Origin of the sequence: Micromonospora costi (assembly GCF_003626655.1) — a bacterium.
Lineage (GTDB): Bacteria > Actinomycetota > Actinomycetes > Mycobacteriales > Micromonosporaceae > Micromonospora > Micromonospora costi.
In genome coordinates, this window is record NZ_RBAN01000005.1 from 286883 (window position 1) to 377037 (window position 90155).

At 72.6% G+C, this 90155-nt stretch carries 75 protein-coding genes and 4 pseudogenes (1 of these 79 cut by a window edge); 43 read left to right on the forward strand and 36 right to left on the reverse strand.

What is annotated here, in order from left to right:
• The 8 genes from D7193_RS26900 to D7193_RS26935 all read left to right on the forward strand — a co-directional run.
• Positions 1–490: the final stretch of an NAD(P)-dependent malic enzyme gene (locus tag D7193_RS26900; RefSeq protein WP_241563525.1), read on the forward strand. It extends 668 nt beyond the left edge of the window; only the last 490 of its 1158 coding nucleotides appear in the window; the start codon falls outside the window, past its left edge; the stop codon is at positions 488–490.
• A complete protein-coding gene (locus D7193_RS26905; protein WP_120782413.1) occupies positions 487–831 on the forward strand; it encodes an ArsR/SmtB family transcription factor in 345 nt (114 codons plus the stop codon). The genes D7193_RS26900 and D7193_RS26905 overlap by 4 nt, the downstream gene beginning before the upstream one ends.
• A gap of 171 nt (positions 832–1002) precedes the next feature.
• The gene (locus tag D7193_RS26910; protein ID WP_206611997.1) at positions 1003–1380 is read left to right on the forward strand and encodes an NADH-quinone oxidoreductase subunit B family protein; all 378 of its coding nucleotides are present in this window, start codon (positions 1003–1005) and stop codon (positions 1378–1380) included.
• Positions 1377–3392, forward strand: coding sequence for a proton-conducting transporter transmembrane domain-containing protein (locus D7193_RS26915; protein WP_120782415.1), 2016 nt, complete (start codon positions 1377–1379; stop codon positions 3390–3392). The genes D7193_RS26910 and D7193_RS26915 overlap by 4 nt, the downstream gene beginning before the upstream one ends.
• A gap of 73 nt (positions 3393–3465) precedes the next feature.
• The gene (locus D7193_RS26920; RefSeq protein ID WP_120782506.1) at positions 3466–4410 is read left to right on the forward strand and encodes a respiratory chain complex I subunit 1 family protein; all 945 of its coding nucleotides are present in this window, start codon (positions 3466–3468) and stop codon (positions 4408–4410) included.
• 12 nt (positions 4411–4422) lie between these two features.
• The gene (locus D7193_RS26925) at positions 4423–5085 is read left to right on the forward strand and encodes a hypothetical protein (protein WP_120782416.1); all 663 of its coding nucleotides are present in this window, start codon (positions 4423–4425) and stop codon (positions 5083–5085) included.
• A complete protein-coding gene (locus D7193_RS26930) occupies positions 5082–6572 on the forward strand; it encodes a proton-conducting transporter transmembrane domain-containing protein (RefSeq protein WP_120782417.1) in 1491 nt (496 codons plus the stop codon). The genes D7193_RS26925 and D7193_RS26930 overlap by 4 nt, the downstream gene beginning before the upstream one ends.
• Positions 6569–8140, forward strand: a complete 1572-nt coding sequence (locus tag D7193_RS26935) for a hydrogenase large subunit (protein ID WP_120782418.1) — start codon at positions 6569–6571, stop codon at positions 8138–8140. Before D7193_RS26930 ends, D7193_RS26935 begins: the two co-directional genes overlap by 4 nt.
• A 37-nt stretch (positions 8141–8177) precedes the next feature.
• Here D7193_RS26935 and D7193_RS26940 read toward each other — a convergent pair whose 3' ends face one another.
• Positions 8178–8870, reverse strand: coding sequence for a hypothetical protein (locus tag D7193_RS26940; RefSeq protein WP_241563512.1), 693 nt, complete (start codon positions 8868–8870; stop codon positions 8178–8180).
• A gap of 153 nt (positions 8871–9023) precedes the next feature.
• Here D7193_RS26940 and D7193_RS26945 point away from each other — a divergent pair, with 153 nt between their 5' ends.
• On the forward strand, positions 9024–9767 hold the full coding sequence (locus D7193_RS26945) for a DinB family protein (RefSeq protein WP_241563526.1): 744 nt from the start codon (positions 9024–9026) through the stop codon (positions 9765–9767).
• Between the two features lie 66 nt (positions 9768–9833).
• Positions 9834–11111 carry a 3-phosphoshikimate 1-carboxyvinyltransferase gene (gene aroA, locus D7193_RS26950; protein ID WP_241563514.1) on the forward strand — a complete coding sequence of 426 codons (1278 nt, stop codon included), beginning with the start codon at positions 9834–9836 and terminating at the stop codon, positions 11109–11111.
• A gap of 701 nt (positions 11112–11812) precedes the next feature.
• On the opposite strand, the gene D7193_RS26955 is transcribed toward aroA, so the two are convergent.
• Complete coding sequence (locus D7193_RS26955) at positions 11813–12835, reverse strand: hypothetical protein (protein WP_120782420.1); 1023 nt, start codon at positions 12833–12835, stop codon at positions 11813–11815.
• Between the two features lie 92 nt (positions 12836–12927).
• Positions 12928–15603 (reverse strand): helix-turn-helix transcriptional regulator, encoded by a 2676-nt coding sequence (locus D7193_RS34650; protein WP_120782421.1) that lies wholly within the window; start codon positions 15601–15603, stop codon positions 12928–12930.
• Between the two features lie 97 nt (positions 15604–15700).
• Between D7193_RS34650 and D7193_RS26965 the strand changes: the two genes are divergently transcribed.
• Positions 15701–16108, forward strand: coding sequence for a hypothetical protein (locus tag D7193_RS26965; RefSeq protein WP_120782422.1), 408 nt, complete (start codon positions 15701–15703; stop codon positions 16106–16108).
• Positions 16109–16279: 171 nt separating this feature from the next.
• Here D7193_RS26965 and D7193_RS26970 read toward each other — a convergent pair whose 3' ends face one another.
• Positions 16280–17566 (reverse strand): MFS transporter, encoded by a 1287-nt coding sequence (locus D7193_RS26970; protein ID WP_120782423.1) that lies wholly within the window; start codon positions 17564–17566, stop codon positions 16280–16282.
• 28 nt (positions 17567–17594) lie between these two features.
• A complete protein-coding gene (locus D7193_RS26975; protein WP_187356272.1) occupies positions 17595–17975 on the reverse strand; it encodes a hypothetical protein in 381 nt (126 codons plus the stop codon).
• A gap of 134 nt (positions 17976–18109) precedes the next feature.
• Between D7193_RS26975 and D7193_RS26980 the strand changes: the two genes are divergently transcribed.
• A complete protein-coding gene (locus D7193_RS26980) occupies positions 18110–18865 on the forward strand; it encodes a formylglycine-generating enzyme family protein (protein WP_120782424.1) in 756 nt (251 codons plus the stop codon).
• Here D7193_RS26980 and D7193_RS33555 read toward each other — a convergent pair.
• The 5 genes and pseudogenes from D7193_RS33555 to D7193_RS27000 all read right to left on the reverse strand — a co-directional run bounded on the left by D7193_RS33555 (position 18862) and on the right by D7193_RS27000 (position 22231).
• A complete protein-coding gene (locus tag D7193_RS33555; protein ID WP_158674874.1) occupies positions 18862–19005 on the reverse strand; it encodes a hypothetical protein in 144 nt (47 codons plus the stop codon). The genes D7193_RS26980 and D7193_RS33555 overlap by 4 nt on opposite strands.
• A gap of 203 nt (positions 19006–19208) precedes the next feature.
• Positions 19209–19844 (reverse strand): nucleotidyltransferase domain-containing protein, encoded by a 636-nt coding sequence (locus D7193_RS26985; protein ID WP_120782425.1) that lies wholly within the window; start codon positions 19842–19844, stop codon positions 19209–19211.
• Positions 19845–20146: 302 nt separating this feature from the next.
• A complete protein-coding gene (locus tag D7193_RS34765; protein ID WP_377456376.1) occupies positions 20147–20596 on the reverse strand; it encodes a DinB family protein in 450 nt (149 codons plus the stop codon).
• A 138-nt stretch (positions 20597–20734) separates the two neighbouring features.
• Positions 20735–21130 (reverse strand): annotated as a pseudogene (locus tag D7193_RS34770) (DUF2000 domain-containing protein); the annotation flags it as partial.
• Between the two features lie 42 nt (positions 21131–21172).
• Entirely contained in the window at positions 21173–22231 is a 1059-nt protein-coding gene (locus D7193_RS27000) for a Glu/Leu/Phe/Val dehydrogenase dimerization domain-containing protein (RefSeq protein WP_120782426.1), read from the reverse strand.
• Between the two features lie 109 nt (positions 22232–22340).
• Here D7193_RS27000 and D7193_RS27005 point away from each other — a divergent pair, with 109 nt between their 5' ends.
• The gene (locus D7193_RS27005; protein ID WP_120782427.1) at positions 22341–22799 is read left to right on the forward strand and encodes an Lrp/AsnC family transcriptional regulator; all 459 of its coding nucleotides are present in this window, start codon (positions 22341–22343) and stop codon (positions 22797–22799) included.
• A 247-nt stretch (positions 22800–23046) separates the two neighbouring features.
• Here D7193_RS27005 and D7193_RS27010 read toward each other — a convergent pair whose 3' ends face one another.
• On the reverse strand, positions 23047–23904 hold the full coding sequence (locus D7193_RS27010) for a LysR family transcriptional regulator (protein ID WP_120782428.1): 858 nt from the start codon (positions 23902–23904) through the stop codon (positions 23047–23049).
• A 101-nt stretch (positions 23905–24005) separates the two neighbouring features.
• On the opposite strand from D7193_RS27010, the gene D7193_RS27015 reads away from it, so the two are divergent.
• A complete protein-coding gene (locus D7193_RS27015; protein WP_120782429.1) occupies positions 24006–24884 on the forward strand; it encodes an NmrA family NAD(P)-binding protein in 879 nt (292 codons plus the stop codon).
• Between the two features lie 31 nt (positions 24885–24915).
• Here the strand turns inward: D7193_RS27015 and D7193_RS27020 are convergent, their stop codons facing one another.
• The 5 genes from D7193_RS27020 to D7193_RS27040 all read right to left on the reverse strand — a co-directional run bounded on the left by D7193_RS27020 (position 24916) and on the right by D7193_RS27040 (position 30091).
• Entirely contained in the window at positions 24916–26043 is a 1128-nt protein-coding gene (locus tag D7193_RS27020; protein WP_158674875.1) for a low temperature requirement protein A, read from the reverse strand.
• Between the two features lie 236 nt (positions 26044–26279).
• The gene (locus D7193_RS27025) at positions 26280–27260 is read right to left on the reverse strand and encodes a glycine betaine ABC transporter substrate-binding protein (protein ID WP_206611999.1); all 981 of its coding nucleotides are present in this window, start codon (positions 27258–27260) and stop codon (positions 26280–26282) included.
• A gap of 61 nt (positions 27261–27321) precedes the next feature.
• Entirely contained in the window at positions 27322–28104 is a 783-nt protein-coding gene (locus D7193_RS27030; protein WP_241563516.1) for an ABC transporter permease, read from the reverse strand.
• On the reverse strand, positions 28101–29333 hold the full coding sequence (locus D7193_RS27035; RefSeq protein WP_120782432.1) for a betaine/proline/choline family ABC transporter ATP-binding protein: 1233 nt from the start codon (positions 29331–29333) through the stop codon (positions 28101–28103). The genes D7193_RS27030 and D7193_RS27035 overlap by 4 nt, the downstream gene beginning before the upstream one ends.
• A complete protein-coding gene (locus tag D7193_RS27040; RefSeq protein ID WP_120782433.1) occupies positions 29330–30091 on the reverse strand; it encodes an ABC transporter permease in 762 nt (253 codons plus the stop codon). Before D7193_RS27040 ends, D7193_RS27035 begins: the two co-directional genes overlap by 4 nt.
• Before the next feature lie 891 nt (positions 30092–30982).
• Here D7193_RS27040 and D7193_RS27045 point away from each other — a divergent pair.
• Positions 30983–31816 carry a potassium channel family protein gene (locus D7193_RS27045; RefSeq protein WP_377456375.1) on the forward strand — a complete coding sequence of 278 codons (834 nt, stop codon included), beginning with the start codon at positions 30983–30985 and terminating at the stop codon, positions 31814–31816.
• Between the two features lie 79 nt (positions 31817–31895).
• On the opposite strand, the gene D7193_RS27050 is transcribed toward D7193_RS27045, so the two are convergent.
• A complete protein-coding gene (locus D7193_RS27050) occupies positions 31896–32420 on the reverse strand; it encodes a MarR family winged helix-turn-helix transcriptional regulator (protein WP_120782435.1) in 525 nt (174 codons plus the stop codon).
• A 130-nt stretch (positions 32421–32550) separates the two neighbouring features.
• Here D7193_RS27050 and D7193_RS27055 point away from each other — a divergent pair, with 130 nt between their 5' ends.
• Positions 32551–34704: an amylo-alpha-1,6-glucosidase gene (locus D7193_RS27055; RefSeq protein ID WP_120782436.1), complete on the forward strand. Its 2154-nt coding sequence runs from the start codon at positions 32551–32553 to the stop codon at positions 34702–34704.
• Positions 34705–34827: 123 nt separating this feature from the next.
• Here the strand turns inward: D7193_RS27055 and D7193_RS27060 are convergent, their stop codons facing one another.
• Entirely contained in the window at positions 34828–35688 is an 861-nt protein-coding gene (locus D7193_RS27060) for an SDR family NAD(P)-dependent oxidoreductase (RefSeq protein ID WP_120782437.1), read from the reverse strand.
• Between the two features lie 297 nt (positions 35689–35985).
• Between D7193_RS27060 and rox the strand changes: the two genes are divergently transcribed.
• The gene (gene rox, locus D7193_RS27065; RefSeq protein WP_120782438.1) at positions 35986–37416 is read left to right on the forward strand and encodes a rifampin monooxygenase; all 1431 of its coding nucleotides are present in this window, start codon (positions 35986–35988) and stop codon (positions 37414–37416) included.
• 82 nt (positions 37417–37498) lie between these two features.
• Positions 37499–37633, forward strand: a pseudogene (locus tag D7193_RS27070) (nuclear transport factor 2 family protein); the annotation flags it as partial.
• Positions 37634–37694: 61 nt separating this feature from the next.
• Here the strand turns inward: D7193_RS27070 and D7193_RS27075 are convergent.
• The gene (locus D7193_RS27075) at positions 37695–38405 is read right to left on the reverse strand and encodes a DNA alkylation repair protein (RefSeq protein WP_120782439.1); all 711 of its coding nucleotides are present in this window, start codon (positions 38403–38405) and stop codon (positions 37695–37697) included.
• Between the two features lie 88 nt (positions 38406–38493).
• The gene (locus D7193_RS27080) at positions 38494–41634 is read right to left on the reverse strand and encodes a glycosyl hydrolase family 95 catalytic domain-containing protein (protein ID WP_120782440.1); all 3141 of its coding nucleotides are present in this window, start codon (positions 41632–41634) and stop codon (positions 38494–38496) included.
• Positions 41635–42080: 446 nt separating this feature from the next.
• Here D7193_RS27080 and D7193_RS27085 point away from each other — a divergent pair, with 446 nt between their 5' ends.
• From D7193_RS27085 to D7193_RS27095, 3 genes are all read left to right on the forward strand, one after another.
• On the forward strand, positions 42081–43004 hold the full coding sequence (locus tag D7193_RS27085; protein ID WP_120782441.1) for a ketopantoate reductase family protein: 924 nt from the start codon (positions 42081–42083) through the stop codon (positions 43002–43004).
• A 181-nt stretch (positions 43005–43185) separates the two neighbouring features.
• Entirely contained in the window at positions 43186–43617 is a 432-nt protein-coding gene (locus D7193_RS27090) for a hypothetical protein (protein ID WP_120782442.1), read from the forward strand.
• Between the two features lie 145 nt (positions 43618–43762).
• Positions 43763–45994: an FUSC family protein gene (locus D7193_RS27095; protein ID WP_147434465.1), complete on the forward strand. Its 2232-nt coding sequence runs from the start codon at positions 43763–43765 to the stop codon at positions 45992–45994.
• A 62-nt stretch (positions 45995–46056) separates the two neighbouring features.
• Here the strand turns inward: D7193_RS27095 and D7193_RS34655 are convergent, their stop codons facing one another.
• Complete coding sequence (locus D7193_RS34655; RefSeq protein ID WP_120782444.1) at positions 46057–46266, reverse strand: VOC family protein; 210 nt, start codon at positions 46264–46266, stop codon at positions 46057–46059.
• 32 nt (positions 46267–46298) lie between these two features.
• Positions 46299–46577: pseudogene (locus tag D7193_RS34935) on the reverse strand (VOC family protein); the annotation flags it as partial.
• A gap of 193 nt (positions 46578–46770) precedes the next feature.
• On the opposite strand from D7193_RS34935, the gene D7193_RS27110 reads away from it, so the two are divergent.
• The 5 genes and pseudogenes from D7193_RS27110 to D7193_RS27130 all read left to right on the forward strand — a co-directional run bounded on the left by D7193_RS27110 (position 46771) and on the right by D7193_RS27130 (position 51619).
• On the forward strand, positions 46771–47868 hold the full coding sequence (locus tag D7193_RS27110) for an aldo/keto reductase (RefSeq protein ID WP_120782445.1): 1098 nt from the start codon (positions 46771–46773) through the stop codon (positions 47866–47868).
• A gap of 80 nt (positions 47869–47948) precedes the next feature.
• Positions 47949–48554: a TetR/AcrR family transcriptional regulator gene (locus tag D7193_RS27115; RefSeq protein ID WP_120782446.1), complete on the forward strand. Its 606-nt coding sequence runs from the start codon at positions 47949–47951 to the stop codon at positions 48552–48554.
• Positions 48555–48720: 166 nt separating this feature from the next.
• The gene (locus D7193_RS27120; protein ID WP_120782511.1) at positions 48721–49710 is read left to right on the forward strand and encodes a sigma-70 family RNA polymerase sigma factor; all 990 of its coding nucleotides are present in this window, start codon (positions 48721–48723) and stop codon (positions 49708–49710) included.
• Positions 49711–49769: 59 nt separating this feature from the next.
• A pseudogene (locus tag D7193_RS27125) lies at positions 49770–50165 on the forward strand (YybH family protein); the annotation flags it as partial.
• A gap of 167 nt (positions 50166–50332) precedes the next feature.
• Complete coding sequence (locus tag D7193_RS27130) at positions 50333–51619, forward strand: L-lactate MFS transporter (RefSeq protein ID WP_120782448.1); 1287 nt, start codon at positions 50333–50335, stop codon at positions 51617–51619.
• A 27-nt stretch (positions 51620–51646) separates the two neighbouring features.
• On the opposite strand, the gene D7193_RS27135 is transcribed toward D7193_RS27130, so the two are convergent.
• On the reverse strand, positions 51647–52276 hold the full coding sequence (locus D7193_RS27135; RefSeq protein WP_120782449.1) for a class I SAM-dependent methyltransferase: 630 nt from the start codon (positions 52274–52276) through the stop codon (positions 51647–51649).
• Positions 52277–52493: 217 nt separating this feature from the next.
• Here D7193_RS27135 and D7193_RS27140 point away from each other — a divergent pair, with 217 nt between their 5' ends.
• The 6 genes from D7193_RS27140 to D7193_RS27165 are packed head-to-tail and all read left to right on the forward strand — an operon-like array spanning position 52494 to position 59849.
• Positions 52494–54170 (forward strand): ABC transporter substrate-binding protein, encoded by a 1677-nt coding sequence (locus D7193_RS27140; RefSeq protein WP_120782450.1) that lies wholly within the window; start codon positions 52494–52496, stop codon positions 54168–54170.
• Between the two features lie 7 nt (positions 54171–54177).
• A complete protein-coding gene (locus tag D7193_RS27145) occupies positions 54178–55134 on the forward strand; it encodes an ABC transporter permease (protein WP_120782451.1) in 957 nt (318 codons plus the stop codon).
• The gene (locus tag D7193_RS27150; protein ID WP_120782452.1) at positions 55131–56018 is read left to right on the forward strand and encodes an ABC transporter permease; all 888 of its coding nucleotides are present in this window, start codon (positions 55131–55133) and stop codon (positions 56016–56018) included. Before D7193_RS27145 ends, D7193_RS27150 begins: the two co-directional genes overlap by 4 nt.
• Positions 56015–57067, forward strand: coding sequence for an ABC transporter ATP-binding protein (locus tag D7193_RS27155; RefSeq protein WP_120782453.1), 1053 nt, complete (start codon positions 56015–56017; stop codon positions 57065–57067). The genes D7193_RS27150 and D7193_RS27155 overlap by 4 nt, the downstream gene beginning before the upstream one ends.
• The gene (locus D7193_RS27160) at positions 57064–58065 is read left to right on the forward strand and encodes an ABC transporter ATP-binding protein (RefSeq protein ID WP_120782454.1); all 1002 of its coding nucleotides are present in this window, start codon (positions 57064–57066) and stop codon (positions 58063–58065) included. The genes D7193_RS27155 and D7193_RS27160 overlap by 4 nt, the downstream gene beginning before the upstream one ends.
• Positions 58062–59849 carry a gamma-glutamyltransferase family protein gene (locus D7193_RS27165; protein WP_120782455.1) on the forward strand — a complete coding sequence of 596 codons (1788 nt, stop codon included), beginning with the start codon at positions 58062–58064 and terminating at the stop codon, positions 59847–59849. The genes D7193_RS27160 and D7193_RS27165 overlap by 4 nt, the downstream gene beginning before the upstream one ends.
• Here D7193_RS27165 and D7193_RS33300 read toward each other — a convergent pair.
• Complete coding sequence (locus tag D7193_RS33300) at positions 59831–60532, reverse strand: GntR family transcriptional regulator (RefSeq protein WP_147434466.1); 702 nt, start codon at positions 60530–60532, stop codon at positions 59831–59833. The genes D7193_RS27165 and D7193_RS33300 overlap by 19 nt on opposite strands.
• Before the next feature lie 68 nt (positions 60533–60600).
• On the opposite strand from D7193_RS33300, the gene D7193_RS27180 reads away from it, so the two are divergent.
• Positions 60601–61344 (forward strand): YoaK family protein, encoded by a 744-nt coding sequence (locus D7193_RS27180; protein WP_158674876.1) that lies wholly within the window; start codon positions 60601–60603, stop codon positions 61342–61344.
• 72 nt (positions 61345–61416) lie between these two features.
• Positions 61417–62925, forward strand: coding sequence for a pyridoxal phosphate-dependent decarboxylase family protein (locus D7193_RS27185; RefSeq protein ID WP_120782457.1), 1509 nt, complete (start codon positions 61417–61419; stop codon positions 62923–62925).
• Between the two features lie 6 nt (positions 62926–62931).
• Here D7193_RS27185 and D7193_RS27190 read toward each other — a convergent pair whose 3' ends face one another.
• The 4 genes from D7193_RS27190 to D7193_RS27205 form a co-directional block, all read right to left on the reverse strand.
• The gene (locus D7193_RS27190; protein ID WP_120782458.1) at positions 62932–64404 is read right to left on the reverse strand and encodes an aminotransferase class V-fold PLP-dependent enzyme; all 1473 of its coding nucleotides are present in this window, start codon (positions 64402–64404) and stop codon (positions 62932–62934) included.
• A complete protein-coding gene (locus D7193_RS27195; RefSeq protein ID WP_120782459.1) occupies positions 64394–66076 on the reverse strand; it encodes an ATP-binding cassette domain-containing protein in 1683 nt (560 codons plus the stop codon). The genes D7193_RS27190 and D7193_RS27195 overlap by 11 nt, the downstream gene beginning before the upstream one ends.
• A gap of 144 nt (positions 66077–66220) precedes the next feature.
• Positions 66221–67267, reverse strand: coding sequence for a zinc-dependent alcohol dehydrogenase family protein (locus D7193_RS27200; protein ID WP_120782460.1), 1047 nt, complete (start codon positions 67265–67267; stop codon positions 66221–66223).
• 115 nt (positions 67268–67382) lie between these two features.
• The gene (locus D7193_RS27205) at positions 67383–68600 is read right to left on the reverse strand and encodes a D-alanyl-D-alanine carboxypeptidase family protein (RefSeq protein WP_377456374.1); all 1218 of its coding nucleotides are present in this window, start codon (positions 68598–68600) and stop codon (positions 67383–67385) included.
• Between the two features lie 203 nt (positions 68601–68803).
• Between D7193_RS27205 and D7193_RS33560 the strand changes: the two genes are divergently transcribed.
• From D7193_RS33560 to D7193_RS33565, 3 genes are read left to right on the forward strand one after another with little or no spacing between them, the layout of a single operon-like run.
• Positions 68804–69169, forward strand: a complete 366-nt coding sequence (locus D7193_RS33560; RefSeq protein ID WP_158674877.1) for a CU044_2847 family protein — start codon at positions 68804–68806, stop codon at positions 69167–69169.
• Entirely contained in the window at positions 69166–73830 is a 4665-nt protein-coding gene (locus D7193_RS27210) for a trypsin-like peptidase domain-containing protein (protein ID WP_158674878.1), read from the forward strand. Before D7193_RS33560 ends, D7193_RS27210 begins: the two co-directional genes overlap by 4 nt.
• Positions 73827–74684, forward strand: coding sequence for a peptide deformylase (locus D7193_RS33565; protein ID WP_158674879.1), 858 nt, complete (start codon positions 73827–73829; stop codon positions 74682–74684). Before D7193_RS27210 ends, D7193_RS33565 begins: the two co-directional genes overlap by 4 nt.
• 22 nt (positions 74685–74706) lie before the next feature.
• Here the strand turns inward: D7193_RS33565 and D7193_RS27220 are convergent, their stop codons facing one another.
• Both D7193_RS27220 and D7193_RS27225 read right to left on the reverse strand, forming a co-directional pair.
• Positions 74707–77241 (reverse strand): FtsX-like permease family protein, encoded by a 2535-nt coding sequence (locus tag D7193_RS27220; RefSeq protein WP_120782462.1) that lies wholly within the window; start codon positions 77239–77241, stop codon positions 74707–74709.
• Positions 77238–78002 carry an ABC transporter ATP-binding protein gene (locus tag D7193_RS27225; protein ID WP_120782463.1) on the reverse strand — a complete coding sequence of 255 codons (765 nt, stop codon included), beginning with the start codon at positions 78000–78002 and terminating at the stop codon, positions 77238–77240. Before D7193_RS27225 ends, D7193_RS27220 begins: the two co-directional genes overlap by 4 nt.
• A 147-nt stretch (positions 78003–78149) precedes the next feature.
• Here D7193_RS27225 and D7193_RS27230 point away from each other — a divergent pair, with 147 nt between their 5' ends.
• Together D7193_RS27230 and D7193_RS27235 are read left to right on the forward strand one after the other, a co-directional pair.
• On the forward strand, positions 78150–79349 hold the full coding sequence (locus tag D7193_RS27230) for a sensor histidine kinase (protein WP_120782464.1): 1200 nt from the start codon (positions 78150–78152) through the stop codon (positions 79347–79349).
• Positions 79346–79984: a response regulator gene (locus D7193_RS27235; RefSeq protein ID WP_120782465.1), complete on the forward strand. Its 639-nt coding sequence runs from the start codon at positions 79346–79348 to the stop codon at positions 79982–79984. Before D7193_RS27230 ends, D7193_RS27235 begins: the two co-directional genes overlap by 4 nt.
• A gap of 44 nt (positions 79985–80028) precedes the next feature.
• Here the strand turns inward: D7193_RS27235 and D7193_RS27240 are convergent, their stop codons facing one another.
• The 3 genes from D7193_RS27240 to D7193_RS27250 all read right to left on the reverse strand — a co-directional run bounded on the left by D7193_RS27240 (position 80029) and on the right by D7193_RS27250 (position 82540).
• Positions 80029–80733 carry a dihydrofolate reductase family protein gene (locus D7193_RS27240; protein WP_120782466.1) on the reverse strand — a complete coding sequence of 235 codons (705 nt, stop codon included), beginning with the start codon at positions 80731–80733 and terminating at the stop codon, positions 80029–80031.
• 147 nt (positions 80734–80880) lie between these two features.
• The gene (locus D7193_RS27245) at positions 80881–82113 is read right to left on the reverse strand and encodes an RNA polymerase sigma factor (protein WP_120782467.1); all 1233 of its coding nucleotides are present in this window, start codon (positions 82111–82113) and stop codon (positions 80881–80883) included.
• A gap of 28 nt (positions 82114–82141) precedes the next feature.
• Positions 82142–82540, reverse strand: coding sequence for a YciI family protein (locus D7193_RS27250; RefSeq protein ID WP_241563534.1), 399 nt, complete (start codon positions 82538–82540; stop codon positions 82142–82144).
• A gap of 394 nt (positions 82541–82934) precedes the next feature.
• Between D7193_RS27250 and D7193_RS27255 the strand changes: the two genes are divergently transcribed.
• From D7193_RS27255 to D7193_RS27265, 3 genes are all read left to right on the forward strand, one after another.
• Positions 82935–83333 carry a hypothetical protein gene (locus D7193_RS27255; protein ID WP_120782469.1) on the forward strand — a complete coding sequence of 133 codons (399 nt, stop codon included), beginning with the start codon at positions 82935–82937 and terminating at the stop codon, positions 83331–83333.
• A 109-nt stretch (positions 83334–83442) separates the two neighbouring features.
• The gene (locus D7193_RS27260; protein WP_120782470.1) at positions 83443–84213 is read left to right on the forward strand and encodes an MBL fold metallo-hydrolase; all 771 of its coding nucleotides are present in this window, start codon (positions 83443–83445) and stop codon (positions 84211–84213) included.
• The gene (locus D7193_RS27265; protein ID WP_120782471.1) at positions 84210–84791 is read left to right on the forward strand and encodes a DedA family protein; all 582 of its coding nucleotides are present in this window, start codon (positions 84210–84212) and stop codon (positions 84789–84791) included. Before D7193_RS27260 ends, D7193_RS27265 begins: the two co-directional genes overlap by 4 nt.
• Here D7193_RS27265 and D7193_RS27270 read toward each other — a convergent pair.
• The 3 genes from D7193_RS27270 to D7193_RS27280 all read right to left on the reverse strand — a co-directional run bounded on the left by D7193_RS27270 (position 84724) and on the right by D7193_RS27280 (position 88981).
• The gene (locus tag D7193_RS27270) at positions 84724–87081 is read right to left on the reverse strand and encodes a phage holin family protein (protein ID WP_120782472.1); all 2358 of its coding nucleotides are present in this window, start codon (positions 87079–87081) and stop codon (positions 84724–84726) included. The two genes, D7193_RS27265 and D7193_RS27270, sit on opposite strands and share 68 nt — an antisense overlap.
• A 127-nt stretch (positions 87082–87208) precedes the next feature.
• Positions 87209–88099, reverse strand: a complete 891-nt coding sequence (locus D7193_RS27275) for a LysR family transcriptional regulator (RefSeq protein ID WP_120782515.1) — start codon at positions 88097–88099, stop codon at positions 87209–87211.
• Positions 88100–88246: 147 nt separating this feature from the next.
• Positions 88247–88981 carry an SDR family oxidoreductase gene (locus D7193_RS27280; protein WP_120782473.1) on the reverse strand — a complete coding sequence of 245 codons (735 nt, stop codon included), beginning with the start codon at positions 88979–88981 and terminating at the stop codon, positions 88247–88249.
• A gap of 264 nt (positions 88982–89245) precedes the next feature.
• Between D7193_RS27280 and D7193_RS34390 the strand changes: the two genes are divergently transcribed.
• Positions 89246–89977 carry a dienelactone hydrolase family protein gene (locus D7193_RS34390; RefSeq protein WP_120782474.1) on the forward strand — a complete coding sequence of 244 codons (732 nt, stop codon included), beginning with the start codon at positions 89246–89248 and terminating at the stop codon, positions 89975–89977.
• The last annotated feature ends 178 nt before the right edge of the window (positions 89978–90155 follow it).

The window sequence follows — 90155 nt, forward strand, 5'->3', positions numbered from 1 at the left end:
CGAGGCACTGGCTGGGGCGGACGCGGCGCTCGGGTTTACGCCGGCGCTCACCCGGGGCCTGGTGGCGTCCATGGGCGAGGGGCCGGTGGTGCTCGCCTTGGCCGGCCCCGAGCCGGAGATCCAGCCGCACCTGATCAGTGACATCGCCGCGGTGGTGGCCACCAGCCACGCCGGCTACCCGAACCAGGTCAGTACCGCACTGGCGTTCCCGGGCGTGTTTCGGGGAGCACTGGACGCACGCGCGCCGCGGGTCACGATGTCGATGAGGCTGGCCGCCTCCGACGTGCTGGCTGGGCTGCTGCCCCGGGAAGCGCTGTCGGCCACGCGGCTGCTACCCGAACTGGGTGACGATCGGGTCGTGCCCACGGTGGCGGGGGCGGTGGCGGCGGTCGCCGCCGAACGCTGGCGCAGCCGCCGACCGGGGCCCGGCGGCGTGCCCGAACAGGGCGCAGATCGTAGCGTGTCTGCCCAGAAAGGGGTGGGCCCGTGAGCACGCCGTTGTATCAGGCCAAGGCCGAGTTCTTCAAGACGTTGGGGCATCCGGCACGGATTCGCGTACTGGAACTTCTCGCCGAACGCGAGCATGCGGTGTCGGAACTACTGCCGCAGGTGGGCATCGAAGCGGCGCACCTGTCGCAACAGTTGGCGGTGCTGCGCCGGGCGAACCTGGTGGTGACCCGCCGGGACGGTTCGACCGTGTACTACTCGCTGGTCAGCCCGCAGGTGGCCGAGTTGCTGGCAGTGGCACGGCGGATCCTGACCGAAGTGTTGAGCAGCCAGGCCGAACTTCTGGGTGATCTCCGCGCCGCCGAGCGGACCGACCCGTCATGAACGGACCGACCGCAGCACCCCGGCCGAGCCGGAACGCGCCGGGACGAGATCGAGGAGGGGGAGCAGACTATGGGACTGAGCCGGACGATGCGCCGTGTGGGCCGGATGGCCGAACCGGCACCGCGCACGTCGGCACACCGACCACCCGGCGCAGCCGGACTGGGCGGGTCGGTGCAGGTGCGACATGTCGACGCCGGGTCCTGCAACGGCTGCGAGATCGAGATCGGGCAGGCGTTCAGCCCGGTCTACGACGCCGAGCGGCACGGCGTACGGCTGGTGGCGTCGCCGCGGCACGCTGACGTCCTGACGGTGACCGGCCCGGTCACGGTGAACATGGCCGGAGCGCTGCGCAAGACGTACGACGCGATGCCCGAGCCGAGGTTGGTCGTTGCGGTGGGCGACTGCGCCCGCGACTGCGGGCTGTTCGCTGGCGGGTACGGCGTGCTCGGGCCGGTGTCCGATGTCGTGCCGGTGGACGTGCAGGTATCCGGATGCCCGCCCGAACCGGCGGCGATCGTGTCCGCACTGCGTGCCCTGACAGGCCGATGACCCCGGTCGCCGCCGCGTTGGGCGGCGCCTTCTCCATGGCGGCAGGTGGGGCGCTCGCCGGATTGGTCACGCCCGCTCGGTGGCGCTCCGCCGTGGTCGGCGCGGCGACCGCCGGGGTCGGGATCGCGGGTGCCATCGCAGGGCTCGCCGCCGTGTCCGGGACGGGCTGGCAGGTACGGCTGCCCGACCTGCTGCCGTTGGCCGGGGTGAGCCTCACCGTCGATGCCGTGGGCGGATGGTTCCTGCTCCTGATCGGCGGGGTGGCCGCGGTCGTCGGGGTGTACACCGTGGGCTACACCGGTCAGACCGGGCACGGCCCAGCCGCCCGAGGCGCGCTCGCGCTCGTGCCGCTGTTCGTGGCGGCGATGCTGCTCGTGCCGGCCGCGGGCAGCGTCTCGACGTTCCTGCTGGCGTGGGAACTGATGGCAGTGACGTCACTGCTGCTCATGCTTGCAGAACATCGCCACACGCCCGCCGTGCGCACCGCGGGGCTGTGGTACGCGGCGATGACGCAGGCCGGTTTCGTGGCGGTGCTCCTGGGTCTGGCCTGGCTCGCCGCAGCAGCCGGTGGGGAGTCGTTCGACACCATCCGCGACCGTGCGGCACAGCTGTCGCCGCTGGCGTCCAGCGGAGTGTTCCTGCTGTGCCTGGCAGGATTCGCGTCGAAGGCCGGCGTGGTGCCACTGCATCCGTGGCTGCCCCGCGCGCACGCGGAAGCCCCGTCGCACGTGTCCGCGCTGATGAGCGCCGCGATGGTGAAGCTCGGGGTGTACGGCATCGTCCGGATCGCGTTTGACCTGCTAGGCGGCGGACCTCGCTGGTGGTGGCTGCTGCTCGGCGCCCTGGGCGCCCTCTCGGCGCTGTACGGGATCCTGCAGGCCGCGGTGGCGACCGACCTGAAACGCCTGTTGGCGTTCTCGACCAGTGAGAACGTCGGCCTGATCCTGCTCGGCCTGGCCGCGGCTGGGCTGCTGGCCGGCGCGGGGCAGTTCACGGTCGCCGGTGTGGCGGTGGCGGCGGCGCTGCTGCACGCCGCCAACCACGCCGGGTTCAAGACGCTGCTGTTCTGCGGAGCCGGGTCGGTGCTGCGCGCAACCGGCACCCGCGATCTCGACGAGCTGGGCGGGCTGTCGCGGCGGATGCCGGCGACCACGGTCCTGGTCGGCGTCGGCGTTCTCGGCGCGGCGGCGCTGCCGCCGGGCAACGGTTTCATCTCCGAATGGCTGCTGCTGCAGGCGCTGTTGCATCGCGACCCGGCCGGCGGGACGACGCTGATCATCGCCGCGCCGGTCGCGGTCGCCGTGGTCGCGTTGACCGCCGGAGTGGGAGTAGCCACCTACGTCAAGGCGCTCGGCACCGGGTTCCTGGCCCGCCCCCGCAGCACCAAGGCCAGCGACGCGGTCGAATCCCCACCCACGATGCTGGCCGGAATGGGCCTGGCCGCGGCGGTATGCGCCGGGTTGGCCGTCTTCCCCGCGGTGACCGCCCCCGCCCTGGACCGGGTCACCAGTGGCCTGCGGGTCGGATCCGCGCCGATGCAGGGAGGAGTCGATCTGCAACTGGCCGGCGTCGCCGCCAGCATCTCCCCGCTCTGGATCGCCGTCGGTGCGGTCGGACTCGCCGTCGCCGTCGCCGCCGTCGCGCGCACGACCGGTCGGACGCGCCGCCGGGCTGCCGCCTGGGACTGCGGCGACGGACCGCTGACCGCGCGGATGGAGTACACGTCGACGTCGTTCGCAGAGCCGTTGCAGCGGGTCTTCGACGACGTGCTGGCCCCCGAACAGGACATCGACGTCACCCACCCGGCCGAGTCGGCCTACCTGGTGCGGACGGTGGAATACCGGCGACGGCTCCCGGACCGTGTGGAGGCCCGCCTGTTCGGTCCACTGATGACCGCCGTCTCGTCGATCGGCCAGGCGGCACGCGGCCTGGCGACCGGCAGCGTGCACCGCTACCTGGCCTACATGCTCACCGCCCTCGTGGCGGTGCTGATCGCCGGGGTGTTCCGTTGACCCCACCCTGCACCTGCCGTGATGGTCGATGGTCGCGCCGCTGCCGGTGGCGGCCGACGGGCAGGGATCTCGCATGAGCGCCGGGTGGGCCGTGGCCGCGGCGCAGGCCGTGCTGGTCGCCGCAGTCGCCCCGTTGTTGCTCGGGTTCACCCGCGCCGTCCGCGCCCGGCTGGAGGGTCGCGGCGGCGGCAGGATCGCCCAGCCGTGGCGAGACCTGCGCAAACAATTCCGCAAGGAGCCGCTCATCCCCGCCGACGCGGGCGTGTTCTTCGCCGCCGCTCCTGCCGTGTTGACGGCCACCAGCCTGATGGTCGCCGCCGCCGTGCCGTACCTGTCCACCCAGAATCCGCTGGCCAGCAGCACCGACCTCATCGTCGTGGTCGGGCTGCTGCTGCTCGGGACCGTCGCCCTGGCCCTGGCTGGGCTGGACACCGGGACCGCTTTCGGTGGGATGGGCGCCAGCCGGGAGATGACCATCGCCGCGCTGGTCGAACCAACCCTGCTGCTGTCGGTGTTCGCCCTGTCCACCCGAGTCGGCTCCACCAACCTCAGCGCCATCGTCGCGGCCGGCACCACCGACCAGGCGCGGGTGTTCAGTCCCGCCAGCGCCCTCGCCGCAGCCGCACTGGCCATCGCCACCCTGGCCGAGGCCGGACGGCTGCCAGTGGACAACCCGGCCACCCATCTGGAACTGACCATGGTGCACGAGGCCATGACCCTCGAGTACTCCGGCCGTGACCTGGCCCTGGTCGAGTGGGCCTCGGCCATGCGGTTGACCATCCTGCTCGGCCTGCTGGCCACGGTGTTCGTGCCCTGGGGAGTGGCCACCAACCTCCACCCGGTCGCCGTCGCGCTCGCCGCCGCGCTGTTCGTGGCGAAGCTGTGCGTGCTGAGCGGGCTGCTCGCCGTCGCCGAGGTGTTCACCGCGAAGCTGCGGCTCTTCCGCGTCCCGGAACTGCTCGCCGGCTCGTTCGTCCTGGGCCTGCTGGCCGTCATTACCTCCGCCGTGCTGGCCTAACGGGAGCCGACGATGTCCGGGCCCTTCCACACCCAGCTGCTCAACCTCGCGTGCGGGCTCTTCGTGCTCACCGCCGTGGGTGTGCTGTGGCGCCGCGAGCTGTCCGCACTGATCGGTCTGCTCACCGTGCAGGGTGTGGCGTTGACCGGCATCGCCGCCCTGCTCGCCGTCGACGTGGGCAGCGGCGAGGCCATCGCCGTCGCCACCGGGGTCGGGATCCTCAAGGCCGTCCTGCTCCCGTTGTTGCTACGCCGGGTCCTGCGGCGGGTGCCGGAGGCCCGCGAGACGGCACCCCTGGTCAACGTCTCCGCGTCTCTGCTGGCCGCCGCCGCGCTGACCCTGCTCGCGTACGCCGCAGCCCGCCCGCTGGTCGCGCTCGGACCCGAACCGACCGCCCATGCCGCCCCGGTGGGCATCGCCGTGCTGCTCATCGGCTTCTTCCTGGCCACCACGCGCCGGCGGGCCATCTCCCAGATCATCGGTGTCCTGCTGATCGACAACGGCATCGCCGCTGTCGCGTTCCTCGCCACCGGCGGTGTGCCCCTCGTCATGGAACTGGGTGTCTCCGTCGACCTGCTCCTGGCCGTACTCGTGCTGCAGGTGCTGACCACCCGCCTGCAGGCCGCATTCGGCGACACCGACCTCGACGACCTACGAGAGCTTCACGACCGATGACCCCAACCGTCGCCCTCCACCTGCCGCTGGTCGCCCCCGTCGCCGCCGCGATCCTCAGCATGCTGATCCGCCGCCGTGCCGCGGCCTGGATCGGGGTGGCCGCCGCCGCGGCCATCCTGCTTGCGGGCGGCGTCCTGGGCGCCACCGTCACCGACGCGCCGGCGGTCGTCTCCGGCCTGCTGCGCGCTGACGCGCTGACCGCGCTCATGATCATCGTCATCGGCGCCGTGGGCACCGTGGCCTGCTGGGCGGGCGTGCACCACCTCGCAGCCGAGACGACCACCGGCGACCACAACGCCGACGGGGGACGCCGCTACCTCACGCTCGTACAGCTGTTCCTCGCCGCGATGAGCCTGGCCGTGCTGGCGGACAACCTCGGCCTGCTGTGGGTCGCGGTCGAGGCCACCACCGTCGTCACCGCGTTCCTCGTCGGCCACCACCGAACCCGCGCCTCGGTGGAAGCTGCCTGGAAGTACGTCGTGCTGTGCTCGGTCGGCATCGGCATCGCGTTCCTCGGCACCGTCTGCGTCTACGCCACCGCGGTCGCCGCCGGAGCCCACGGCACCACCGCCTTGGACTGGACCCACCTGGTCAACCACGCGACCACCCTCGACCCGGACCTGACCCGCCTGGCTGCCGGACTGATCCTGCTCGGCTTCGGCACCAAAGCCGGCCTCGCCCCCATGCACGCCTGGCTACCCGACGCGCACAGCCAAGCACCCGCCCCCGTCTCCGCCCTCATGTCCGGAGTGCTCCTGTCAGTCGCGTTCTACGCCATCCTGCGCTACAAGACCATCACCGACGCGGTGCTCGGTCCCGCCTACACCCGAACCCTGCTGATCATCGCCGCACTCGCGTCCCTCGCCGTCGCAGCCCTCCTGCTGATCGCCCAACGGGACTACAAACGCATGCTCGCCTACTCGTCCATCGAGCACATGGGTCTCATCGCCCTCGGCACCGCCACCGGCAGCCGGCTCGCGATCACCGCCGTCCTGCTGCACGTCCTCGGCCACGGACTCGGCAAGGCCGTCGCGTTCTGCGGCGCCGGACAGATCCTGGCCGCCACCGGCAGCTCCCGCATCACCGCGGTACGCGGACTCGCCGGCCGTCACCCCGCCCTCGCCGGCAGCTTCAGCCTGGCCCTGCTCGCCGTCCTCGGCCTGCCGCCGTTCAGCCTCTTCGCCTCCGAGATCGGCATCGCCCGCGCCGGAATGGCCGCCGGACACGGCTGGACCACCGCGATCGCGTTCGCCCTCGTCCTACTCGCCTTCGCCGCCATCAGCCGGCACAGCGCCGGCATGCTGCTCGGTGCGCCCACCGCGACCACAGGCGGCCAGCCCGTCCACGCCGACGGCCCCCGGGCAACGGCGATCCTGCCGCTCGCCGTCGGGCTCGCCGCCGCGGCCACGCTCGGGGTGACGCTCGGTCCGCTGCAGGATCTCCTCGACGCCGCCGCCGACACCGTCCTGGGAGGGCACCGACCATGACCGACAACCGGCACGATGGCGGGCGACCACCGGCGAGCCGCGCCGTCGACGCGAACGGCCACCCGACGCCACCGCCGGCCACCGCCGTCGATGTCACCGCGGACCAGTTGACCGAGCACGCGCGGGACCTCCTGGCCGGTGGTGCCCGCCTGGCTCTCGTCGCCGCGCACCACGACCATGCCACCCACGCCGGCGGCGCGGCGATCCGCGTGGTGTACCTGTTCACCGCCGGCCCGCCGGACCGGCGTACCGAACTGCACCTGCGCACCGATCCCCACAACCCCGCCGTGCCCAGCCTCGCCGCCTTGTCCTTCCCCGCCGGCCGGTTCGAACGCGAGATGCACGACCTGTACGGCGTACAACCCCGACAGCACCCCCTGCCCCGCCGCCTCGTACGCCACCCACACTGGCCACACGGCTGGCATCCCATGCGCAACGACGCCGGACCGCGGCCACCCCTCACCGAATCCGAACCATTCCCGTTCCTCACCGTCCAAGGCCCCGGCGTCTATGAGATCCCCGTCGGCCCCGTCCACGCGGGCCTGGTCGAGCCCGGCCACTTCCGCTTCTCCGTGGTCGGTGAGACGATCCTCAAACTCAAGGCCCGCCTCTGGTACGTCCACAAGGGCATCGAGAAGCTCTTCGAGGGCCACCCGGCGGACCAGCGGGTCGCACTGGCCGAACGGATCAGCGGCGACACCGCCGTCGGCCACGCCATCGCCTACAGCCTGGCCGTGGAAGACGCCCTCGGTTGCCGCGTCCCACCCGGCGCGCAGCGCGCCCGAGCCGCGCTGCTCGAACTGGAGCGCCTGCACAACCACGTCTCCGACATCGGCGCCATCTGCAACGACGTCGGCTACGGCATCGTCAACGCGCACGCCCAACGCATCCGGGAACGACTCCTGCGACTCAACAAGCACACGACGGGGCACCGACTGCTACGCGGCAGCGTCTTCCCCGGCGGCGCCACTCTGCGTCACGTCCCCGACGGCGCCGCCCTCCACGACATCGCCGCCGACGTCGCCGAGATCGTCGACATCGCCCTCAGCCACACCATCGTCCGGGACAGGCTTTCCGGCACCGCCGTCCTCGACCGCCGGCAAGCCGCGGACATCGGCACGCTCGGCTACGTCGCCCGCGCCAGCGGCATACCCGACGACGCCCGCCTCGCCCACCCCTTCACCGACCTCGGTGACCTCACCGTCCCGGTCCACACCGGCGGCGACGTCCTCGCCCGCTTCCTGGTCCGGGCCGAGGAGGTCAAGGTATCTGCGGCGATCCTCACCGCCCTGCTACCCGCGCTGCCCGTCGGCACGACGAGCAGTTGGCGCAGCCGACCGGCGCCGAAGCGGCCGGTGTCGGGGGTGGGCATAGTCGAAGGATGGCGCGGAACCATCACCCACCGCGTGGAACTTGACCCCGACGCCACCCTCACCCGCGTCAAGATCGTGGATCCGTCCTTCTTCAACTGGCCGGCGCTGCCCGTTGCCCTCGCCGACACCATCGTTCCCGACTTTCCTCTCACCAACAAAAGCTTCAACCTCACCTACGCGGGCAACGACCTGTAGGCGGAGTCAGCTGTTGGTGGCTGTGGCGGTGGGCTGCTCACCGTGACGGCTGGCGCGTCCAGGACGATGCACCCTGCCCGTCCGCAGGGTCACCCGAGAGTGCCCTGGCCCAGTCGGAGCGCCCGGCCCAGCCCGAGCCGCCGGCCGGGACGGGCTCCGGCGCCTCTGCCGGCGGGTTGAGGCCGAGGCCGTCCACGCCCAACGGGCGGTCCTTCGCGGTCGCGTTGATGTCGTCCGTTGCCAGAGCCGTGTCCGTGTCGGTGGCCGGCTCCGGCCAGCGCCGCCAACGGCGGGCGCTCACAACCGCGACGAGCATCAGCGAGCCCACCAGCAGGCTCGTTCCGGTCCGGGCCGGCGCCATCAGGTCGATCTCGTAACCGGCCAGTGTCGGAGTGTGGTCGAGCAGGTTCGTCACCATGCTCGGGTTGAACAGCAGGCCCAGGTAGCTGGCCGAGTAGAGCAACCCGGCGAGCGCAGCGCCCAGCGGGGAGATCCGGAGTGTGGCGATGAGTCCGAGGAGGATCCCGGCGGCTGCCAGCACGAGCGCAGGTTGAAGGAATTCACCGCTGTCGGGCACAGCGCCGTCCGGTGCGTTCTCGAACGCCCGTATCGACCTGCCCTGGCCGGCGGCGAACAGGATCCACGACAGGGGACCCACGACGGCTGCGGCGATCACAGTTCCGAGGTGTCGCATCCGGGCAAGGTACCGACCCCCCAGGTCGATGAGCACTGTTGCTAAGCGAAACTTAATTCGTCGCTAGGCAAGCATTCGGCCTGGCATGGGTCGACGGACATGGGCGCAGTTGTCGGGTCCGCGCCACCCGATCGACAGGTGTCGAGATCATCGAAGAGGCCGAGTCAAGCCGGGGAGGGTGGCTTGTCGGTGCTCGAACCTAGGATGCGGAGCATGACACGGTATGTCGACGAGGATCTGCACGGTGCGGAGTTCCGCGAGTGCGACCTGACCGGGGCACGCCTGATCGGCGTCGTCATGCAGGATGCCGTGATCGACGGGCTCGTCACCAACCTCGTGGTGAACGGTGTCGAGGTCACCGAGTACGTCGAGGCAGAGCTCGACCGGCGTCATCCGGTGCGGGTGCTGATCCGCTCCGAGGACCCTGCCGATCTGCGCGAGGCATCGCGTCAGCTCCATGCCGGCTGGGCCGCCACGATCGCGCGAATCCGCCGTACGCCCGGCATCGAGCGCCGCAGCGTGAACGACGAGTGGTCGGCGGTGCAGACGATGCGCCACCTGGTCTTCGTCCACGACTCGTGGTTCCGCCGCTGCTGCCTGGGCTCGACGGAGCTGTTCACGCCGATGGGCATCGGGCCGACGGTTGAGCCCTACAGTGGAGCGCATGGGCTTGACCTCTCGCTCGATCCGACCCTCGACGAGATCGTGAGCGTGCGTGACGCACAGGCCGCCGAGCTCGAGGCCTGGCTCGACGGGGTCACCGCCGCGCAGCTCGCAGCGCGAGCGCCGGTGCCCGACGACGATGTCTGGCCCCCGTACGCCCGGGGCCGCTCGGTGCGGCAGTGCCTCGGCACGGTGCTCAACGAGACCTTCGAGCACCACGGCTTCTGCGTCCGCGACCTCGACCTGATCGAGGCACAGGACGCTGGGTAGGTGTTCTTGCCCACGGGCGTTGGTGACGTGACACGCGTTCCTGCACGCCGCTGGGAGACTGTGGCTGTGGCCTCCATCGCCGAAGATCTTCCGGATGTCCTGACCGTGTCCCCGTTGCCGGTACCGCCCGATACATCGGTGAGGCCTCCGGGCTCGAAGAGCATCACCAACCGGGCTTTGTTGTGTGCCAGCCTGGCCCCTGGCCGAAGCACACTGACTGGCACGCTGCTCGCTGATGACACGCGGGCCATGCTTGGTGCCGTCAGAGCACTCGGTGCCGTGGTGGTGGTGGACGAGGCGAGCAGCACCGTCACGGTGACCGGTGCCGATCCCCGCGCATCGGCCGGAGCGCCGACGATCGACGCACGGAGTTCCGGGACCACCTCACGGTTCATCCTGCCGGCCGCAGCCTTGAGCCCACACCGCAGCGCCATCGACGGGACCACCCAGCTCAGAGCGCGGCCCTTCGGACCGGTAATCGAGGCTCTGCGCCATTTGGGAGCCACCGTCGAAGAACTGGGACGGCCCGGATTTCTACCCGTCGCGGTAGCCGGGCCTATTCGCGGCGGTCATGTCCAACTGTCCGGGCATCTGTCCAGTCAATTCCTGTCCGGCCTCCTGATGGCCGGGCCGCTGATGCGTGACGGCCTGGACGTGGAGTTGACCTCCCCGCTGGTGTCCGTGCCATACCTCAGGATGACCGTTGCCGTGATGGCGGCGTTCGGAGTGGATGCCGACGGGCTGAGTGTGCGCCCCGGCAGCTACCGCCCGACGGACTACGCCATCGAGCCGGACGCCAGCGCGGCCTCGTACTTTCTGGCTGCGGCCGCGATCACCGGCGGCCGGATCACGGTGGAGGGACTGGGCACCGCAAGCCTGCAGGGAGATGTGGCCTTCGCCGACGTGTTGGAGCGCATGGGAGCGCGCGTGGAACGCGCCCCCAACCGTCTCACGGTCATCGGTACTGGCGCGCTGCACGGCATCGACGTTGACATGGCCGACATCTCAGACACCGCGCAGACGCTGGCCGCAGTCGCCGTCTTCGCCGACACACCCACCCGAATCCGCGGGATCGGGTTCATCCGCGGCAAGGAAACCAACCGCATCGCGGCCGTTGTCACCGAGCTGCGGCGAGCCGGTATCGACGCCACCGAGCACGACGACGGCTTCACCGTCCGCCCTGGCGCGCCGACACCGACGCGATTCGTCACCTACGACGATCACCGCATGGCGATGAGCCTGTCACTGTTGGGTCTCCGGACGCCGGGCATCGAGATCGCTGAACCCGGATGCGTGGCGAAGACCTACCCGGGATTCTTCCGCGACCTTGACCGCCTGAGATGACCGGCCAAGCACGAGGGCAGAGAAACTGTTCGCCTAGCGGAGCAAGCCATCGGGGCAACGTCTGCCCGCCGATGGCGTGACAGCGGCGCGCTGCCCAATCGTCCCGGCCACGATGCCGACCGCGAGCACCACCAGGGCGATCACCACACTGCCGGCCAGGATGCCGAGGGCGCCGGGCGATGGCCAGGCCGGCGCCGATGCCGACCGCGCCGGCCACCACGCCGCCCGTGTCGCCGGCCTCGGCGGCCCGGTTCATGCCCACGTAGGAGACGGCGGCGAGTCCCAGGCCGCCGATCACCAGGCCGGCGGTCACCGCGCTCACCCCGGCGATCGTTCCGGCGACGAAGATCCCGTACACCTCCAGGCCGCCGCCGACCGCGCCGAGCGCGTCAGTCCGGCGGCGTCCGCTCATGCCAAGACGAGCGCTGCTTCGGCTCGTCGGTATGGCCCCCTGAACGTTTGCCGGGTCTGGTCAGGCTGCGTTCGATCGCTGGGGCCTCAGCGTCGGTGGCGATCGCCGCGTAACGGGCGTCCCACGGCGTTGCGCGGGCACGTCGGGTGGCGGGCGTCGGCCTTGCGCCGCAACCGTGATTATCCAATGCGGATCACTAACCCTCGTTGGCGTGCAAAGCTGCCATGAGCCAGTGCAGCAGGATGAGGCCGTTGTCGCTGGCCTGCTGTGCCTCCGTGAAGCCGCCGCACTACCGGCGTTGACGCCGTGCCCGCCGCCACAGTTCCGCGCGGATGGTTGGCCACCGCTGTTGAAACGCCTGTTGGGCGTACCACAACGTGTCCGGTGGGTGAGACCGGTCACGGGAGCCGGTTACCGTCGCCGCGAACGCTTCAGCGGCGCGCACGCGGTAGTAGTGCCGCCAGCGCTCGGGTGACCCTCCCGGGCTGGCGTTGAGCTCTTGCGTCAGCCGGAAGCGCAGCGCTTCCAGCTCCTGCGATAGGTCCTCGCCAGTCGGCCAGTCCTGCGGCAACGCGTCGAGCACGGTGCGGACCACAGGCTCACTGCGCAGGTCATGCTCATCGGCGAGTAAGTCGAGCACCCACCGCAGCGCGTCCCGCTGTGTGGACTCGTCGGCGAGCAGGAACATGGCCGCCAGGTCCGGATCAGTCGAGCCGAATGTGCCCGGCGGGCGCGGATCGTCCGGGATCGGCGTGCGTATGACCACGGTGGCGTGGGGCTGGTCCAACCAGGCGGGGTCCAACCGGATGCCGGTGCGCCGCTCGACAAAGGCCAGTTGGGCTGGGTAGCCCGGATCGTCGCGCAGCGGAGCGCGATCCTCGTCGAGGGCCGTGGGGTGCTCGCCGGCGGGCTGATTGTCGTCGAGGTGCTCCAGTCGCGTCAGTACCAGGCCGAAGGCGGCGTAACACAGGAAACTGCGTCCGTTGGCCTCGCTCCACCACGAGCTGTGCACCGAGACGCCATCGGATAACCACCGCAGGGCCTCGTCGCGGACGCCTTCCCAACCCCCCGTCTGGCACATGACCACGGCGGGCCCCACCTGGTGCAGGTGCAACGTACCGTCAGGTTCCTCGAAGTCCCACCCGGCGAGCTCCTCGATGTTGGCCGGGTCCCCGCCGAGCCGCCGTGCGACCTCCGCCACGGTGACTGGCTTGGTCAACGGCTGGACGACCGTCCAGCACCAGGGGAACTCGACCAGATCCGGCTGCGCCTCGAGCAGCCGTTGGTACCATGCCACGTCCTTGTCAACCATCGACACCCTCCTTACACCTGCGACCGGCCGGCGGTATCCGCTTCTGCCGCTGACCGCGCGACGGATCCTTGATCGGACAGTGCTGATCGTCGTCACTCGACCATCGCGGAGCGGGCGATCGCCGCCAGCTGGGATCGCGACGTGATGCCCAGCTTGGGGAACGCCTTGTAAAGGTGGTAGCCCACCGTCCGAGGGCTGAGGAAGAGCTGGGCGCCGATGTCCCGGTTCGACGCGCCGCCGGCCGCCAGCCGTACCACCTCCCGCTCCTGGGGGGTGAGCACACTCAACGGGTCCCCCGACCTGCGCGGCGCGGCCGGCACGTCCCCGGTCGCGCGCAGCTCGGCACGGGACCGGCGGGCCCACAACTCCGCGCCGAGCCGGTCGAAGATCTCCAGCGCGCCGCGTAGCTGCACACGGGCGTCCGCCCGCCTCCGGGACCGTCGCAGCCATTCACCGTAGGCGAGCCGTGTCCTCGCCTGCTCGTACGGCTGGTCCACGCGCTCGTGGACGCGAACGGCATCCGCGAAGGAGGCCTCGTCCTGGTCGACGAGGGCCTGGCAGCGGAGAGCGACCGCGTCCGAGACCGGTTGACCGACGTGCCGCGCCCAGGTCAGATAACGCTCCAGCGGTTCCCCGGCCCGGTCCGGCCGGCCACTGCGCACGGCCGCCTCGACCTGGTCAGCGGCGGCGAGAACCCCGAAACCCGTCGGCGGGACGGCCGCCAGGTGCCTCAGCGCCGCGTCCGCGTTTCCCAGGCCGAGCTCCAGCCGGCCGAGCGCCCAACGCCCGATGGTCGCGGCGAGCACCAACCCGCGGTCGTCGGCGCGTCGGACACCTTCCTCGGCCTTCTCCCGGCACCCCGGCACGTCTCCCTGGTCGGCGAGGATCCAGGCGAGGCAGCAGGTGAGGTGGAGGACCCGGTGCTCGTGGCCCAGGTCCCGCGCCAGCCGCAGCCCCGCGTCGAGCGTCCCCATCGCGTCGCCGTACCGGCCGAGCAGGCCCTGGGCGAACCCCTGGTCCTGCAGCGCGAATGCCAGCCAGCCGATCATCCCGCTCTGCTGGCAGTCCGCCGCGACCCGTCCGGCGATCTCCTCGGCGAGGGCGGCCCGGCCCGCCGCGAGGCAGGCGCCGGCGGCGAAGGTCAGCCCCGGTACGCCGAGCCCGGACAGGTCGCGCCCTGCGTCGAGGAGTGCCAAGCCAGCGGCGATGTCTCCGCCCAGCAACCGGGTCAGCCCTTCCGCCTGGTCGGCCAGAGGCCAACCGGTGACCGGCAGCTCACGAAGCATCGCGGCCGCGTGCGCCGCCAGCGGGACGTCACCGGAGAACCAGGCGCAGCGGACGGCTTCCACCAGCAGCCAGGTGGCCTGATCGGGGGCGTGGACCGCGACGCGGGGGACGGCGTCAAGGATGATCCGGCCGGCCGCCAGCGGGGTGCCCAGCTCCACCTCGCGGTGCGCGCGGACCTGGGTCAGCGCCACGATCATCGTCGGGTCATCCACGTCCGGCGTGGCGCTGTCGGCGAGTGCGGCGGCCCGGCCCATCAGGCCGGCGTCGCTCGCGGCCAGCGCCGCGGCGGCCAGCCGGGCGGACCGGCGTACCGGATCGACGCTCAGCTCGGCAGCGCGTTGGTAGGCGGCCGCCATCGCGGCGTGCCCGCCCCGGGTACGGGCTCGACCCGCCGCCTCCTCGAGTTGTCGGGCGACGTCCTCGTCCGGACCGAGCGTGGCGGCGGCCAGGTGCCAGGCGCGCCGGTCGGCGGCGTCCGGCGAGGCCGAGCCGGTCAGGGCGTCGGCAAGGGCCCGGTGCGCGGCGAGGCGTTCGGTGAGCGGAGCGCTCTGGTACGCGGCGGCCCTGATCAGGGGATGACGGAAGCCGACGGTCGAGCCGTTGATCCCCATCAGCCGGCTCCGCTCGGCCGCTTCGAGCCCCGGGGGCGACGCGCCAGCGGCGACCAGCGTCGCGAGCTCACCCGAGCCGTCCGCCGCCGCGATCAGCAGCGCGGTGCGCGCGGCCTCGGGAAGTCCGCTCATCTGCGCGTGGAACGCCTCCCGGACCCGGTCGGCCACCGGCATCGCACCTACCGGCGACAGCCGCCCGGCCCGCTGCTCGGGCGTCAGCGCGGCCGGCAACTCGACGAGCGCCAGCGGGTTGCCGGCCGACTCCTGCAGAAGGCGTTCCCGCACCTGCGGCGGAAGGTCGGCGGGGAGTAGCGCGGCGGCCGCCGCGTCGTCGAGGCCGCCCAGCCGGCGCTCGGGCAGGCCGGTGGCCGGAAATTCCGGACGAGCGCCGAAGATCATGACGACGCCGTCAGCCTCGAGCCGGCGCGCCGCGAACAACAGGGTGTCGAGGGAGGCCTGGTCGAACCACTGCGCGTCGTCGACGAGGCAGAGCAGCGCACGGTCCCCGGCCAGCTCGGACAGGAGGCTCAGCGTGGCGAGACCGACCAGGAACCGGCTCTCCGGTGGGGCGTCGCGCAGGCCCAGCGCACCGCTGAGCGCGGTCGCCTGGGCGTCGGGCAGCGCGTCGATCCGGTCGAGCCCGCTGCGCAGGAGCAGGTGCAGTGCGGCGTACGGCAGGGCCGCCTCGGACTCGATCCCGACGCCGCGCAGCACCCGCATGTCGGCCGCGCGATCGGCGGCGTACTCCAGGAGCGCCGACTTGCCGATCCCCGCCGCGCCGCGCAGGACCAGGGCACCGCTCCGACCCTCCCGGGTTCCGTCCAACAGCCGGTCGATCTCTGCCTGTTCCTCGGACCGACCGTACAGCACGACTGGAACCTACCGTCACGACGACTGATTCGGCATGGCCGCACCCTCCGTAGCTTCGTGACCAGACGCACGTCAGCACCACGAAGGGACCTCCGAGATGACCACGATCGCCACCCCCGCCCACACCGTCGACGCCAAGCTGCTCCGCTTCGCCCTCAAGCAGGACGCGATCGGCTCGGGCGCCAACGGAGTCGTCTACGTCGTCGCCGCTGCGATCTTCGGCCAGATGTTCGGCCTTCCCGCCGCGTTCCTCTACCCGGTCGGCGCGTTCCTGATCGCCTTCGCGGCGGCCCTGCTCGCCCTCGCGTCCCGGCCGGGTGTGAGCCGGCCCGTCGCGGTTGTCGTGATCGCGGTCAACATCGCGTGGGTGGCCGCGAGCGTCGAGCTGCTCGTCGCCGGCTGGTTCCCGCTGACCGGCCTCGGCGTCGCACTCGTGATCGCTCAGGCCGTGGTGGTCGCCGGGTTCACCGCGCTGCAGTTCGCCGGGCTGCGCCGGACGATCTGACCGCGCTGCGACCCGGTGCCCGCTCCGGGAGGAGCGGGCACCGGGCGTGGGCCGGTTCCCGCGAAACCGCCGCGTCCAGTGATGAGGCTCAGCTCTGCGACCCGGTCCACGACTCCATCTGCCCGGCTAGGGCGGCGCGAGCACTTGAGCGCCGTCTTGTGCCCTGTTCAGTCAGGCGCGGGCGACTGGTTCGGCGGGGGCGGCATCACCGGGTTCATCATCGGCTGACCCGGCCTGCGCTGCGTCAGTGTCGCGGTCGGGGTTTACCGCTTGCAGCCGGCGGACTTCTCGGCTGGTCAGCATGCCGAGGACGGAGAGCACGACCAGTGCCGCGAGGATCAGCAGGGTGTCGCGGGTGCCGATCGCCGCGGCGAGCGGTCCGACCGCGATCTGGCCGAGTGGAATGGCGATCCAGGATCCCAACATGTCGTAGGAGTAGACGCGGGCCAGTCGGTCGGGCGGGATGTGCTGCGCGATCGAGGTGTCCCAGGCCACCGCGAACTGTTCGACGGCGATTCCGACCGCTACTCCGGCGACAAGGAGGACGGCGACCGTGGGCGTCAGGGCCAGCCCCAGCAGAAGGAACGACTCGGCGAACATGCAGGCCACCCCGAGCAGCAGCAGCCGGCGTACCCGGACCCGCAGCGCGATGAGGCCGCCCAGGACCATCCCCGCGGTTTCCGCTGCCAACACCACGCCCCAGGCGCTTCGGCCGATCGTCTCGTCGGCGACGGCCGGGCCGAGCACGTTGACGCCGCCGGCGAGGGCCGCGTTGAGGATCATGAACCCGAGCACCACTGCCCAGACCCAGGTGCGCGCGGTGAACTCGGTCCAGCCTTCTCGGAGGTCGGCGATGACACCGGTGTGGGTTTTCTCCGTTGGCGGGGCAGCGACCCGGACTCCGACGAACGCGACGGCTGCGACGGCGAAGGTGAGCGCGTCGACGGCGAGACCCCAGCCGGGGCCGACGGCGGCCACAAGGAGGCCGCCGAGCGAAGCGCCACCGATCATGCCCGCGTTGATGCCGAGCCGGATGATCGCGTTGGCCGGCTGGATCAGTTCCGGCGGCACCGTCTGCGGCGTCGCGGCGGCCGAGGCTGGCTGAGCCAGCGCGCTCACGATGCCGTTGGCCGCACTGAGCGCCAGTAGGAGCGGGATCGTTGCCGTGTCGGTGAGCACCAGGGCGGCCACCGCCGCCTGGGTCAGCGCGCCTAGCGCATTGGAGCCGACCAGCACCATCCGGCGCGGAATCCGGTCGGCCACCACCCCGCCGAAGAGCACGAACAGCACGGTCATCAGAGATCTCGCGCCGACCACCAGGCCCAGGTCACGCACCGACCCGGTCAAATCGAGCACGGCGAACGCCAGCGCGATCGGAGCGACACCGTTGCCCACCATGTTGACCAGCCGGCCAGCAGCCAGGTATTGGAACGCGCCGTATCGCAGCGGAGCCAGCATCAGACCTCCATTCGGAACAGGACAACGATCAGCGTGGAGCGGTTCTGGGTCGTCTACCGGTGGAACCTCGTCCGTCCTCGTGACGAGACCTTCCCGTGCCGAACCCACGCTCGTGAGTGACGAGCTGTTTGTTGTCCGCCGAGTGCCACACTCGTTCGAACTCGTTCCGGTCGACAACGTAGTCGTTCCAGTCGTCGTCCGGGTCGTTGAGGCTCGCCAGCCCGAGGCCCCCGTACTGGTCTTGCTCATGGTCGGGCCCGTAGCGACGGACCGGGCCGTTGTCGTACGCCTGCACCTGGCGGACAGGCCAGCCGCCGTCATCTACCGCGAAGTACCAGACGGAGTGGCCCCAGCCGTCGAAGTCGTCGCCGCGCGACTCGTGCCAACGACGGGAGCAGAAGCGCTGCACGGGCGCAGGCCAGAGCCTCCACTGTGGGAAGGGGACAGGGGCTGAGCCCCGCACGCTCCGGTCGTGATCGGCGGCGGCGAGCGACGGTTTCGGCTGACGTCGAGCAGTTGGCGGGACTGCTAGCGTTCGGCGCCATGTGGACCGAGGAGATCGTGGCTGGGCGTCCGGCGTGGCGGCACACCGTGTCAGGCGTGGTGTTCCGGGAGGTGCCGCGCGGCACGTTCCGGATGGGCCTGTCTGACGCGGAGTTGGACGCGGTACGCGCGATTGAGCGCAGCGGAGGAGCCGAGGACACTCTTGAGGCGTTCTTCGCCGGCGCCGGGAACGCCCGGCCGGTGCGCGAGGTGCGGGTCGAACCGTTCCTGATCGCCCGGCATCCGCTGACAGTTGCGCAGGTCCGGTACTGGCTGCCCGAATACGAGGACGATTACGCCGACAAGGACTCCGGCACGGCACGGCTCGAGGACGACCTTGACGACCTGATCGAGGCGATGCCGTTCCGGCTGCCCAGCGAGGCCGAGTGGGAGTACGCGGCCCGGGCCGGCACCACCACGCTGACCTTCCGCGGCGACGGGAAACCCGGCGAGGACCAGCTTCTCGACGACTTCGGTGATGAGGAGCGGACGGCGGCCGCGGAGAACGCGTTCGGCCTGGCGGCGATGGGCTCGGCGAATGAGATCTGCGCCGACGTGTGGATCCCCGGTTTCGCGGCGGCGCCGACGGACGCCCGGCCACGCATCGGCGACGGGAACCGGACCGTACGCGGCGGCGCCGCCGACCTCTACCCCTGGCAGGGCTGCGACGAGTGGCTGTTGCTGCTGTCCGCCACGCGGTACGAGCACGCTCAGTTCACCGCGGTCCGCCCGGTCGCACCATTGCCATCCCGCTAGGCGCGGCCGTTCCGTTCGTTGGTCACCCGGCGCTCGAACGCGCCTCGGTCGGGCTCGCCAGGCAGCAGCGCGACCGCGACGCCGAAGACCTCCTGCGACTGCCAGCACCACACCCCGACAGGCAGTTCGCCGAGATGCACGATCTGACCCGCCTCCTGTAACCCCGGCCTGTGGGGTGAGGCGGCGGTGACCCTACGCACGGGGAAGCAGTGCGGGAGCGTCCGGGGCCGGCCGGCTCAGGTGCGGACTGGTCACGGCGAATCCGCGTGCCCCGGCACCCCGGGACGACGGCCAGCGGAACACGACATCGGCGACGCCAGGCAAGGCCTCTCTCGGCTGGGTATCAGGGGTGGCCTCGTGCGGTTGGCGGCTGCTGTGCCAGACGAGGGTCCCGCGCCCACGGCGACTGCGGGTGGGCGGTGCGGATGGCCTCGCGCAACCATCGGCGGTCTTCGGCGCGCAGGACGCCGTGGGAGATGGTCAGGTCGTGTTCGTCGCGGGGACGGGGATCTCGCGACTTCCACAGCAGTTGAGTAGCTGGCGTCCCTGTCGGTATCCCGCGTACGAGCGCGACGGCGCGACTCCAGGGAAGCGTGATGCGTGGATCACGGCGATACCGCCAGACCGTCTCGTCGCCGTCCTCCAGATTGATTTGGAGGACCCAGCGATCGCGGTTCTTGTCGTGTAGCCAGATGTTGTGCAGCGCGGGGTCGTCGAGGTGCTCCGGCAGCGGCAGCAGGCGCCCGTTCATGGCGGCGAAGGGCCGAAACCGTGCCGACATGCCGTCGAGCAAGGCCGGGAGAGCAGGCCGGAGGGTACTGACATCGATGTCGCCGTGATGCCGGCTCTCGAATCCCAACCACTGGTCGATGGCCCAACCGCCGGAAAGCCACCAGCGCGTAGGAAGGCCGGTGAGCAGCGAGCGCGCCTCGGTGACGGACAGCGCCGACCAGATGTGCCGCTGTGGGTCGTACCGCATGAACCTAGGCTGACAGGCCTCTCGCCCCCCGTGCGCCCGGTACGGCGCGGCTCATGGACGAGGACGAGCCGAACAGGCACGCGAGTAGCCGCGCGGTGAGACGTAGCTTGCCGTCGAGACGGAACGGCGATGGGGCGGGCCCAGCTCGGATGTGGTCATGCCGGCGGCGGTCCTCCCATCGGTGTCAGTCGCCAACGCCGAACCGGTTGCGGGGAACGCCGACGCCGCCTATCAGCGTGGTGTCGAGATCTCGGTGATCACGACACCTGGGGCAGCATCCATCCGCGCCCGGCCGGCACGGTTTACATGCCGATGGTTCCGTCGATGCGTTCGCGGAGCAGGTCGGCATGTCCGTTGTGGCGGGCGTACTCCTCGATCATGTGGACGAGGACCCAGCGCAGCGAGACGGTGCCGCGCCAGCTGTCGTGGCCCTCGACGTCGAGACTGTTGGCGTTGGCGATGAACGCGTCGGCGAATGTGATCTCGTCGTGCCAGGCTCGGCGGGCTGCGGCGACGACGCCCGGATCGGGTAGGGCGTCGTCGAAGTCGCCGTCCGGGTTGGTGGGGGACGAGAACCGTGGCGGTGAGTGTTGCCCGGCCAGGACCTGGCGGAACCAGAGGCGTTCCACGTCGGCGAGGTGCCGGATCAAACCCAGCAGCGACAGCGTCGATGGTGGCACCGCTCGGCGAGCCAGGTCGTCCTCGATGTCTGAGCACTTCAGCTTCAGCGTATTGCGCTGGGCTCGCAGCATGTCGTGCAGCAGCTGCCGTTCACTGCCGTTGGCGGGCGTGCTGAACCGGCGGTCGTCGGCGGTGGGGAACAACCCGGCTCTCCGGTGGGTGGCATCCGGCTGTGCGGTGGCCGGCGCGTCGGAGGCGTAGAGGGGGAATCGCTTCGTCAGGGCGGTGATTCGGCTGCGTGGGCCGTACGCCGCGACGGCGACGTAGTGGATCTCGTCCGCGGGTGTTGCGGCGAGCGCGGCCAGGTAGTCGTCGTACGTGCGGGCCCGTCGGGCGACCTCGTCGAAGGCCACGGTGATCAGATTGCCGTCGGCGCGCGCCGTTCGGTGCAGGTCGCGGAGCTGGTCGGCGGTGGCGCTCAGGACGGGTACCGGATGGGGGTTCAGGTCGGCGTGCGGCTCGCCGGAGCCGTCCTTGGCGTCGGCCGCCGGTGGATTGGGCAGTCGGCCGCCGAGGCTCAACGCGAGCACTGCTGCGGCGTTGGCAGCCCATGCGGCTGGCAGGTCGGCACGGATGACGATCACGAGTTTGGTTGCCAGGGTCATGTGGAGGGCTCCAGGGCGATCGGAGGTCGGTGGTGGCTGTGGTCAGTGGCGGCCACTCCGGATGCGGTGGCGGGCGTGGGAGCGGGCGGCGTCGGCCGGGGTCGAGCCGGTGGCGCGGGCGGTGCGCAGGATGTCGGTGAGGGTGTCGGCGATGCCGCGGACCCGAACGGTGGCCTGGGTGGGGGTCTCGTGATGGAGTTCGACGGCGGTGGCGTGGATGATGCCGCCGGCGCTCACGATGATGTCCGGGGCCCAGAGGATGCCACGCTGGTGTAGCAGGTCGGCGGTGGCCGGGGTATCGAGTTGGTTGTTGGCCGGTCCGGCGATCGCGGCGCAGCGCAGTTTCGGCACCGTGCGCGGGGTGAGCAGGCCGCCGAGGGCGGCGGGGACGAGCACGTCCACGTCGGCGGTCAGGCAATCCTGCGGGCTGGCCCAGGCCGCGCCGGCGGCGCCGGCGAGCGTACGTCGGCTGTCGTCGACGTCGCTTGCCACCAGCGTCGCGCGTGCGCCGGCGAGCATCCGCAGCACGTGGCCGCCGACGCGGCCAAGGCCCAGCACGGCGAACCTGCGCGTGGACAGGTCGGACGATCCGAACCGCTCGGCGCACAACGCGTGCAGTGCGGCGAGGACGCCGACGGCGGTGTGCTCGGAGGAGTCGCCGCTGCCGCCGGCGCCGACCGGTCGGCAGAACGCGTACGGCGTCCGCTCGGCGATCGTGACCATGTCGTCCGGGCCGGTGCCGACGTCCGGACCGGTCGCGTAGGTGCCGCCCAGACCGGCGATGACGTCGCCCACGTCGTGCAGCACCGCTCGGCGGGAGGCGCCGTCCAGAGTCATGCCGAGGGGCAGGGCGACGACGGTCTTGCCGCCGCCGTGGGGCAGCCCGGCCAGCGCGCACTTGTCCGACATCGCGGCCGAGAGCCGCAGCGCGTCGTCCAGGCCGTCGCGCCAGTGTGGGTAGTGCGCCAGCCGGCATCCACCGATGGCCTGTCCGAGCGTGGTGGAGTGCACCGCGACGACGATCGGCAGACCGGATCGTGCGCCCCGCCTGACGACGACCTGTTCGTGCGTGGTGTCGGTGTCGATGTCGGTCGCGACCATGATGGCTTCCCCTCGCCTGCTCGTCGGAACGGGACCGACAGTAGGCACATGACCGGCACCAACTTGGTCTCACCGAACGTCGTTCGGAGAAAGTGGCAAGATCACGGTCGTGGACGAACTTGATACGGCGATCATCCAGCATCTGCAGACACACGCGCGGCAGACCAACCGCGAACTGGCCCGCGCCGTCGGTATCGCGCCGTCGACCTGCCTCGAGCGTGTGCGTGTGCTGAGGGAGCGAGGCGTGATCACCGGATACCACGCCGAGATCAGCCTGACCGCCCTCAACCGCGGCGTTCAGGCACTACTGCACGTGCAGGTCCGGCCTCTGAGCCGCACCGTCATCGACGGCTTCAAGAAGTACGCGATGGGGCTGCCCGAGGTGCTGTCGGTGTTCGTCGTGGCAGGCGGCGACGACTTCCTCGTACACGTCGCCGTGCCCAGCGTGGACAGCCTGCACGCCTTCCTCATGGACAAGTTCAGCGGACGCCGCGAGATCGCCGGCTTCCGCAGCTCGGTGATCTATCAACATGCCCGGAAACAGGTCATCGAGCCACTGGATCTGTGAGAGGGAAGCGCCGTCCCGACCCGCCAGGATTGCGCGCACATCTGCCCTGACAGGCGCGGCGTTGTGAGCGTGGTGTGCGATCGACCGATGCGTCCGCGGGAGTCAGCGCCGCTGCCGGCCAAGCTGCGGGGCTGGCAGCCCACGACCGACGTCGGCCGCCTGCTGCACGGCCGGATCGGGGGAGCGGGTTGGGAGCAGTGGTGCACTCACCCCTGCCGGCGACTCTGGCCCCGGGGTAGCGGAGGACCTAGCGGCGGAGCAGCTGCTTCTCGGGCGCCTCGGCGATCTGCCGGGCCACGCGCACGAAGGCCGCCACCGCGGGCGAGCGCGACTCGGCCGGCCAGGCCACCTTCAGCGTCACCGGCTCGAGCTCCGGCACGGGACGGAAGGCGGTGCCCGGCCGGGAGTACCGCCGGGCCACCCATTCCGGCAGGAACCATACGGCGGTGCCCACCTCGACCAGGTTGAAGATCTGCGCGAGGTCCAGCGGCCGCCGGTTGCCCACCATGAGGGCCCGCTCGGCCGGCGACCCGTCGGGGAGCCGCCGGCCGGCCAGGTCGGCCAGCCGGATGGTCGTCCGTGCGGCCAGGGAGTCGGCGGCCGGCAGGGCCACCATGCTCGGCCCGGTCAGCAGGAGCTCGCTGTCCAGCCCGTCCTCGTCGCCGAGCGCCGGGATCAGCGCCACGTCGGCACGCCCGTCGCGCAGCGCCGGCACCTGCTCGCCGCGCCCGCCGAGCAGCAGCTCGACCGGCATGACGTCGTACGCCTCGAGGATCGGCGGCAGCAGCCCGCCGTCGTAGTCGGCCTTGAGCGCCAGCCGCAGGGCCGGCGTCTCCTGCCCGGCCCGTCGGGCCCGGCGCTGGGCGGCGCTGATCGCGTCCAGCGCCACCTTGGCGTCGGCCAGCAGCGTCTCGCCGGCCGGGGTCAGCGCCACCTGCCGCGTGGTGCGGATCAGAAGCTGCACGCCGAGCTGCCGCTCCAGATCGCGGATGGCGCGCGACAGCGGCGGTTGGGCCATGCCGAGCCGCTCGGCGGCCCGGCCGAAGTGCCGCTCCTCAGCGACCGTCACGAAGTAGCGGAGCTGCCGCGCCTCCAGATCACTCATACCGCCACGGTATCAATCCAGAGGGAGATGGTCTTTCCGCTCCGCGGCCGACCCGCGTTGACTGGGGACGTCAGTTTCCCCACCGAACAGGGACGAAAGTCATGATTGTGGTAACCGCTCCGACCGGCCACATCGGCGGCCGTCTGGTCCAGGATCTGCTCGAGGCCGGCGCGTCCGTGCGGGTGGTGGCCCGTGACCCCGCGCGGCTGGCGCCGGGCGTAGTCGAGCGGATCGAGATCGTCCGGGGTTCGCACGGCGACCCCGCCGTCGTGGCCGAGGCGTTCGCGGGCGCTGCCGCTGTCTTCTGGCTGGTGCCGGCCGACCCGCGGTCGACGAGCCTGGACGAGGCCTACTCCGGCTTCACCCACCCGGTGCTCGACGCGCTGGCCGCCGTCCCGCGCGTGGTCGGCATCTCGGCGCTGGGCCGCGGCACGCCGGTGGCCGGGCGGGCCGGGCACGTCACCGCGACGCTCGCGATGGACGACCTGATCGCTGCGACCGGCGTGCCGTACCGGGCCTTGACCATGCCGTCCTTCATGGACAACGTGCTGCGGCAGCTCACCCCGATCACCCAGCAGGGCGTCCTGTACGGCCCCGTCGTGCCGGATCTGTCCGCGCCCACCGTGGCCACCAGGGACATCGCCGCGGTGGCCGCCTGCCTGCTGCGCGACGACACGTGGACCGGCTTCGAGGAGGTGCCCGTTCTCGGCCCGGAGGACCTCACCCAGAAGGAGATGGCCGCCATCATCGCCGATGTGCTCGGCCGTCCCGTCCGCTACCAGCAGGTCCCCGGCGAGGCCTTCAAGGAGAACATGCGGCGGGCCGGCCTCTCCGAGGCCATCGCGCAGGGCATGCTCGACATGGCCGTGGCCAAGAACGAGGGCCTGGACAACGGCGTGGCCCGTACCCCCGAGTGGAGCACGCCGACCACCTTCCGCCAGTGGTGCCTCGACGTGCTGAAGCCCGCCGCCGACGCGTGACACACAGCCATCCTGCCGATCCCGGTTCCCGCTACGACCGTCTGTCCCGTGGTGCGGCTGGCGGATGCTTCCGGGCGTCCCGCGCGTCGGAGAGGACGACGGCGGCGAGGACCGCGGCGATGGCGACAGCGGCCAGCAGCGGCGGGGCGAACAGCAGCGGTGGCGCCAGCCCGATCAGGGTGAGCAGGGCGATCGGTCGGTCTGGCGAAACCCGACCGAAGACCGTGTGTTCCAGGAGGGCCCGTCCCATGATGAACAGCGCGGGTCCGCCGACGAGTACGGCGACCCACGCCGGGTCGCTGTGGCCGAACGGTTGGGTGATGACGAGTTCGTCGCCGACCGCCGTGACGACCACGCCGGCCACCATTGTCAGGTGGGCGAGTGCCATGGGGCGGGCCAGCCGGATCGGATCGGTGGCGACGTCGATGGCGTCGGCAAGTAGTTCCCCGGCGCGGAAGACGTAGATCCTCCAGAGGAGCATGGTGGTGAGGATCGAGGCCGCGAAGGCGCCGGTCCGGTCGGCGGTGAAGTCCGTCCGGGTGAAGGTGAGCCCCGTGACGAGGGTCAGTTCGCCGAGGGCGATGATGAAGAGCTGGCGGTGCCGCTCCGCCATATGCTCGGCGGCGACGGGCCACTCGGGTGCGGTTATCCGCCCGAGCCGTGGGGTGGGAAACCGGAGGGTGAACGCGGCGTAGTTGACCGCCGCGCCGAGGGTCCAGAGCACGGTGCGTGCGGCATCGCCGGTGACACTGCCCGCGATCCAGAGCACGCCGGTGCCGGTGGACCAGATGAGTAGTCGCCAGCCGGTGCGCCGTTCCGGTTGGGGCAGGGCGACGGCGAAGAAGAGCGCCATCGCGATCTGGAGTGCGGCGTAGACGCCCGCGAATACAACGCTGCGCTCCTTGAAGGCGTCGGCCAGAACAGCAGCCATCGCGATACTGGCCGTCATGGTGCCCAGGACGACCGCCTGGACAGTGGCGCGGCGAGGGTCCAACCGGTTCGTCAGCCACGCCGTAAGGCTCCAGACCCACCACACCGCGAGGAGCAGCACGAGGGTCTGGTACGCCCCCGTCCAGGTCAGATCCGAGATCAGCTTTCGGGAGAGTTGGGTGAAGGCGAAGACGAACGCCAGGTCGAAAAAGAGCTCCAGGAGCGCCACCGGCTGGCGTTCCCGGGGCGCCCTGAGTAGCCCGCCTGGCTGTTCGTCCCCCATCACCCGCGTCCCGCCGATCCGGACTCCACCATAAGGTGGGAACTCGGCAAGCTACTCAAAAAAGGGTAGAACCGCGGTCGACGAGTGGTCGCCGCACCCGCCCGGCTCCGCGTCGCCGCCGGACAACGTGACCGGCTCTCCTCACTGCCCAGGAAGAGAGCCGGTCACGGTCCGTCTGGTGGTCAGGAGATGAAGCCCTGTTCCTTCATCCAGTCGGCGGCGACCTGCGCCACCGGCTCACCCTTGACGTCGACCCGCTCGTTGAGCTTGCGGATGGTCTCGTCGTCGAGCTTGGCGGTGACCGGCTCCAGGATCTTGATCAGGTTCGGGTACTTGTCGGCGCTGGCGCCGTTGACGGTCAGCGCGGGGTTGTAGATAGGGAAGAAGCTCCTGTCGTCCTCCAGCACCCGCAGGTTGAGGTTGCTGATCCGGCCGTCCGTGGTGAAGACCTCACCGAAGTTGCAGGACTCGCCCTTCTTCGTCTCGGTGTACACCACCCCGGTGTCGACGATCTTGACGTTCGAGGACGGCACGTTCATGCCGTACATCTTGGTCATTCCAGGCCAACCGTCGTTGCGTCCGGCGAACTCGCTCTCCAGACACCAGGTTGCCTCGGCCGGGTTGTCCTTGGCGAACGCGGCCAGGTCCGTGAGGGTGTGGAGGTTCCACTCCTTGGCCTTCTCCTCGCGTACGGCCATCGCGTAGGTGTTGTTCGCCGGCGCGATGGGGCCCCAGACGACGTTGTTCTTCTCCTTGTCCTCCTTGACCACCGCGTCGTACTGCTGCTGTGAGTCCGGAATCGGATCGGTGTTGTTGAGATAGGTGATCCACGTCGTGCCGGTGTACTCCCAGTACACGTCGACGTCACCGGCGAGCAGCGCCTTTCGGACGTTGACCGATCCCTTGATGTTGGTCCGGTCGGTCACGTCCGCACCGGCGGCCCTCAGCGCCAGCATGGTGATGTGGCCGAAGACGATGTTCTCGGTGAAGTCCTTCGAGCCGACCACGATGGTCTGGCCCGCCAGTGCGTCGTCCTTCTTGATCGAGCCCTCTCCGACGACGACGTCGCCGGATGCCTCAGTCGTCACCGAGCAGCCGGTCACCGCCAGGGCGACGACCGCGGCTCCGGTGGCCAGTCGGGCAAACGGCATTCGGGTACGCATGAGTGACCTCCTTGACGCGCAGCGCGTCGGTTGGAAACGGGGATGGATGGCGGACTGGGACTCAGTCCAGGCCGCGGGGCCGCAACAGGTCGGAGAGCACGCCGCCGAGCCAGTCCAGCGTGAGGGCGAGGGCGCCGGTCAGAACGGCGCCGGTGATCAGCACCGGGTCGCGCTGGAGCTTGATCCCGGTCACGATCAGGCCACCGAGCCCGCCGGCGTTGATGAACGTGGCAAGCGTGGCAACGCCGACCGCGAGGACCAGTGCGGTGCGCACGCCGGCGAGGATGACCGGTATGGCCAGTGGCAGCTCGATGCGGAACAGCACCGCGATCGGCGACATGCCGATGCCCCGGCCCGCCTCGATCAGGTGCCGGTCGACCTGGTCGATCCCGACGATGGTGTTGCGCAACACGGGCAGCACCGAATATGCGACGAGCCCGATCAGGGCGGTGGTGGCGCCGATGCCCAACCAGATGCTGAGCAGCACCAGGAGCCCGATGGCCGGGGTCGCCTGGCCGACGTTGGCCAGCGCGGTGGCGTACGGCGTCAGCCAGCGCAGCACCGGGCGGGTGAGCAGGATGCCGCCGCTAACCGCGATCAGCACGACGAACAGGGTGGTCATCGCCGTGATCGAGATGTGCTGGCGGGTCACCCGCAGCAGGTGCTCGGCGTTGAGCGACCGCTGCTCGATGTCGTCCAGCTTCGACGCGCGCAGCCAGAGGTAGGTGACGAGCAACGCCGCCGCGAGCAGCAGCGGCATGGTCGCGTGCCGGCGCAACAGGCCGCGCCAGCGCGATGGTGGGGCGACCTCGGCCTGGTGGGATGCCACACTGCTGGCACTCACCGCGACTCCCCGTCCCCGGTCGCCGGGATGCCGCTGCGCTGGGTGGGCGGCGTGCGGGTGGCCGTACCCTCCGGAGACTCCGTCACTGGCCGGTCGCGGTTGCGCTGCATCTCGCGCATCTCGGCGATGGCCCGCATCAGCCGGTCGATGTTCACCACGCCGCGGTAGCGGCCGGCGTCGTCGACGACGACCGTAGCGCCGCTGCTCGAGGCGAGCATGGCGTCCAACGCGTCGTGCAGGGTGGCGTGCAGTTCCACCGTGGTGACCGGTCCACCGGCACCGTCGAGAGTGTCCTGCTGCGGATCGAGGTCACGGGCGGTGATCCAGCGCTGCGGGCGGCGCTCGCTGTCGACGCTGAGCACGGCCCACTCGCCGGACTCGTCGAGCCGACGCAGAGCGGACGTGGGCGTGTCGTCCAACCGCACGAGGACGGCCTCGTCGACGTCGATCGCGCCGACCCGTCGCAGGTTGAGCTGCTTGAGCGAGGCCCCGGCCCCGATGAACTGGGCCACGGTCTGGTCGGCCGGGTTGCTCAGCAGCTGTTCGGGGGTGTCGAACTGGCGGATCCTGGAACGCTCGCCGAGCACGGCGATGCGGCTACCCATCTTGATCGCTTCGTCGAAGTCGTGCGTGACGAAGACGATCGTCTTCTGCAGCTTCTCCTGGAGCCGGAGGAACTCGTTCTGCAGCCGGTCCCGGGTCAGTGGGTCGGTCGCGCCGAACGGCTCGTCCATCAGCATCACTGGCGGGTCGGCGGCCAGCGCGCGAGCGACTCCGACGCGCTGTTGCTGCCCGCCGGAGAGTTGCCGCGGCAGGCGGTTGCGGAAGTGGCCGGGTTCCAGTCCGACCAGGTGCAGCAGTTCGTCGACCCGGGCCTCGATCCGGGTACGGCTCCAGCCGAGCATCTTCGGTACCAGCCCGATGTTGGTCGCCACGGTCATGTGGGGGAAGAGACCGACCTGCTGGATGACGTAGCCGATGCGCCGGCGCAGGTCCGTGGGGTCGAGCGACGTGACGTCGGATCCGTCCACCAGGATCCGCCCGGACGTCGGCTCGATGAGCCTATTGATCATCTTCATGGTGGTCGTCTTGCCGCAGCCGGACGGACCGACCAGCACGATGATCTCGCCGCGTCGGATCGTCATCGACACGTCCTCCACCGCTGGGGTCTGCTGCCCCCGGTAGGACTTGCTGACGTGTTGCAGCTCGATCATGACGTCATCGGTCATCGTTGGCCTCCTTGAGTGTTGGCTGCGGCCGCGAGGGCTGGTCCCTTGGCGAGTGCGCCGACGGCGTCCGGCTCGCCGGGTCGGGTGCCGCTGGTCGACGCCCGGGATCTGCGCGTGGTGCGGCGGTCGCCGCGGGTGAGCACGCCGAGCAGTCCCAGGCAGAGGTCCACGACCAGGGCGAGGACGACCACGCCGAGGGTGCCGACCAGTGCCTGGTTGAGCGAGTTCACGCCGCCGAGGTTGGCCAGGCCGGAGAAGATCTGGTTGCCCAGCCCCGGTCCGCCGACGTACGCGGCGATCGCAGCGATGCCCATCGTCATCTGGGTGGAGACGCGGATGCCGGCCAGAATGACGGGCCAGGCCAGGGGTATCTCGACAGTGGCCAAGGACCGGAGGCGGCTCATCCCGATGCCACGCGCGGCCTCGGTCAATGCGGGATCGACCTCGGTCAGACCGACCACCGTGTTCCGGATGATGGGTAGCAGTGCGTACAGGGTCAAGGCCACCAGGGCCGGAAGGTATCCCAGCCCCAACGGTGTGATCAGCAGACCGAGCAGCGCGAACGAGGGGATGGTCAAGATCGCCGCGGCGACCGCGACGGCAACTGCCCGGGCGCGCGGGTTGCGGTAGCTGGCGATGCCGATCATGACGCCGATGAGCGTGGCCAGCGCCACCGACATCAGCACGATGGTGGCGTGCTCGACGGTCTGGGCGATCAGCAGATCGCGTCGGCTCTGCAGATACTCGAGAAACGTCATCTACACCTCCCCTTGGCGGGCTTGTCGGGTGCCGGTGGCTCAGGTCGGGAAGGAAGCTCACCGAGCGGCGGTGGCCGGTTCAGCGAACCCGCGTCACCCGCGCAAAATGCGTGTGTGTATGCAAACATTGGAAGGGGCCACGCTACGTCATCGACCGCGGGTCGTCGTGACCGGTCCAACCTCGCCGTGCGCGGCCGTTCAGATCCAGCCGAAGACCGCAGGCGATGCGAGGACCCGGGACCGGGCGCGCGGGACGCCCCTGGCCCGCGAGAAGCGGGCGCGTGGCTGGGACCCCGCGGTGTCGCCGACGACGGAGACCACCGCGACGTCGCCGTGGTACTCGACGCGGCCTCGTGGTGGGAGTTCGGGCCTACCAGCGTCGTCGGGGCGAGCAGACGTGCCGAGTACGGGTTCGATCACCACGTGATCGAGTCGTGGACAACGGGATCCGCCAGAAGGACGGGGTTTGCATCCAGCGCGCCGACAGGACCGCCGCGGCTCACGTCCGCCTCGATCCGCGAGACCGTGCACTCGGTGGGCGGCAGGCTGGCATTTGTTCTCCTTACGACGCGACGTCAGGTCACGCCCAACCCTTGGCCCTGATCTTGGCGCTGATCACGCAGTTGTATGACAGTTGTTTGACAAATGGGAGGAGCCGTCACGTCCGCGCTCGCGCAGGGTGACCGCACTTTGACGTTGCGGCAGACGACTGTCGGGGGCGACACGAGGCGCTTGTGTCGACGTCGGCGACCGCGAGGGCGTGATGCCGACCACGGCCGCCTCGAGGCGGCCGGGATCCCATCCGGGCATCTTCGCGTTGCTCGACCGCGTTTGCGGGGGCACGTACAGTGCCACACGACGATGGTTGCATGGGTACACATAGGAGGTGGGATCGGCATGGTGGACAGGGGGGAACCGCACCAGCGCCTCGGGCGAGCGGAGCGGTGGGAGCGGCTGAGCGGAGCTCCGCTGACTGTGCTGTCCCTCGTCTTCTTGGCCGTCTATGCGGCACCGATTCTCGAGCCGGGTCTCGACGATCGCTGGCGCGCGGCCTGCGAGGGGACCGCGCTGGCGATCTGGGTGTTGTTCTGGGCGGAACTGCTCGTCCGTTTCGCGCTCGCCGCCGATCGTCGTCGTTTCCTGCGTACTCACGGGTTCGACCTGGCCGTCCTGATCCTGCCCTTCCTGCGCCCGCTGCGCGCCGTGCGTCTGGTCACCGTCGTACTGACCCTGAGCCGGCGGACGGAGCGTTGGGCGCGCGGCCGACTCGCGGTCTACGTCGGCGCCACCACGGTGCTGCTGGTCGTCGTGGCGGCGCTCGCCGTGCTGGACGCGGAGCGATCCGCTCCGGAGGCCACCATCACGTCCTTCGATGACGCGCTGTGGTGGGCGACGGTGACGATCACCACTGTGGGTTACGGCGACTACTACCCGATCACGACCGCCGGCCGGTTCGTCGCGTTAGGGCTCATGATCGGTGGGATCGGTCTGATCGGTTTCGTGACCGGCTCGCTGGCCACCTGGATCGTCGAACGCGTTTCCGACCAGAACCGCCCAGCGCCGGCGACCGAGGCGGACGTGACCGCGCTGCGCGCGGAGATCGCGGCCTTGCGCCGCGGGCTCGAGAACCCCCCGTCGCCGATCGACACGGCCGGACCGCTGCGGGCAGCCGACCCGCGGCCGGGCACCTCCCTGCCCGGCCGCGGTGAGCCTTCGGGTGAGTAGGCGCCCTCCAGGAGCCGCAGACGAGCCGACGGCGACGCGCGGCGCAGCACCGACGTGGTGGAACGCCGCCGCCCGTGGGTCAACCGGCCGCCGGAACCGCCGTCATGTGCGTGCAGCGTTCCCACTGCCGCCACCACTGCCGTTCGGTCGGCTCACCGGACGCGACGGCCAACGCCTCGACCAACTGGCCGAGTGACCGGGCAGGACCTGCCGTCGAGCCGCTGACGAGCTCGCGAATCTGCGCGGTGCGGCGCCGCATCACCTCGCCCACGAGGTCCTTCCCGCTTTCCGTCAACGCCAGCCAGGACACCCGCCGGTCGGTTGCGCCGTGATGCCGGACCACCACACCCCGGCGCACCAGGCGGTCGCAGGCGCGCGTCACGGTCGACGGATGGACGTGCAGGGCGGCGGCGAGGTCGACCGTCCGCAGTGGCCCCCGGGAGGCGAGGATGACGATCATCCGGTACTGGGAGAATGTGATCTCCACGTCCAGGGTTGCCAGGGTGTTGGCGGTGACGCCGACGAGGGCCCGGCTCAGTGCGGCCAGGCCGTCCACGAGGTCGCACTCGGTGGACGGCTCCGGCGCCCGCACGTACAAGTCCATGCGCGAATAATTGCACATGTGCAGGAAGTGGCCCACGGAGCGGGGGACGGGCGCGGCGGACTCCCGATCACCTGTGGAATCACCCGGAGCGGGTGATGACCGGCCACGACTGGGTTCCTACGGTTGATGCATGGCTGAGCAGCGTCCGACGCCTGCCGATCCGACGCCTCATCTCGCGCCGGCGCACCGGAACGGCGTGCGGCAGCGGGATCTTCCGCCTGAACTCGACCCGGGTTCGATCGCCGTGCTCAGTGGTGCCACTTTCATGTACTCCGACCCGACCGGTGACATCCCCGTGGGCTCGATCGGTGGGCTCGTTCATCTCGACACCCGGTTGTTGAACCGGTGGATGCTCACCGTGAACGGAGCACCGCTGCTGGTTCTCCGCTCCGGGGCGGTCGACCACTACTCGGCGGAGTTCTACCTGGCCAATCCGGAACTGCTGGACCTGCCGGCGGACGCCCTCACCGTCCGCCGACGCCGCTACCTCGGTGAGGGCCTGCACGAACGGATCGAACTGCACTACTCGGCCACCAAACCCGTCCGTATCGAGCTGCGGCTGGGGGTCGGCAGCGACTTCGCCGACCTCTTGGAGATCAAGTCAGGGGTGCGGGAACGCGCCGAGGCGATTGCCCGACGGCACCGAGCGGACAGCGGTCGACTGCTGTTCCACTACGAGGCTGACGACTTCGTCGCCCAGACCGAGGTGCGTTCGTCGCCGATACCGGACCACGTGGACGGTGACGACTTCGTCTGGGTGCTCGACCTCGCGCCCGGTGGTGACTGGGGGGTCGATCTGAAGGTCTCCCTCCCGCCGGGCATGGGAGTGGTGGAGCCGGTGCGCGGCGACTTCGAGGACGTCTTCCGGCACAGCGCCGTCGATCCTGCCGCCCGGTGGCGCTCGGTGGTCGCACGGTTCACCAGCGACAGCGACCTGTTCGAGCAGGTCATCGAGCAGACCCTCACGGACCTGGTCGCACTGCGCCTGGAAACCACCGTGAACGGACAACGTGTCGCCCTGCCGGCAGCCGGACTGCCGTGGTTTCTCACCTTCTTCGGACGGGACACGCTGATCACGGCCTACCAGACGCTCATCGGCGGACCGCGCCTGGCCAAGGGGGCCCTGGTGGCGCTTGCCGGGTTGCAGGGCCGCGAGGTCGACGACTTCACCGACGAGGAGCCGGGCAAGATCCTGCACGAGGTGCGCAACGGCGAGTTGACCCGGACCGGGCAGAGGCCCTACAGCCCGTACTACGGCACCGCGGACGCGACCCAGCTCTGGCTCATCCTGCTCTCCGAGTACTGGCGGTTCACCCGCGACGACGAACTGGTCCGGTCGCTGCGCCCCAACGCCCTGGCCGCGCTCGAGTGGATCGACCAGTACGGTGACCGCGACGGCGACGGCTACGTCGAGTACCAGACCCGGTCCCCGGAGGGGCTGGGCAACCAGTGCTGGCGTGACTCGTGGGACGGGATCCGGTTCGCCGACGGCCGGTTGCCGGTCCTGCCGATCGCCACGAGTGAGATCCAGGGCTACACGTACGACGCGAAGCTGCGCCTGGCTGAGCTGGCCGACGGTCCCCTCGACGATCCTGACCTGGCGCGGCGCCTGCGGGCGGACGCCGAGCGGCTTCGGGCCGCGTTCAACCGGGATTTCTGGGTCGAGGAGCGGGGCGGGTACTACGCCGTCGGGATCGACGGTGACAAGAACCGGATCGACTCCATCACCTCGAACATGGGGCACCTGCTGTGGAGTGGGATCGTGCCGGAGGAACGCGCCGGGCAGGTGGTGCGGCAGTTGATGGGGGACTCGATGTTCTCCGGTTGGGGGATCCGCACCCTGTCGATGGACGAGGTGGCGTACAACCCGATCGGATACCACCTCGGCACGGTGTGGCCGCACGACAACTCGATCGCGGCGCTCGGAATGGCACGCTACGGCTACCGGGAGGAGGCGAACCGCGTCTCCCTGGCGCTGTTGGAGGCGGCGAAGGCATTCAGTTTCCGACTGCCGGAGGCGATCGCCGGCTATCAACAAGGGCGCTCGACCTGGCCGGTGCAGTACCCCACCGCGTGCAGCCCGCAGGCCTGGGCGGCAGGCGCGCCGCTGAACTTCCTCCGGAGCATGCTCGGCCTCGAGGCGGTGGGCGGCAAGCTGGTGGTCAAGCCGCAGATCCCCAAGGAAATCGGACGAGTCATGATCTACGGCGTTCGGGCCTTCGACCGGCGTTGGGACATCGAGGCGGTGGATTCCACCGGATACGTCCGGCTCGCCGAACCCTGACCGGCGCCGCCGACTCTGGTGTCGGCGGGTGACAGCTGGAAGCCTTCCTCGGCGGGGAGGAAGTAGTGGAAGGCTGCGGCCGACTACGCGGCGCTCCTGTGGGACAGATGACGTCGAGGGACGTCAGAGGTGGTCGCGGAGGAGCCGCGCGGTGAGGTCGTGCAGGCGGTCCTGCGTCGCGGGGTCGGACGCCTGCGGGTTGGGCGGCGCGGGGCGGCGTTCGTCGTAGTACGTGCCGTTGTCGTCGCGGCGGGCCGCGACGTACCGGAGGGTGACGGCCGCCTGTTCCGGCCGCTCGCCGCCGATGGAGAACATCGCGTGCAGGAGCTGGGTGGAGATCACGCCGGGGTGGACGCTCACGACGTCGAGTGACCGGCGGGGCCGGTGGGCGGCCAGCCAGCAGGAGTACGTGACCAGCGCGAGCTTGGAGTGCGCGTACGCGGTCGACGGCGAGTACGGGTGGTGGGCGAGGCTCAGGTCGTCCAGGTACAGCGTCGCGGAGAGGTGGGTCGCGCTGGCGACGTTGACGATCCGCCCCGGCGCGTCGCGGCCGATCAGGTCGAGCAGCCCCGTCGTCAGGAGGACGGGTGCCAGGTAGTTGGTCTGGAGGGTGACCTCGTTGCCGTCGTCGCTGATGGTGCGGGTGGCCGGCCCGGGCCGGGCGGCGTTGTTGACGAGCAGGTCGATCCGGTCGGTGCTCGCGCGGATCTGCCGGGCGAGGCCGGTGACGGCGGCCAGGTCGCCGTAGTCGGCCGCGACGTAGGTCAGCGGGGTACCGGGACGCATGGCGGCCCGTACGGCGTCGAGCAGGTCCGTGACGTCGTGTTCCGGTTCCAGACCGTGCAGGACCAGGTGGCCGGCCGTGCCGGCGAGCGCCAGCGCGGTGGCGCGGCCGATCCCGCTGGTCCCGCCGGTCAGGACGATGGTGGGGGTGCGGCTCGTGGACGGGTCCCCGGCGGGTCCCGGGGTCGGATCTGTCGGCACGGCACCGTCCCGCTCGCGTTGCTGGCTTCGGCGAATCCGCGGTCCAGGCTAACCCGGTCAGCCCGCCGCCCGGCCGGGGTTCACGCGCCGGTGAACGGCCCGTCCACACGAAAGGCAGGGAGAGCGCTACTCCCTGCCACTCTCAACGTATATCGCACCCCGGGTCTTGCCGCAAGACCCCCGTGGTGCCGCAGAATCTGCGGCCGGAGCCGGATGCCGCGGACGTCAGGTGATCCGCGGAGGGCGTACGCCGTCGAAGGCCGTGAAGTGTCCGGCCGGAACCAACGGGGGTTTTTGATGATCGACGTGATCGTTGCCGGCGGTGGGCCGACCGGCCTGATGCTGGCCGCCGAGCTGCGGCTGCACGGCGTGCGCGTGCGCGTGCTGGAGCGGGACGCGGAACCGGCCAGGTTCGTGCGGGCGCTCGGCCTGCACGTGCGCAGCATCGAGGTGATGGACCAGCGCGGCCTGCTGGAGCGGTTCCTCGCGCACGGCCAGCGGCACGAGGTCGGTGGGTTCTTCGCCGGCATCGACAAGCCGTGGCCCGAGAGGCTGGACACCGCCCATGCCTACGTTCTCGGCATTCCGCAGACCACCACGGACCGGCTGCTGGCCGAGCGGGCCACCGAACTCGGCGCCGAGATCCGGCGCGGCTGCGAACTGGTCGGGCTGAGCCAGGACGACCAGGGGGTGGCCGCCGAACTGGCCGACGGGACGCGCCTGCGCGCGCGGTACCTCGTGGGCTGCGACGGCGGCCGCAGCACGGTGCGCAAGCTGCTCGGCGTCGGCTTCCCCGGCGAGCCCACCCGGGTCGAGACACTGCTGGGCGAGGTGGCGGTGGGCGTGCCGCCGGAGACCGTGGCCGCCGTGGTGGCCGACGTCCGCCGAACCCAGAAGCGGTTCGGTGTCGGCCCCCTCGGCGACGGCGTGTACCGCGTCGTCGTGCCCGCCGAGGGCGTGGCCGAGGACCGGTCGGCCCCGCCGACGCTCGATGAGGTCAGGCGGCAGCTGCGGGCGTACGCGGGCACCGACTTCGGTGTGCACTCGCCGCGCTGGCTGTCCCGCTTCGGCGACGCCACCCGGCTGGCCGAGCGCTACCGGGTCGGCCGGGTGCTGCTGGCCGGCGACGCGGCGCACGTCCACCCGCCGACCGGCGGGCAGGGCCTCAACCTCGGCATCCAGGACGCGGTCAATCTCGGCTGGAAACTGGCCGCCGAGGTGGCCGGCTGGGCGCCGGAGGGACTGCTGGACAGCTACCACACCGAGCGGCATCCGGTGGCCGTCGACGTGCTGGTCAACACCCGCGCGCAGATGGAACTGCTGTCCACGGAGCCGGGGTCGCAGGCGGTGCGCCGGCTGCTGTCGGAACTGATGGACTTCGAGGACGTGAACCGGTACCTCATCGAGAAGATCACCGCGATCGGGGTCCGCTACGACCTCGGCGAGGGCCACGACCTGCTCGGCCGCCGGATGCGGGACGTGGGGTTGGCGCGCGGACGCCTGTACGCGCTGATGCACGGCGGCCGCGGGTTGCTGCTCGACCAGACGGGCCGGCTGTCGGTCACGGGGTGGACCGACCGGGTCGACCACGTCGTCGACGTCAGCGACGAGCTGGACGTGCCCGCCGTGCTGCTACGGCCGGACGGTCACGTGGCGTGGGTCGGTGACGACCAGCGGGACCTGCTCCGCCGGATGCCGCGCTGGTTCGGGGCGGCAGCGGCGGTGTGAGGACACTCGTGCCGGCGACTGAGCAACGCGGTCAGGAGCGTGTGCCTCCGGGTACGTCGGTCAGAACAAGACGGACGGCACGGCGACAACCGGCATGTGGGTCCGGGTCACGTACTGCCTCCGGAAGATCGACGGCGACTGGCTGATCACGCACGACCAGGTCTCCGTGCCGCTTGACCTTCGCAGCGGCAAAGGGGTCGTCGACCTCGAGCCCTGACAGTCGCGAGCGGGCAACCTGACTGGATCGACGGCGTCGAGCGCCCGTTCGGGGCGGCCCGCTAGACCGTGCCGGAGAGGTAGGCCCGGCGCCGCTGCGGTTCGAACTTCTCGATCGCGTACCGCAGCATGACCCGCGGCATGACCCGGTAGTGCCGTGCCAGGAACTCCTCCTCCGCCGCCCGGTCGCGGTTGCCCACCTCGCGCAGCATCCACCCGACCGCCTTGTGCACGAGGTCGTGCGGGTCGTGCAGCAGCCGTTCAGCGAGCCGGAAGGTCCAGTGGAAGTCGCCGATCCTGATGAAGGCGAACGTCGCCAGGACGGCGATGCGGCGGTCCCACACGAGGGCGGACCCGGCCAGCCGGTCCAGGACGCTGCGGTCCCTGTCGACGAGCCAGGGACCCACGATGTACGGCGCGGACGAGTCCACCAGGTCCCAGTTGTCGATGTGACCGGTGTGGGCCAGGACGACGTCGAAGATCCGGCCCCGCTCCTCCTCGTCGCCCCTGGCGAACTTGCGCACGAGGATGAACAGCGCGGTCAGCCGCTCCTCGTGCACGTCGCCGGTCAGCAGCGTCACCGTCTCGGTCAGGGAGAGGTCGCGCCAGTACCGCGCGGCCACCCGGCGCTGGTCGGGAACGGCGACGCCGATGGCGCGGTCGCCCTCGCCGTACCCGCCCGGGACCATCTGCAGGAACCGGCTCGTCGCCTCCGCGCGCCGCGGGTCGGCGAGGCTGGCGAGGTCGTGACGGACGTCCGCACTCGTGGCCATGGTTGTCGAAGCTACCGCGACCGTGCGACGTCCCTGAGGGGGACGCCGGCCCGGCGGGCCCGCGCGGCACCCGCCGGGTCGCGGGGGTTCAGACGGTGACCAGGTCGAACTTCTCCCAGGGGCCGATCGCGTCCCGGTTCGCGATCAGTGCCTCGGCCCCGGCGTTCTCGGCGACCACGTACCTGTTGTTCACGGTCGCCCGCAGGCTGACCGAGCCGTCCGCGTTCCGGACCAGGTCGAACGTCTCCCAGGAGCCGGCCGTCGCCCGGTTGGCGATCAGCGGAGCGGCGCCGGCGTTCTCCGCGCAGACGAACTGGTTGTTCGCCCGGGCCCGCAGACCGATGGTGCCGCCGCCGAGGTCGACCTGGTCGAACTGCTCCCAGCCGCCGATCGTGGTGGCGGAGGCGACCAGGTTGCCGGCGCCGGCGTTGGTGGCGCTCACGTACCGGCCGTTGGCCTGCGCCCGCAGCGCCACCGCGCCGCCGGCCGGCGGGCTGCCGGTGAGGATCCGCAGCGCGTCGACCATGCCCACCGAGGTGGTCCTGTTGACGATGCGGATGGTGTGCGTGCCGGTGGTCAACCCGGTCCGGCGGAACACCACCTGCTGGGCCTGCCGGGGCCCGGCGACGTACAGGTTGACGTTGGTCTGGAAGACGTTGTCCAGGTAGACGTCCACGTTGCCCATGTCGCTGAACCGCTCGGACAGGTACTCCACACCCGTGCCGGTGAAGGTGTAGCTGGCCACCGCGCCGGCCGTGGTGCTGTGGTGGGTGTCGTCGTTGTAGTCGCCGTACCCGCGGGCCGTGGTGTGGTGCCAGCCGGAGTCGTACGTCAGCATCGTGTCGTTGACCAGGCCACCGCCGCCGGGACCGCCCAGGCCGAGGGCCGAGGCCGTGCCCGACAGCGCCTTCTCGCCCTCGTTGGCGGTGCCTGTGAGGGTCGTTCCGGTGTACGTGGACAGCGGTTTGGCGGTGCGCTCCACCACGTACACGGTGTTGGCGGTCGTCGCGAAGCTGATCTCGGCGGCCGTGGTGGTGGTGAGCACCGCGTTGTCCGAGGCGCGGCGGACGCGTACCTCCTGGCCGCCCCACGGGTTCACCACCCGGGCCGTCCTGCCGTACAGGCTCTTGAGGCCTACGTACTTGACCCCGCCGGCCTCCCGCTCGGAGCTGACCAGGAACCCGTCCTTGGCCAGAAGCGTGAACTTCCCGACGAAGCTCGAATCGGTCGGCACCGCGGGGAAGACCCGGATCTTGTCGTTGTACGACTGCATCAGCGACTCGTTCATCGCTGCGAGGTGGATGCCGAGGTACTCGAAGACGCCGTTGGTGTTGTTGGTCATGCCGTTCGGATAGTTCTGGTACTTCTGCAGCATCGTGCGCATGCCCTGGAACGCCTGGTTGCCCAGCCCGAGCCGGGCGGCGTGCACATGGTCGTTGGACCACACGTTGCCGTACGGGTGCGGACGCACGTTCCAGGTGTTCACGGCGGTCTGCTGGTCGGGGTAGCCGATGCCGGTCTGGTCGTACGGCCACACCAGCTCCAGCGCCACGTTCTCGTTGTTGCGCGTCTGGGAGATAGGCGGGTCGTGCGGCAGGTACGCCCCGTTCTGCACCTGGTACGGCGCCAGGTTGGTCACGATGGTCTGCCAGTTCGCCCGCAGCCCGGCGTCGAGACCGAGCTGCTGGCTCACCTGGATGGTGAGGGGGAACAGCAGCCGCACCGCGGCCAGGTCGGTGATGGCGTTGCGGACGTCCCAGTACGTCTCGTGCGCGTTCGAGCTGGCCATGTACCAGCGGCCGGTCGCGGGGTCGCGGTCCAGCATGTCCTCGTAGAACTTCACGGCCTCGCGCATGTACGGGTAGGCGGTGTTGCGCAGGTACGCCTCGTCGTTGGTGTACCGGTACTGCAGGTACATGTTGTAGGCGGCCTCGGTGCCCGTCGAGTAGAGGTCGTTGACGAAGTCGCTGTTGACCGTGCCACGGGCGTTGCCGTCCCAGCCCATCGTCTCGGGCACCCAGAGCCCGTCACTGCCGTACCGGGTCGTGGTGTACGACTTCAGCGCCGCGAGGTTGCGGCTGTAGAGCCGGTTGAAGCCGGCGATCAGGTCGGTGTGGTTGCTGGCCAGGAACGAGTTGTAGACGTCGCGCTGGTTCCAGTACCAGTACCCGTTGCTCCACTTGGAGTTGTCCTGGGTGGCCCGGAAGACGCCGTTGATGAAGTGCAGCGGGTAGTTGCCGTAGCCGCCCGCCGCGATCATGTAGGTCGCCAGGTAGTAGACGTTCTCCAGGTAGTCGGCGTCGCCGCCGGCGTTGGAGTAATGGACGAACGACTTCGCCCAGAAGTCGTGCCACCAGGCGCGGTAGGCGTTCAGCGTGGTGGCGTACCCGGTGCTCTTGACGGCCGCGAGCTGGTTGCGGGCCTGGGTGACGGAGTTGAGGCCGGGCGCGTTGATCCGGCTGGCCGCGGTGAACCAGACCGTGTAGCTCGACGTGGGTGTGATGGACAGCCGGACGCGGGTGCCGCTCACCACCTGGGAGGTGTAGGAAGCGCCCTCGACGGTGGCGGCCAGGGTGTAGCCGAAGCCGTTCGGGTCGTTCTGACCCCGGCTCAGCCCGACACCGCCCGCGTCGGCGAACGTGGAGAGCGTCCGCCAGGTGGTGAGGTCCGGGACGTCGGCGATGTTCTGGACCGTGTTCATGTCCCACAGGCTCAGGTCGAGACCGACGCTGGTCACGCCGGGACGGCTGTCCTCGACGTGGATGCCCATCACCTCGGAGTGGGGCGCGCCCAGGACGGTGATGGTGCGGTTGTTGTCGTACCTCGTGGTCAGCGTCCCGTCGTACAGCGACAGCCGCTGCTGGAAGGTGGTGTGGCCGGTGTCGAACTGCGGGTTGCTGGTGAGGTTGACCAGGCCGGCGGCGTAGGTGGACTGCGGGGACAGGTCCACGCCGGACACCTGCATGGTCAGCCCGTTGGCGCTCCAGGCCATGGCGCCCGTGCGGCCGTTGCCGACCGTGAGGCCGTGCAGGGGGTTGGTGTTCGGGCGGTTGTAGACGATGTCGTGCTTCGCCAGGTAGGCGGCGCGGTTGACGTTCAGGGTGCCCGTGCTGGCGCTGAACGCGGCGTCGGTCGGGGCCGCGGCGGCCGGTCGGCTCGGTGCGGCGGCGACGAGGCCACCGGCGAGCAGGACGGCGAGCGCGATGCGGAGCGGCGTTGTCACCTTCATCGACACGATCTCCTCGGGATCGTCCGTTGCGGATGATGCCTCGCATCCCGGGGGCATCCCCGGCCTGCCCGCGTCCGCCGAAACGCGGGCGATGTCGAGACGGATCTGGGAGGGTGCGCACCCGGCCGGGTTCGCCGACGCTCAGGTAAACATCGACCCACATCTGTATCGAGCAGTTAACATCGGATGTATTGATCGCGTCAATCCCCAACCTTTGCGAATCCCGAGGACGGGGCGCCACCGCGTGTCCGCCGGAACGCAAGACATCCGATCTCTTGCCGTCGTAGCGTGACGCGCCCTCCGGCGGCCGGTGGCCGGCGGGCGCCGCTGCCGTCCGCGGTCAGTAGGTCGCGCCGGGTGTCGTTCCTCGGCGGCCTGGCAGCGGTGACGCGGGCGGGATCCGGCCGGCGTTCGTGTCACCGGCTCGACCAGTAACGTGTCGGCGCATGAGGACACTTGTCGTCGGGGCCGGCGCCACCGGCGGATATTTCGGCGCCCAGCTTCAGCAGGCCGGGCGCGACGTCACCTTCCTCGTCCGACCGAACCGCGCCGACGTGCTCCGCGAGCGCGGGCTCCGCGTCACCGGCCTCGGGAGCGAGACCGTGCTGACGCCGCGGCTGCTCACCGCCGACCTGGTCGACGGGCACTATGACATCGTCCTCGTGTCGGTGAAGGCCACCGCGTTGCCGGCGGCGATCGACGACGTCGCCCCCGCGGTCGGCCCGCGTACCACGGTGATCCCGTTCCTGAACGGCATGGCGCACATGGACGTGCTGAACGAGCGGTTCGGGGTGGACGCCGTGCTCGGCGGCGTCGTCCGCGTCCTCACCACGCTCGACGCCGCCGGCGACATCGTCCGCCTGGGCGCCCTGGCCGAGATCGTCATCGGCGAACAGCAGGCTCGGACGTCCCCGCGCGTCGAACGGATCGCCGAGGTGCTGTCGGGCGCCGGCTTCGCGTTCTCCGTCGCGCCGGACATCCACCGGGCCATGTGGCACAAGTGGGTCTTCATCAGCACACTCGGCGCTCTCAACACCCTGGTACGCGGTTCGGTCGGCGACGCCGTGGCGGTCCCCGGAGGTGATCGCCTCGGTCCGCAGATCGCCGCCGAGGCTGCGGCCGTCGCCGCCGCGGCCGGGTATCCGGTGCCGGCGCGGGCGCTCGACAACGTCTGTGCGTTCGTGACCCGGCCCGGGGCGACCGACACCGCCTCGCTCTACCGGGACCTGATCGCCGGACAGCCGACCGAGGCCGAGCACATCTTCGGTGACCTGACGGCGCGGGCCCGGGTGCTCGGCGTACCCACGCCTCTGCTGGACGCCGCGACGGTCGCGTTGCGGGTGCACGAACAGCGTCTCCGCCGCGGGTAGCGCGATCGCCGGCGGCCTCGCCGCGCAGGCCGGCCCCGCCGCGCGCGAGGTCGACCGACGGCTGGCTCCGCTCACGCCCCGCCTGACCGACGCGACCTCGTGAACCTCCCCGGAATCCACGCGCCGCGCCACCCGGACCTGGTTACCTGCTCAGTACGACGGTGACGCACGGGAGGCGGGGATGGGACTTCGTCAGACGTTCCTGCCGTGGCCGGTGTTCCGGCAGGCCCGGTCTCTGCTGACCGCGGGAGATCGTCTCGCCCGGCGCGCGGTGGCCCGGTCGCGGCGGACGGATCGGCTGAAACCCAGGATCGCCACCGCCGACCGTGTGGTCGACAGCGTCTGCCCGTACTGCCCGGTGGGCTGCGGGCAGTTGGTCTACGTGAAGGACGAGCAGGTCGTCCAGATCGAGGGCGACCCGGCCTCGCCGGTGAGCCGTGGCCGCCTGTGCCCGAAGGGCGCGGCCACCAAGCAACTCGTCACGAACCCGCTGCGGGAGACGCGGGTGCGCGACCGCAGGCCCCACGGCACGGAGTGGGAGGACCTGGACCTCGACACGGCGATGGACATGATCGCCGACCGCGGGCGTCTCGTGACGGTGTTGTCGGCCTGAGCGGCGGAACGACGCGCCGGCCGGGGAGTACCCGGGCACCGGCCGCCAGGGCGGCGGGCAGCCCGGCCGGGATGTCGACGGACGGTGGTGCGGGGCCGTTGGCGTGTCGACCCACGACGCGTCGGCGGTGGATCGGGTGGGCGTGATGACAGCGCGGGGCCGCCTCGGGCGGGGCGTACGCCGGGTCGTGTCGGCACTGGCCGATCCCGAGCGGACCGCGGTCCGGGGTGCGGTCCGCGCCGCCCTCGTCCTGCCGGGGCTGTTCGCGATCGGGCGGTACGTGGTCGGCGACCAGTCGTTCGCCACGTTCGCCGTCTTCGGCGGCTTCGCCCTTCTGATCATGACGGATTTCGGCGGGACGTCCCGGGAACGGCTGCGTTCCTACCTGCTCGCCACGGTGTGCGGGGCTGTCCTGGTGGCCCTGGGCACGCTCGCCTCCGGCACCGCGGTGGCCGCGGCGGCAACGATGTTCGTGGTCGCCGTCGTGATCACCCTGCTCGCCGCGGTGGTGGGCGGACACATCGGCACCGCGCGGCTGGGTCTGCTGCTCGCATTCGTCCTGTCGGTCACGCTGCCGCCCGCGACCACACAGATCCCCGCGCGCGTGGGGGGATGGGTGTTCGCCGGCGTCGCCGCGACCCTCGCGGGCCTGCTGGTGCTGCCCAGAGGCGGTCCGTCGGTGTTGAACCGGGCCGCCGTGGCCGCCTGCCGCGCCGCGGCGGACCTGGTGGACGCGCTGGGGCGTGACACGGACCGGCTGGGGGAGTGCCGGGACGTGGCCGCCCGGGCTGTCGCCGTGACGCGCACCCGGTTCTCCGCGACGGCGAACCGCACCATCGGGTCCCGACGCCGGCGACGGGCGTACGCGGAACTCATCGGTGACCTGCAGCTGCTCGTGGGTGTCGCCGGCCACCCGCTGTACCGGCCGGGCCGGTCCCGACGGGGCACGGGTACGGAAGAGGGCCTGGTGGCGGCGGTGTCGGGCACCCTGCGGGCCAGCGCCGCCGCGCTGGACACGGCCGGCGAGCCACCCGAGGTCCGCGTTCTCGAGCGGGAGCGCACCGCACACCGGTACGCGATGGAGCGGCGGGTGCGTGAGCTGCTGGCACGGTCGACGGCGACCGGGCAGATCGTCGACGCCCTGGCCGTCGACCACACGGTGCGCGTGCTCGCGTACCTCGCGGGTGCCGTGGCGGGCAACATCGGCGTGACAGCCAACCGCACGAGCTGGCGCCCCGGCGGTCCGGGGCATGAGGAGCCGGGCGACCGGCGGGCCCGGCACCGGCACGTGGAGTGGCTGGCCCCGTCGGCGGCAACGGGCTCGACGGCCCTGCGGAACAGTCTGCGCACCGGTGTGGGCCTGGCCCTCTCGGTGTGGATCGCCGGGCGGTTGGGTCTGCCGCACGCGTTCTGGGTGGTGCTGGGCACGTTGCAGGTGCTGCGCACCAGTGCCCTGGGCACCGCCCGCTCGGTGGCCCGGGCCGTCGCCGGGAACGTCGTGGGCGTGGCCGTCGGCTCGGCCCTGATCGTGGTGACCGCAGACCGCCCGGCTCTGCTGTGGGCTCTGCTTCCGCCCGCGGTGTTCCTGGCCGCGTACACGTCCGGCTCGCAGCGCCTCCTGCTCAGCCAGGCGGCCTTCACGGTCGACCTCTTGATCATCTTCAACCTCCTCGCCCCGGTGGGCTGGCGCCTCGGGCTGATCCGGCTCGTGGACGTCGGCATCGGGGTGGCCCTCAGCGTCGCGCTCAGCCTGCTGCTGTGGCCGCACGGCGCACGTCGGCAACTGGTCCGTACCGCCGCCGCCTATCAGCGGGCCGCGACCGGGCAGCTTCGGCACGCACTCGACCGGGCACTGACCGGCCGCACCGTCGACCGGCGACCCACCCCGTCCGCGGGCCTACGGATGAGGGCGGAACTGGCGCTCGGCGACTACCTGTCCGAGCGGCCGAGCGCACCTCTCGACCCCAGCAGCGCACTGGCCCTCGTGGTCGCCGCCAACTACCTGGCCATGGCGGCCAACCTGCTGGAGAGCGCGGTCGTCGAGTTCGGCCAGCGGACGGACGGATGTGCGGATGTGGCGGAGCCGGTACGGTCGGCGCGGCAGGCCCTGCTCGACAGGCTGGAGCGACTGGCGGACCGGCTGGCCGGACGAGACGCCGACGGGTCGCCGGCACCACCGTCGTCCGACCGGCCCGGCCCGGAGGCGGCGGTGCAGGCGTGTCTGGATCGCTGGCGCCACGACGAGGCGGTCGCGGGGCCGGCGATGGTGCTGGTGTTCACGGCCGAATGGATCCGCAGCGCCGACGAGGTGGCCGACGATCTGGTCGGGCGGGTCGACCGGGCGACGGCAGCGGCGGAACGGCCGTGGTGGCGTTGACCCGAGCCGACCCGAGCCGACCCGGGCCGGCCCGGCCCGGCCCGGCCCGACCAGAGGAAGGGTCAGGGGCGGGCGAAGCCACCCCGGGGTGCGATGAGTTCGAGGTTCGTGCCGTCGGGGTCGTTGAAGTACGCCACCTGGGTGCCGAGGGCGTCGGCCGGGTTGACCTCGCCGGCGGCGAACGTGTAGGGCCGGCCCAGGAACCCGAACCCCGCGTCGCGCATGCGCTCGTAGGTCGACGGCAGGTCGTCGACCAGGAAGCACAGATGCATGGAACCGGGCCGGTTCGCGGCGGGCTGCGACGGTCACCGACCGGATCCTGGAACTGGATCAGGTCGATGCCGAGATTCTCCAGGTTGAACGTGGCGTACCGGAGCTTCGTGGTCGGCAGCCCCTGGGACTGCGCGAACCCCGGTCCGTGCATGTCCTCGTCCCGGGCCACCGGCTCCATGCCGAGAAGGGCCTGGTAGAACGCCACGGAGCGGTCGAGGTCACGGACGGCGATGCCCACGTGGGCCGCCTGCCGGAGACCGATCGACACCTTCGCGGGGTTGGGCACGGTAGTCACGCTGACTCTCCTCACGACGTGTGACCGTTTCGTTCAGGTCCGTAGGAGGTCGTACCCCCGCACCCGCCTCCCATGCGACGTCCGCACCCTCCGGCGTCCGCCCTCGTTCTGGACTTGCAGGTCCATTTTTGTCGCGCGACAGTTCGACGGGCGGCCCGCCACGGGCCGGCCACGACGGTGGCGAACAGGCAGTCTGGAGAACCACGAGATGCGCGACTACTACCTGCTCGGCCGGTCCGGGCTGCGGGTGAGCCGGCTGGCGCTGGGCACCATGAACATGGGCACCGGCGGTTTCCACGCCGCGTACGGCAGGACCGAGGAGGAGGCCGAGCCGATCTTCCGCCGCTACCTGGAGGCGGGCGGCAACTTCATCGACACGGCGGACTTCTACACGGCCGGGGAGAGCGAACGGATCCTCGGCCGGTTGATCGCGTCCGCCGGCGTCCGCGACCGGCTGGTGCTCACCAGCAAGTTCACCAACAGCACCGATCCGACCGATCCCAACGCGAGCGGCAACGGCCGCAAAAACATGATCCGTGCCCTGGAGGCGTCCCTGCGCCGGCTCGGCACCGACCATCTCGACCTGTACCTCCTGCACACCTGGGACCGGATCACCCCGGCCGAGGAGGTCGTGCGGACCTTCGACGACCTGGTCCGCGCCGGGAAGATCCGCTACGCCGGCCTGTCCGATGTGCCGGCCTGGTACGCCGCCCGCGCACAGAGTTTCGCCGAGGCGCACGGACTGACCCCCATGATCAACCTGCAACTGCCGTACTCCCTGCTGACCCGGGGTATCGAGCCGGAGTACGTGCCGATGGCCCAGTCCCTGGGCCTGGGGCTCACGGCCTGGAGCCCGGTCGGGGGCGGACTGCTCAGCGGCAAGTACCGGCGGACCGCGGACGGGCTGGCCGGTGCGGGCCGTCTCGTCACGGCGGGCGCCGGCGGCCGGCCGGTGAGCGACCGGGACTGGCGGGTGATCGACGCCCTGGAGAGCGTGGCGGGCGAGTTGGGCCGGAGCATGGCCCAGGTCGCGATCAACTGGGTGGCCACCCAGCCGGCCGTGGGCTCAGTGATCATCGGGGCGAGCAGCCCCGAGCAGGTGGACGGCAACCTGGCCGCGCTCGACTTCGAGATCCCGGGCGAGCTGCGCGAGCGGCTCGACCAGGCCAGCGCCGAACCCCCGGCCGCCCCGTACTCGATGTTCACCCCGCGGTACCAGTCGTGGATCGTGAGCCCCGGGCTCGGCATCGGCGACAAGCCCGCCGGGTACGCCCCGCCGGTGTTCAACGCCGCAGCGCCCGCCTGACGGAGCGCAGCCGGCGCCGGTCCGCGCAGGGCCGGCGCCGGCATACCGTTTGGACCTGCGCTGTCACCTCGGGAGGTCGAATGGCGAACACGTTGACGCGCAAGGGCGCGGCGACCCGGCGGCGGATCGTCGAGGGCGCGGCCGCCGAGCTGCGCGAGCGCGGCGTCGACGAGGTCCGGCTCGAGGACGTGATGGCCCGCACGGCGACCAGCAAGAGCCAGCTGTTCCACTACTTCCCGGGAGGAAAGGAGGAGCTGCTGGTGGCGGTGGCGCAGCACGAGGCCGACCAGGTGCTCGCCGACCAGCAGCCGATGCTCGGGGACCTCACCTCCTGGCCCGCCTGGCAGGCGTGGCGGGACCGGCTGGTCGCCCGCTACCGGGAGCAGGGCGACCGGTGCCCGCTGGGCGGCCTGCTGGGCCAGACAGGGCGCCGCGCCCCGGCGGCCCGGGAAGTGGTGGCAGGGCTCATGCGCCGCTGGGAGGCCGCCATCGCCGACGGCGTACGGCACATGCAGTCGAGCGGGAACATCGCCCCCGAGATCGACGCGGACCGCGCCGCCGCCGCCCTGCTGGCCGGCATCCAGGGCGGCGTGCTGCTCCTGCTCTCGACCGGACGGATCGACCCTTTGGAGGCCGTGCTCGACGGCACCATCGACAGCCTCCGCCGGTCGGTCGGCCCCGCCTGACGGTACGCCGCCGGCGGGCCGGCGACCCGACGGGTTCCTTTCCCCGGCTCTCCGACCGTGGCGCGGCCGGCGACGGCCGGTCGGGCACCGTAGCGTGGTGCCGGTGAGCCGGAGCGGGGAGAGCGCGGGCGGCCCGGGCCGGGCCGGGGAGCGGGACGTCGCCGACCTGCTCCGCGCCGCGCGCGCCGGTGACGGTGACGCGTTCGGCCGGCTGGTCGGCCCGATGCGCGACGAGCTGCGCGCCCACTGCTACCGGATGCTGGGGTCGTTCGCCGACGCCGAGGACGCCGTCCAGGACACGCTGGACCGGGCGTGGCGCGGCCTGGAGCGGTTCGTGGACCACGGTTCGATCCGCCCGTGGCTCTACCGGATCGCCACCAACCGGTCGCTCACCCTGATCGCGCTCCGGAGGCGGCGGGAGCTGCCCGCCGACCTGGGTCCCGCCGCGCCGCTGGCCGAGGTGGCGTGGCTCGGCCCCGCGCCGGACCGGCCGACGGGTGCGGCCGCGCCGCCGGGCCCGGAGGCCGGGCTGCTGGCGCGGGAGAGCATGGAACTCGCGTTCGTCGCCGTGCTTCAGCACCTACCGGCGCGGCAGCGGGCGGTCCTGCTGCTGCGGGACGTCCTCGACTACTCCGCCGCCGAGACCGCCGCCCTGCTCGACACCACGGTCCCGGCGGTCAACAGCGCGCTCCAGCGCGCCCGCAGGGTCCTCGCCGACCGGCTGCCCCAGCCGAGCCAGCAGCGGACCCTCCAGGCGCTGGGGGACGCGGGCCGGCGCGAGGTCGCCCGGCGGTACGCGGCGGCGTGGGAGGCCGGCGACGTCGACGCGATCGTCGCCATGCTGACCGACGACGCGCGGTACTCGATGCCCCCGCTGCGGGTCTGGTACGAGGGCCGCGACGCGATCGGCCGGTTCCTGCGCGAAGCGGTCGGGGGCCGTCGCTGGCGCTTCCTGCCGGCACGGGCGAACGGCCAGCTCGCCTTCGGCACCTACCTCTGGAACGAGGAGCGGTCCCGGTTCGTCCCGGCCGGTCTGGACCTGCTCGCCCTGCGCGGCCCGCGGGTGGCTGAGGTGGTCTCGTTCCTGGAGGCGGATTTCGCCGTCTTCGGCCTGCCGGCCTGGCTTCCCGCTCGGGAGACCGCCGCGGTGCGATGAGTTTCCGCTCCGCGCCGGGTTGTCGTGGTGACGATCACCGACCCGGAAGGAGTGAGGCCGTGCCCACCGATGAGGAGACGATCCGCACACTGATCGCGCGCTGGGCCGAGGCGGTCCACCGCGGCGACCTCGCCGGTGTCCTCGCCGACCACGCCGAGGACATCGTGATGTTCGACGTTCCGCCGCCGTACGACGGGGTACGCGGCCTCGACGCCTACCGGGAGACGTGGCCGCCGTTCTTCGACTGGCAGGCGCGGGGCGCGGCGTTCGAGATCGAGTCGCTCGAGGTCGTCGCGGGCGGGGGTGTCGCCTTCGCGTACGCCCTGCTGCGGTGCGGGACGCCCGAGGACCTCGCCGCGGCCCCCGCGAACCGGCTGCGGCTGACCCTCGGCCTGGTTGAGCGGGACGGCCGGTGGGTGGTGGCCCACGAGCACCACTCGTTCCCGCTGGTCGACTGAACGGGCCGCATAGATCCGACAAGTCCTCTATTGTCAGACTTGCTCGCGTTTCACCTCGTACCGCCATGGTCTGCGCACCCAGATCGGGGCGCGTCGGCGCCGGTTGTCGACGACAGCCACGCGCCGGCGCCAGCCCATGAGTCGACACACGGGGGACATCGCTCATGGCCCACACCGCACGGGAACCACAGGCCGTCCGGCCGACCGGAGGCCGCTGGGGCCTCGTCGTCGCCGCGGTGCTCGTCCAGCTCGCGCTCGGCGCCGTCTACGCGTGGAGCGTGTTCAACAAGCCGCTCCAGGAGCAGTTCGGCTGGAGCAAGACCGAGGCCGTGCTGCCGTTCGAGGTGGCGATCGGGACGATCTTCATCGGCAGCCTCATCGGCGGCCGCATCCAGGACCGTCGGGGGCCACGACCGGTGGCCCTCGGCGGCGGCCTGCTCTACGGGATCGGCAACATCCTGGCCTCGCTCACCTCGTCGAGCGACCAGCTCTGGCTGCTCGTGCTCACGTACGGCGTGCTGGGCGGCATCGGCCTGGGCGCGGTCTACATCACGCCGATCGCCATGCTCGCCAAGTGGTTCCCGGACCGGCGGGGTCTGATCACCGGCATCGCCGTGGCCGGGTTCGGCTTCGGCGCCGTGATCGTGGCCCCGGTGGCGAAGTCGCTGCTCAACTCGACCGACGACAAGCCCAGCGTGTTCCTGCCCCTCGGCATCGCGTACCTCATCGCGGTCCTGCTCGGGGCGTCGGTGTTCCGCAACCCGCCGCCCGGCTACCAGGTGCCCGGGTTCACGCCGAAGGCCGGCGGGCGCGCGGTCGCCGGCACCCGCGTCTACAGCCTCGGCGAGGCCCTGCGTACGCCGCAGTGGTACCTGCTGACCGCGATCCTCACCATCAACGTGGCCTGCGGCATCGCGCTGATCTCGCAGGCGTCCGACGCGATCGAGTCGGTCACCGGGGCGACCGCGGCGAGCGCCGCCACGCTGGTCGGCATCCTGGGCCTGTTCAACGGCGGCGGCCGGGTGGCCTGGGCGTGGCTGTCGGACCGCATCGGCCGGATGACCGCGTTCATCGGGATGCTGCTGTTGCAGGCGATCTGCTTCTTCATCCTGCCGCACGCGGCGGCGTTCTGGCTCTTCGCGGTGCTCGCCGCGCTGGTGTACCTCGCCTACGGCGGCGGGTTCGGCACCATGCCGGCGACGGCCGCCGACTACTTCGGCACCCCGAACGCCGGCGCCATCTACGGCGCGATGATCGTGGCCTGGAGCATCGGGGGAGTGGTCGGGCCCCTCGTCACGGCCCTGCTGTTCGAGGCGAGCGGCAACAGCTACACCCTGCCCTTCACGGTCATCGCGATCGTCGCTCTCGTCGGCCTGATCCTCCCGCCCATCACCCGGCTGCCCACCCAGCCGGGGCGCCCGCGACCCCACAACGAGGTCACCGGCCCCTGAGCGGGGGTCGGCGGGCCCGCGGTGGCGTCAGGCCGCCGGCTTGCGGGCGGCGAGGCGCTCGATGATGCCGAGCGTGAAGCGGTCCTGCGCCTCGACCGTCCAGCCCCAGCCGCGGACCTGCTCGGCCGGGCGGCGGAGGAAGTGCTCGCCGCCCACCGGCACGCTCACCAGTTCGACGAGCCGCTGCCCGAGGCGTACCGGCCACACCGAACTGCGGACGTGGTCGGCGAGCAGGAGCAGGCCGCCGGGGCGCAGCACCCGCCGCATCTCGTCGAGCGCCCGCCGCTCGTCGGGGATGGCGCACAGGGAGAAGGTGCACACGACCGTGTCGAACGAGGCGTCGGGCAGGTCGAGCGCCTGGGCGTCACCGGGCCGCAGGTCCACGTCGCGGCCCAACTGGGCCGCCCGGCGCCGGGCCAGCGCCAGCATCTGCGGGCTCCACTCCACGCCGGTCACCCGCAGGTGCGGGGGGTAGTGCGGCAGGTTGAGAGCGGTGCCGACCGCCACCTCCAGCACGTCACCGGAGGCCCGGCCGCAGATCCAGTCGCGCGTGTCGCGGAAGACGCGACGCTCGGCGAAGTCCATCTGCCGGTCGTACGAGTCCGCGTGCCTGTCCCAGTAGCGGCGTAGCCGCTGCTGCCGATCCGCCCCGGCCATCGGGCACCTGCCCTTCCCCGTCGGGCGCGTGTCGTCCGTGACCGTCGCGCCCCTGTCGTCGTACCCGCGCATTCTGGCCCACGGACGCCAGTCGGCGGTCGCGTCGCGGGTGGATCCGGGCCGGCGTGGCCGTGCCCGGCGGGTGGCCGGGAGGGTCTTGCGGCGGTCATCGTATACAACATACGCTCCCCGAATCGCCCATTCGAGGAGCTCCCCCATGACGAACCTTCTCTTCAGCGAAACCAGAGCGCGTAAGCTTCGTCCACTCCGGGTCGCCGTGGCCGCGGCGGCCGTCGCCTGCACCGTGGCGGCCTGTTCACCGGTCTCCGACGACGAGGGTGGCGGCCCGTCCGGCGAGAACCAGTCCGCGGGCCAGGACTCGTTCGGCACGCCGGCCGACCCCGCCGCCGTGAAGAACGGCGGCACCCTGGTCATCGCCCTCTCGGCCGAGCCCGACGCGCTCGACCCCACCCTGTCCCGCAGCCTCTACTCCCGCTACGTCTTCCAGGCCATGTGCCAGAAGCTCTACGACGTCGACGAGAAGGCGCAGGTCGTACCGCAGCTGGCGACCGCCCTCCCGACCACCAGCGGCGACGGGAAGACGGTGACGATCCCGCTGCGCCAGGACGCGAAGTTCGCCGACGGCACTCAGTTCGACGCCGCCGCGGTGAAGGCCACGCTGGAGCGGCACCTCAGCAACGACCGGTCGGCGCGCAAGAGCGAGCTGGGCCCCGTCGAGGCCGTCGACACGCCGGACGCGCACACCGTCGTCATCCGCCTCAAGCAGCCGTTCGCGCCGCTGGTCGGCGCCCTCGCCGACCGCGCCGGCATGGTCATGAGCCCGAAGGCGCTCCAGAGCCTCGGCGACGACTTCGCCAGCGCTCCGGTCTGCGTGGGCCCCTTCAAGTTCGCCAAGCGGGTGCCGCAGAACTCCATCGACGTCGTGAAGGACCCCAACTACTACGACGCGAGCAAGGTCCACCTCGACGGGATCTCGTGGCGGATCCTCACCGACGCGAGCATCCGCGCCGCCAACCTGCGTTCGGGTGACGCCCAGGTCGCCGACAGCGTGTCCACCCAGGACGTCGCCGCGCTCCAGCAGGACTCCTCGCTCACCGTGCTCCAGTCGCAGTCACTCGGCTACCAGGGGCTCACCTTCAACATCGGCAACGTCGACGGCGTCGGCAGCACCCCCAAGCCGATCAACCGTCCGATCGCCCAGAACGCCAAGGTCCGCCAGGCCTTCGAGCACGCGATCGACCGCCAGGCCCTCGTCCAGGCGGTCTTCAACGGCATTCCCGCCACCGCCTGCTCGCCGATCTCGCCCGCCAGCCCGTTCTCCTCGCCCGAGGCGCAGGCGTGCCCCGCGCACGACCCCGCCAAGGCCAAGCAGCTGCTCACTGAGGCCGGCGTCAAGACGCCGTACCCGGTGACGATGCTCGTGTCGAACACGCCGGACACGCTGCGCCTCGCGCAGGCGCTGCAGGCCATGGTCAAGGACGGCGGCTTCGACCTCAAGATCAACCCGGTCGAGTACTCCTCGCTCCTCGACGAGCAGGACCGCGGCAACTTCGAGCTGTTGCAGCTCGGCTGGAGCGGCCGCATCGACCCGGACGCCAACATCACGAACTTCGTGGGCACCGGGGGCAGCCAGAACGTCGCCGGCTACAGCAACCCCGAGCTCGACAACGTGCTGACCCAGGCCCGCCAGTCGAACGACATCGAGGAGCGCAAGAAGCTGTACGGGCAGGCCGTGACGATCCTCCAGCAGGACGACTCGCTCATCTACCTGTACCGGCAGAAGAACCTGACGGCCTTCTCCAACAAGATCCAGGGCCTGCAGGTCTTCCCCGACGGCGTGATCCGCGCGGCCTTCGCCGGCTTCACCAAGTAGGTACACCGTGGCCCGGTATCTGATCACACGCGCCTGGCAGTCGGCGCTGACCCTGGTCCTGTCGACGATCGTGGTGTTCCTCGGCGTCCGCGCGCTCCCCGGTGACCCGGCCCTCGCCCTCGCGGGCGAGGACCGGTCCCCGGAGGCGCTGGAGGCCATCCGTCGCCACTACGGGCTGGACCAGCCGCTGCCGGTCCAGTTCGCGCAGTACGTCGAGCGGGTGGTGCAGGGCGACTTCGGCGAGTCGATCCGGACCGGGATCCCGGTCTCCTCGATGCTCAGCACCGCCCTGCCCGTGACGGCCGAACTGGCCGTCCTGGCGATCCTCCTCGCGACGGCGCTCGGCGTCGGCGCCGGGGTGCTCGCGGCGGTCCGCCGCGGGCACCCCGCGGAGTGGCTCGCCAACGGGCTGGCGCTGGTGGGCCTGTCGGTGCCCCACTTCTGGCTGGGGCTGCTGGCGATCCTCTACCTCTCCGTGGCGACCGGACTCTTCCCGGCGTCCGGGTTCGTGCCGCTGCTCGAGGACCCCGTGGACAACCTGCACCACGTCGTCCTGCCGGCCGTCATCCTCGGCACCGGCCTCGCCGCCATCATCATGCGGCAGACCCGTTCGGCCATGCTGGACTCGCTCTCCTCGGACTACGTCCGCACGGCGAAGGCGAAGGGGCTGCGGCCCCGCGCCGTCATCACCCGGCACGCCCTGCGGAACAGCCTCATCGTGGTGGTGACGATCGTCGGTCTCCAACTCGGTGGCCTGATATCGGGGGCGGTCGTCACCGAGCAGATCTTCGGACTGCCCGGCTTCGGGAAGATGACCATCGACGCCGTGTTCCAGCGGGACTACCCGGTGATCCAGGCCGTCGTCCTGCTCACCGCGACCGCGTACATCGTCATCAACTTCCTCGTGGACCTCCTCTACTCGGTCATCGACCCGCGTATCCGCGTGACGGGAGACCAGTCATGACCGTCCTCAGCGTGCCGATGGCGGACACCGGCACCGCCAGCGTCACCCGACGCACCCGCATCCTGCGCCGGCTGCGGCGCAACCCGCTCGCCGTGGTGAGTTTCGTCGTCCTGGCGCTGGCGGCGCTCGTGGCCGTGCTGTCGCCGTGGCTCGCGCCGTACGCGGTCGAGCAGACCGACTTCGCCCACACGTTCGCGCCACCGGGCACCCCCGGGCACGTGCTCGGCACCGACGACCTCGGGCGGGACGTCCTGTCCCGCATCATGCTCGGCGCGCGGGCGTCACTGGAGGTGGCGATCCTCGCGGTGGCCACGTCCCTGGTCGTCGGCGTGCCACTGGGGCTCGCGGCCGGCTACTTCCGGGCCTGGGACGCGGTCATCTCCCGCTTCACCGACCTGCTCCTCGCGTTCCCGTTCCTGATCATGGCGGTGGGGCTGGCGGCCATCCGGGGCGCCAGCCTCACCAACGCCGCCGTGGCCGTGGGGATCGCCCAGATCCCCGGCGTGATCCGCGTGGTGCGCTCGGACACGCTGCGCCTCAAGTCGCTCGACTTCGTAGCCGCGGCCGTGGTGGACGGCGCGAGCGACCTCTGGGTCCTCGCGCGGCACATCCTGCCCAACGCCACATCCGTGATCCTCGTGCAGGCCACGGTCGCCATCCCCACGGCGATCCTCGGCGAGGCAGTGCTCTCGTTCCTGGGTCTCGGCATCCAGCCGCCGGCGCCCAGCCTCGGGACCATGCTCGCCACGGCACAGCAGTTCGCCGCCCGCGCCCCGTGGGCGGCCGTCCTCCCCGGCGTGGTGATCATGGGACTGGCGTTGGCGTTCAACGTCTTCGGCGACGCCCTGCGGGACGCCCTCGACCCGAAGGGAGACCGGCGATGACCACGGCCGAACGTACCGGCGCCCCGTCGACCACCATCGAGACCCCCGTCCTCCAGGTGCGCGACCTGTCGGTCGCCTTCACCACCGAGAGCGGGACCGTCTCGGCGGTCGACCGGGTGAGCCTCGACCTCGCCCCCGGCGAGATCGTCGGGATGGTGGGGGAGTCCGGCTGCGGCAAGAGCGTGACGGCGATGAGCATCGGGGGCCTGCTCCCGGACAGCGCCCGGGTCACCGGCTCCGTGCGGCTGCAGGGGACCGAGCTGGTCGGCACCCGGGAGTCGGTGCTGCGCCGCGTACGCGGCAAGGACATCGCCTACATCTTCCAGGAGCCGATGACGTCGCTGAACCCGGTGCTCACCATCGGACGCCAGATCGCCGAGGTGCTCCAGGTCCACGAGCGGATGTCCCGCCGAGCGGCCCGGGCCCGCGCCGTCGAGCTGCTGTCCCTGGTCGGCATCCCGTCGGCCGCCACCAGGGTCGACAACTACCCCCACCAGCTCTCCGGCGGCATGCGCCAACGCGTGATGATCGCGATGGCGGTGGCGTGCGGCCCGAAGGTGCTGGTGGCCGACGAACCGACCACGGCCCTGGACGTCACGGTGCAGGCCGGCATCCTCCAGGTCCTGCGGGACCTGCGGGACCGGCTCGGCACGACCATCCTCGTCATCACGCACGACCTCGGCGTGATCGCGGACATCGCCGACCGGGTCGTCGTCATGTATGCCGGCCGGGTGGTGGAACGGGCGCCGGTTACGGACCTGTTCGCCTTCCCGTACCACCGGTACACGGCCGGCCTCCTGTCGGCCTCGCCGACGCCCGGCGTGCACGCCGGCACCCAGCGGTTGCAGGAGATCCCCGGTCTCGTGCCGGTCCTGTCCGCGCAGCCGGACGCCTGCACGTTCGCCGACCGCTGCCCGGCCGCCGACGAGCGCTGCCGGGAGGCCGCGCCGCCCCTGGAGGCGGTCCGGCCGGCCCTCACCGAGCACGTCGCGGCCTGCTGGCACCCCTGCCCGACGCCTCGGACGCGACCTGAGGAGACGATCGCATGACGTCGCAGGAGTACGCCCTCGAACTGTCCGACCTCGTGATGCACTTCGGGGCGGTCCGGGCCGTGGACGGTGTCTCCCTCGCCATCCCCCGCGGCCGGGTCACCGCGCTCGTGGGGGAGAGCGGGTCCGGGAAGTCGACCGTGGGCCGGTGCGTGGTGCGGCTCGTGGAACCCACCGCGGGCACCGTCCGCATCGCCGGGGCGGACGTCACGCACCTGTCCCGCCGGCAGCTGCGCCGCCACCGCAGCGACGTGTCGATCGTCTTCCAGGACCCGGCCGGCTCGCTGGACCCGCGCATGCTGGTCGGCGACATCGTGGCCGAGCCGCTGCGCCTGTCCGGCCGGCGGATCTCCCGGCGCGACCGGGACGCCCGCGTCGCCACGGAGCTCGGCCGCGTGGGCCTGCGCGCCGAGGTCGCCCGCCGCTATCCGCACGAGCTGTCCGGCGGGCAGCGCCAGCGGGTCAGCATCGCCCGGGCCCTGATCTCCGAGCCGATGCTGCTCATCGCCGACGAGCCGACGAGCGCGCTCGACGTGTCCGTCCAGGCGTCGGTGCTGAACCTGCTGGCCGACCTGCAGCGGGACATCGGGTTCGCCTGCCTCTTCATCACCCACGACCTGTCCGCCGTCGAGTACCTCGCCGACGACATCGCCGTGATGTACCTCGGCCAACTCGTCGAGAAGGGCTCCCGGGAACAGATCTTCGCCCGGCCGGGTCACCCCTACACGCAGGCGCTGCTGTCCGCCGCGCCGGTGGCCGACCCGGAGCGCCAGCGGCAGCGGCAGCAGGTGCTGCTCGGTGACGACCTGCCCACCGCGCTGGACCCGCCCTCCGGCTGCCGTTTCCGCACCCGGTGCCCGCTCGCGTTCGACCGGTGCGCCACCGAGGTGCCGGCGCAGGTCGAGTACGGCGACGGCATGGCCGCCTGCCACCTGGTCCAGCCCGACGGCACCCGGCCCGACGTCCGGGCCGCCGACACGAATGAGGTCGTCTCATGACGTTCACCACCAGGCCGACGCTGCAGGGCACGTTCGGGATGGTGTCGTCGACGCACTGGCTCGCCAGCCAGGCGGCGATGGGCATCCTCGAACGCGGCGGCAACGCCTTCGACGCCGCGGTCACCGCCGGATTCGTCCTGCACGTCGTCGAACCGCACCTCAACGGGCCCGGCGGCGAGGTGCCCGCCATCGTGGCGACGGCCGAGGACCCGGCGCCGAAGGTGCTCTGCGGGCAGGGACCCGCGCCGGCCGGGGCCACCATCGCGCACTTCCGGTCCCTCGGGATGGACCTCATCCCCGGTTCCGGCCCGCTCGCGGCCGCCGTGCCCGGCGCGGTGGACGCCTGGCTCCTGCTGCTGCGCGACCACGGCACACTGCCCCTCGCCGAGGTGCTGGAGCCGGCCATCGGGTACGCCGGCGCCGGCCACCCCCTGGTCGCCCGGGTGGGCGACACCGTGGCGGCCGTCCGGTCGCTGTTCGAGGAGCACTGGCCCACGTCCGCCGAGCTGTGGCTGCGCGGCGGCCGGCCGCCGGCCGCGGGGGAGCTGTTCGCCAACCCGGCGTACGCCCGCACCCTGACCGGCCTCGTCGACGCCGGCCGCGCGGCCGGCGCCGACCGGGAGGCGCAGATCGAGGCGGCCCGCCGGGCCTGGCGGGAGGGCTTCGTCGCCGAGGCGATCGACCGGTTCAGCCGGCGGCCCTTCCAGGACTCCAGCGGCCGGCCGCACGCCGGGCTGGTCACCGGCGCGGACCTGGCCGCGTACACGGCGAGCTGGGAGGAGCCGGTCACCCTCGACTGGAACGGCTACTCGGTGGCGAAGACCGGGTTCTGGGGGCAGGGCCCGGTGCTGCTGCAGACCCTGTCGGTCCTCGAGGCGCTCGACGACCCCCGGGTGTACGACCCGTCCACCGCGGCCGGCATCCACGCCCAGGCGGAGGCGCTCAAGCTCGCCTTCGCCGACCGCGAGGCCTGGTACGGCGACGTCGACGTGCCCGCGAAGGCGCTGCTGTCCCGCGAGTACGCGCGGGAGCGCGCGGCGCTCGTCGGCGCCCGCGCGTCGACGGACCTGCGACCGGGACGTCCGGACGGGGCCGACCCCCGCCTGCCCGCCCAGATCCGGCGCGGCGCCGACCGCCACGAGGACCGGCTCGACCCCACCACGGGCGAGCCGACCGTCAAGGCGGACGGCGTGCCCCGCGGCGACACCTGCCACGTCGACGTGGTCGACCGGTGGGGCAACATGATCTCCGCGACGCCGAGCGGCGGCTGGCTCCAGAGCAGCCCGACCATCCCGGATCTCGGCTTCCCGCTGGGCAGCCGGCTGCAGATGTTCTGGCTGGAGGAGGGGCTGGCCTCGTCCCTGGCGCCGGGACGCCGGCCGCGCACCACGTTGAGCCCGACCATGGTGCACCGCGACGGTGTGCCCGTCATGGCCTGCGGCACCCCGGGCGGCGACCAGCAGGACCAGTGGCAGCTGCTGTTCCTCCTGCGCCACCTCGCCGGTGGCCGGACCCTCCAGGAGGCCATCGACGCGCCGATGTGGCACACCGCGAGCCTGCCGGCCTCCTTCTACCCGCGCGGTGTCGAGCCCGGCGTCCTCGTGGTGGAGGACCGGCTGGACGCCGACGTCCTCGCGACCCTGCGTGCGGCCGGGCACGAGGTGCGGCTGTCCGACCCGTGGAGCCTGGGCCGGCTCTGCGCGGTGACCCGCGATCCGCGCACCGGGGTCGTGGCGGCCGGAGCGAACCCGCGTGGCATGCAGGGCTACGCCTGCGGCCGGTGACCCCCGGCGACGCCGTAGCCGCCCTCGGCGTTCTCGTACGCCGCCGCCGACGCGGCCTCGAGGTGGGCGAGGGCGGCCCGCTCGGCCCGGTCGCCGTCGCCGGACTCGATGGCGTCGACGAGCTGGATGTGCTCGGCCCACGAGTGCGGGGCGCGTTCGGCGGCGCCCAGCCGGAACACCCACTGCACATGGAGGTACAGCGCCTTGGCGATGGACGACAGCCAGGGGTTGCCGCTGATCTGGAGGATCCGCAGGTGCAGGGCGCTGTTCAGCTCGGCGACGCGGGGCAGGTCCTGCCGCTCGGTGGCCTCCCGGCCCTGTTCCAGCAGGGCCCGGAGGGCGGCCACGTCCGCCGCCGTCGCCCGCTCGGCGGCCAGCCGGGCGGCCAGCGCCTCGAGGCGCTCCCGTACGGCGAACATGTCCGCGATCGTCCCGCTGCTCGGCGAGGCGACGGCCGCCCCGCGTCGGGGCAGGATCACGACGAAGCCCTCCGCCTCGGCGACGCGCAGCGCCTCGCGGACCGGGTTGCGGGAGACGCCGAAGTCCTCCGCCAGCCGGTCCTCGGTCAGCCGTTCACCGGGAAGGTAGTCGCCGTCGATGATGGCGGTCCGTAGTGCGGCGAGGACCTGGTCGCGTAGCGGCAGGTGTTGAGCGCCGAGCTTGTCCCGCAGGTCTTCAGCCAACCTGATCGCCTCTCCGTGAACCGTTCGACAAGTGTATACGAAGAACAATCTGTGAAGGACAACCGACAGTGGCGAGAACACAGCCAGACGTACGGTTCCGCACCCCCACGGCGGTCCCGGAGGCCCTCCTACGGCGGCGGCATGCCCTCGTCGTCGTGCTGACCTTCCTGACCGGCAGCGCCGACGCCGTCGGCTTCCTGTCGCTCGGCGGCGCCTTCTCCAGCGTCATGACGGGCAACATGGTCCTGCTGGGCCTGTCGGCCGGCCGGGAGGACGCCGAACTCGCGGTGACCTCCGGCTGCGCCATCCTCAGCTTCGTCGTCGGCGTCCTCGCGGGCGCGCGCGTCGCCGGCGTGGCCCGTCCGGGCGACCCCGTCTGGCCGCGCCCCGTCACCCGGGCGCTGCTGCTCGAACTCGCCGTGTTCCTGGTCTTCCTCGTCGTGTGGGAGGTCAACCTCCCGGATCACTCCGACAACGTCGACCTCGCGCTGCTGCTGCTGTCGGCCGCGGCCCTCGGCGTGCAGAGCAGCGCCGTCCAACGGTTCGGCGTGCCCGGGCTCTCGTCGACCTACCTGACCGGCACCCTCACCAGCCTGATCGGCGGCGTCGCCGCCCGCAGCCCGTGGCACACGCTGCGGCCCCGCATCCAGATCCTGGCGGCCCTCATGACCGGGGCGGCCGTCGGCGCGCTCGTGGCCGTGCACCTGCCCGTGTGGGCGCCGGTGCTGCTGCTCGTGCCTCTGGTGACGGTCGTCGCCGTCTCCGCGCGGATGCCGCAGCACCCGACCGTCGAGGCGCCGGACGCGCCGTAGGGGCCGCCCCGAGGCCGTCGGCCCGGCCGCGGGGGACCCTGCGCGGCCCGCAACGGAACTACCCTGCGAGCCATGACTTCGATCTCGCCCGACCGGCGCGGCGGGCACGACGCCCTGGACCCCTCGCCAGCGACGATCCGCGACATGGGTACGGCGGCCCTGGAGTGGGTCGCCGCCTACCACGACTCGATCCGCGACCTGCCCATCGCTCCCCGGACGTCGGCCGCCGCGCTGCGGCAGCGGCTCGCCGAGCCCCTGCCGGTCGAGGGCCGCGACTTCGCCGAGCTGCTGGAGGTGTTCCGCGACGTCATCGTGCCCGGCAGCCGGCACAACGGGCACCCGCGCTTCTTCGGGTACGTCTCGGCGCCCGGCACCGCCGTGGCGTCGGTGGCCGACCTGCTCGCGTCGGCCCTGAACGCGAACCTGCCCGCGTGGCGGTCGGCGCCGGCCCCCGTCGAGCTGGAGCACGTGGCCATCGACTGGATCAAGGAGGCTCTGGGCTGCGATCCGGGAGCCCGCGGCCTGTTCATGAGCGGCGGCTCGATGGCCAACCTCGCGGCGCTCGCCGCCGCGCGGCACCGCCACTGCGGAGACGCCGTCGCCGAGCAGGGCGCGGCCGCCCACCCCGCCCCGCTGCGCCTCTACGTCTCCGGCGAGACCCACCACTCGATCCACAAGGCGGCCGCGCTCCTCGGCATCGGCCGCGCGAACGTCCGCGAAGTCGCGGTGGACGAGCACCGCCGGATGGACGTCGAGGACCTCGTCCGCCGGATCGAGCAGGATCGGGCGGCGGGCGCGGAGCCGTTCTTCGTGGTGGCGACCGCCGGCACGGTGTCCACCGGGGCCGTCGACCCGCTGAGCGAGATCGCCGAGGTCGCCCGCCGGTACGGGCTGTGGATGCACGTCGACGCCTGCTACGGCGGCTTCGCCCGCCTCGCCCCCTCGGCCCGCCCCCTGTTCGACGGTCTCGCCGAGGCCGACTCGATCTCCCTCGACCCGCACAAGTGGCTCTACCTGCCCGCCGACTGCGGCTGCCTCATCTACCGCGACCCCGAGACGGCGCGCGCCGCCTTCAGCCTCGACGCCGAGTACATCCGGGTGACCCAGACCGAGCCCGCCGAGGCGTTCGCCTTCTGGGACTACGGGCCGGACCTGTCCCGCCGGTTCCGCGCCCTGAAGGTGTGGATGCTGCTGGCCCACGCGGGCGCGCGGGCGATCGGCGAGGCGATCGAGAGCAACCTCGACTGCGCCCGCCACGTGGCCGACCTCGTCGAGGCCAGCGACGACTTCGAGATGCTCACCCCGGTGGGCCTGTCCATCTTCTGCTTCCGGTACCTGCCCCCGTCGGCGCGGACCGCCACCACCCGCACCGCCGACGAGGAGGAGATCGACCGCCTCAACGAGCGGATCCTGGTGGCGCTCCAGCAGGCCGGCAGCTCGTACCTGTCCAACGCGAGCATCGACGGCCGCTTCGCGCTGCGCGGCTGCGTCGTCAACTACCGCACCACCCGAGCCGACATGGAGGTGCTGCTCGACGACGTGCGCCGCGCCGCGAAGCAGGTGGCCGGCGACGCGGGCTGAGCCGGGTCAGCAGCGGGTGCGCGGCGTCAGGGCGGCGTCCGCGGTGCGGTGCCGGTCGAGGTAGGTGTCCGCGACGAAGGCGAGGAACCGTTCCGCGTCCGTCGCGGTCGAGGCCAGCCCGAACGAGACGCGTACCGCCCCGCCGGTGGGCAGCCGCAGCGCGGCCAGGTACTGGTCGATGGTCCGGACGCGGGCGAGCAGCGTGCGGCGCAGGGAACCCGGGTCGATCCCGAACGCCCCCTCGCCCGCGCCCGGGTTGCAGAAGCAGCCGGTACGCAGGGAGAAGCCGGCCGCCGACGACTCCCGCGCCACGAGCCGCTCGTCGACGACGGACCCGTCGGAATGGGTGACGTTGAACGCCACCGTGGCGCCGCGGCCCTCGGCGGTCGGCGGGCCGTAGACACGCACCAACGGCTGGCCCGTGCGGTGCCGCAGCGCGGTCAACCGCTCCAGAAGCCAGCCGGTGAGCAGACCGACCCGGGTGTGGACCAGGTCCGGGCCGATCCCGTCGAGCCAGTCCAGGCCGAACTCCACGTCCGGGATGCTGAGGAAGTTCAGCGTGCCGTCCTCGAACCCGGACTCGTCGTCGAGCGGCCGGTGCCAGTCGCCCTGCACGCTGACCGCCTGGATCGTGCCGCCGGCGAACCACGGCCGGCGCAGCCGGACGAGCGCGTCCCGCCGGGCCAGCAGCGCGCCGACCCCGGTGGGGTAGCCGAACAGCTTGTACCAGCTCAGGCAGACGAACTCCGGGCGTACGGCGCCCAGGTCCAGCCGGTTGGTGGGGGCGAACGCGGCGGCGTCGAGCAGCACGTCGTACCCGTGCCGCTGGGCCAGCTCCACCCAGCCCAGCGGGTGCTGCACGCCGGTGAAATTACTCTGCGCCGGGTACGCGAACAGGCCCCGGCCGGCCGGCCCGCGCCGGCGCCGCAGCGGGCCACCCCGGCCGGCGGTGAGCGCCGCCACCACGTCCGCCTCGGCGACCCGCAGCTCGGCGCCGGTCAGCGGCACGTACCGCACCGGCGCGCCGGCGGCCCGGGCGTACTCCCGGACGCCGTTGACCGAGTTGTGGTTGTCCCACGTCAGCACCAGCGGGCTGTCCCGCCCGAAGCGGTACGCCTCACCCACCAGCCGGCAGGCGCCGGTGGCGTTGGGCGTGAACACGACCGCGTACTCGGCCGGGTCGGCGCGGAAGAACCGCAGCACCGCGCGCCGGGCCGACTCGACCAGGGATCCGGCGGCCGAGGACGTCGGGTTCTCCGAGTGCGGGTTGCCGTACAGGCCGGCGAGCAGGCGTTCCTGGTGGGCCACGAGCTGTGCCCGGGCGGCCACGCCGGCGCCCGCGTAGTCGAGGTAGACGTGCCCGTCCCGGTCGAGGTGCCGGTACTCGGTGGCGCGCAGCTCGTCGATGCGGCCGGTGGCCGCGTACGCGGGATCCTCGGTCAGCGACCCGGCCGGTGCCCGGGACGGCTCAGGCGCCACGGCGGGACGCCTTGCGCAGCAGCACCGCCCAGGCGGCGACGAGCAGGAGCAGCGTGAACCCGCCGAGGATCAGCCAGTCCACCCAGACCGGCCGGGCGAAGGTGTCGCCGTACGTGGCGAGCAGCGGGGGGCCCAGCGGCGAGCCACCCTCGCGCCAGAGCCGCTCGACGCCCGTGGTGTGGCCGAGCCCTTCGAACGCCCACCGGTTGGACATCGCGTAGCTGAGCCACCGGCCGCCCGCCGGCATGGCGGGCACGGGAAGGATCGCGCCGACGAAGAGGACCTGCGGGAAGCAGAGCATCGGCAGCATGAGCGTGGCCTGGGCGGCGTCGGAGACGGCCGCCGAGCAGAGCAGGCCCAGGGCGAGCGCCGCCGCGGAGGAGAGCAGCAGCGTCGCGTACAGGGCGGCGAAGTCCGCGCCGACCAGCGGCGGCAGCCGGTCGGTGCCGCGCAGCACGCCGAGCAGCGCCAGGTCCACGAGGGCCAGCAGCGGCAGCAGCACCGCCACCTTCGCCAGCAGGTACGGCCCGAACCGCACACCGGCCAGCCGCTCCCGGTGCAGGATCGGCACCTCCGTGCAGATCTGCAACAGCCCGTACGTCAGCCCGAAGAAGAAGCCGCCGAACGCGATCCAGAACAGGATCATCACGGTGACGGTCGGGCTCGGGTGCGCCGGGTCGAACGCGCCGGGGCGGAAGAGCAGCGCGAACATGCCGAGCACCAGGAGCGGCGAGCCGAGCAGGATCGCCAGGGTGAGCCGGTTGCGGGCCACGATCTCCGCGTTGCGGGCGCCCAGCGCGAGGCCCTGCCGCAGCCGGCCCGGCCCGTGCGGCGGAGCGGCGTCCCGGCCGGCGTGCCCCGAGGGCGGGGACGGGGCCGGCCGCTGGTCCGCCGCGAACCGGCCGGGCCAGTCGCCCGGATCCTCCGCCTCGTCGAGCCGCAGGTAGACCTCGGCGAGGGACCGTACGCCGAAGAAGTCCCGGGCGGCGGCCGGCGGCCCGGCGAACGCCAGCCGGCCCTGGCGAGTGAGGACGACGACCCGGTCGCACAGCTCGACGTCGGTGACCTGGTGCGTGCTGAGCACCACCGTGGCCCCCGCGTCGGCGAGCGCCCGCAGCTCCCGGAGCAGGTCGACGGCGACGGCCGGGTCGAGACCGGACGTGGGCTCGTCGAGGAAGAGCACCGCCGGGCGGGTCAGCAGCTCGACCGCGATGCTGGCGCGCTTGCGTTCGCCACCGCTGAGCCGCCCCACCGGCACGGCGGCCCGCCCGTCGAGCCCGAGCTGGCCGAGCACGTCGCCGACCCGTCGGGCCACCTCGGCCGGCCCGGTGCCGGGCGGCAGGCGGAGCCGGGCCGCGTACCGCAGCGTGCGCTCCAGCGGCAGCTCGCGGTGGATGATGTCGTCCTGCGGCACGAGCCCCACGGCGCCCGTCGGCGGAACGCCGTCGTGCGTCACGGTGCCCGCCACCGGCCGCCGGACGCCGGCGAGGACCTCCAGCAGCGTGGTCTTCCCGGCGCCGCTGGCGCCGATCACGGCCACCACCTCGCCGGGTTCGACGCTCAGCGAGACGCCGTCCAGGATCCGGTGGCCGCCGCGCGCGGACGCGCCCAGGCCGACGGCGACGATGCGGGCGCCGGCCCGTGCCGGTGACGCGACCCTCCCGGCCGTCATGCCGGGTGCGGCCGGTCCGGTCGAGGGTCGAACCGTCGGCGCATGCCCCCGAATATCGCACAGCGCCGCCGTGGCCGGTCCCCGCCGAGGGTGGCGGAATCCTGACAGCCGCGACGTCCCGTCGACCGGACGCCCCCGTGTCCGTCAGGGACGGATGAGGCACATCCCGCCGGCCGCAGGCCCGTCCATCGTGGTCAGCGCCCCGGGCACGTCGGCGAGGCCGATGGTCCGCGTGACGAGGTCGGCGGGGCGCAGCACGCCGGCGGTGACCAGTCGCAGCAGCTCCGGGTAGGCGTGCGCGGGCATGCCGTGGCTGCCGCGCAGCTCCAGTTCGTACGCGATCACCAGGTCCATGGGCAGGGCGGGCCGGCCCTGCGCGGCGGGCAGGAGCCCGACCTGCACATGCCGTCCGCGCCGGCGCAGGCTCTCGATCGACGCCGCGCACGTCGCGTGACTGCCCAGCGCGTCCAGCGAGAGGTGCGCGCCGCCTCCGGTGGCCTCCCGGACGGCGGCGGCCACCGCACCGGGCCCGCCGAGGGCCGCGCCGTCCAGGCAGACCGCGGCCCCGCAGCGGCGGGCCAGGTCGAGCGCCCCGGGGGCCACGTCGACGGCCACCACGCGGGCGCCGGCCGCCGCCGCGATCATCACGGCGGAGAGCCCCACGCCGCCGCAGCCGTGCACGGCCACCCATTCACCCGCGGCGACCCGTCCCTGGCTCACCACGGCCCGGAACGCCGTGGCGAACCGGCAGCCGAGCGCCGCGGCGGCCGGATGGTCCAGGTCGTCGGGGAGCTGGACCAGGTTGACGTCGGCGTCGTGGACCGCCACGAACTCGGCGAACGAACCCCAGTGCGTGAAGCCCGGCTGTGTCTGCCGCTCGCAGACCTGCTGATCGCCGGCGAGGCAGGCCGGGCACCGCCCGCACGCGCAGACGAAGGGCGCGGTGACCCGGTCGCCGGGCCGCCAGCCGCGGACGCCGGTGCCGACCGCAGACACGACGCCCGCGAACTCGTGGCCCGGGACGTGCGGCGGGCGGATGTCCGGGTCGTGCCCCTGCCAGCCGTGCCAGTCGCTGCGGCACAACCCGGTGGCCTCCACCCGGATGACCACGCCACCGGGCGGCGGCGCAGGGTCCGGGACGTCGCGGATCTCGGGTCGGGCGCCGAACTCGTCGAAGATCACCGCACGCATGGGCGGGATCCTCACATGCCGCGTGCGGCTTCCGCGAGTCCGGGCCGGCGCCGGGCCGATCCGGCGGCTGACCGCCCGGCCCGGCGCCCCCGCCGATTCCGGCCCTCGGGGCCGCTCAGGCCCGGCTGCCTCGGCGGGCGCCGCGCCGCCACCAGGGCACCGCGAGGAGCACCACGGTCAGCACGGCGGCGCCACCGAGACCGAGCGCGATGGGCAGCGTGCGTGACGTCCCGCCGGGGGCGTCCTCGCGCTCGCCCTTCACCGGCACGACGGGCTGGTCGTACTTCTTCTCCTCGGGCGCCACGAGGTGCCCGACCGAGGCGCCGCGCGGGAGCGCGAAGCCCCAGTTGAGCAGGGCGGCCGACTCGCCGAGGCTGCCCAGCGGCGCGGTCTCCGCGCCGAGCAGCGTGATCGCGAGCCGCCGACCCTCGCGTTCGGCCACGCCGACGTACGTCTGCCGCGCGAGATCCGTGAAGCCCGTCTTGCCTCCGAGCGTCCCCGGATAGTTACCCAGCAGCGTGTTGTCGTGGGTGATGCCGAAGGCCGGGTTGGCCGGTCCGGCCGGGATCTGCGCCTGCGTGGTGGCCACGTACCGGCGGAAGTCGTCGCGGGCGAAGGTGGCGCGCGCGATCAGCGCGAGGTCGTAGGCGCTGGTGTACTGGCCCGGGCCGTCCAGGCCGGAGGGGGTGGCGGCGTGGGTCTGGTTCGCGCGCAGCCGGTGCGCCTCCTCGTTCATGGCGTCGACGCCGCCCTGCCGGCCGGCGCTGCCCCCACCCACGCGGGCCAGGACGTTGGCGGCGTCGTTGCCCGAGCGCAGCAGCAGCCCGAGCCACAGGCTCTCGACCGAGTACCGGCCGCCCGGGACGACGCCCATGACCGAGCTGGCGGGATCGAGGTCGGCCAGGTCGGCGCGGGTCACCTCGACCATCTGGGTGGGATCGAGGCGCGGCATGAGCGCCGCGGCCAGCAGCAGCTTCTGCACGCTGGCCGGCGTCCGGTGCTCGTGCGGCCCGCACCCGCCCAGGACCTCGCCGGTCTTGAGGTCGGCCACCAGCCAGGCGGTGGCGGTGACCGCCGGCGGCTTGGGAGCGCCCGCCGGGATGGCGAGCCCCGCCGTCGCGAGGGCTTCGCCGCCGACGGCCCGCTCCGCGGCGCCGACCGGCGGCGGCGACGGCACGGCGGGCGGTGGCACCGGTGGCTTCACGGCGGGGCACGGGACGTACGGCGTGGCCCGCGCCCGCGTCGGGGAACCGGCCAGCGCCCGCTGTGGCGGCGTGGCCGCGACGACGGGCAGGGTCAGCAGGGCGCCGAGCGCCGCGAGGGTAACCCGAATGGTGGTCACGCTAACGTACGGTAATCGGCCGTTCACCGGACAAGGCCGGTTTTCGGGAAGTGGCCCGCGGCGGAACGGCGCGCTCCGGAGGGATGCGCGGCGGCCGGGTGTGGCCGAACCATTGTCGCGTCGCGCCTGTCCGACAACCGACGTCCGCCGGTCGGCGGAGTTTCGCGATGATGAATCTCCGTTAGCCTCCCGGCATGGCTGGATCTCGATCAGACACCGTTGTCCCGATGGTCTCGGCAATTCTTCCCAGTGGCCGGGAGATCCTCATTCCCGCCACCGCGGATGGCGCCACACAGGGGCCGCTGTCCGGGCCGGAGGGCGATTTCTCGGACGTCGCCTTTCACCTGGAGTTCAAGGACCTGGTGGACACCGCCACCGAGATCGCCCAGCTGCTGCGCCGGAGCATGGAGAAGATCCTTCCCCAGAAGGCGACCGTCGAACTCAGCATCGGAGTCGACGCGAAGTCCGGGCAACTCACCGCCTTCTTTGTCGAAGGCAGCGCGAATGGGGCCCTGAAACTCACCCTGGAGTGGGGCGGACAATCACAAGAGTCGGCATGACGACAGCACTCGAGGCCCTGCTGCGGCAATGCACGGTGCTTCTGCTCGACGAACACGAGTCGGGGGCCGGAACGGGATTCTTCGTCGCCGAGAATCTCATCCTCACCGCGGCTCACGTGGTGCTCAAGGCCGACGGCAAGGTCCGGGGCCGGTGGGGCGGCACCACCCTCGGGCCGCTGGAGGTGGCGTGGTGCCGTCCGGAGCGCGCCGGCGTCGACGGCAGGTGCCCGCTGCCGGACCTGGCGCTGCTGCGCGTGGTGGACGACTCGGCCGCCGGCCACCCGTGCGTCCGGCTCGGTGACCACGACCCCGGGCCCAACCTGCTCGCGGACGGCTACACCCGCGGGGTGGCGGGAGGGCTGGCGGCCGACAGCGCCCGGTTGCGGTTCGAGAGCTTCCGCGAGGAGTCCGGCTACGAGCTGATCAAGGCGAAGGACTCGATCATCGACGACGGGTTCAGCGGGGGACCCCTGCTCGACCTGACGACCGGGGACGTCGTCGGAGTCACCAAGGCACAGCGCGCGGGACGGCTGCCGCTGGGCGGAATAGCGGTCGGCGTACGGACGATCCGCGACCGGTTCCCGGAGCTGTGGGCGGCCAACGGACGCTTCCACCGGGCGGACCGGCGATGGGAGTTCGCCCGGCTGTGCGGCGCCAGTACGCAGGACGCCGGGTCGGCCGTCGGCGACCTGCTCACGCTGGTGCGCGACACGGTACGGCAACGCCCGGTCATCGTCCCGTCCCGCCCGACGAGCGCCGACGTCCACCAGATCCCGTCGGTGCGGGCCGAACGGGGCGCCGGCGCGGCGTCGGCGGCGCCCGTGGGCACGAGCAGCGTCGACGACGGCGGCACCTGGCACGACGACGGGGTGTTCCGGTGGGCGCCGCTGCGCGTTCGCTGGCCGGCCGCGGTCCTGTCGGGGATGCCCGGGGTCGGCAAGTCGTACCTGCTCAACACGCACGCCGAAGCGCTCGCCGCGGACGGTCTCGAACGCCTCGCGGAACCCGACGCGGCGCCGCTGGCCCTTCCGGTCCCGATCCTCGTCGACTGCGCGGCGCTGGGCGCGGCATTACCGGACCGGGCCAGCCGGGACGGCGTCATCGGCGCGCTGCTGGACACGTTCCGGGCCGCCGCCGAGCCCGACCCGGACGGCCACGACTGGTCCGCCCTCGGCGCGGTGGCGCGCCTCGCGTACGCCGACGGGCGGCTCGTCACGTGTCTCGACGCGCTCGACGAGGCGGGCGTACGGGAGCGCGAACGCGTCCTCAGGGCGCTGACGTACCTCGCCGAGCGGGGCAACCGGGTCGTGGTGACGTCGCGGCCCCAGCCGCGGCTGCGCGACGACACGGCGAAGCTGGCCGGCTGCTTCCGGGGCGAGGTCGTGGGGTTCTCACCCGGGCAGACGTTCGCGTTCGCGCGCGCCTGGTTCCACGGCGAGCCCGGGCTCGCCGAGCGGTTCGAGGCCGGCCTGAAGGACCGGTCGGAACTGCGGGACCTCGGTCGTGTTCCGTTGCTGGCCGCGTTCCTGTGCCGGCTCGTCTCCGAGGGCGACGACGTCAACGCGCTGCCCACGTCCGCCGCGACCCTGTACGAGGCTGTCGTCGCCGCGGCCCTGCGCGGGCAGTGGAGGGACGCGTCGCGGCGCGCCGTCGACCCGGACAACCCGCCGGACGCCGGGCTGCGGCTGCGGGTGCTCACCGACGCGCTGGCCGCCCTGACCCGCACCTGGCGCTCCCGCGTCGACCGGTTCCCGGTACCCGACTTCGACGACGGTCTCGCCGCCCATCCCCACCACCGTCGTGCCGTCCTCGCCGCCGAGGCGCGGATGGCGGCGTGGGCCGCGCTGCAACCGCACGACCGGGGCCCGCAACGCCACCCGTCCCCACTGCGCTGGGAGTACCTGTTCGACGGCCTGCTGGTCCACGACGCCGGCGACGGCGGCAACACGATGCTGCGCTTCGCCCACCCGGTCCTCGGCGAGTACTGCGTGGCGGCGCACGTGGCCGGGCTGGACGACGACGCGCTGCGCGACGTGGTCCAGGAGCACCGGTGGTTCGACCCGTCGTGGGACCAGATCTGGCCGCTGTCGGCGGCGTTGATGGACGAACCGGACCGGCTCGTACGCCTGTTCCTCGACACCGAGGGCGACGCGTGGCACGAACAGCTGTTCCTGGCCGCCCGGTGCGTCGTCGGCGCGGTGGAGCGGATCGCACCCGACCTCGCCGGGCGGGTGGTGAGCGAGGTCGCCGGCGTGGCACGCGCCTGGCATCCCTTCGACCGGGACCGGGCCCTCACCCACCTCGGCGAGCTGGTCCGCGCCGGCGTCCCCGGTGCGGTCGGTGCGGCTCGTGAGCTGGCCGCCGACACGGCGCTGCGGCGCCGCACCCGCCTGTACGCCGCCGCCGCGCTCGCCGAGGTCGCCGACGGGCACGGGCTCAAGGTCGCGCGGGAGTCGGTGGCCGACCGGGGCGTTCCCACCACGTACCGCGCGTGGCTGGCGCGCGCCGTCGTGCTGTCCGGCGACCAGGAGGGCCTGGACAAGGTCGCGTACGCGGTGCGCCACGCCCGCCAGGTCGGCGAGCTGCGTCTCCTCCTGGCCGCCATCCCGGTCGAGATCAAAGCCGGTGCGGACCTCGTGGAGAGCGTGCTGCGGGACCACAACGCGCCCCTCGCGATCCGCGCCGCCGCCGGCCGCGCGCTCATCCGGATCGCCAGCGCGCACACGGTCACCGTCGCGAAGAGCCTCGCGGCCGATCCGCTCACGCAGTGGACGCTGCGGGCGGACCTCATCGCCGACCTGCTCGCGATCGGCGAGGTCGATCTCATCCCGGACGGCGTCACCGTCCTGCACGACCCGAGCGTGACCGGCGCCCCTGCGGTCGCCCTGCTGGAGAGCCTCGTCCGCAGCGGCGAGACGGCCGTCCTGCGGTACGCGCGGACGATGCTGGGCAGCCGCCACGTCGAGTGGTGGCACCGGCGACGGCTGGCCGAAGCCGTGGTCGAGCTCGGCGCGGAGGGCGTCGAGCTGCTGCGGGGACTGGTCGACTCGGCGCTCGCGGTGGACCTCAAGCTCCGCCCGCTCGTGGCCCTCGTCGAGGTCGGCCTCGCGCTCGACGTCGCCAACCGGGTCGTGGGCGACCCCGGCGCGCCCGCCTGGATCCGGACCCGGGTCGCCCGCGCCCTGCTGCGCGCCGGCGACCAGGCGATCGACCTCGACGCGGTGACCGAGCTGGCCTGCGAGCCCGAACCCGACCACCACTTCCAGGGCGAACTCATCGCCGCGATGGCCGAGCGGGAGCTGGCGCAGGCCGAACCCGCGGCCATCGCGCTCCTCAAGCGCCAGCGCGACGGCGCGGGCAACGGCACCTACAGCGGCGACAAGGCCCTGACCGGCGCGCTCGCGACGGTCGGGCGCGGCGGGACCGACCTGCTGTCCCGCATCGCCGCCACCGCCGACCTCGCCGAGGAGGACCGCGCGCTGGCCGTCATCGGCCTGGCCGACGTCGACCCGGCTCTCGCGGGCCGGCTGGCCGGACCCCTGCTCGACCAGTTCACCGCGTTCGTACGGTCGCGCGTGGTGATCATCCTGGCAGAGAAGGGCGCCACGGAGATCGCCGGTGACCTGACCGCCCTGCTCGCCACCGACCCGGAGGCGTACACCGCGCTGTTCAAGCTGCTGGAGGGCACGCGGGCCGACCGGGAGCTGATCGCACGTCACCTTGCGCTGGGGCGCGAACCCTCACGGCAGCCGCCACGGGCGGACGGCCGCTTCCAGCTGGACGACGCCTACCTGGAGGGCTGCGGCCTCACGTGGACGTCCGCGGCACAGCGGAACCGGTTGCACGCCCGTGTCTGGGACCTTCTCCAGACGCGGGTGGGCGCCAAACTCGTCGCGTTCCTGACCTCCGGGCAGGTCGCCGAGTTCGAGGAGCTGAGCAGCGACGAGGAGCGGCGTGAGTTCCTCGCGTCGCGGGCCTCCGGTTACGAGGAACTGGTCGACCACGAGGCGGCCCAGGTCCAGCGGGACGTCCGGGAGGGCCGGGTCGACGTCGACGACCGCGAGGAGCTGGCACCGCTGCCGCTGCTGTCGTACACCGCCGCGCTGCTCGCCGAGTGGCTCGACACCATCCGGACCAAGGGGCACGCGGCGGCCGTGGAGTTCCTGCGGGCGAACCAGGCGATCCTCGTGTCCCGGGAGGCGCTGACCGTCCTCGACATCGCCCGCCAGATCGATCGCGGCTACGGCGTACACGAAGGGCTGTTCTTCATCGTCAGCACCGCATCGGAGCAGGGACTCCCGGCGGCCACCCAGTTCCTGCTCGACCGCGACCACCGGCACGACGTCTACTGCGCCCTCCTGGCCGAGGACAACGGCAACGCGCTGCTCTACGCCGGGCTCGGCGGCATGATGCTCTCCCCGGAGTCGGCGTCGACCTACTTCTACGCCGCGCTGGGCGCCACCATGGTCGGGCTGACCAGTCTCGGCGTCACCCTGATGCGGTCGAGCGACCGGTTCGCCGACGACGAGCAGCGGGGGCAGGGCCGGACGACGATCCGCCGCGAGGGGCAACGGCTGGGCTGGAGCGCGGAGGTCGTCCGCGACCTGCTGGAGGCGCTGCGCCCGCCGAAGGACGGCGAGGCGGAGGCCGATCCACAGTGAGCGGCAGGACGACGAGGAAGGCCCAGCCGGCGCCCGGGCGGCGGGCCGCGACCTGCGACGTACGCGGCGACGGCCGGCGTTGCGCGCCGCTCAACGAGATCGTCGTCCGCGACCCGGGCAGCGGGGCCGTCGAGGCGTACGCGGCGTGCTCGTGCGGGCGCCGGTACCCGCTGCCGTGGACGACGCGGGCGCGCCTGCTCGCGTTCCTGCCCGGCGCCGGGCTCGTGACCCGGGGCTCCGGCACCATCGCGGCCACGGCCCTCGACCAGCTCGTGTCCCGGACCGTCTGGCCGGCGGACAGCGACCGCAGGTTCGCCAAACGCGGCGTCGTGCCGGTCGGCACGCCGGTGCTGCACGAGCCCACCGCGCCGGCCCCGCTCATCACGACGGGCCTGGTGACGCTCGCGTTGCACATGTCCTCGGTCATGCGCCAGGCGCGCGGGATCGGCCTGGCCGGCAACCAGGTGGGCGTGCCGGTCCGGGTCCTCGTCCACAAGCTCGGCACGGTGGCGCCGGAGACCCTCGTCAACCCGGAGCTGCTGCGGTCGTCCGGCACCTGGGAGTACACGGAGGGCTGCCTGTCCCTGGACGTGCCGGAGACGGCGGCGCGGGTGCTCCGCCCGAGGACTGTTCTCGTCAGGGCGGCCGGCATCGACGGCAGGGCCCTCGTGATGATGGCCGACGAGCTGTTCGCCCGGGTGCTCCAGCACGAGATCGACCACCTGGACGGTGTCGAGTACGTGCAGCGGCTCACCGGCCCGGAGCGGGCGCGGGTCTACCAGGTGATGCGGGACCAGGGCGTCGACGTCGCCGTGATGCCGCCCCGGCCGTACGGCGGGCCGGCGCCCCGCTAGTGGGACGCCGGCCCGCGGGCCGTCAACCGTCGGCGCCCAACGCCGACACCGGGCTGACGCGGGACGCGCGGCGGGCCGGCAGCACCCCGGCCAGCGCGGTGAGGACGACCAGCGCCACGAACAGTCCCGCGAGCGGCAGCACCGGCAGCACCAGCGGTGCGTTCACGCCGAGCATCTCGACCGTGAGCCAGGCGTACGGGACGCCGAGCAGCAGGCCGAGGCTGGCGCCGATCAGCCCGTAGAGGCCGGACTCGGCGGTCAGCATGGTGCGCAAACCGGGCCGGGACAGGCCGATCGCGCGGAGCAGACCGGACTCGCGTACCCGTTCCACCACCGACAGCGCGGTCGTGGACCCCACGCCGACCACCGCGATCAGGACGGTGAGGCCGACCAGGCCGGACGCGATCCACACCAGCGTGCCCAGCACCTCGTCGTTGCGGTCCCGCTCGTCGGCGAGGACCACGAGACCCACCCCGTCGATGCCCCCGATCGCCTGCCGTAGGGCCCGCACGGCCGCCGTGCGGCCGTCCTCGCCGGGGCGGGCCGCGTCGGCCAGCACACCCGTGCGGGTGCCCGGGACCCCCAGCCGGTCGAGGTCGCCCGGGTCGGTGAGGATGCCCGCGTGCAGGGGGCCGGTGTCGGGCAGGACCGCCGCGACCCGCACCTCGACGGTCCGGCCGGCGAGGGCGAGCGCGGCACGGTCACCGACCCGCAGCCCGGTGTCCCGGGCGACCCAGCCGCCCAGCGCGATCCGGCCGGGACCGCGCTCGGCCAGGCTGCCCTGCGCCACGTCCAGGTCCCGAGTGGTCGGCAACGCCGGCAGGTCGAGGTCGGTGGTCGGGTAGCCGGACTCGGCGGTGCCGAGCCGCTCGCCGCCCCGCACGAGGGTGACGTCGCCGATCCGCCGGTACGGCACCACCCGGGTCAGGTCGCCGCGCGCGGCCTTGACCCGCGTCACGACGGCGGCCGGCAGGGGCGCGCCGTTGGCGCCGGACACCTCGAAGTCGGCCGGCGCCGACAGCGCCAGCTCCCGGTCGGCGAGTTCCCGCATCGACGCGCCGCCGATGGCCACCGCGGAGATCAGCGTCACGCCGAGCGCGACCACGACCGACACCGCGGCCGCCCGGCGGGGCGTCCCGCCGATCCCGCCGACGGCCAGCCGGCCGAGCGGCCCGAACTGGCGCAGCGGCCAGCCCACCACGGCCAGCACCGGGCGCACCACGAGCGGCCCGAGCGCCACCAGCGCGAAGAACGCCATCGCGCCCGAGCCGACGAGCAGGAACAGGCCGGGCATCGGGTCGTAGGACTCCTGGTCCGGCCCCGGCAGGCGGGTGAACGCCGCGCCGCCCGCCAGCGCGGCGCCGGCGACCAGCACCAGCCCGGACAGCAGTCGCAGCACCCCCACGCCGCGCCGGCCCGCGGTGGTGCTCGCCGCGCGCAGCGCCTCCAGCGGGGACACCCGCGACGCGGTGAACGCGGGCGCCAGCACCGCGAGGACGGTGAGCACGACCGCTCCCGCCACGACCGCGAGCGCCGCCGCCAGCGGAACGCCGGGGGACGACACGGCCAGGCCGGCGGCGCGCAGCAGTGGCGGGACGCCGTGGCCGACGGCGAGGGCCGCGAGCACGCCGACGGCACCGGCGACCAGGCCGGTGAGCGCTCCCTCGGCGGTCAGCGCGCCGACGAGGGAGCCGCGGGCCGCGCCGACCGCCCGCAGCAGCGCGAGCTGCCGCATCCGCTGGGCGAAGACGATCCGGAACGTCGACGTGACCACGAGGGCCGCCGCGGCGACCGCCACCGCGACGAACATGCCGACGAGGGCGAACAGCTTCGCGACCTGCTCGGCCGCCGCGTCCGCCTCGGCCTGGCGGACCTCGGCGCCGGTGCGGATCTCCGGTTCGGCGGGAAGAGCCACGGCCACCCGGTCGCGGACGGTCTCCGCCGGCACGCCCGGGGTCATCCGCAGGTCGATCCGGTTGACCGTAGTCAGACCGGCCCACGCGCTCACGGCGGCCTGCGGGGCGTACGCGTCGTAACCGGCGTCGTCGGAGGTCTCGACCATTCCGGTGACGGTGAGCCGGGTGGGTGTGCTCCGCTCGCCGCCGAACCCGCGCGTGACGGCCCCGACCCCGAGACCCAGCCGTTCGGCCGTACGCCGGGTGACCGCCAGTTCCCCGGCGGCGTGCGGGTAGCTCCCCGCCACCAGCCGGACCGTGGACAGCGGGCCGGCGCCGGGGTCGGCCCGCAGGTTGAGGTACGACTCACCGACGCTCACGCCGATCTCCAGCCGCCCCACCGCCTCGGCGACACCGGGCACGGCGCGGACCGTCGACAGCGCCTCCACCGACGGCGGTTGGTCGGGACCGCCGATCACCAGGTCGGTGGCGGCCGGGGTGGCGCTCAGGTTGTCCCGGGCGGTGCCCTCGGTGATCTGCTGCGCCAGCACGGTGCCGAAGACGACGAACGACGCGACGAGCACGGCCAGACCGGTGAGTACCAGCCGGCCGGGCCGGCGGGCGGCGGCACCCACCTGCGTCCGCAGGATCGCGGCCCTCATGCGCCGGCCGCCAGGTCACGCAGCGCGTCGGTGACCGAGCCCTGGTCCGGATCGTCGATCTCCCCGGCGATCCGGCCGTCGGCGAGCAGCACCACCCGGTCGGCGTACGCGGCCGCGACCGGGTCGTGGGTGACCATGACGACGGTCTGCCCGAGGTCGCGTACCGAGTTCCGGAGGATGCCGAGCACCTCCGCGCCGGAGCGGGAGTCGAGGTTGCCGGTCGGCTCGTCGGCGAAGACCACCTCGGGACGCGACACCAGCGCCCGGGCCATCGCCACCCGCTGCTGCTGCCCGCCGGACAGCTCACTGGGCCGGTGGCCGAGCCGGTCGCCGAGCCCGAGCACGCCCACGAGGTGCGCGAACAGCTCCCGGTCGGGCTGCCGCCCCGCGAGGTCGAGGGGGAGCGTGATGTTCTGCGCGGCGGTGAGCTGTGGCAGCAGGTTGAACGACTGGAAGACGAAGCCGACCCTCTCCCGGCGTACCCGGGTGAGCGTCCGGTCGGACCGACCGCTGAGGATGGTGCCCCCGAGCAGGACGGTGCCGGACGTGGCCGTATCCAGGCCGGCGAGGCAGTGCATCAGCGTCGACTTGCCGGACCCGGACGGTCCCATGATCGCGGTGAACGCGGCCCGGCCGAAGCCGACCGAGACCCCGTCCAGGGCCCGCACCGCGGTGTCGCCGCTGCCGTACACCTTCACGAGGTCGACGGCGGCGACGGCGGCCCGGCTCGTGTCGGGCGGGGCGGGGGCGTGCGTGGTCATTCTTCCTCCAGCGTCGTCTGCTCGGACCGGGCCAGCCTCGCCGCACCGGGCGGGCCGGCACATCGGTCCGCGGCCGGGTATGGGCGGCACGGGGTCTGCCTTTCGGCCGATCCGCCGCCGCCACCCGGCTGGCTACGCTGGGTCACGATGAACGAGCCGGGACTGCGACGTTGGTGGGTACGCCTGGCCCAGGCCGCCGGCCTGGTGGCGACGGGCCTGCTCGTCCTGTTCGACCTGCGGTACGGCACGTCGGTGGGCTTGAGTCCCGCAGCCCTGCTGCTTCTGCTCGTGCGGATGGGGCTGGCGGCGGCCACGGTGCCGCTCTGGTTGCCGGTGCACCGGCTGGGCTCGCGGCGGCTGCCGGCGGCGGCACTGGCGCTCGCCGCCGCGTCACTCTTCGTGACCCTCGCGATCCGGCTCGTCGCCGACAGCGGCTACCTGCTCGGCGGTAGCTGGGGGCTCGCCGAGTCGGCCGGGCTGGTCGCCGTGGTCTTCGCGGTGACCCGCTGGGGCGCGGCCCGCGTGGCCCCGTGGGCGGCCACGGCCACCGGACTCGCGGCCGCCGCCATTCCGCTGCGCGCCGGCGCCGACAGCGTGTACGTGATCTTCGGGTTGCTCCAGGCGCTCGCCGCGGTGGGCGCCGCCGCCGTCGGCGTCTACCTGCGCGTGGTGGCCGCCGGTCGCGCCCGCGCCATCGCGCTGGTACGCGCCGAGCAGCGCGCCGAGTTCGCCCGCGACCTGCACGACTTCATCGCCCACCACGTGACCGGCATCGTGGTGCAGGCGCAGGGGGCCCGGTTCGTGGCCGAGCGGGACCCGCAGCGGGTGATCGCCGCCCTCGAACAGATCGAGCGGGCCGGCGCGGAGACCATGGCGTCGATGCGCCGGATGGTCGGGATCCTGCGCAACCCGGACGCGGCGCCGGACGCGCCGCTGGCGCCGCTGGCCGGCGTCGCCGACCTGACGCCGTTGCTGGACGGGTTCAACGGCACGGCGCGCACGCCGGCGCGGCTGCACGTCGACGGCGCGCTGGACGGGCTGCCGGTGGAGGTCTCCACGTCGGCGTACCGGGTGGTGATGGAAGGCCTCACCAACACCCGCCAGCACGCTCCCGACGCCCGCTCCGTGGACGTGTTCGTGCGCCGCACCCCCGACTGGCTGCTGGTGCGGGTGGCCGACGACGGGACGGCGCCGCGCACACCGCCCGCCCGCGGTCACGGCTTCGGGCTGGTGGGCCTCACCGAGCGGGTACGCGCCCTCGGCGGCTCCGTCACGGCCGGCCCCGGCGTCGCCGGCGGCTGGGTGCTGGACGCGGCGCTGCCGCTGCAACCGGCGGCGGTCCGATGATCCGGGTGCTGGTCGCCGACGACCAGGCGATGGTCCGCACCGGTTTCGGCATGATCATCGGGGCGCAGCCCGACATGGCGGTGGTCGGGGAGGCCGCCGACGGTGTCGCGGCCGTCGAACAGGCCCGGCGCCTGCGCCCGGACGTGGTCCTGCTGGACATCCGGATGCCCCGCCTCGACGGCCTCGAGGCGCTGCGGCTGCTCGCCGGGCCGGGCGTCGCCGACCCGGTCCGGGTCGTCGTGGTCACCACGTTCGACCTCGACGAGTACGTGCACACCGCCCTGCGCAACGGCGCCTGCGGCTTCCTGCTGAAGGACTCCGGCCCGGCGCTGCTCGTCGAGGCGGTCCGGGCGGCGGTGTCCGGCGACGCTCTCATCAGCCCGTCGATCACCGTACGGCTGCTGGAGCACCTCAGCCCGCCCGCCCCGGCCCGCGACGACGCCGGGCTGTCCCCCCGGGAGGTCGACGTGGTGCGGCTCGTCGCCCGCGGCCTCACCAACGCCGAGATCGCCACCCGGCTGTACATCGCGGTCGGCACGGTCAAGACCCACCTGGCCAGCGTGCAGACGAAGCTCGGGGCGCGGAACCGGGTGGAGATCGCCGCCTGGGCCTGGGAGCGGCGCCTGGTCAGCTGACGTCCGCGCCCGCTCGCCTCGTCGTCGTACGCCGTCAGCGGTGGTCAGCCGCCGACGCGGGTCGGCCCGCCGCCGCTGCCGCGGTCGTCGAGCACGAGGGGAGCGCGGCCCCGCACCGCGTACCGGATGTGGGTGACCTCCGGGGTGGGGATCACGCGGATCGGGTCCAGCTCGATCGCCTCCTTCTCCCCGAGGTCCAGGTCGGCGTCGAGGAGCCGCAGGCCGGTGCCGAGCACGACCGGTACGACGTGCAGCTCCAACTCGTCCAGCAGGCCGGCGCGCAGCACCTGCCGGACGAGGTTGCCGCCGCCGGCCACGGCCACGTCCTTGCCGCCCGCGGCGGCGCGGGCCTGCTCGACGGCGGAGGCCACCCCGTCGGTGACGTACGTGAAGCTGGTGCCGCCGCGGCGTTCGACCCGCTGGCGGGGCCGGTGCGTGACGACGAAGACCGGCGCCCGGAAGGGCGGCTCCTCACCCCAGGGCACCTCGCCGCCGTCAGCCATGCGCCGGCCCATCACGTACGCCCCGGCCGCCTCGAACGTCTCGGCGATCACGTCGGAGTTCGTGTCCCGCTCGCCGCCGGTGAAGCCCTGCCGCTCGCGCCAGGCCATCCCCTCGGTCACCCACCGGGTGATCCGGAAGAACTTGGCGCTCTCGGCCGACTCCATCCAGTCCCCGTCACCCGTGTGCTGCGGGCCGGCGTAGAACCCGTCCAGCGACACCGACATCTGCGCGGTCACCCTGGTCATCTCGTTGCTCCTCGTCCGTCGGCGGCACCCCGCCCGGGGTGCGCGTTCAGCTCACGGTCGGAGCCGGCGACGGCGACCCGACACGATGCCGGTGTGACGACGGTCACCTCCTCGCGTCCCCGTGCGGGGGACGAGGGGCCCCCGGGGTCAGGACGCCGTGCCGGCGGCGGCCGCGCGGGCCATGAGCATCGACCGCTCGTGCCGCGTCGGCGCGAGGTCGGCGGCACGCTCCCACTCCTCGGCGGCCTCGACGTGCCGGCCGAGGCGCAGCAGGAGGTCACCGCGTACGGCGCCGAGCAGGTGGTAACGCGCCATCCGGGGGTCGTCGCGCAACGCGTCCACGGCGTCGAGCGCCGCCGCGGGCCCGTCCACGTGCAGCACCGCCACCGCGCGGTTGAGATCGGTCACGGGTGACGGTGCGATCTGGACGAGCGCGTCGTAGAGGGCGAGGATCGCGTCCCAGTCGGTGTCCTCGTAGCGGGCGGCGCGCGCGTGGCAGGCGGCGATCGCGGCCTGGACCGTGTACGGGCCGAGTGGCTTGCCGAGCGCCCGCGCCCGGCCCAGCGCCCCCAGCCCGTGCGCGACGAGGGTCCGGTCCCACCGGGAGCGGTCCTGGTCGGCCAGCAGCACCGGTCGGCCGTCGCGTCCGGCACGGGCGGCGAACCGCGAGGCCTGCAGTTCCATGAGGGCCACCAGGCCGTGCACCTCGGGTTCGCGGGGCATCAGCGCGGCGAGGACCCGACCGAGCCGGATCGCCTGCTCGGCGAGGTCGCGGCGTATCCACCGGTCGCCGGACGTGGCGGCGTATCCCTCGTTGAAGATGAGGTAGACGACCTCCAGGACGGCGGCGAGCCGGGCCGGCAGCTCGTCGGCGTCGGGCAGCGTGAACGGCACCTCCGCCTCGGCGAGGGTGCGTTTGGCCCGGGAGATGCGCTGGGCGACGGCGGGCGTCGGGGTCAGGAACGCCCGGGCGACCTCCTCGGTGGCGAGCCCGCCGACCATGCGCAGGGTCAGCACGGCCCGCGACTGCCGGGACAGGACCGGGTGGCAGGCCACGAAGATCAGGGTGAGCAGGTCCTCGTCGCTGGCCGTGTCGGCCGGTGGCGCGTCCCGCAGGTCCGTGGCGAGCTGCGCGTACCGGTCCGCGCGCAGCCGGTCCCGCCGGATCAGGTCGATCGCCCGGCGCCGGGCGACGGCCGCCAGCCAGGCGGCCGGTTCCGCCGGTACGCCCTCCCGCGGCCACTGGGCGAGCGCGCACACGAACGCCTCCTGCGCGAGATCCTCGGCCAGCCCGACGTCCCGCACGAGCCGGGTGAGGGAGGCGACCAGGCGCGCGGAGTGCATGCGCCACACCGCCTCGACCGTGCGCCGCGCGTCCATTCCGCCTCCCTCTCCCGCTCTCGTGCCGTCAGCCCCGCGCGTGCTGCGCCCGTACCTCCGGCGTGTACTCGTCGGCGAAGTCCCCCGGCTCGATGTAGGGGCGGATCTCCAGCACCGACCGCACGCCGGTGTCCGGAGAGTCGGGGCACTGCCGCGCCCACTCCACGGCCTCCTCGACCGAGCCGACCTGCCAGAGCCAGTACCCGCCGATGACCTCCTTGGATTCGGTGAACGGCCCGTCGACCACCGACGTGGTGCCGCCCTCGAAGACCACCTGGACACCGTCGGCGCTGGGCCGCAGCCCCCCGCCGTCGAGCATGATCCCGGCCTTGACCAGCCGCTCGTTGTAGTCCGCCATCGCCGCGATCACCTCGCGCGTGGGGGTGAGCCGATGCTCGTCCGCTCCGGCGAACTTGATCAGCACCATGACCTTCACGACGTTCTCCTCGCTCGTACCTGCCGGCCCCCGGCCGGCGTCCTCACCCAGGGGTCGAACGGGCCTCGGTGGCTTTCGACATGGCCGGCGAAAAAGTTCGCATAGTCCGGCGTCAGTGCGGGTATGACCTTCCACACATCGCCGCGGGTCCGGGGCGGCGTCGCCCCGACCGCCTCCCACGGTCGAGGGCGCCGGCTGCCGCACCGGTGACCGCCGGGTGCCGAGGGCGCACCGCCGTGACCCGCCGGGGGAGCGATGCGGCCTCGTCGACACCTACGGAGGTGACCAGCATGCTGTCCGACAAGCCAACCGCCCGCCCGCCTTGGGCGTCCACCGGTCTCCGCGCGCGGCGCGGGCGGCCCGCCCGCCGGGTCGGGTGATCCCCGTGTCCGCCGTGTCCCTACCGCGCCAGGCCCGCACCACCCCGTCGGTTCCCGCGACGTACGTGCGCCACCTGCGGTCGAGGCTGCTGGAGGCCGAGGCCGGCCTGACCGCCATGACCGAGAGGTACGACCGCACCAAGGCGCGCTTCGACCGCTGTTACGCCCGCCGCGGCATCACGCCCGACACCGACATCGTCAACTACATCAACGCGAAGTCGATGAACCCGGAACTGGCGTTCTGGTACGCCAAGGTCGAGCACTTCCAGCGCGAGGTGGCCGCGTACGGTGCCGCGCTCACGGGGCTCGACGCCGCACGCCGGATGCTCGCCGACGACGCCTACGGCGCCCAGGAGTACGGTCGCCCGCGCGGCGGGCGGCGCGCCCTGAACCGGGTCGGCTGACCGCCGCACCGACGGCGCGACCCACCCCGGCCCGGCCCGGACGGGCGTCCCCGGCGAGCGCGAACGCCGGTTGATCGGCGGTCCGAACAGGTCGGATACGGTGGCAGGCGTGAGCGAGACGGCCCGGGTGACCTGGTACGGCCACAGCACGGTGTGGATCGAGGACTCCGGCACCCGGCTGCTGACCGATCCGCTGCTGCGGGACCGGCTCGCCCACCTGCGCCGCCGCCGCGGCCCCGCTCCCCGCCTGCCGGGGGCGCCGGACGCCGTCCTCGTGTCGCACCTGCACGCCGACCACCTGGACTTCGCGTCGCTGCGCCGGCTGCCGCGCGACACGCCGCTCGTGCTGCCGGCCGGTGCCGCGCGCCTCGTACGCCGGGCGCTCGGCTCGGCCGCGGGCCCCTGCGTCGAGCTGGCCCCCGGCGACACGACCACGATCGGCGGGCTGACCGTCGCGGCCGTCCCCGCGGCCCACGACGGTGGACGAGGTCCCTGGTCCCGGCACCGGGCGCCCGCCGTGGGCTACCTGGTGCACGGCCGCGCCCGTACGTGGTTCGCCGGGGACACCGGCCTCTTCGACGAGATGGGCAAGCTCGGGCCGCTCGACCTGGCGCTGATCCCGGTGGGTGGGTGGGGTCCCACCCTCGGCCACGGCCACCTCGACCCGGCGGCCGCCGCCGAGGCGGTACGCCGCGCGGCGGCCGCGTGGGCCGTGCCCATCCACTACGGCACCTTCTGGCCGATCGGCTGCGACCGCGTCCGGCCGGACCGGTTCCTGCCGCCGGGGGAGGACTTCGCCCGGCACGCCGGAGAGGTCTCGCCCGGTACCCGGGTGCGGGTGCTGCACCCGGGCGACTCCTTCGCTGTGACCGGCTCATGACGGCGACGCTCGCCCCGCTGGGCTGGCTGGTCGTCGTGGTGCTCTTCGGCTCGGTGGTCCCGGTCGTGCCCACGGGTGCGGCGGTCAGCGGCGCGGCGGCCCTCGCGGCCCACCAGCATCCGCTGACCGTGCTCCTCGTGGTGGCCGCCGGCGCGCTCGGGGCGTACGTCGGCGACCTGGCGACCTACGTCGTGCTGGGCTGGGGCGGGGAGCGCATCGCCCGGCGGCTGCACTGGCTCCGCGAACCGCAGCGGTTCGAGCGGATGTCGGCGCGCGTACGCGAGGGCCGCGTCTCGATGCTCCTGGTGTCGCGGCTGATCCCCGGTGGTCGCGTCCCGGTGCTCCTGGCCGGCGCGGTGGCCGGCCTCACCTGGCGGCGCTTCGCCGTGGCCAACGCCCCGGCCAGCGTGACCTGGTCCGTGCTCTACGCCGCGATCGGCGTCGTCGGCCGGGCCGTCTTTCCCGAACCGTGGCAGAGCGTGCTCGCCGCGATCGCCCTCGTGCTGCTCGTCAGCCAGGGGCTCGGCTGGTGGAGCCGGCGGCGGACGGCGCCGGTTCGTCCACCGGCGACGCCATGACCGGCACGGACACCCCCGGCCGCTCGGCGAGCGCGGCCGGCACGACCTCGTCCGGTCGGGGCGCGATCTCACCGGTCTCGGGCCTGTTCGCCTGCGCCGGCTCGTCCGGCCCGCGGAGGCCGAGCCCGCGCAGCCACGCGAGCAACTGCCGGTGTACGGAATCCGGGCCGACCAGTTCCCCGTCCTGCGGCCAGCCGGCCGGATGGACCAGCAGCGCCTCGCTCTGCCAGCCGCCCAGGCCGCCGTGGCTGCCGACCAGCTCCTCGAAGGCCGCCACCTCCTCCAGGCTCGGGTCCACCGCACTGATCACCACGAGGTCGCCCACGTGCTCCATCGCCTGGTGGCGCAGCAGGTCGGCGCGCGCCCTCGGCCCGTACGGCGTCAACGGGTCGACGCCGTCGACGTGCCCGTCGCGCAGCCGGTGGGAACCCCGTGGCCCGATCGCGACCGGCCCGGCCGCGGAGTCGACCACGACCACGCCGATGCCGGGGTGCGCGGCCAGACCCGCGACGAGCCCCGGCGCGACGGCGTCGATCCGCTCCCGAATCAGCCGGCCCGGCTGGCGGGTCAGGTAGATCATCGCCAGGTTGCCGGAGGCCACGACCACGGTCTCCGGGTCCGTACGGGTCGCCGCCTCCTCGCGGTCGGCCGGGCCCAGGCTCACCTCGCCGTCGGGCCGGGACCGGGCGGCGACCCGCGTCGCGGCGGCGGTCACGCCGCCCCGGCCGGCGACCTCGGTGAGCAGCGCGTTGACCCGTCCCCACTGCTCGACCCGGCCGGCGGCCTCGACGCTGGTCGTGGTGGCGGCCGGTGGCCGGCCGTCGGTGGCGGGTGACGGCGCGGCGAGCCGCGACACCACCTGGGCGAGTGATTCCCCGTAGCGCTGGCGGAACGTGGCGCCCTGGCTCTGGCCGTGGTCGCTGAGCACCACGATGTGGTAGCGCCGCGCCGCCTCGGCCGCGAGCCGCTCCAGGATGCCGAGGGTGTGATCGAGCGCCTCCAGCGCGGCCATCGCCTCGGGGCGCGCCGGACCGGCGTGGTGGGCGACCTCGTCGTAGTCGACGAAGTCGCAGAAGATCACGGGTGTTCCGCGGGCCATCTGCTCGGCGATGAGTGACACGTTGAGGTCGTTCAGCAGGCTGGCGAGCGGACGCAGAGCCAGGTAGGAGCCACTGCGGTCGCCCCGCGGCTGGACGCCCCGCCGGCGCTGCCGGCGTGCCTCGTGCAGCTCCCGCAGCATCTGCCCGGCGCTCAGCACCACGGCGCGGGCGAAGCCGTACGGGCTGGTCATGAACGCGGCGTAGCCGGGGGTGGACCGGCCGGGCAGGCCGGCGCGGCTCACCGTGAGCAGGCTGGTCGGGGCGTCGCCGGAGAACGCTGTGCTGATGCTCACGCCGCCGTCGCGCAGGAGCCCTCGGCCGGTGGACAGGCGCCGCTCGACGTCGGCGGCGTCCCGGGGACGGCTCGTCACCACGAGACGCCCCGGCCGCTGCGCCGTGCCCTTCTCGTACCACCGGTACGCGGGGACGTGACGGACGTCACCGTGGAGCAGGCCGGCCTGGGCCGCCGGGGTGGTGGCCGGCAAGCCCGTGTGCCAGCGGGTCATCCGGTGACTGCGCGAGCGCAGCCAGCGGCCGATCGTCGGGAGGTTGCCGGCGCGGACCGCCCACTGGACGAGTGGGGCGGCGACCCCGTCGAGCTGGATGACCAGCAGACCGTCAGCCTGCTGGTCGTCGTCCGGCCGCCCCGCGGCGGCCCGGCCCCGTCGGGCGGAGGTCCGGCGGCGGCCCGTCGCCCGGCGGACCCGGGTCATGAGCCGCAGCGTCTCGCTGACGAACGTGTCGTCGGTGCCGGCGTCGGCGAGCCAGTTCACGATGTTGGCGAGCGCCACGGCGAGCCACGCCGCCACGAACGCGACCGCGAACCCGGCGACGTGCGCCTTCGGGTCCAGGCGCAGCGCCACGTACATGACCACGGCCTGGACGCCCACGCCGATGGCGAGAGCGCCGAGACCGCCGAGCGCGGTCGCGAGGGCCAGCAGCAACGGGCGCAGCACCGCGCCGAGCACGGTGACAAGGGCGACCAGCCACAGCATCGCCACCAGGCCGCTCGCGGTGACCCCGGGCAGAAGCCAGAGCGTCGTGGCGAGCACCACGAACGAGGTCGCCATACTCCGGATCAGCGCGCGTACCCGGGCGACGGTGGGCCGGTAGTCGCGCAGCACCCGCAGGCTGACCCGGACGGGCTCGGGCAGCCTGTGGCGCTTACGGGCATCCACCTGCGGCTCCATCCTCGCCACGATGCCACATCCGGGCTATCAAGATCGACAAGAGAGGACTGCGTCACATCCCGTGCGAGTATCCGTCGCGCTCGTTGCCGTCGCCCACACCCGGCGTCCGCCGCCCGGGCGTCCGCCGTCAGGGTTGGAGGTGGGCGTCGACCATCGTGAGCAGGGCGGCCGTCGCCGCGCTGACCCGGCGACCCGTGGCGGTGGCCGCGTGCAGCGCCCACTCCAGCGACTGGTCGGTGACCGGCAGCGCCCGCACCTCCGGCCCCGGCGGCACGGCGCGGACCGGCAGGATGGCCACCCCGAGCCCGTGCCGGACGAACTCGGCCGCGACCGTGACGTCGGCCACCTCCATGGCGATCTGCCGGGTCAGGCCGGCCGCGTTGAACGCCTGGTCGTTGGTGGTGCGGTTGGCGTAGCCGACCGGATAGTCGATGAACGGTTCGTCCGCCACGTCCGCCAGCACCACGCTGTCCCGCCCGGCGAGCCGATGCCCCGCCGGCACCACGAGCACCTGGGGCACCGGCAGCAGCATCCGGGTCCGCAGGTGCGGAAACGGCCGGCGGCTCACGCCGAGGAACGCCACGTCGATCTCACCGTCGACCAGCGAGCGGGCCAGGCCGGCCGAGCCGTTCCAGGTGGCGGCCCGCAACCGGAGCACCACCCGTGGGTGCCGGGTGTGGAACTCCCCGAGCAGGCCGGCGAAGTCGATCCCGCCGACGCCGGTCAGGCAGCCGACCACGACCGTGCCGCGCAGGTCCCGGCCGACCTCGTGCACCGCGTCCCGGGCCGCCTGGGCGGCGTCGAGGGTGGCCCGCGCCTGCGGCAGCAGCGCCTCGCCGGCCTCGGTCAACAGCACCCCGTGCGCGCCGCGTTCGAACAGGGTCGCGCCCAGCTCCCGCTCCAGCGCGGAGATCGCCGCGGACACCGCCGACTGCACCACGTGGAGCCGGTTCGCCGCCCGGGTGAAGCTGTGTTCGGCGGCCACCGCGGCGAAGTACTCCAGGTGCCTCAGTTCCACGCCGCCCAGGATCACACACGCCGACCGCCGGTCGCCGGAGCGTGGGCCTCCCCGAACGGGTCGGGGAGTGGCGACGACCCGGCCCGGCCGGCCCGTCGGGACCGCCGGGCACGGGCCGCGCCACCACGGCCGGACGGGTCGCAGGTGTCAGATCGCCCCGCCGTTGGCGTACAGCACCTGGCCGTTGACCCAGCGGCCCGGGCCGGCCAGGAACGCCACCAGCTCGGCGATGTCCTCCGGGGTGCCGATGCGCTCGAGCGGCGGCTCGGCCGCCATCCGGGCGATGGTCTGCTCGTCCTTGCCGTCGAGGAACAGCGAGGTCGCGGTCGGCCCGGGGGCCACGGCGTTCACGGTCACGTCCCGGCCGCGCAGCTCACGGGCCAGGATCAGGGTGATCGCCGAGACCGCGGCCTTGCTGGCCGCGTACGCGCTGTAGCCCGGCCGGGAGAACCGGGTCAGCGAGCTGGAGAAGTTGATGATGGCGCCGCCGCGGCGCACCCGGCGGGCGGCCTGCTGGTCGACGGCGAACGCGCCGCGCACGTTCACCCGCAGCATCCGGTCCAGCTCATCCAGGTCGAGGGTGGCCAGCGGCGCGAGCTTCATCATGCCCGCGGCGTTCACCACCACGTCGACGCCGCCGAACCGCTGCTCCGCGGCGTCGAAGAGCGCGGCCACCGCGTCCTCGTCGGCCACGTCCCCCCGTACGGCGATGGCCTCCGCGCCCGCCGCGCGGGCCTCCTCCACCGCCGCCTCCGCCTCGGCCTGGTTGCCGATGTAGCCGACCACGAGGGCGTACCCGTCGGCGGCCAGGCGCGCGACGACCTGGCGCCCGATGCCCCGGGAACCGCCGGTGACGATCGCGACGCGTCCTGACGTGTTCATGTTCCTGCTCCTCCTGCTGTCGGCCGGTGGCCTGTCGACACAAGCCTGGACCGCCGGGCGCATCGGATCCAACGAATCCTGGAGATGCCCCGCATCAGCGGAACTGATGAGGGTGGCGCCCGTGGTACGTTCGGCGCCGCCGTGCGCCACGCTGGTGCGAGCTGAGGAGGTGAGACCCATCAACGCTACGACGGATCGGGGCTCCCTCCCTCGCATGGCCTAGGGAGTGCCCGACAGACGGCACCCCGGAAGGCGGAACACGTCATGCGCTTCACCTCCCAGACGTCCCGTGACGGCGTCACCGAACAGCTCTTCACCCTCGGCGAGATTCCCGGCGCCCTGTGGACGCCGGACGGCGCCGCCGGCGCCCGTCCCCTCATCCTCTTGGGCCACGGCGGCGGCCAGCACAAGCTGGCTCCCGGCATGGTGGCTCGCGCGCGCCGCTTCGTGGCCGAGTGCGGCTACGCGGTCGCGGCGGTCGACGTGCCCGGCCACGGCGACCGGCCGACGGACCCGGAGTACGACCGGATCGCGACCGGGAACCAGGCTCGCGTGGACGCGGGGGAGGACCTCGCGCCACTGATCGCCGGTTTCCAGGCGCTCGTCGCCCGCCGTACCGTCCCGGAATGGCGGGCGGTCCTGGACGCCGTCCAGGGCCTCGACCATGTCGGCGCCGGTCCCGTGGGCTACTGGGGGGTGTCGTTGGGGTGCGGGCTCGGCGTTCCGTTCGTCGCCGCCGAGCCCCGGGTCCGCGCGGCGGTCCTGGGCCTGGGCGGGGCGCTCGCCTCGGCCGAGGCCGCCGCGCGGATCACCGTGCCGGTGGAGTTCCTGGTGCAGTGGGACGACGAGCGGGTGCCGCGGGCCCAGAGCCTGGCGCTGTTCGACGCCCTGGCCTCGGCCGAGAAGACGCTGCACGCGAACCCCGGCAGGCACGGGGAGATCCCCGCGCACGAGCTGGACAGCAGCGTCCGGTTCTTCGCCCGCCACCTCGGCTGACACCGCCGCGGCGGGCCGCCACCGGGAGCACGGTGGCGGCCCGCCGCGCGTCGGGTCAGTTCGGGTTCTCGCCGTGGGTCAGGGTCTCCCAGGCGACGAAGAGGTTGTTGGTGCTCGCCGGGCGCTGCTGCTGGGTGAGGGTCTGCGTGTTGGTCATGGCGTTGCCCAGACGGTTGGC

Excerpts from the sequence above, each read along its gene's own strand:
- D7193_RS26915 (WP_120782415.1), top strand. The coding sequence starts at position 1,377 with ATGACCCCGGTCGCCGCCGCGTTGGGCGGCGCCTTCTCCATGGCGGCA.
- D7193_RS26920 (WP_120782506.1), top strand. The coding sequence starts at position 3,466 with ATGAGCGCCGGGTGGGCCGTGGCCGCGGCGCAGGCCGTGCTGGTCGCC.
- D7193_RS26925 (WP_120782416.1), top strand. The coding sequence starts at position 4,423 with ATGTCCGGGCCCTTCCACACCCAGCTGCTCAACCTCGCGTGCGGGCTC.
- D7193_RS26930 (WP_120782417.1), top strand. The coding sequence starts at position 5,082 with ATGACCCCAACCGTCGCCCTCCACCTGCCGCTGGTCGCCCCCGTCGCC.
- D7193_RS26935 (WP_120782418.1), top strand. The coding sequence starts at position 6,569 with ATGACCGACAACCGGCACGATGGCGGGCGACCACCGGCGAGCCGCGCC.
- D7193_RS26955 (WP_120782420.1), bottom strand. The coding sequence starts at position 12,835 with ATGGTTGACAAGGACGTGGCATGGTACCAACGGCTGCTCGAGGCGCAG.
- D7193_RS26965 (WP_120782422.1), top strand. The coding sequence starts at position 15,701 with ATGACCACGATCGCCACCCCCGCCCACACCGTCGACGCCAAGCTGCTC.
- D7193_RS26970 (WP_120782423.1), bottom strand. The coding sequence starts at position 17,566 with ATGCTGGCTCCGCTGCGATACGGCGCGTTCCAATACCTGGCTGCTGGC.
- D7193_RS26980 (WP_120782424.1), top strand. The coding sequence starts at position 18,110 with ATGTGGACCGAGGAGATCGTGGCTGGGCGTCCGGCGTGGCGGCACACC.
- D7193_RS26985 (WP_120782425.1), bottom strand. The coding sequence starts at position 19,844 with ATGCGGTACGACCCACAGCGGCACATCTGGTCGGCGCTGTCCGTCACC.
- D7193_RS34765 (WP_377456376.1), bottom strand. The coding sequence starts at position 20,596 with ATGCTGCGAGCCCAGCGCAATACGCTGAAGCTGAAGTGCTCAGACATC.
- D7193_RS27000 (WP_120782426.1), bottom strand. The coding sequence starts at position 22,231 with ATGGTCGCGACCGACATCGACACCGACACCACGCACGAACAGGTCGTC.
- D7193_RS27010 (WP_120782428.1), bottom strand. The coding sequence starts at position 23,904 with ATGAGTGATCTGGAGGCGCGGCAGCTCCGCTACTTCGTGACGGTCGCT.
- D7193_RS27015 (WP_120782429.1), top strand. The coding sequence starts at position 24,006 with ATGATTGTGGTAACCGCTCCGACCGGCCACATCGGCGGCCGTCTGGTC.
- D7193_RS27025 (WP_206611999.1), bottom strand. The coding sequence starts at position 27,260 with ATGCGTACCCGAATGCCGTTTGCCCGACTGGCCACCGGAGCCGCGGTC.
- D7193_RS27035 (WP_120782432.1), bottom strand. The coding sequence starts at position 29,333 with ATGACCGATGACGTCATGATCGAGCTGCAACACGTCAGCAAGTCCTAC.
- D7193_RS27040 (WP_120782433.1), bottom strand. The coding sequence starts at position 30,091 with ATGACGTTTCTCGAGTATCTGCAGAGCCGACGCGATCTGCTGATCGCC.
- D7193_RS27050 (WP_120782435.1), bottom strand. The coding sequence starts at position 32,420 with ATGGACTTGTACGTGCGGGCGCCGGAGCCGTCCACCGAGTGCGACCTC.
- D7193_RS27055 (WP_120782436.1), top strand. The coding sequence starts at position 32,551 with ATGGCTGAGCAGCGTCCGACGCCTGCCGATCCGACGCCTCATCTCGCG.
- rox (WP_120782438.1), top strand. The coding sequence starts at position 35,986 with ATGATCGACGTGATCGTTGCCGGCGGTGGGCCGACCGGCCTGATGCTG.
- D7193_RS27075 (WP_120782439.1), bottom strand. The coding sequence starts at position 38,405 with ATGGCCACGAGTGCGGACGTCCGTCACGACCTCGCCAGCCTCGCCGAC.
- D7193_RS27080 (WP_120782440.1), bottom strand. The coding sequence starts at position 41,634 with ATGAAGGTGACAACGCCGCTCCGCATCGCGCTCGCCGTCCTGCTCGCC.
- D7193_RS27085 (WP_120782441.1), top strand. The coding sequence starts at position 42,081 with ATGAGGACACTTGTCGTCGGGGCCGGCGCCACCGGCGGATATTTCGGC.
- D7193_RS27090 (WP_120782442.1), top strand. The coding sequence starts at position 43,186 with ATGGGACTTCGTCAGACGTTCCTGCCGTGGCCGGTGTTCCGGCAGGCC.
- D7193_RS27095 (WP_147434465.1), top strand. The coding sequence starts at position 43,763 with ATGACAGCGCGGGGCCGCCTCGGGCGGGGCGTACGCCGGGTCGTGTCG.
- D7193_RS34655 (WP_120782444.1), bottom strand. The coding sequence starts at position 46,266 with ATGCATCTGTGCTTCCTGGTCGACGACCTGCCGTCGACCTACGAGCGC.
- D7193_RS27110 (WP_120782445.1), top strand. The coding sequence starts at position 46,771 with ATGCGCGACTACTACCTGCTCGGCCGGTCCGGGCTGCGGGTGAGCCGG.
- D7193_RS27115 (WP_120782446.1), top strand. The coding sequence starts at position 47,949 with ATGGCGAACACGTTGACGCGCAAGGGCGCGGCGACCCGGCGGCGGATC.
- D7193_RS27130 (WP_120782448.1), top strand. The coding sequence starts at position 50,333 with ATGGCCCACACCGCACGGGAACCACAGGCCGTCCGGCCGACCGGAGGC.
- D7193_RS27135 (WP_120782449.1), bottom strand. The coding sequence starts at position 52,276 with ATGGCCGGGGCGGATCGGCAGCAGCGGCTACGCCGCTACTGGGACAGG.
- D7193_RS27140 (WP_120782450.1), top strand. The coding sequence starts at position 52,494 with ATGACGAACCTTCTCTTCAGCGAAACCAGAGCGCGTAAGCTTCGTCCA.
- D7193_RS27150 (WP_120782452.1), top strand. The coding sequence starts at position 55,131 with ATGACCGTCCTCAGCGTGCCGATGGCGGACACCGGCACCGCCAGCGTC.
- D7193_RS27155 (WP_120782453.1), top strand. The coding sequence starts at position 56,015 with ATGACCACGGCCGAACGTACCGGCGCCCCGTCGACCACCATCGAGACC.
- D7193_RS27160 (WP_120782454.1), top strand. The coding sequence starts at position 57,064 with ATGACGTCGCAGGAGTACGCCCTCGAACTGTCCGACCTCGTGATGCAC.
- D7193_RS27165 (WP_120782455.1), top strand. The coding sequence starts at position 58,062 with ATGACGTTCACCACCAGGCCGACGCTGCAGGGCACGTTCGGGATGGTG.
- D7193_RS27185 (WP_120782457.1), top strand. The coding sequence starts at position 61,417 with ATGACTTCGATCTCGCCCGACCGGCGCGGCGGGCACGACGCCCTGGAC.
- D7193_RS27195 (WP_120782459.1), bottom strand. The coding sequence starts at position 66,076 with ATGACGGCCGGGAGGGTCGCGTCACCGGCACGGGCCGGCGCCCGCATC.
- D7193_RS27200 (WP_120782460.1), bottom strand. The coding sequence starts at position 67,267 with ATGCGTGCGGTGATCTTCGACGAGTTCGGCGCCCGACCCGAGATCCGC.
- D7193_RS33560 (WP_158674877.1), top strand. The coding sequence starts at position 68,804 with ATGGCTGGATCTCGATCAGACACCGTTGTCCCGATGGTCTCGGCAATT.
- D7193_RS27210 (WP_158674878.1), top strand. The coding sequence starts at position 69,166 with ATGACGACAGCACTCGAGGCCCTGCTGCGGCAATGCACGGTGCTTCTG.
- D7193_RS27220 (WP_120782462.1), bottom strand. The coding sequence starts at position 77,241 with ATGAGGGCCGCGATCCTGCGGACGCAGGTGGGTGCCGCCGCCCGCCGG.
- D7193_RS27225 (WP_120782463.1), bottom strand. The coding sequence starts at position 78,002 with ATGACCACGCACGCCCCCGCCCCGCCCGACACGAGCCGGGCCGCCGTC.
- D7193_RS27230 (WP_120782464.1), top strand. The coding sequence starts at position 78,150 with ATGAACGAGCCGGGACTGCGACGTTGGTGGGTACGCCTGGCCCAGGCC.
- D7193_RS27235 (WP_120782465.1), top strand. The coding sequence starts at position 79,346 with ATGATCCGGGTGCTGGTCGCCGACGACCAGGCGATGGTCCGCACCGGT.
- D7193_RS27240 (WP_120782466.1), bottom strand. The coding sequence starts at position 80,733 with ATGACCAGGGTGACCGCGCAGATGTCGGTGTCGCTGGACGGGTTCTAC.
- D7193_RS27245 (WP_120782467.1), bottom strand. The coding sequence starts at position 82,113 with ATGGACGCGCGGCGCACGGTCGAGGCGGTGTGGCGCATGCACTCCGCG.
- D7193_RS27250 (WP_241563534.1), bottom strand. The coding sequence starts at position 82,540 with ATGGTGCTGATCAAGTTCGCCGGAGCGGACGAGCATCGGCTCACCCCC.
- D7193_RS27265 (WP_120782471.1), top strand. The coding sequence starts at position 84,210 with ATGACGGCGACGCTCGCCCCGCTGGGCTGGCTGGTCGTCGTGGTGCTC.
- D7193_RS27270 (WP_120782472.1), bottom strand. The coding sequence starts at position 87,081 with ATGGAGCCGCAGGTGGATGCCCGTAAGCGCCACAGGCTGCCCGAGCCC.
- D7193_RS27280 (WP_120782473.1), bottom strand. The coding sequence starts at position 88,981 with ATGAACACGTCAGGACGCGTCGCGATCGTCACCGGCGGTTCCCGGGGC.
- D7193_RS34390 (WP_120782474.1), top strand. The coding sequence starts at position 89,246 with ATGCGCTTCACCTCCCAGACGTCCCGTGACGGCGTCACCGAACAGCTC.